General features: G+C 68.4%; 107 protein-coding genes, 2 tRNA genes and 7 pseudogenes (2 of these 116 only partly in view). 47 read left to right on the forward strand and 69 right to left on the reverse strand.

What is annotated here, in order from left to right:
* Both G6N25_RS02355 and G6N25_RS02360 read right to left on the reverse strand, forming a co-directional pair.
* Positions 1-789, reverse strand: the 5' portion of a protein-coding gene (locus G6N25_RS02355) for a D-alanine--D-alanine ligase family protein (RefSeq protein WP_083074690.1). Its footprint begins 327 nt before the window's first position; 789 of the gene's 1,116 nt are visible here — the first part of the coding sequence; its start codon is at positions 787-789; its stop codon lies off the left edge, out of view.
* 76 nt (positions 790-865) lie between these two features.
* Positions 866-1,882: an NAD(P)H-dependent glycerol-3-phosphate dehydrogenase gene (locus tag G6N25_RS02360; RefSeq protein WP_083074709.1), complete on the reverse strand. Its 1,017-nt coding sequence runs from the start codon at positions 1,880-1,882 to the stop codon at positions 866-868.
* Between the two features lie 166 nt (positions 1,883-2,048).
* Between G6N25_RS02360 and cofC the strand changes: the two genes are divergently transcribed.
* The 3 genes from cofC to mutT1 all read left to right on the forward strand — a co-directional run bounded on the left by cofC (position 2,049) and on the right by mutT1 (position 6,001).
* Positions 2,049-2,711, forward strand: a complete 663-nt coding sequence (gene cofC / locus G6N25_RS02365; RefSeq protein ID WP_083074689.1) for a 2-phospho-L-lactate guanylyltransferase — start codon at positions 2,049-2,051, stop codon at positions 2,709-2,711.
* An 88-nt stretch (positions 2,712-2,799) separates the two neighbouring features.
* Positions 2,800-4,995, forward strand: coding sequence for an RNA degradosome polyphosphate kinase (locus G6N25_RS02370; protein ID WP_083074688.1), 2,196 nt, complete (start codon positions 2,800-2,802; stop codon positions 4,993-4,995).
* 73 nt (positions 4,996-5,068) lie between these two features.
* Positions 5,069-6,001 (forward strand): 8-oxo-(d)GTP phosphatase MutT1, encoded by a 933-nt coding sequence (gene mutT1, locus G6N25_RS02375; RefSeq protein ID WP_083074687.1) that lies wholly within the window; start codon positions 5,069-5,071, stop codon positions 5,999-6,001.
* Between the two features lie 61 nt (positions 6,002-6,062).
* Here the strand turns inward: mutT1 and G6N25_RS02380 are convergent, their stop codons facing one another.
* The 3 genes from G6N25_RS02380 to leuC all read right to left on the reverse strand — a co-directional run bounded on the left by G6N25_RS02380 (position 6,063) and on the right by leuC (position 8,981).
* Entirely contained in the window at positions 6,063-6,713 is a 651-nt protein-coding gene (locus G6N25_RS02380) for an HU family DNA-binding protein (protein ID WP_083074686.1), read from the reverse strand.
* 213 nt (positions 6,714-6,926) lie between these two features.
* Positions 6,927-7,523, reverse strand: coding sequence for a 3-isopropylmalate dehydratase small subunit (gene leuD, locus G6N25_RS02385; protein WP_083074685.1), 597 nt, complete (start codon positions 7,521-7,523; stop codon positions 6,927-6,929).
* 24 nt (positions 7,524-7,547) lie between these two features.
* Positions 7,548-8,981, reverse strand: coding sequence for a 3-isopropylmalate dehydratase large subunit (gene leuC, locus G6N25_RS02390; protein WP_083074708.1), 1,434 nt, complete (start codon positions 8,979-8,981; stop codon positions 7,548-7,550).
* Between the two features lie 87 nt (positions 8,982-9,068).
* Between leuC and G6N25_RS02395 the strand changes: the two genes are divergently transcribed.
* Together G6N25_RS02395 and G6N25_RS02400 are read left to right on the forward strand one after the other, a co-directional pair.
* Complete coding sequence (locus G6N25_RS02395; protein WP_083074684.1) at positions 9,069-9,770, forward strand: IclR family transcriptional regulator; 702 nt, start codon at positions 9,069-9,071, stop codon at positions 9,768-9,770.
* Between the two features lie 134 nt (positions 9,771-9,904).
* Positions 9,905-10,405 (forward strand): pyridoxamine 5'-phosphate oxidase family protein, encoded by a 501-nt coding sequence (locus G6N25_RS02400; RefSeq protein WP_083074683.1) that lies wholly within the window; start codon positions 9,905-9,907, stop codon positions 10,403-10,405.
* Positions 10,406-10,485: 80 nt separating this feature from the next.
* On the opposite strand, the gene G6N25_RS02405 is transcribed toward G6N25_RS02400, so the two are convergent.
* The 4 genes from G6N25_RS02405 to G6N25_RS02420 all read right to left on the reverse strand — a co-directional run bounded on the left by G6N25_RS02405 (position 10,486) and on the right by G6N25_RS02420 (position 13,064).
* Positions 10,486-10,558 (reverse strand) — tRNA-Glu (locus G6N25_RS02405).
* A 69-nt stretch (positions 10,559-10,627) separates the two neighbouring features.
* A tRNA-Gln gene (locus G6N25_RS02410) sits at positions 10,628-10,702 on the reverse strand.
* A 104-nt stretch (positions 10,703-10,806) separates the two neighbouring features.
* Positions 10,807-12,270, reverse strand: coding sequence for a glutamate--tRNA ligase (gltX, locus tag G6N25_RS02415; RefSeq protein ID WP_083074682.1), 1,464 nt, complete (start codon positions 12,268-12,270; stop codon positions 10,807-10,809).
* Positions 12,267-13,064: a fumarylacetoacetate hydrolase family protein gene (locus G6N25_RS02420; protein WP_083074681.1), complete on the reverse strand. Its 798-nt coding sequence runs from the start codon at positions 13,062-13,064 to the stop codon at positions 12,267-12,269. Before G6N25_RS02420 ends, gltX begins: the two co-directional genes overlap by 4 nt.
* Before the next feature lie 112 nt (positions 13,065-13,176).
* Here G6N25_RS02420 and G6N25_RS02425 point away from each other — a divergent pair.
* Positions 13,177-14,190, forward strand: a pseudogene (locus G6N25_RS02425) (MFS transporter); the annotation flags it as partial.
* Positions 14,191-14,323: 133 nt separating this feature from the next.
* Here G6N25_RS02425 and G6N25_RS02430 read toward each other — a convergent pair.
* On the reverse strand, positions 14,324-15,343 hold the full coding sequence (locus tag G6N25_RS02430; protein WP_083074680.1) for a 3-isopropylmalate dehydrogenase: 1,020 nt from the start codon (positions 15,341-15,343) through the stop codon (positions 14,324-14,326).
* Positions 15,340-16,926 (reverse strand): phosphoglycerate dehydrogenase, encoded by a 1,587-nt coding sequence (serA, locus tag G6N25_RS02435; RefSeq protein ID WP_083010548.1) that lies wholly within the window; start codon positions 16,924-16,926, stop codon positions 15,340-15,342. The genes G6N25_RS02430 and serA overlap by 4 nt, the downstream gene beginning before the upstream one ends.
* Before the next feature lie 200 nt (positions 16,927-17,126).
* Here serA and wrbA point away from each other — a divergent pair, with 200 nt between their 5' ends.
* Positions 17,127-17,729: an NAD(P)H:quinone oxidoreductase gene (gene wrbA, locus G6N25_RS02440; protein ID WP_083074707.1), complete on the forward strand. Its 603-nt coding sequence runs from the start codon at positions 17,127-17,129 to the stop codon at positions 17,727-17,729.
* 117 nt (positions 17,730-17,846) lie between these two features.
* Here the strand turns inward: wrbA and ilvC are convergent, their stop codons facing one another.
* The 3 genes from ilvC to G6N25_RS02455 are packed head-to-tail and all read right to left on the reverse strand — an operon-like array spanning position 17,847 to position 21,251.
* Positions 17,847-18,848 (reverse strand): ketol-acid reductoisomerase, encoded by a 1,002-nt coding sequence (gene ilvC, locus G6N25_RS02445; RefSeq protein WP_142272701.1) that lies wholly within the window; start codon positions 18,846-18,848, stop codon positions 17,847-17,849.
* A 37-nt stretch (positions 18,849-18,885) separates the two neighbouring features.
* Entirely contained in the window at positions 18,886-19,386 is a 501-nt protein-coding gene (gene ilvN / locus G6N25_RS02450) for an acetolactate synthase small subunit (RefSeq protein WP_083074678.1), read from the reverse strand.
* Positions 19,386-21,251, reverse strand: coding sequence for an acetolactate synthase large subunit (locus G6N25_RS02455; RefSeq protein WP_083074677.1), 1,866 nt, complete (start codon positions 21,249-21,251; stop codon positions 19,386-19,388). The genes ilvN and G6N25_RS02455 overlap by 1 nt, the downstream gene beginning before the upstream one ends.
* 335 nt (positions 21,252-21,586) lie before the next feature.
* Here G6N25_RS02455 and G6N25_RS02460 point away from each other — a divergent pair, with 335 nt between their 5' ends.
* Positions 21,587-21,985 carry a PH domain-containing protein gene (locus G6N25_RS02460; protein WP_083074676.1) on the forward strand — a complete coding sequence of 133 codons (399 nt, stop codon included), beginning with the start codon at positions 21,587-21,589 and terminating at the stop codon, positions 21,983-21,985.
* Between the two features lie 5 nt (positions 21,986-21,990).
* Here the strand turns inward: G6N25_RS02460 and G6N25_RS02465 are convergent, their stop codons facing one another.
* Positions 21,991-22,842 (reverse strand): DoxX family protein, encoded by an 852-nt coding sequence (locus tag G6N25_RS02465; protein WP_083074675.1) that lies wholly within the window; start codon positions 22,840-22,842, stop codon positions 21,991-21,993.
* A 217-nt stretch (positions 22,843-23,059) separates the two neighbouring features.
* Between G6N25_RS02465 and G6N25_RS02470 the strand changes: the two genes are divergently transcribed.
* Complete coding sequence (locus tag G6N25_RS02470) at positions 23,060-24,181, forward strand: PQQ-dependent sugar dehydrogenase (RefSeq protein WP_083074674.1); 1,122 nt, start codon at positions 23,060-23,062, stop codon at positions 24,179-24,181.
* Positions 24,182-24,195: 14 nt separating this feature from the next.
* On the opposite strand, the gene gatB is transcribed toward G6N25_RS02470, so the two are convergent.
* Positions 24,196-25,707: an Asp-tRNA(Asn)/Glu-tRNA(Gln) amidotransferase subunit GatB gene (gene gatB / locus G6N25_RS02475; RefSeq protein WP_083074673.1), complete on the reverse strand. Its 1,512-nt coding sequence runs from the start codon at positions 25,705-25,707 to the stop codon at positions 24,196-24,198.
* A gap of 129 nt (positions 25,708-25,836) precedes the next feature.
* On the opposite strand from gatB, the gene G6N25_RS02480 reads away from it, so the two are divergent.
* The 3 genes and pseudogenes from G6N25_RS02480 (at position 25,837) to G6N25_RS02490 (ending at position 29,860) form a co-directional block, all read left to right on the forward strand.
* On the forward strand, positions 25,837-26,526 hold the full coding sequence (locus tag G6N25_RS02480) for a TetR/AcrR family transcriptional regulator (RefSeq protein ID WP_083074672.1): 690 nt from the start codon (positions 25,837-25,839) through the stop codon (positions 26,524-26,526).
* Between the two features lie 45 nt (positions 26,527-26,571).
* Entirely contained in the window at positions 26,572-27,006 is a 435-nt protein-coding gene (locus G6N25_RS02485; RefSeq protein WP_083074671.1) for an MmpS family transport accessory protein, read from the forward strand.
* Positions 27,003-29,860 (forward strand): annotated as a pseudogene (locus G6N25_RS02490) (MMPL/RND family transporter). Before G6N25_RS02485 ends, G6N25_RS02490 begins: the two are co-directional and overlap by 4 nt.
* A gap of 7 nt (positions 29,861-29,867) precedes the next feature.
* Here G6N25_RS02490 and G6N25_RS02495 read toward each other — a convergent pair.
* The 3 genes from G6N25_RS02495 to gatC all read right to left on the reverse strand — a co-directional run bounded on the left by G6N25_RS02495 (position 29,868) and on the right by gatC (position 32,776).
* Positions 29,868-30,899: an ATP-dependent 6-phosphofructokinase gene (locus tag G6N25_RS02495; protein ID WP_083074670.1), complete on the reverse strand. Its 1,032-nt coding sequence runs from the start codon at positions 30,897-30,899 to the stop codon at positions 29,868-29,870.
* 99 nt (positions 30,900-30,998) lie between these two features.
* Entirely contained in the window at positions 30,999-32,480 is a 1,482-nt protein-coding gene (gene gatA, locus G6N25_RS02500) for an Asp-tRNA(Asn)/Glu-tRNA(Gln) amidotransferase subunit GatA (protein WP_083074669.1), read from the reverse strand.
* Positions 32,477-32,776 (reverse strand): Asp-tRNA(Asn)/Glu-tRNA(Gln) amidotransferase subunit GatC, encoded by a 300-nt coding sequence (gatC, locus tag G6N25_RS02505; protein ID WP_083074668.1) that lies wholly within the window; start codon positions 32,774-32,776, stop codon positions 32,477-32,479. The genes gatA and gatC overlap by 4 nt, the downstream gene beginning before the upstream one ends.
* 146 nt (positions 32,777-32,922) lie before the next feature.
* On the opposite strand from gatC, the gene G6N25_RS02510 reads away from it, so the two are divergent.
* Entirely contained in the window at positions 32,923-33,579 is a 657-nt protein-coding gene (locus G6N25_RS02510; protein ID WP_142272699.1) for an ACT domain-containing protein, read from the forward strand.
* Positions 33,580-33,583: 4 nt separating this feature from the next.
* On the opposite strand, the gene G6N25_RS02515 is transcribed toward G6N25_RS02510, so the two are convergent.
* A complete protein-coding gene (locus tag G6N25_RS02515) occupies positions 33,584-34,156 on the reverse strand; it encodes a TetR/AcrR family transcriptional regulator (protein WP_232065678.1) in 573 nt (190 codons plus the stop codon).
* 132 nt (positions 34,157-34,288) lie between these two features.
* On the opposite strand from G6N25_RS02515, the gene G6N25_RS02520 reads away from it, so the two are divergent.
* The gene (locus G6N25_RS02520; RefSeq protein ID WP_197745692.1) at positions 34,289-35,422 is read left to right on the forward strand and encodes a cytochrome P450; all 1,134 of its coding nucleotides are present in this window, start codon (positions 34,289-34,291) and stop codon (positions 35,420-35,422) included.
* A gap of 12 nt (positions 35,423-35,434) precedes the next feature.
* On the opposite strand, the gene ligA is transcribed toward G6N25_RS02520, so the two are convergent.
* Together ligA and G6N25_RS02530 are read right to left on the reverse strand one after the other, a co-directional pair.
* Positions 35,435-37,522: an NAD-dependent DNA ligase LigA gene (gene ligA / locus G6N25_RS02525; RefSeq protein WP_083074664.1), complete on the reverse strand. Its 2,088-nt coding sequence runs from the start codon at positions 37,520-37,522 to the stop codon at positions 35,435-35,437.
* 34 nt (positions 37,523-37,556) lie between these two features.
* Entirely contained in the window at positions 37,557-38,570 is a 1,014-nt protein-coding gene (locus G6N25_RS02530) for a uroporphyrinogen decarboxylase/cobalamine-independent methonine synthase family protein (protein ID WP_083074706.1), read from the reverse strand.
* Between the two features lie 95 nt (positions 38,571-38,665).
* Between G6N25_RS02530 and G6N25_RS02535 the strand changes: the two are divergent.
* Both G6N25_RS02535 and G6N25_RS02540 read left to right on the forward strand, forming a co-directional pair.
* Positions 38,666-39,309: pseudogene (locus tag G6N25_RS02535) on the forward strand (sensor domain-containing protein).
* A 26-nt stretch (positions 39,310-39,335) separates the two neighbouring features.
* A complete protein-coding gene (locus G6N25_RS02540; RefSeq protein WP_083074663.1) occupies positions 39,336-39,710 on the forward strand; it encodes a hypothetical protein in 375 nt (124 codons plus the stop codon).
* A 55-nt stretch (positions 39,711-39,765) separates the two neighbouring features.
* On the opposite strand, the gene mnmA is transcribed toward G6N25_RS02540, so the two are convergent.
* The 6 genes from mnmA to G6N25_RS02570 form a co-directional block, all read right to left on the reverse strand.
* Entirely contained in the window at positions 39,766-40,875 is a 1,110-nt protein-coding gene (gene mnmA / locus G6N25_RS02545; RefSeq protein ID WP_142272695.1) for a tRNA 2-thiouridine(34) synthase MnmA, read from the reverse strand.
* The gene (locus G6N25_RS02550; protein WP_083074662.1) at positions 40,876-42,054 is read right to left on the reverse strand and encodes a cysteine desulfurase family protein; all 1,179 of its coding nucleotides are present in this window, start codon (positions 42,052-42,054) and stop codon (positions 40,876-40,878) included.
* Between the two features lie 33 nt (positions 42,055-42,087).
* Positions 42,088-42,933 (reverse strand): lysophospholipid acyltransferase family protein, encoded by an 846-nt coding sequence (locus G6N25_RS02555; RefSeq protein WP_083074661.1) that lies wholly within the window; start codon positions 42,931-42,933, stop codon positions 42,088-42,090.
* Positions 42,930-43,772, reverse strand: a complete 843-nt coding sequence (locus tag G6N25_RS02560; RefSeq protein ID WP_083074660.1) for a GNAT family N-acetyltransferase — start codon at positions 43,770-43,772, stop codon at positions 42,930-42,932. Before G6N25_RS02560 ends, G6N25_RS02555 begins: the two co-directional genes overlap by 4 nt.
* A gap of 267 nt (positions 43,773-44,039) precedes the next feature.
* Positions 44,040-44,996, reverse strand: coding sequence for an electron transfer flavoprotein subunit alpha/FixB family protein (locus G6N25_RS02565; RefSeq protein ID WP_083074659.1), 957 nt, complete (start codon positions 44,994-44,996; stop codon positions 44,040-44,042).
* Between the two features lie 23 nt (positions 44,997-45,019).
* The gene (locus tag G6N25_RS02570) at positions 45,020-45,820 is read right to left on the reverse strand and encodes an electron transfer flavoprotein subunit beta/FixA family protein (protein WP_083074658.1); all 801 of its coding nucleotides are present in this window, start codon (positions 45,818-45,820) and stop codon (positions 45,020-45,022) included.
* A gap of 192 nt (positions 45,821-46,012) precedes the next feature.
* Here G6N25_RS02570 and G6N25_RS02575 point away from each other — a divergent pair, with 192 nt between their 5' ends.
* The 4 genes from G6N25_RS02575 to G6N25_RS02590 all read left to right on the forward strand — a co-directional run bounded on the left by G6N25_RS02575 (position 46,013) and on the right by G6N25_RS02590 (position 50,381).
* Positions 46,013-46,822: a class I SAM-dependent methyltransferase gene (locus G6N25_RS02575; protein WP_083074657.1), complete on the forward strand. Its 810-nt coding sequence runs from the start codon at positions 46,013-46,015 to the stop codon at positions 46,820-46,822.
* Positions 46,819-48,396, forward strand: a complete 1,578-nt coding sequence (locus G6N25_RS02580; RefSeq protein WP_083074656.1) for a 1,4-alpha-glucan branching protein domain-containing protein — start codon at positions 46,819-46,821, stop codon at positions 48,394-48,396. Before G6N25_RS02575 ends, G6N25_RS02580 begins: the two co-directional genes overlap by 4 nt.
* 124 nt (positions 48,397-48,520) lie before the next feature.
* Positions 48,521-49,744, forward strand: a complete 1,224-nt coding sequence (locus G6N25_RS02585) for a glycosyltransferase family 4 protein (protein ID WP_083074655.1) — start codon at positions 48,521-48,523, stop codon at positions 49,742-49,744.
* A 148-nt stretch (positions 49,745-49,892) separates the two neighbouring features.
* On the forward strand, positions 49,893-50,381 hold the full coding sequence (locus tag G6N25_RS02590) for a TspO/MBR family protein (protein WP_083074654.1): 489 nt from the start codon (positions 49,893-49,895) through the stop codon (positions 50,379-50,381).
* A 13-nt stretch (positions 50,382-50,394) separates the two neighbouring features.
* Here the strand turns inward: G6N25_RS02590 and G6N25_RS02595 are convergent, their stop codons facing one another.
* A complete protein-coding gene (locus tag G6N25_RS02595) occupies positions 50,395-51,132 on the reverse strand; it encodes an acyltransferase (protein WP_083074653.1) in 738 nt (245 codons plus the stop codon).
* An 88-nt stretch (positions 51,133-51,220) separates the two neighbouring features.
* On the opposite strand from G6N25_RS02595, the gene G6N25_RS02600 reads away from it, so the two are divergent.
* Positions 51,221-52,534: an outer membrane protein assembly factor BamB family protein gene (locus G6N25_RS02600; RefSeq protein WP_232065679.1), complete on the forward strand. Its 1,314-nt coding sequence runs from the start codon at positions 51,221-51,223 to the stop codon at positions 52,532-52,534.
* Between the two features lie 15 nt (positions 52,535-52,549).
* Here G6N25_RS02600 and G6N25_RS02605 read toward each other — a convergent pair whose 3' ends face one another.
* The 8 genes from G6N25_RS02605 to ctaD form a co-directional block, all read right to left on the reverse strand.
* Complete coding sequence (locus G6N25_RS02605) at positions 52,550-53,245, reverse strand: esterase (RefSeq protein WP_083074652.1); 696 nt, start codon at positions 53,243-53,245, stop codon at positions 52,550-52,552.
* Between the two features lie 71 nt (positions 53,246-53,316).
* A complete protein-coding gene (locus tag G6N25_RS02610) occupies positions 53,317-54,498 on the reverse strand; it encodes a class I SAM-dependent methyltransferase (RefSeq protein ID WP_158084892.1) in 1,182 nt (393 codons plus the stop codon).
* Positions 54,495-55,469, reverse strand: coding sequence for a class I SAM-dependent methyltransferase (locus G6N25_RS02615; RefSeq protein WP_083074701.1), 975 nt, complete (start codon positions 55,467-55,469; stop codon positions 54,495-54,497). Before G6N25_RS02615 ends, G6N25_RS02610 begins: the two co-directional genes overlap by 4 nt.
* A 10-nt stretch (positions 55,470-55,479) precedes the next feature.
* Complete coding sequence (locus tag G6N25_RS02620; protein WP_372506722.1) at positions 55,480-56,172, reverse strand: enoyl-CoA hydratase; 693 nt, start codon at positions 56,170-56,172, stop codon at positions 55,480-55,482.
* Entirely contained in the window at positions 56,169-56,996 is an 828-nt protein-coding gene (locus G6N25_RS02625) for an NUDIX hydrolase (protein ID WP_083074650.1), read from the reverse strand. The genes G6N25_RS02620 and G6N25_RS02625 overlap by 4 nt, the downstream gene beginning before the upstream one ends.
* Positions 56,993-57,835 (reverse strand): ABC transporter ATP-binding protein, encoded by an 843-nt coding sequence (locus G6N25_RS02630; protein WP_083074703.1) that lies wholly within the window; start codon positions 57,833-57,835, stop codon positions 56,993-56,995. Before G6N25_RS02630 ends, G6N25_RS02625 begins: the two co-directional genes overlap by 4 nt.
* A gap of 188 nt (positions 57,836-58,023) precedes the next feature.
* A complete protein-coding gene (gene serB / locus G6N25_RS02635) occupies positions 58,024-59,259 on the reverse strand; it encodes a phosphoserine phosphatase SerB (protein ID WP_083074649.1) in 1,236 nt (411 codons plus the stop codon).
* Positions 59,260-59,281: 22 nt separating this feature from the next.
* Complete coding sequence (ctaD, locus tag G6N25_RS02640) at positions 59,282-61,027, reverse strand: aa3-type cytochrome oxidase subunit I (RefSeq protein WP_083074700.1); 1,746 nt, start codon at positions 61,025-61,027, stop codon at positions 59,282-59,284.
* A 107-nt stretch (positions 61,028-61,134) separates the two neighbouring features.
* Between ctaD and G6N25_RS02645 the strand changes: the two genes are divergently transcribed.
* Complete coding sequence (locus G6N25_RS02645) at positions 61,135-62,253, forward strand: iron-siderophore ABC transporter substrate-binding protein (protein ID WP_083074648.1); 1,119 nt, start codon at positions 61,135-61,137, stop codon at positions 62,251-62,253.
* Between the two features lie 107 nt (positions 62,254-62,360).
* A complete protein-coding gene (locus tag G6N25_RS02650) occupies positions 62,361-63,401 on the forward strand; it encodes an NAD(P)-dependent alcohol dehydrogenase (RefSeq protein WP_083074699.1) in 1,041 nt (346 codons plus the stop codon).
* 9 nt (positions 63,402-63,410) lie between these two features.
* Here the strand turns inward: G6N25_RS02650 and G6N25_RS02655 are convergent, their stop codons facing one another.
* A complete protein-coding gene (locus tag G6N25_RS02655; protein ID WP_083074647.1) occupies positions 63,411-63,818 on the reverse strand; it encodes a DUF3349 domain-containing protein in 408 nt (135 codons plus the stop codon).
* Between the two features lie 279 nt (positions 63,819-64,097).
* On the opposite strand from G6N25_RS02655, the gene G6N25_RS02660 reads away from it, so the two are divergent.
* Complete coding sequence (locus G6N25_RS02660; protein WP_142272694.1) at positions 64,098-64,532, forward strand: hypothetical protein; 435 nt, start codon at positions 64,098-64,100, stop codon at positions 64,530-64,532.
* A 222-nt stretch (positions 64,533-64,754) separates the two neighbouring features.
* Here the strand turns inward: G6N25_RS02660 and G6N25_RS02665 are convergent, their stop codons facing one another.
* The 3 genes from G6N25_RS02665 to G6N25_RS02675 all read right to left on the reverse strand — a co-directional run bounded on the left by G6N25_RS02665 (position 64,755) and on the right by G6N25_RS02675 (position 65,650).
* A complete protein-coding gene (locus tag G6N25_RS02665; protein ID WP_142272693.1) occupies positions 64,755-65,039 on the reverse strand; it encodes a DUF7161 family protein in 285 nt (94 codons plus the stop codon).
* 102 nt (positions 65,040-65,141) lie between these two features.
* Positions 65,142-65,387: a type II toxin-antitoxin system prevent-host-death family antitoxin gene (locus G6N25_RS02670; RefSeq protein ID WP_083074644.1), complete on the reverse strand. Its 246-nt coding sequence runs from the start codon at positions 65,385-65,387 to the stop codon at positions 65,142-65,144.
* Positions 65,384-65,650 (reverse strand): type II toxin-antitoxin system RelE family toxin, encoded by a 267-nt coding sequence (locus G6N25_RS02675; RefSeq protein WP_083074643.1) that lies wholly within the window; start codon positions 65,648-65,650, stop codon positions 65,384-65,386. The genes G6N25_RS02670 and G6N25_RS02675 overlap by 4 nt, the downstream gene beginning before the upstream one ends.
* A 262-nt stretch (positions 65,651-65,912) precedes the next feature.
* On the opposite strand from G6N25_RS02675, the gene G6N25_RS02680 reads away from it, so the two are divergent.
* Positions 65,913-66,266 (forward strand): helix-turn-helix domain-containing protein, encoded by a 354-nt coding sequence (locus G6N25_RS02680; protein WP_083074642.1) that lies wholly within the window; start codon positions 65,913-65,915, stop codon positions 66,264-66,266.
* A complete protein-coding gene (locus G6N25_RS02685) occupies positions 66,244-67,545 on the forward strand; it encodes a type II toxin-antitoxin system HipA family toxin (RefSeq protein ID WP_083074641.1) in 1,302 nt (433 codons plus the stop codon). The genes G6N25_RS02680 and G6N25_RS02685 overlap by 23 nt, the downstream gene beginning before the upstream one ends.
* 224 nt (positions 67,546-67,769) lie before the next feature.
* Here G6N25_RS02685 and nrdF read toward each other — a convergent pair whose 3' ends face one another.
* Together nrdF and G6N25_RS02695 are read right to left on the reverse strand one after the other, a co-directional pair.
* Complete coding sequence (gene nrdF, locus G6N25_RS02690) at positions 67,770-68,744, reverse strand: class 1b ribonucleoside-diphosphate reductase subunit beta (RefSeq protein ID WP_142272692.1); 975 nt, start codon at positions 68,742-68,744, stop codon at positions 67,770-67,772.
* Between the two features lie 206 nt (positions 68,745-68,950).
* Positions 68,951-69,559, reverse strand: a complete 609-nt coding sequence (locus G6N25_RS02695; protein ID WP_083074640.1) for a TetR/AcrR family transcriptional regulator — start codon at positions 69,557-69,559, stop codon at positions 68,951-68,953.
* 85 nt (positions 69,560-69,644) lie between these two features.
* Between G6N25_RS02695 and G6N25_RS02700 the strand changes: the two genes are divergently transcribed.
* The 3 genes from G6N25_RS02700 (at position 69,645) to G6N25_RS02710 (ending at position 72,297) form a co-directional block, all read left to right on the forward strand.
* On the forward strand, positions 69,645-71,222 hold the full coding sequence (locus tag G6N25_RS02700; protein WP_083074639.1) for a phytoene desaturase family protein: 1,578 nt from the start codon (positions 69,645-69,647) through the stop codon (positions 71,220-71,222).
* Between the two features lie 105 nt (positions 71,223-71,327).
* A complete protein-coding gene (locus tag G6N25_RS02705) occupies positions 71,328-71,774 on the forward strand; it encodes an SRPBCC family protein (RefSeq protein ID WP_083074638.1) in 447 nt (148 codons plus the stop codon).
* A complete protein-coding gene (locus G6N25_RS02710) occupies positions 71,758-72,297 on the forward strand; it encodes a TetR/AcrR family transcriptional regulator (RefSeq protein WP_083074637.1) in 540 nt (179 codons plus the stop codon). Before G6N25_RS02705 ends, G6N25_RS02710 begins: the two co-directional genes overlap by 17 nt.
* Here G6N25_RS02710 and G6N25_RS02715 read toward each other — a convergent pair.
* The 6 genes from G6N25_RS02715 to G6N25_RS02740 all read right to left on the reverse strand — a co-directional run bounded on the left by G6N25_RS02715 (position 72,287) and on the right by G6N25_RS02740 (position 78,831).
* Positions 72,287-73,840, reverse strand: coding sequence for a flavin-containing monooxygenase (locus tag G6N25_RS02715; RefSeq protein ID WP_142272691.1), 1,554 nt, complete (start codon positions 73,838-73,840; stop codon positions 72,287-72,289). The two genes, G6N25_RS02710 and G6N25_RS02715, sit on opposite strands and share 11 nt — an antisense overlap.
* A 113-nt stretch (positions 73,841-73,953) precedes the next feature.
* Complete coding sequence (locus G6N25_RS02720; RefSeq protein WP_142272690.1) at positions 73,954-74,697, reverse strand: TetR/AcrR family transcriptional regulator; 744 nt, start codon at positions 74,695-74,697, stop codon at positions 73,954-73,956.
* Between the two features lie 134 nt (positions 74,698-74,831).
* A complete protein-coding gene (gene nrdE, locus G6N25_RS02725; protein WP_083074634.1) occupies positions 74,832-77,009 on the reverse strand; it encodes a class 1b ribonucleoside-diphosphate reductase subunit alpha in 2,178 nt (725 codons plus the stop codon).
* The gene (nrdI, locus tag G6N25_RS02730; RefSeq protein ID WP_083074697.1) at positions 76,979-77,458 is read right to left on the reverse strand and encodes a class Ib ribonucleoside-diphosphate reductase assembly flavoprotein NrdI; all 480 of its coding nucleotides are present in this window, start codon (positions 77,456-77,458) and stop codon (positions 76,979-76,981) included. The genes nrdE and nrdI overlap by 31 nt, the downstream gene beginning before the upstream one ends.
* Before the next feature lie 70 nt (positions 77,459-77,528).
* Entirely contained in the window at positions 77,529-77,768 is a 240-nt protein-coding gene (locus G6N25_RS02735; protein ID WP_083074633.1) for a redoxin NrdH, read from the reverse strand.
* A 502-nt stretch (positions 77,769-78,270) separates the two neighbouring features.
* A complete protein-coding gene (locus G6N25_RS02740) occupies positions 78,271-78,831 on the reverse strand; it encodes an NAD(P)H-dependent oxidoreductase (RefSeq protein ID WP_232065681.1) in 561 nt (186 codons plus the stop codon).
* Between the two features lie 91 nt (positions 78,832-78,922).
* Here G6N25_RS02740 and G6N25_RS02745 point away from each other — a divergent pair, with 91 nt between their 5' ends.
* Both G6N25_RS02745 and G6N25_RS02750 read left to right on the forward strand, forming a co-directional pair.
* Positions 78,923-79,519, forward strand: a complete 597-nt coding sequence (locus G6N25_RS02745) for a TetR/AcrR family transcriptional regulator (RefSeq protein WP_232065682.1) — start codon at positions 78,923-78,925, stop codon at positions 79,517-79,519.
* Positions 79,519-80,553, forward strand: coding sequence for a DNA polymerase IV (locus G6N25_RS02750; protein ID WP_083074631.1), 1,035 nt, complete (start codon positions 79,519-79,521; stop codon positions 80,551-80,553). The genes G6N25_RS02745 and G6N25_RS02750 overlap by 1 nt, the downstream gene beginning before the upstream one ends.
* Here the strand turns inward: G6N25_RS02750 and G6N25_RS02755 are convergent.
* Positions 80,515-81,405: an SDR family oxidoreductase gene (locus G6N25_RS02755; RefSeq protein WP_083074695.1), complete on the reverse strand. Its 891-nt coding sequence runs from the start codon at positions 81,403-81,405 to the stop codon at positions 80,515-80,517. The genes G6N25_RS02750 and G6N25_RS02755 overlap by 39 nt on opposite strands.
* Positions 81,406-81,427: 22 nt before the next feature.
* Entirely contained in the window at positions 81,428-82,075 is a 648-nt protein-coding gene (locus G6N25_RS02760) for a TetR/AcrR family transcriptional regulator (protein ID WP_083074630.1), read from the reverse strand.
* A 127-nt stretch (positions 82,076-82,202) separates the two neighbouring features.
* On the opposite strand from G6N25_RS02760, the gene G6N25_RS02765 reads away from it, so the two are divergent.
* Both G6N25_RS02765 and G6N25_RS02770 read left to right on the forward strand, forming a co-directional pair.
* A complete protein-coding gene (locus G6N25_RS02765) occupies positions 82,203-83,687 on the forward strand; it encodes a cytochrome P450 (protein WP_083074629.1) in 1,485 nt (494 codons plus the stop codon).
* Between the two features lie 321 nt (positions 83,688-84,008).
* Positions 84,009-85,299, forward strand: a pseudogene (locus tag G6N25_RS02770) (IS110 family RNA-guided transposase).
* Between the two features lie 135 nt (positions 85,300-85,434).
* Here the strand turns inward: G6N25_RS02770 and G6N25_RS02775 are convergent.
* From G6N25_RS02775 to G6N25_RS02790, 4 genes and pseudogenes are all read right to left on the reverse strand, one after another.
* A complete protein-coding gene (locus G6N25_RS02775) occupies positions 85,435-85,944 on the reverse strand; it encodes a 2-isopropylmalate synthase (protein WP_083074743.1) in 510 nt (169 codons plus the stop codon).
* A 447-nt stretch (positions 85,945-86,391) separates the two neighbouring features.
* Complete coding sequence (locus tag G6N25_RS02780; RefSeq protein WP_083074741.1) at positions 86,392-87,408, reverse strand: sensor histidine kinase; 1,017 nt, start codon at positions 87,406-87,408, stop codon at positions 86,392-86,394.
* A 165-nt stretch (positions 87,409-87,573) separates the two neighbouring features.
* A pseudogene (locus tag G6N25_RS02785) lies at positions 87,574-88,602 on the reverse strand (FadR/GntR family transcriptional regulator); the annotation flags it as partial.
* Between the two features lie 33 nt (positions 88,603-88,635).
* Complete coding sequence (locus tag G6N25_RS02790) at positions 88,636-89,829, reverse strand: thiolase family protein (RefSeq protein WP_083074738.1); 1,194 nt, start codon at positions 89,827-89,829, stop codon at positions 88,636-88,638.
* A 52-nt stretch (positions 89,830-89,881) separates the two neighbouring features.
* Between G6N25_RS02790 and G6N25_RS02795 the strand changes: the two genes are divergently transcribed.
* Positions 89,882-90,226, forward strand: coding sequence for a Zn-ribbon domain-containing OB-fold protein (locus tag G6N25_RS02795; RefSeq protein ID WP_232065683.1), 345 nt, complete (start codon positions 89,882-89,884; stop codon positions 90,224-90,226).
* A gap of 115 nt (positions 90,227-90,341) precedes the next feature.
* Here G6N25_RS02795 and G6N25_RS02800 read toward each other — a convergent pair whose 3' ends face one another.
* On the reverse strand, positions 90,342-92,504 hold the full coding sequence (locus G6N25_RS02800) for an acyl-CoA dehydrogenase (RefSeq protein WP_083074736.1): 2,163 nt from the start codon (positions 92,502-92,504) through the stop codon (positions 90,342-90,344).
* 44 nt (positions 92,505-92,548) lie between these two features.
* A complete protein-coding gene (locus G6N25_RS02805) occupies positions 92,549-93,307 on the reverse strand; it encodes an SDR family NAD(P)-dependent oxidoreductase (protein WP_083074735.1) in 759 nt (252 codons plus the stop codon).
* 110 nt (positions 93,308-93,417) lie between these two features.
* On the opposite strand from G6N25_RS02805, the gene G6N25_RS02810 reads away from it, so the two are divergent.
* The 4 genes and pseudogenes from G6N25_RS02810 (at position 93,418) to G6N25_RS02825 (ending at position 98,573) form a co-directional block, all read left to right on the forward strand.
* Positions 93,418-94,941 (forward strand): ATP-dependent DNA ligase, encoded by a 1,524-nt coding sequence (locus tag G6N25_RS02810; RefSeq protein ID WP_083074733.1) that lies wholly within the window; start codon positions 93,418-93,420, stop codon positions 94,939-94,941.
* A 6-nt stretch (positions 94,942-94,947) separates the two neighbouring features.
* Positions 94,948-95,076, forward strand: a pseudogene (locus tag G6N25_RS02815) (carbon starvation CstA family protein); the annotation flags it as partial.
* A gap of 120 nt (positions 95,077-95,196) precedes the next feature.
* Positions 95,197-95,889 (forward strand): cysteine peptidase family C39 domain-containing protein, encoded by a 693-nt coding sequence (locus G6N25_RS02820; protein WP_083074732.1) that lies wholly within the window; start codon positions 95,197-95,199, stop codon positions 95,887-95,889.
* 197 nt (positions 95,890-96,086) lie between these two features.
* On the forward strand, positions 96,087-98,573 hold the full coding sequence (locus G6N25_RS02825; RefSeq protein ID WP_083074746.1) for a glycogen/starch/alpha-glucan phosphorylase: 2,487 nt from the start codon (positions 96,087-96,089) through the stop codon (positions 98,571-98,573).
* Here the strand turns inward: G6N25_RS02825 and G6N25_RS02830 are convergent.
* From G6N25_RS02830 to G6N25_RS02850, 5 genes are all read right to left on the reverse strand, one after another.
* Positions 98,518-98,976: a hypothetical protein gene (locus G6N25_RS02830; protein ID WP_083074730.1), complete on the reverse strand. Its 459-nt coding sequence runs from the start codon at positions 98,974-98,976 to the stop codon at positions 98,518-98,520. The genes G6N25_RS02825 and G6N25_RS02830 overlap by 56 nt on opposite strands.
* A 114-nt stretch (positions 98,977-99,090) precedes the next feature.
* The gene (locus tag G6N25_RS02835; RefSeq protein WP_083074729.1) at positions 99,091-100,101 is read right to left on the reverse strand and encodes an Lrp/AsnC family transcriptional regulator; all 1,011 of its coding nucleotides are present in this window, start codon (positions 100,099-100,101) and stop codon (positions 99,091-99,093) included.
* Between the two features lie 10 nt (positions 100,102-100,111).
* Positions 100,112-100,927, reverse strand: coding sequence for an SDR family oxidoreductase (locus G6N25_RS02840; RefSeq protein WP_083074727.1), 816 nt, complete (start codon positions 100,925-100,927; stop codon positions 100,112-100,114).
* A complete protein-coding gene (locus G6N25_RS02845; RefSeq protein WP_083074726.1) occupies positions 100,924-101,820 on the reverse strand; it encodes an HpcH/HpaI aldolase/citrate lyase family protein in 897 nt (298 codons plus the stop codon). Before G6N25_RS02845 ends, G6N25_RS02840 begins: the two co-directional genes overlap by 4 nt.
* A 107-nt stretch (positions 101,821-101,927) precedes the next feature.
* Positions 101,928-102,215 (reverse strand): ribbon-helix-helix domain-containing protein, encoded by a 288-nt coding sequence (locus tag G6N25_RS02850; protein WP_232065684.1) that lies wholly within the window; start codon positions 102,213-102,215, stop codon positions 101,928-101,930.
* Between the two features lie 345 nt (positions 102,216-102,560).
* On the opposite strand from G6N25_RS02850, the gene G6N25_RS02855 reads away from it, so the two are divergent.
* The 3 genes from G6N25_RS02855 to G6N25_RS02865 all read left to right on the forward strand — a co-directional run bounded on the left by G6N25_RS02855 (position 102,561) and on the right by G6N25_RS02865 (position 104,707).
* Positions 102,561-102,803: a DUF433 domain-containing protein gene (locus G6N25_RS02855; protein WP_083074724.1), complete on the forward strand. Its 243-nt coding sequence runs from the start codon at positions 102,561-102,563 to the stop codon at positions 102,801-102,803.
* An 18-nt stretch (positions 102,804-102,821) separates the two neighbouring features.
* Positions 102,822-102,977 (forward strand): DUF5615 family PIN-like protein, encoded by a 156-nt coding sequence (locus tag G6N25_RS02860; protein ID WP_158084896.1) that lies wholly within the window; start codon positions 102,822-102,824, stop codon positions 102,975-102,977.
* A 545-nt stretch (positions 102,978-103,522) separates the two neighbouring features.
* Positions 103,523-104,707, forward strand: coding sequence for a Fic family protein (locus tag G6N25_RS02865; RefSeq protein WP_083074723.1), 1,185 nt, complete (start codon positions 103,523-103,525; stop codon positions 104,705-104,707).
* Between the two features lie 186 nt (positions 104,708-104,893).
* Here the strand turns inward: G6N25_RS02865 and G6N25_RS02870 are convergent, their stop codons facing one another.
* On the reverse strand, positions 104,894-105,277 hold the full coding sequence (locus tag G6N25_RS02870) for a type II toxin-antitoxin system death-on-curing family toxin (protein WP_083074722.1): 384 nt from the start codon (positions 105,275-105,277) through the stop codon (positions 104,894-104,896).
* Positions 105,274-105,480 carry a CopG family transcriptional regulator gene (locus G6N25_RS02875; protein WP_083074745.1) on the reverse strand — a complete coding sequence of 69 codons (207 nt, stop codon included), beginning with the start codon at positions 105,478-105,480 and terminating at the stop codon, positions 105,274-105,276. Before G6N25_RS02875 ends, G6N25_RS02870 begins: the two co-directional genes overlap by 4 nt.
* A 353-nt stretch (positions 105,481-105,833) precedes the next feature.
* Between G6N25_RS02875 and G6N25_RS23470 the strand changes: the two genes are divergently transcribed.
* Positions 105,834-105,992: a hypothetical protein gene (locus G6N25_RS23470; protein ID WP_169924620.1), complete on the forward strand. Its 159-nt coding sequence runs from the start codon at positions 105,834-105,836 to the stop codon at positions 105,990-105,992.
* A 461-nt stretch (positions 105,993-106,453) separates the two neighbouring features.
* Here G6N25_RS23470 and G6N25_RS02880 read toward each other — a convergent pair whose 3' ends face one another.
* Entirely contained in the window at positions 106,454-106,621 is a 168-nt protein-coding gene (locus G6N25_RS02880) for a hypothetical protein (protein WP_155726932.1), read from the reverse strand.
* 97 nt (positions 106,622-106,718) lie between these two features.
* On the opposite strand from G6N25_RS02880, the gene G6N25_RS02885 reads away from it, so the two are divergent.
* The 3 genes from G6N25_RS02885 to G6N25_RS02895 all read left to right on the forward strand — a co-directional run bounded on the left by G6N25_RS02885 (position 106,719) and on the right by G6N25_RS02895 (position 109,317).
* Positions 106,719-107,285, forward strand: a complete 567-nt coding sequence (locus G6N25_RS02885) for a type IV toxin-antitoxin system AbiEi family antitoxin domain-containing protein (RefSeq protein WP_232065685.1) — start codon at positions 106,719-106,721, stop codon at positions 107,283-107,285.
* Positions 107,282-108,133, forward strand: coding sequence for a nucleotidyl transferase AbiEii/AbiGii toxin family protein (locus tag G6N25_RS02890; protein ID WP_179961644.1), 852 nt, complete (start codon positions 107,282-107,284; stop codon positions 108,131-108,133). Before G6N25_RS02885 ends, G6N25_RS02890 begins: the two co-directional genes overlap by 4 nt.
* 284 nt (positions 108,134-108,417) lie before the next feature.
* Positions 108,418-109,317 (forward strand): hypothetical protein, encoded by a 900-nt coding sequence (locus G6N25_RS02895; RefSeq protein WP_139825135.1) that lies wholly within the window; start codon positions 108,418-108,420, stop codon positions 109,315-109,317.
* Between the two features lie 270 nt (positions 109,318-109,587).
* Here G6N25_RS02895 and G6N25_RS02900 read toward each other — a convergent pair whose 3' ends face one another.
* A complete protein-coding gene (locus G6N25_RS02900; protein ID WP_062906455.1) occupies positions 109,588-109,863 on the reverse strand; it encodes a cytochrome C oxidase subunit IV family protein in 276 nt (91 codons plus the stop codon).
* Between the two features lie 253 nt (positions 109,864-110,116).
* On the opposite strand from G6N25_RS02900, the pseudogene G6N25_RS23680 reads away from it, so the two are divergent.
* Both G6N25_RS23680 and G6N25_RS02905 read left to right on the forward strand, forming a co-directional pair.
* Positions 110,117-110,392: pseudogene (locus G6N25_RS23680) on the forward strand (Rieske 2Fe-2S domain-containing protein); the annotation flags it as partial.
* A gap of 27 nt (positions 110,393-110,419) precedes the next feature.
* Complete coding sequence (locus tag G6N25_RS02905) at positions 110,420-111,214, forward strand: aromatic ring-hydroxylating dioxygenase subunit alpha (protein WP_232065908.1); 795 nt, start codon at positions 110,420-110,422, stop codon at positions 111,212-111,214.
* Positions 111,215-111,363: 149 nt separating this feature from the next.
* Here G6N25_RS02905 and G6N25_RS24075 read toward each other — a convergent pair whose 3' ends face one another.
* The 3 genes from G6N25_RS24075 to G6N25_RS02915 all read right to left on the reverse strand — a co-directional run.
* Positions 111,364-111,498 carry a DUF1330 domain-containing protein gene (locus tag G6N25_RS24075; RefSeq protein WP_256250778.1) on the reverse strand — a complete coding sequence of 45 codons (135 nt, stop codon included), beginning with the start codon at positions 111,496-111,498 and terminating at the stop codon, positions 111,364-111,366.
* Between the two features lie 85 nt (positions 111,499-111,583).
* Positions 111,584-112,714 (reverse strand): hypothetical protein, encoded by a 1,131-nt coding sequence (locus G6N25_RS02910; RefSeq protein ID WP_062906587.1) that lies wholly within the window; start codon positions 112,712-112,714, stop codon positions 111,584-111,586.
* Between the two features lie 15 nt (positions 112,715-112,729).
* Positions 112,730-113,399 carry the 3' portion of an SDR family NAD(P)-dependent oxidoreductase gene (locus G6N25_RS02915; protein WP_158084895.1) on the reverse strand. Its footprint extends 65 nt past the window's final position, so 670 of the gene's 735 nt are visible here — the last part of the coding sequence; its start codon lies beyond the right edge, outside the window — the gene reads right to left on this strand; it ends in the stop codon at positions 112,730-112,732.

The raw sequence follows: 113,399 nt of genomic DNA on the forward strand, positions 1-113,399 counted from the left end.
TCCCCGCACCCCGGCCACCCGGATCTCGCCCAACGTGCTGGCTTCCACTGTGCCGTCGGGCATTTCGAGCACGCCGCATTCCAGCTCGCGCCCGTTGATCGCCGCCTCGACGATCACTTTCGGGTCGTGCCGGCGGGCGTTGGCGACCGCGGCGGGCAGTTCGTCCCAGCTCGCGACGCGGCTGACGCCGATCGACGAGCCGCCCCGCGCGGGCTTGACGAACGCCGGCAAGCCCAGCCGCTCGCGCTCCTCGAGACCCAGCGCCGCCCGGGACGGGCGCAGCACCGCGTGCGGGCCGATCGGAAGCCCCTCGGCGGCGAGCAACTTCTTGGTGAACTCCTTGTCCATGCCCGCGGCGCTGGCCAGCACGCCGGCGCCGACGTAGGGCACACCGGCGAGTTCGAGCAGCCCCTGGACGGTGCCGTCCTCGCCGTACGGGCCGTGCAGCACCGGAAACACCACGTCGACGGACGCCAAGACCTCTCCAGCGTTGGGGCCGGCGCCGGGCGACACCAGCTGGCCGCCGCGGCGCGGATCGGCCGGCAGGGCCAGCTCGGTGCCCGATTCGGCGGTCACCTCGGGCAGCCGCCGGTCGGTGATCGCGAGCGCGTCCGGATCGCCGTCGGTGAGCACCCAGGAGCCTTCCGGGGTGATCCCGATCGCCATCACCTCGAATCGCCGCGGGTCGAGATTGCGCAGGATGCTGCCCGCGGACACGCAGGAGATGGCGTGCTCGCCGCTGCGCCCGCCGAAGACGACGGCGACGCGCACGCGGTCGCTGGCATTCACAACCTGGAGAGGCTACCGGGTGAACGGCCCCCGGCGCGGGTGCCGGGCCGCTAGCTGGGGTTCTGCCGCCTCGGGCTCATTCGGGCTTGGTGCTGCGGCCGAGCAGCAGCGCCATCGCCTCGTCCACCAAAAGCCCCTTGTGGCAGACCCGGTGCACGGCGTCGGTGAGCGGCATTTCGACGTCGTAGCTGGACGCCAGCGCCAGCACCGACTCGCACGACGTCACCCCCTCGACGACGTGCCCATCCCTCGCCCGCATCGCCGACTCCATGGTCCCGCCGCGGCCCAGGCGTTCGCCGAAGGACCGGTTGCGCGACCGCGGCGACGTGCAGGTGGCTACCAGGTCGCCGACGCCGGCCAGGCCGGCCAGCGTCGCGCCCTTGGCGCCGAGCGCTATCCCCAGCCGGCTGATCTCCGCCAGGCCGCGGGTGATGATCGCCGCCGCGGTGTTCTCGCCGAGCCCGACGCCGGCCGCCATCCCGCAGGCTAGCGCGATGACGTTCTTGCAGGCCCCGCCGATCTCGGTGCCGACCACGTCGCTGTTGGTATAGGGGCGGAAGTACCCGCTGTTCAGCATGCGCTGCACGGCGACGGCGCGGCCCGAGTCGCTGCAGGCGACCACCGTGGCGGCGGGCTGGCATTGGGCGATCTCGCTGGCCAAGTTGGGCCCCGATATGACCGCCACCTGCGCCGCGCCCACGCCGGTCACCGACAGGATCACCTGGCTCATCCGCATGAGGGTGCCGAGCTCGATGCCCTTGGCCACGCTGACCAGGGTCGCGCCGTCGGCCAACAGAGGCGCCCACCGCTCGAGGTTGGCGCGCATGGTCTGCGCCGGCACCGCCAGCAGCACCGTCGTCGCGCCGGCCAGCGCCTCGTCCGCATCGGTGGTCGCGCGGATCCCCGGCGGCAGCAACGTGCCGGGCAGATAGGCGGGGTTGTACCGGGTGGCGTTGATCCGCTCGGCGACCTCGGATCGCCGGGCCCACAGCGTCACCTCCGCGTCCGGTCCCCCGGCGTCCACGAGCACCTTGGCCAGCGCCGTGCCCCAGGCACCGGCGCCCATCACCGCGACGGTTTCCGTGCCGGCCATCCACACACCCCCTCTTTTATCCCTCTTTTATCGATGCGTCACTACGGCCGCTAAACCCTAGACCAGCGACGGGCCGCCGTCACGCTGGCGTGACGCTCGCGTGCCGGCGTCACGCCAGCGTGACGCTCGCGGGGGACGCGCGACGCGCCGCTGGCAGGATGACGGCATGAGCGCCACACGGGCCGACGGTGCGGGGGACGGTGCGGGCGAGGTCGCCCTGATCATCGCCGTCAAGCGGTTGGCCGCCGCCAAGACCAGGCTGGCACCGGTGTTCTCGGCGCGCACCCGGGAGACCGTGGTGCTGGCCATGCTGATGGACACCCTGGCCGCCGCGGCGCGCGTCGGCGCGCTGGGCTCGATCACCGTCATCACGCCCGACGAGGCCGCGGGGGCCGCGGCGGCCGAGCTCGGAGCCAACGTGCTGGCCGACCCCACGCCCGAGGGCCACCGCGACCCACTGAACAACGCGATCGCCGCCGCGGAACGGGCGGTGGCCGGATCGTTCCCCAATACCGTTGTGCTGCAAGGTGATTTGCCCGCGTTGCAGACCCAGGAGCTGGCCGAGGCGATCGCCGCCGCGCGCCATCACCGGCGCAGCTTCGTCGCCGACCGGCTGGCCACGGGAACCTCCGCCCTGTGCGCGTTCGGGGCCGCGCTCGAGCCGCAGTTCGGGTCGGATTCGTGCGCGCGGCACCGCCGTTCGGGCGCGATCGAGCTGACGGGCGCGTGGCCCGGCCTGCGGTGCGACGTCGACACGCCCGCCGACCTGGTGGCCGCCCGCCGCCTCGGGGTCGGGCCGGCGACCGCGCGTGCCCTCGCGCAGCATTAACGACGCCGGCCCTCAGCAAACCTGTCCGGGGGATGAACGGCATGCCAACGGCGGATGGATGTCCTCCCGACGCTGGCAGCATCAGCGGGTGATGCGCGATGATCGCATGGTGACCGAAATCGACGCCGAGGCGCGCCTCGAAGAATCCGTATGGCAACCCAATGATTCGGCCGTGGCGGCACCGCCTGCCGCAACCCCCGTCGCGATCAATGACGCGCTGCCCGAGGACCGTTACCTCAACCGCGAACTGAGCTGGCTGGACTTCAACGCGCGCGTGCTGGCGCTGGCCGCCGACAACTCCCTGCCGCTGCTGGAGCGGGCCAAGTTCCTGGCGATCTTCGCGTCCAATCTCGACGAGTTCTACATGGTTCGGGTGGCCGGCCTCAAGCGCCGCGACGAGATGGGGCTGTCGGTCCGCTCGGCCGACGGGCTGACGCCGCGCGAGCAACTGGCCCGCATCGGCGAGCAAACTCAGCGAATCGCGACCCGGCACGCGCGGGTGTTCCTCGATTCGGTGCGACCGGCGCTGGCCGAGGAAGGCATCTACATCGTCACGTGGGCCGACCTGGAACAGGCTGAGCGCGACCAACTGTCGACGTATTTCAACGAGCAGGTCTTCCCCGTCCTGACGCCGCTGGCCGTCGACCCCGCTCACCCGTTCCCGTTCGTGAGCGGGTTGAGCCTGAACCTGGCGGTCACGGTGCGCCAACCCGAGGACGGCGGCCAGCACTTCGCCCGAGTCAAGGTGCCCGACAACGTCGATCGCTTCGTCGAACTCGACGGCCCCGGCGACACGAACGGCACCGAAGGGCGAACCATAATCCGCTATCTGCCAACGGAAGAGCTGATCGCGGCCTTCCTTCCGGCGCTCTTCCCCGGCATGGAGGTCGTCGAGCACCACGCGTTCCGCATCACCCGCAACGCCGACTACGAGGTTGAAGAGGACCGCGACGAAGACCTGCTGCAGGCGCTGGAACGGGAGTTGGCGCGCAGGCGGTTCGGATCGCCGGTGCGGCTCGAGATCGCCGACGACATGACCGAGAGCATGCTGGAATTGCTGTTGCGGGAACTCGATGTGAACCCCAGCGACGTCATCGAGGTCCCCGGGCTGCTCGACCTATCGTCGCTGTGGCAGATCTACGGCGTCGACCGCCCGGCGTTGAAAGACGACACCTGGGTTCCTGCCACCCATCCCGCGTTCGCCGACCGGGAAACGCCCAAGAGCATCTTCGCGACGCTGCGCGAAGGCGATGTGCTGCTTCATCACCCGTATGACTCGTTCTCCACCAGCGTGCAGCGATTCATCGAGCAGGCCGCCGCCGACCCCAACGTGCTGGCGATCAAGCAGACGCTGTACCGCACGTCCGGTGACTCGCCGATCGTCCGGGCGCTCATCGCCGCCGCCGAGGCCGGAAAGCAAGTGGTGGCAATGGTGGAGATCAAGGCGCGCTTCGACGAGCAGGCCAACATCCGTTGGGCGCGCACCCTAGAGCAGGCGGGCGTGCATGTGGTGTACGGCTACGTCGGACTCAAGACGCACTGCAAGACCTGCCTGGTGGTGCGCCGCGAAGGCCCGACGATCAGGCGGTACTGCCACATCGGGACCGGCAACTACAATGGCAAGACGGCACGGCTCTACGAGGACGTCGGCCTGCTCACGGCCGCCCCGGACATCGGGGCCGATCTGACCGACTTGTTCAACTCGCTCACCGGCTACTCGCGCAAGGTGTCCTACCGCAACCTGTTGGTTGCCCCGCACAGCATTCGCACCGGCATCATCGAACGCGTCGATCGCGAGATACAGGCCCACCGCGAAAGTGGTGGCGGCCGGATCCGGCTCAAAATGAACGCTCTCGTCGACGAGCAGGTCATCGATGCGCTGTATCGCGCGTCCAAGGCCGGTGTGCGGGTGGAGATAGTGGTGCGCGGCATCTGCGCATTGCGCCCGGGCGTGGAAGGCTTTTCGGAGAACATCTCGGTCCGCTCGATCCTCGGCCGGTTCCTGGAACACTCGCGGATCATTCACTTCAATCGCATCAACGAGTTCTGGATCGGCAGCGCCGACATGATGCACCGCAACCTCGACCGTCGCGTCGAGGCGCTGGTTCAGGTCAAGGACCCAAGGCTCACCGCGTATCTTGACGACCTGTTCGAGTCCGCGTTGAACCCGTCCACCCGGTGCTGGGAGCTCGGATCCGACGGGCAGTGGACCGCATCGCCACGGGATGGCCGCAGCGTTCGCGACCATCAGGAATCACTGATGGAGCTGCACCGGAGCGCCTGAGGCTATGTGGTAGCTTTCCAGGTCACGCCCACGGCCGGAGCGGCGCTAGCCGAATTGACCTGCAGGAGTTGAGTTGCCGACCCAGAGCTCGGGAAGCAAGGTCGTATTCGCCGCAGGCGCGGTGTTGTGGCGGCCACGCGGCGCCAACGATCCGAACCTCGAGATCGCCATGATCCACCGCCCCCGCTACGACGACTGGTCGCTCCCCAAGGGCAAAGTGGACCCCGGCGAGACGGCACCGGTCGCCGCGGTGCGGGAGGTATTCGAGGAGACGGGCCACCACGCCGCCCTCGGCCGGCGGCTTGACATGGTGAGCTATCCGATCGACTCACCCTCCCGAGGCGTCAAGAAGGTCTACTACTGGGCGGCGCGCAGCACCGGCGGGGAATTCACACCGGGCAGCGAGGTCGATGAGTTGGTGTGGCTGCCGGTCGCCGACGCGGTCAAAAGACTCGACTACGCGCACGATCGGAAGATGCTGCGCCACTTCGCAAAACATCCCGCGGACACGCATACCGTCCTCGTGGTCCGGCACGGCACCGCCGGCAGGAAGTCTCGGTTCTCCGGCGACGACACCAAACGACCGCTGGACAAGCGGGGACGGGCGCAGGCGGAGGCGCTGGTTCCGCAGCTGCTGGCATTCGGCGCCTCCGATGTGTATGCGGCCGACCGGCTCCGCTGCCACCAGACGGTGGAACCGCTCGCCGAGGAACTCGGTGTGACCGTGCACAACGAGCCCACCCTGACCGAGGAGGCCTACGCCAAGAACCCCAAACGCGGCCGCCACCGGGCGCTGCGCATCGCCGAGCAGGAAGGTACACCGGTGATCTGCACGCAGGGCAAGGTGATTCCGGATTTGATCGCGTGGTGGTGCGAACGCGACGGGGTGCGTTCCGATAAGTCGCGCAACCACAAGGGCAGCACGTGGGTGCTGTCGTTTTCGGCCGGGCGGCTGGTGGCGGCCGACCACATCGGCGGCGCGCTGGCCGCGAACGTGCGGGCCTAACACGCGAATACCCCCCGGGTGGCGTGCTGCCACCCCGAAGGGTATCCGCGTGGGGAACTTTCTACCTGCGGCCGCGCCGCGGGGCCGCCTTCTTGGCAGGAGCCTTGCTGGCCGGCCTCTTTGACGCCACCTTCTTGGCCGGAGCCTTGGTCGCGGCCTTCTTGGCCGGAGCCTTCTTGACGGGCGCCTTGGTCGCGGCCTTCTTGGCCGGAGCCTTCTTGACCGCCGCCTTCTTGGCCGGAGCCTTGGTCGCGGCCTTCTTGGCCGGAGCCTTCTTGACCGCCGCCTTCTTCGCGGGCGCCTTGGTCGCGGCCTTCTTGGCCGGAGCCTTCTTGACCGCCGCCTTCTTGGCCGGAGCCTTCTTGGCCGCCTTCTTGGCCGCACCGCCTGCCACTACACCACGTTTCACAGCCGGTCCTTCCGACGGGAGGCGCTGTGCGCCAGAGACAACCGCTTTGAATTGAGCACCGGGTCGAAACGCCGGAACCGATGTCGGCTTCACCTTTACCGTCTCGCCGGTACGCGGATTGCGGGCGACCCGCGCCGCACGCCGACGCTGTTCGAACACACCGAATCCGGTAATGGTGACGCTGTCGCCCTTGTGCACCGCGCGCACAATCGTGTCGACGACATTCTCGACAGCAGCGGTCGCCTGCCGACGGTCCGAGCCCAATTTCTGTGTGAGCACGTCAATGAGCTCTGCTTTGTTCATCCAAACCCTCCGAAGCTAGTGGTCCTCGTTTTCGAACCGACTAGCGAACACGGTAAACCCTCACCTAGCAAATTTCCAAGAGCCACGCGCAATTTCACGGCCAAGCAACAGATATTTTCGCAATCCGGTTGCCTCCCTTGACCGGTGGGGCGGCCCCAAAATGGGCCTCGCCGCCTCGGCCGCCGGAGCCGAAATCGCGCCCCGGCCGGCCCCTCAGAAGGCGGGCAGGGTGCGCGGTTTCCATTCCGCGCGCGCCGCCTCGAAAGCCTCGATTTCGTCGAGTTTCTGCAGCGTAAGGGCTATATCGTCAAGACCTTTGAGCAGCCGCCAAGCGGTGTGGTCGTCAATCTTGAACGGCAGCACCGCCGTTCCGGCGACGATATTTCGATCTTGAAGATTGACAGTAATTTCCAGGCCCGGACTGCCCTCGATGAGCTTCCAAAGAAGTTCCACACCATCTTGGCCGACTTCGGCCGCCAGCAGCCCCGCCTTGCCCGCGTTGCCCCGGAAAATGTCACCGAATCGAGACGAGATGACCACCCGGAACCCGTAGTCCATGAGCGCCCACACGGCATGCTCACGCGACGATCCGGTGCCGAAATCGGGCCCGGCGACCAGTACCGAGCCGCGGTCAAAGGGGCTGAGATTTAGCACGAATGAAGGATCCGACCGCCACGTCGCGAACAAGCCGTCCTCGAAACCGGTTCGGGTAACGCGCTTCAAATACGCCGCGGGAATGATCTGATCGGTGTCGACATTGGAGCGCCGCAGCGGCACGCCGATACCGGTATGGGTGTGAAAGGCTTCCATCGTCGTCCTCTATTCCAGGTATTTTCAGTTCAGGTCGGCCGGCGCGGACAGCCTGCCGCGTACCGCCGTCGCGGCCGCGACGGCCGGCGACACCAGATGGGTCCGGCCGCCCTTGCCCTGCCGCCCTTCGAAGTTGCGGTTGGACGTCGCCGCGCACCGCTCCCCCGGCTCGAGCTGATCGGGGTTCATGCCGAGGCACATCGAGCAGCCCGCCTGTCGCCATTCCGCCCCCGCGGCGGTGAAAACCTCGCCCAGCCCTTCGGCTTCGGCCTGCGCGCGCACCCGCATGGAGCCGGGAACGACGAGCATCCGCACCCCCTGGGCCACCGTGCGGCCGCGCAGCACGTCGGCCACCACCCGCAGGTCCTCGATACGGCCGTTGGTACAGGAGCCGACGAACACCGCGTCGACGGCGATGTCGCGCATCGGCATCCCGGGCCGAAGGCCCATATATGCCAACGCTTTCTCGGTGGACTGCCGTTCGGCGTCGTCGGTCATCAGCTCCGGATCCGGCACGGCCGCGTCCAACGGCACCCCCTGCCCGGGGTTGGTGCCCCAGGTGACGAACGGACTCAACTCCGCGGCGTCAAGGTAGACCTCGGTGTCGAAGGTGGCGCCGGGGTCGGTGCGCAGCTGCCGCCAGTGCTCCATCGCCGCGTCCCACTGCGCCCCCGTCGGCGCGTGTGGGCGCCCGCGCAAGTATTCGTACGTCGTCTCGTCCGGGGCGACCATGCCCGCCCGGGCGCCCGCCTCGATGCTCATGTTGCAGACCGTCATCCGGCCCTCCATGGACAGCGATTCGATCGCGGTGCCGCGATATTCGATGACATGACCCTGCCCGCCGCCGGTGCCGATCTTGGCGATCAGCGCAAGGATGATGTCCTTGGCCGTCACACCGGGCGGCAATTGCCCGTCGCCCCCCCCATCGACATTGACCGCCATCGTCTTGAAGGGCCGCAACGGCAACGTCTGGGTGGCCAGCACGTGCTCGACCTCCGAGGTGCCGATGCCCATCGCCAGCGCGCCGAACGCCCCATGCGTTGAGGTGTGACTATCGCCACACACGATCGTCATGCCCGGTTGGGTGAGGCCCAACTGCGGTCCGACGACGTGCACGATGCCCTGGTCGATGTCGCCCATCGGGTAGAGCCGGACACCGAATTCGGCGCAGTTGCGCCGCAAGGTCTCGACCTGCGTGCGCGACACCGGGTCGGCGATGGGCCTGTCGATGTCGATGGTGGGCACGTTGTGATCCTCGGTGGCCAGCGTCAGGTCGGGCCGCCGCACCGGGCGGCCGCTCAGCCGCAGGCCGTCGAACGCCTGCGGGCTGGTGACCTCGTGCACCAAATGCAGGTCGATGTAGATCAAGTCGGGCGCGCTCCCACCACCGGACGCCACAACGTGGTCGTCCCACACCTTTTCGGCCAGGGTGCGCGGCCCGGCGGCGTCGGATTTCATGTCGGCGTCCCTCATTCCCACTCATTCGCGGCTCGCCGATCCGGTCGGGCTAGGTGATCTCAGAATGCGAGACGCTAGTATCTTTCTATGAGACAGCATAGCGGCATCGGCGTCCTCGACAAAGCCGTGGTGGTGTTGCGGACGATCGCCGAATCCCCGTGCGGGCTGGCCGAACTGTGTGAACGAACCGGCCTGCCCAGGGCCACGACCTACCGGCTGGCGGCCGCGCTGGAGGTCCATCGCCTGCTGGCCCGCGACGACGAGGGCCGTTGGCGGCTCGGTCCCGCGCTCACCGAATTGGCCGGCCATGTCAACGATCCGCTGCTGGCGGCCAGCGCGGCCGTGCTGCCCGCGCTGCGCGAGACCACCGGGGAAAGCGTTCAGCTGTATCGCCGCGAGGGCACGTCGCGGGTGTGCGTGGCCGCCCTGGAACCCGCTGCGGGTCTTCGCGATACGGTTCCGGTCGGGGCGCGGCTGCCGATGACGGCGGGCTCGGGGGCCAAAGTGCTTCTCGCCTACAGCGACGCCGCCATCCAAAAGGCCGTGCTACCGGCGGCGAAATTCACCGACCGGGCGCTGGCCGAGGTCCGCCGGCGGGGTTGGGCGGAAAGCGTGGCCGAGCGTGAGCCCGGGGTGGCGAGCGTGTCGGCGCCGGTGCGCGACGGCCGCGGGGCGGTGATCGCGGCCGTGTCGGTGTCGGGGCCCATCGATCGAATCGGCCGCCGTCCCGGGGCGCGTTGGGCCGCCGAGTTGGTGTCGGCGGCCGAGGCGCTGACGCGCCGGCTCTAGCGTCCCGCCCGCCGGCTCGCTCGCCGGCTCGAGTGTGCATCCCGGGCGCCCACATCGCACATCCCCCGCCCTCAGCGCACATTGAAAGCCACCACTGCACACTCAACCGCGCGTGGCCTGACACACTGACCGCCATGGGAACCAATCAGCGCGCGAGCATCGTCATGTCCGAAGACGAGATCGTCGAATTCGTCGTCAAGAGCCGCACCGGGACGCTGGCCACCGTCGGCGCCGACGGCCAGCCGCACCTGACCGCGATGTGGTACGCCGTCGTCGACGGCGAGATCTGGCTCGAGACCAAGGCCAAGTCGCAGAAGGCGGTCAACCTCGCGCGCGATCCGCGGGTGAGCTTCCTGATCGAGGACGGCGACACCTACGACACGCTGCGCGGGGTGTCCTTCGAGGGCGTCGCCGAGATCGTCGACGATCCCGACGTCGCCCACCGGGTCGGGGTCAGCGTGTGGGAGCGCTACACCGGGCCCTACACCGACGAGATGAAGCCCTTCGTCGAGCAGATGATGAACAAGCGGGTCTGCGTGCGCATCGTGGCCCGCCGCGCGCGCTCGTGGGACCACCGCAAGCTCGGCCTGCCGCCCATGCCGGTGGGCGGGTCGACCGCCCCGGCCGCGCTGTAGCCGAGCAGACGCAAAATCGCCCATTTCTGCAAGAAATGGTGCGATTCCGCGTCTGCTCGCCGCGGGAAACGCGGGAAAAGTAGCCCCGATGGGATTCGAACCCACGCTACCGCCGTGAGAGGGCGGCGTCCTAGGCCGCTAGACGACGGGGCCAGAATCGATCCGAGCTGCCAGCATAGCTCACACCGCAGGGCGCACCTAATCGCTTGCGGCGGTGCGACTTGGCTGGGGTACCAGGACTCGAACCTAGAATGGCTGAACCAGAATCAGCTGTGTTGCCAATTACACCATACCCCATCGGCTGCCTAAAACCGCTGGTCACAACGGTTCTGCACGGAACTCAGACCGCTGTTGCCAGCCGTTGTCGGCCTTTGTGAACCGCAGTGCAGACTACCAAAGACTCAGGCCGCGTCGTCGCGCGCGGCCCGCAGCCGCCGCAGGCTGCGGTCGCGGCCCAGCAGCTCCAGGGATTCGAACAGCGGCGGGCTGACCGTTGTTCCGGTGGCGGCGACCCGGATCGGGCCGAACGCCTTGCGCGGTTTGAGCGCCAGACCCTCGATGAGGGCGGCCTTGAGCGCGGCCTCGATCGGCTCCGCGGTCCAGTCCGCCACGCCGTCCAGCGCGGCCAGCGCCGCATCGAGCACCGCGATGCCATCCGGGCCGAGCTCCTTGGCGGCGGCCCTGGGGTCGATCGCGTACTCGTCGTCGTTGAGGAACTTCAACAGGTCCCACGCGTCGCTCAGCACGACGATGCGGGTCTGCACCAGCTCGGCCGCCGTGGCGAATCCCGCGTCGTCCAGCCCGGTGCGATGCCCGTGCGCGTCGAAATAGCCGCGCAGCCGCGCGGTGAAGTCGTCGGCGTCGAGCATCCGGATGTGCTCGGCGTTGATCGCGTCGGCCTTCTTCTGGTCGAACCGGGCCGGATTGGAGTTGACGTCGACGACGTCGAACGCGGCCACCATCTCGTCGAGGCTGAACAGGTCGCGGTCGTCGGCGATCGCCCAGCCCAGCAGCGCAAGGTAATTCAGCAGGCCCTCCGGGATGAAGCCGCGGTCGCGGTGGGCGAACAGGTTCGACTGCGGGTCGCGCTTGGAGAGCTTCTTTGTCCCCTCCCCCAATACCGTTGGCAGGTGGGCGAATTCCGGGACGCGCTCGGCGACGCCGATCCGGATCAGCGCCCGATACAGCGCGAGCTGGCGCGGCGTCGACGGCAGCAGGTCGTCGCCGCGCAGCACGTGGGTGATCCTCATCAGCGCGTCGTCGACCGGGTTGACCAAGGTGTACAAGAATTTTCCGGGGTCACCGCTCGCGCGGGTCAACGCGAAATCGGGCACGGTGCCCGCCGCGAAGGTGGTGGTCCCGCGTACCAGGTCGTCCCAGGCGAGGTCTTCGTCGGGCATCCGCAGCCGCACCACCGGCCTGCGGCCCTCCGCCAAAAACGCGGCGCGCTGCGCGTCGGTGAGCTGACGGTCGAAGTTGTCGTAGCCGAGCTTGGGGTTGCGGCCCGCGGCGACATGGCGCGCCTCGACCTCCTCCGGCGTCGAGAACGCGTAGTAGGCCTCCCCCGCCTCGAGCAGCTTGGCCACCACGTCGCGGTAGATCTCGGTGCGCTGCGACTGCCGGTACGGGCCGTAGGGCCCGCCGACCTCGGGCCCCTCGTCCCAGTCGAGGCCGAGCCAGCGCAGCGCGTCGAGCAGCGCCAGGTAGCTTTCCTCGGTGTCGCGCTGCGCGTCGGTGTCCTCGATGCGAAAGACGAAGGTGCCACCGGTGTGTCGGGCGTAGGCCCAGTTGAACAGCGCGGTGCGGACCATCCCGACGTGCGGGGTGCCGGTGGGCGACGGGCAGAACCGGACTCGTACGGTCACGACTTTCCTTTGCGGACTACGGGATTGGTGAGGGTGCCGATCCCCTCGATGGTGATGGACACGGTGTCACCGTCCTCGATGGGGCCGACACCCGCCGGCGTACCGGTGAGGATGAGATCGCCGGGCAGCAGGGTCATCACGGCCGAGATCCACTCCACGATGGCGCCGACGTCGTGGATCATCAGCGAGGTGCGGGCGCGCTGCTTGACGTCGCCGTTGACCTCGGTGCGCAGCTCCAGATCGGCGGGGTCGACATCGGTGACGATCCACGGCCCCACCGGGCAGAAGGTGTCGTGGCCCTTGGCCCGGGTCCATTGGCCGTCGGCCTGCTGTTGATCGCGCGCCGACACGTCGTTGGCGATGGTGTAGCCGAGGATGTTCTCGGCGGCCCGCGCGGCCGGGACGTCCTTGCACGGCCTGCCGATCACCGCCGCCAGCTCGCCCTCGAAGTGCACGGGTGATGCGTTGGCGGGCAACCGAATCGGCACATTCGGCCCGATGATCGCGGTGTTGGGCTTGAGGAATATCACCGGGTCCGCCGGCGCCGGGCCCGTCTGGCCGCCCATCTCCGCGATGTGATCGGCGTAGTTCTTGCCGACGCAGACCACCTTGCCGGCCAGCATCGGAGCCAACAGCCGGACGTCGGGCAGCGGCCACGACCGGCCCGTGAAGGTGGGCGTCCCGAATGGGTGCTCGGCGATCTCCCGGGCGGTCATCGCGGTGGGATCGTCCAATTCGCCCTCGACACTGACGAAGGCGACACCGTCCGGGCTGGCGACTCGAGCAAGGCGCATTCGGTTGAGCCTAGTGAACACGTTTCGGCGGCCGGTGTCAGGCGTGTGGAAGCATGGACAGATGCCCAGGGACCACCCTGCCGTGCTCGGCGCCGGAGCGCGCTGGACGGTCATGGTCGTCTCCTTGTTCGTGACGGCGAGTTCCTTCCTCTTCATCAACGGCGTCGCGTTCCTGATCCCCTCGCTCGAAGCCAAGCGCGGAACCCCGCTGGCCGAAGCCGGTCTGCTGTCGTCGATGCCGAGCTGGGGCATGGTGGCCACGCTGCTGCTCTGGGGCTACGCGCTCGATCACGTGGGCGAGCGGATCGTGCTGACGCTGGGCTCGGGGCTCACCGCGGCCGCGGCCTACGCCGCGGCGTCGGTCCATTCGCTGGTGTTGGTCGGCGCCTGTCTGTTTCTGGGCGGCATGGCCGCCGCGGGGTGCAACGCCGCGGGCGGCCGGCTGGTGTCCGGCTGGTTCCCGCCGCACCAGCGCGGCCTGGCGATGGGCATCCGTCAGACGGCGCAACCGCTGGGAATCGCGGTGGGCGCGCTGGTCATGCCCGAGCTCGCCGAACACGGCCCGCACGCGGGGCTGGTGTTCCCGGCGTTCGTGTGCGCGGCTGCGGCGGTGGCCAGTGGGGTGGCCATCGTCGACCCGCCGCGGAAGCCCCGCGAGGCCGCCACGCACGAGGAACTGGCCAGCCCCTATCGCGGGTCGTCGGTGCTGTACCGGATCCACGCGACGTCGGCGCTGCTGATGATGCCGCAGACGGTGACCGTGACGTTCATGCTGGTCTGGCTGATGAACGACCATGGCTGGTCGGTGGCGGCCGCGGGCCTTTTGGTGACCGTCTCGCAGCTGCTCGGCGCGCTGGGCCGCGTCGCGGTCGGCCGGTGGTCGGATCGCGTCGGCTCACGAATGGGACCGGTCCGCGTCATCGCCATCGCCGCCGCCTTGACCCTGTTCCTGCTGACCCTCGCCGACGACATCGGCTCGCCATTCGAAGTGCCGCTCATGGTTGCGATCTCGGTCATCGCGGTGCTCGACAACGGGTTGGCCGCGACCGCGATCACCGAGTTCGCCGGGCCGTTCTGGAGCGGGCGCGCGCTGGGCGCGCAGAACACCACGCAGCGGCTGATGGCGGCCGCGGGGCCCCCGCTGTTCGGCGCGTTGATCGCCGCGGCCAAGTATCCGTCGGCCTGGGCGCTGTGCGGGCTATTCCCGTTGGTGGCAATACCATTGGTGCCGGCCCGGCTGCTGCCTCCCGGTTTGGAGACTAGAGCGCGCCGACGATCCGTTCGCCGACTTCGCTGGTGGAGAGCCGTTCGTTCCCACGAGTTGCCAGATGGGTCTCGACGGCCCGGTCCACCCGGGCAGCGGCATCGTCCTCGCCGAGGTGGGCGAGCAGCAGCGCCACCGACATGATCGCGGCCGTCGGATCGGCGATGCCCCGGCCGGCGATGTCGGGCGCGCTGCCGTGCACCGGCTCGAACATCGAGGGGTTGGTCCGGGTGGCGTCGATATTTCCGCTGGCGGCCAAGCCAATTCCGCCGCACACCGCCGCGGCCAAGTCGGTGATGATGTCGCCGAACAGGTTGTCGGTGACGATCACGTCGAAGCGGCCGGGGTCGGTGACCAGGTAGATGGTGGCGGCGTCGACGTGTGAGTAGGCCACCTCGACGTCGGGGTATTCCTCGCCGACCTCGGCCACGATGCGCGACCACAGCTTCCCCGCGAACGTCAGCACGTTGTTTTTGTGCACCAGCGTCAGGTGTTTGCGGCGCAGCCGCGCTTGCTCGAACGCGTATCGCACCACCCGGCGCACGCCGAACGCGGTGTTCACGCTGACCTCGGTGGCCACCTCGTGGGGCGTGCCGACGCGGATCGCGCCGCCGTTGCCGGTGTAGGGGCCCTCGGTGCCCTCGCGCACCACGACGAAGTCGATGCCGGGATTCCCGCTCTCCAATTTCAGCGGGCTGCTCACCCCCGGGTACAGCCGGCCCGGCCGCAGGTTGACGTGGTGGTCCAGCTCAAAACGCAGGCGCAGCAACAGGCCTCGCTCCAGCACGCCGCTGGGCACCGACGGATCGCCTATCGCCCCGAGCAGGATCGCGTCATGCTGGCGCAGCTCGGAGAGCACCGAGTCCGGCAGCAGTTCGCCGGTCGCGTGGAACCGACGGGCGCCCAGGTCGTAGCCCGTCTTCTGCACCCCCGGCACGACCGCGTCGAGGACTTTGACGGCCTCGGCCACCACCTCGGGGCCGATGCCGTCGCCACTGATGACCGCCAATTTCACGACAGGTCAACCACTTCGAGCTTGTTGGCGCCCACGGCCGCCGCGATCGCCGACCGCACGTCGCCCGGCACGTCCTGGTCCACCCGCAGCAGGATCGTCGCGCTCGGACCCTCGGCGTCCTCGGACAGTTGCGCGGCGTGGATGTTCACGCCGGCCGCGCCCAGCAGGGTGCCGATCTTGCCCAGCGCCCCGGGCTGATCGACGTAGTTGATCACCAGGTTGGTGCCCTGGGCGCGCAGGTCGAAGTTGCGGCCGTTGATCTGCACGATCTTTTCCACCAGCTGCGGCCCGGACAGCGTGCCGGCCACGTTGACCACCGAGCCGTCGTGGGCGACGGCCCGCACGTCGACGACGCTGCGGTGGTTGGGGCTTTCCGACGCCGTGCTGATTTCGGCGGTCACGCCGCGTTCGGCGGCCAGCGCCGGCGCGTTGACGAAGGTGACCTGGTCCTCGATGACCGCCGAGAACAAGCCGCGCAGCGCCGAAAGCCGCAGCACCTCAACGTCTTCGGACGCCAGCTCGCCGCGCACCTGCACGGACAGCGACGCCGGCAGGCCGTCGGACAGCGCCGCGGCCAGCACGCCGAGCTTGCGCGCCAGGTCCAGCCAGGGCGCCACCTCCTCGCTGACCACCCCGCCGCCGACGTTGACCGCGTCGGGGACGAACTCCCCCGCCAGCGCCAGCCGCACGCTCTCGGCCACGTCGGTGCCGGCTCGGTCCTGGGCCTCGGCGGTGGACGCCCCCAGGTGCGGCGTGACCACCACCTGCGGCAGCTCGAAAAGCGGGCTGTCGGTGCAGGGTTCGCTGGAGAACACGTCGATGCCGGCGGCGCGGACGTGGCCACTGCTCACCGCCTCGGCCAGCGCCGCCTCGTCCACCAACCCGCCGCGGGCGGCGTTGACGATGATGACGCCCGGCTTGGTCTTGGCCAGCGCCTCCTTGTCGATCAGGCCCGCCGTCTCGGGCGTCTTCGGCAGGTGCACCGAGATGAAGTCGGCGCGGGCCAGCAGGTCGTCCAGCGCCAGCAGCTCGATGCCGAGCTGCGCGGCCCGCGTCGGCGCCACGTACGGGTCGTAGGCGATCACGTGGGTGCCGAAGGCCGCGATCCGCTGCGCGAACAGCTGCCCGATCCGGCCCAGCCCGACCACACCGACGGTCTTGCCGAAGATTTCGGTGCCCGAGAACGACGACCGCTTCCAGGCGTGCTCCCGGAGGGAGGCGTCGGCCGCCGCGATCTGGCGCGCCGCGCTCAGCAGCAGGGCCAGCGCGTGCTCGGCGGCGCTGTGGATGTTCGACGTCGGCGCGTTGACCACCAGCACACCGCGGGCGGTGGCGGCGTCGACGTCGACGTTGTCCAGCCCCACCCCGGCGCGCGCGACGATCTTCAGCTTGGGGGCGGCCGCCAGCACCTCGGCGTCGACCGTGGTGGCCGACCGCACCAGCAGCGCGTCGGCCTCGGGCACGGCGGCCAGCAGCTTCGGCCGGTCCGGCCCGTCCACCCAGCGCACCTCCACCTGGTCTCCCAGCGCGGCGACGGTTGATTCGGCGAGTTTGTCGGCTATCACTACAACGGGAAGATTCACCCGGCCAGCCTATCGGCTGGCGGACCGGGCGCTCCGACGCGGCTCCGGCGGTGAAGTCACGTCCGCCACACGTGTCTCCGCTGGAGGCGGCACCGGTTGTGCCCACCTACGCGCGACAGGCGCCCGGACGCTCACGGGCAGGCCGGAACCGACGCCGACGGCGCTCTCCGCCGCGTGCGGTGCGCGCCTACGCTGGCCCCGTGACCAAACTCGCGATCATCTACTATTCGGCCACCGGTCATGGCACCGCGATGGCACAGCGCGTCGCCGCGGCGGCCGAGTCGGCGGGCGCCGAGGTCCGCCTGCGGCACGTCGCCGAAACCCACGACCCGGAATCGTTCGCCCACAACCCGGCGTGGACCGCGAATTACGAAGCCACCAAGGACCTTCCCGCGGCCACCGGCGACGACATCGTGTGGGCCGACGCGGTGATCTTCGGCTCGCCGACCCGGTTCGGCTCTCCCGCAGCGCAATTGCGCGCCTTCCTGGACTCGCTGGGCGGGCTGTGGGCCGAAGGCAAGCTGGCCGACAAGGTGTATGCGGCCTTCACGTCGTCCAACACCCTGCACGGCGGGCAGGAGACGACGCTGCTCGCCCTTTACATCACGCTGATGCATTTCGGCGGCATCATCGTGCCGCCGGGATACACCGACCCGTCCAAGTTCGTCGACGGCAACCCGTACGGGGTGAGTCTGGTATCCACCCACGACAACATCCACGAGTTCGACGAGACGACCCAGCACGCCCTCGATCACCTTGCCCGCCGGGTGGTTACGGTCGCCGGAAGGCTGGCGGCCGGCTAGCCTGCCGGCTAGGCGCGGCGCCGGGATAGCGCGGCCGGCTAGCGTCGAGCGTCACGCCAGCGTGGCACTGGCGACCGAGCGCCACGCTGGCGTGACGCTCGGCGCTCGGCCTGGAGACTAGGCCGTCTCGGTGATCGGGCGGTCCACCCAGCTCATCAGGTCGCGCAGCCGCTTGCCGACGATCTCGATGGGATGCTCGGCGTTTTCCTTGCGCAGCTGCTCCAGTTGCTTGTTGCCGCCCTCGACGTTCCCGACCAGCTTCTTGGTGAAGCTGCCGTCCTGGATGTCGCGCAGAATCTCGCGCATGCGGTCCTTGGTGCTGGCGTCGATGACCCGCGGGCCCGACAGGTACCCGCCGAACTCCGCGGTGTCGGACACCGAGTAGTTCATCCGGGCGATGCCGCCCTCGTACATCAGGTCGACGATCAGCTTGAGCTCGTGCAGCACCTCGAAGTAGGCCATCTCCGGCGGGTAGCCCGCCTCGACCATCACGTCGAAACCGGCCTTCACCAATTCCTCTGTGCCGCCGCACAACACGGCCTGCTCGCCGAACAGGTCGGTCTCGGTCTCGTCCTTGAAGGTGGTCTTGATGACGCCGGCCCGGGTGCCGCCGATGGCCTTGGCGTAGGACAGCGCCAGCGCCTCGCCCTTCCCGGTCGGGTCCTGGTCGACCGCGATCAGGCAGGGCACGCCCTTACCATCGACGAACTGGCGGCGCACCAAATGGCCGGGGCCCTTGGGGGCGACCATCGCGACGGTGACGTCGCCGGGCGGCTTGATCAACCCGAAGTGGATGTTGAGCCCGTGACCGAAGAACAACGCGTCGCCGGGGTTGAGGTTGGGCTCGATGTCGTTCTTGAAGATGTCGGCCTGCGCGGTGTCGGGGGCCAGCAGCATGATGACGTCGGCCCACTTGGCGACCTCGGCGGGGGTGTCGACGTCCAGGCCCTGCTCGGCGACCTTGGCCCGCGACTTCGAACCCTCCTTCAAACCGACACGCACCTGCACGCCCGAGTCGCGCAGGCTCAACGAGTGCGCGTGCCCCTGGCTGCCGTATCCGATCACGCCGACCTTGCGGCCACCGATGATCGACAGGTCCGCGTCGTCGTCGTAGAACATCTCTAATGCCACTGTGGATTTCCTTCTCTTCGATGAGTTACTTGGCGGAGCCGATCCCACGCGCACCGCGGGACAACGACACCAGGCCCGATTGGACGATTTCGCGGATGCCGAAGGGCTCCAGGACGCGCAGCAGCGCCTCGATCTTGCCGCGGTTACCGGTGGCCTCGATGGTCAGCGCTTCCGGCGACACGTCAATGACCTTGGCGCGGAACAGGTTCACCGCCTCGATGACCTGGCTGCGGCTGCCGGCGTCGGCCCGCACCTTGATCAGCGCCAGCTCCCGGGACACCGCGTTGCCCTCGTCCAGCTCGATGATCTTGATGACGTTGATCAGCTTGTTGAGCTGCTTGGTGACCTGCTCGAGCGGGGTGTCCTCGGCGGAGACGACGATGGTCATCCGCGACATGTCCTTCTGCTCCGTGGCGCCCACGGCCAGCGACTCGATGTTGAAGCCACGCCGCGAGAACAGCGCCGCCACCCGCGCGAGCACGCCGGGCTTGTCCTCCACCAGCACCGACAGCGTGTGCGTGTTCATCAGGCGTGCCCTTCGGTCTCGTCGTCGAACAGCGGGCGGATGCCGCGGGCGGCCTGGATCTCGTCGTTGCTGGTGCCGGCGGCCACCATCGGCCACACCTGCGCGTCGGCGCCGACGATGAAGTCGATCACCACGGGCCGGTCGTTGATCGCCCGGGCCGCCTTGATCACGTCGACGACGTCTTCCGCACGCTCGCAACGCAATCCGACGCACCCCAGCGCCTCGGCCAGCTTCACGAAGTCCGGGATGCGGTGCGAGTGCGTGGCCAGGTCGGTCTGCGAGTACCGCTCCTGATAGAACAGGCTCTGCCACTGCCGCACCATGCCCAGGTTGCCGTTGTTGATCAGCGCCACCTTGATCGGCGCGCCCTCGATGGCGCAGGTGGCCAGCTCCTGGTTGGTCATCTGGAAGCAGCCGTCGCCGTCGATCGCCCAGACCTCGGCGTCGGGGCGGGCGAGCTTGGCGCCCATGGCCGCCGGGACGGCGAACCCCATGGTGCCCAGCCCGCCGGAGTTGATCCAGGTGCGCGGCTTCTCGTAGGAAACGAACTGCGCCGCCCACATCTGGTGCTGGCCGACGCCGGCGACGTACACGGCGTCCGGGCCGGCGATCTTGCCCAGCGTTTCGATCACGTATTCCGGGCTCAGGCTGCCGTCGCTCTGCGGTCCGTAGCTCAGCGGGTAGGTCTTTCGAACCCCGTCGAGGTAGGCCCACCAGTCGGCCAGCTCGAGGGTGCCGGGTATCTCGTGGTCGCGCAGCATCGCGGTGAGGTCGGTGAGGACGGCCTTGACGTCGCCGACGATCGGCACGTCGGCGTGCCGGTTCTTGCCGATCTCGGCCGGGTCGATGTCGGCGTGGATGACCTTGGCCTCGGGCGCGAAGGAATCGAGCTTTCCCGTCACCCGGTCGTCGAAGCGGGTGCCCAGCGCGATCAGCAGGTCGCTGCGCTGCAGCGCCGCCACCGCGGCCACCGTGCCGTGCATGCCGGGCATGCCCAGGTTCTGGCGATGGCTGTCCGGAAACGCGCCGCGCGCCATCAGCGTGGTGACCACCGGGATGCCGGTCAGCTCCGCCAGCTCGGCCAGCTGCTCGGTCGCCTCGCCGCGGATGACGCCGCCGCCCACGTACAGCACCGGCTTGCGCGCGGCCGCGATCAGCCTGGCGGCCTCGCGGACCTGCCGGTTGTGCGGCTTGGTGTTCGGCTTGTAGCCGGGCAGGTCCATGCGCGGCGGCCAGGCGAACGTGCACTGGCCCTGCAGCACATCCTTGGGGATGTCGACGAGCACCGCGCCCGGGCGTCCCGAGGACGCGATGTGGAAGGCCTCGGCCAGCACCCGGGGAATGTCGTCGCCCGAGCGAACCAGGAAGTTGTGCTTGGTGATCGGCATCGTGATGCCCGCGATGTCGGCCTCCTGGAAGGCGTCGGTCCCGATCAGCCCGCGCCCGACCTGCCCGGTGATGGCGACGACGGGGATCGAGTCCATCTGCGCGTCGGCCAGCGGCGTCACCAGGTTGGTCGCGCCGGGACCCGACGTCGCCATGCAGACGCCGACCCTGCCGGTGGCGTGCGCGTATCCGCTGGCGGCGTGCCCGGCGCCCTGCTCGTGGCGAACCAACACGTGGCGAAGCTTTTTCGAGTCGAACAGCGGGTCATAGACCGGGAGCACCGCACCTCCCGGAATCCCGAATATGACCTCGACGCCGAGTTCCTCCAGCGACCGGATCACCGCCTGGGCGCCGGTAAGCTGCTGCGGCGCAATGCGTTTCGGCTGCGGCGCCTTCGTGGCGGGTTTCGCGGCATCCGTGGCGACGCCGGCCGCGTCCGGCTGCGCCGCCGGTGACGGCGGCTTGGTGGGTGCACTCACTGGTCCTCGCCTCTTGTTCGCTTGTGGAAGTCTGGTTGCCGCGCAAGAAAAAACCCCCGTCAGCTCATCGGCTGAACGAGGGTTGCGCGTTGGTGCTGGATCGCTTCAAATGCCGAAGGTCTGGTCAGCCACCAACGCGCTGACTAAGTACTACGAGCATTCCGGGCTTTCCGGCGGTATCCATAGCGTTCGACGGTAGCCTTCGCACAGCTCAAGAGTCAAATCCGGCGCCGTGTGCGCCCACGGCGTCCGGTGTGCGCCCACGGCGCCGACACGCCGCGGACCGTCACCGCCGGCGCACACTCGGCGCGGGACGGCCGGAGGTCGGCGGTGGAATGCGGTGGAATGATGCCAGGGTGGTTACCGATTCCCCCGTCGTGATCAAGGTGTCCCCGATGGCGCACCTCGCCGTCGGATTCTTGACCCTCGGGTTGCTGATACCGGTGCTGGCCTGGCCGCCTTCCGCCCCGCTGCTCATCGTCCCGGTGCTGTTGTCGGCCTTGATCATCCGGCTGCGCACGGTCGCCGATGACCGCGGCGTGACCGTCCGGACGCTGCTGGGAAGCCGCACGGTGGGCTGGGACGACATCGACGGGTTGCGCTTCCACCGCGGTTCCTGGGCCCGCGCGCGCCTCAAAAGCGGCGCCGAGTTGCGGTTGCCCGCGGTGACGTTCGCCACGCTGCCGCGGCTGACCGAGGCCAGCTCGGGGCGGGTTCCCAACCCGTACCGATAGACGGGTCAGGCGATCGGATTGACCCCGTTGAGCAGCACCCACACCGCGACGCCGGCGGCGATGCCGGCCAGCAGGGCCACGAACGACCCGATGAAGGGGCGATGGGCCCAACCCCGCCCGGCGTCGAGGCCGTACCGGCCGGGCCCGCACAGGATGACCGCGACGGCCAGGACGATGAGCGTGATCTGGTATTCGTGCCCCTCCGGCAGGAAGAACGCGAAGGAATGCGAGTGCGGCCGCGCCGAGACGCTGGCCAGCAGGCCGTTGATCAGGAACGCCAGCGCGCCCGCCGCGGCCACCGGGGTGAACAGTCCGAGCACCAGCAGCACGGCGGAAACGATCTCACCGCCGGCGCTCACGTAGGCCAGGACGTCGGCGTGCTGGTAGCCGACGTCGGACAGGGAGTTCCTGAACCCGGTCACCCCCTGGCCGCCCCACCAGCCGAACAGCTTTTGCAGCCCGTGGGCGCCGAGCACCACTCCCAGCCCCACCCGCAGCACCAGCAAACCCAGATGCTGGGTGCCGCGCCTGCCGATGGCGGGTTGCCGCGCGTAGTCGGTGTCCGCATCGATCCGGGCCGGCTCGATGGCGGGGACCGGTGCCGGCTGAGCCGCCGGCTGGACGTATGGCAGGGGCTCCTGCTGGTCGAGGAGGTTGTACGCCGGCCCACCGGAGCCACCCGAGGCAGCGGGGTCGCTGTACGGAATGACGGTGGTGGTTCCGAAGTCGCCCGGGTACCCGACTGGCGTCAGGTCGTCTTCGGGGTCGACCAAGCGTGCCGAGGCGGGGCGCCCGGGGGCCGGCTCGGGGGACTCGCCCGGCCGTTGCCAATGTGCGTCATTCGGTTGACTGGTCACGGGTGTCAGGGTAAGGGCAAACGGGTCCGAATTGGGGATTTGAGCGGCGCTTTGGCAAGACAATCGGCGGATGGTACGCCAAATGGGCCCAAATTTGCCCCAAAGCACCTTTTCCGCCCGGCCCGAAGCCCGAAATTCGGTGAACGCGCGGCTACGACCGGCGAAACCCCGGGAGGCGTGTGGCGGCGGCGCCCCCACTGTCCGTAGCCTGTCGGGCATGCGACTAGGGCGGTCCGTTCGGTGCGGCCTCGCCGCGCTCTGCGCTGTGGCGCTGGCCGCGAGCGGATGCGCACGGTTCAACGACGCCGCGTCGCAACCCTTCACCACGAACCCGGAACTCAAGCCGCAGCCCAGCTCGACGCCTCCCCCGCCGCCGCCGCTGCCGCCGACGCCGTTCCCCAAGGCGTGCCCGGCCCCGGGCGTGATGCAGGGCTGCCTGGAGAGCACCAGCGGCCTGATCATGGGCACCGACAGCAAAACCGCGCTGGTCGCCGAACGCACCACCGGTGCGGTCAAGGAGATCTCCGTCAGTGCCGAGCCGAAGGTGAAGGTGGTCATCCCGGTCGACCCGTCCGGTGACGGCGGTCTGATGGACATCGTGCTCTCGCCGACCTACAACCAGGACCGCCTGATGTACGCCTACGTCAGCACGCCCACCGACAACCGGGTCATCCGCATCGCCGACGGCGACATCCCGAAGGACATCCTGACCGGGATCCCGAAGGGCGCCACCGGGAACACCGGGGCGCTGATCTTCACCAGCCCCACGACGCTGGTCGTGCTGACCGGCGACGCGGGGAATCCGGCGCTGGCCGCCGATCCCAAATCGTTGGCCGGCAAGGTGTTGCGCATCGAGCAGCCGACCACCATCGGCCAGGCGCCGCCGACGACGGCGCTCTCGGGTGTGGGCTCCGGCGGCGGACTGTGCATCGACCCCGTCGACGGCTCGCTCTATGTCGCCGACCGCACCCCGACGGCGGATCGGTTGCAGCGCATCACCAAGACCTCGGAGGTCTCCACGGTGTGGACGTGGCCGGACAAGCCCGGCGTGGCCGGGTGCGCGGCGATGGACGGGACGGTGCTGGTCAACCTGATCAACACCAAGCTGACGGTGGCGGTGCGGCTCGCGCCGTCGACGGGCGCGGTCACCGGCGAACCCGACGTCGTGCGCAAGGACACCCACGCCCACGCGTGGGCGCTGCGGATGTCGCCCGACGGAAACGTCTGGGGCGCAACGGTGAACAAGACCGCCGGGGACGCCGAGAAGCTCGACGACGTGGTGTTCCCGCTGTTCCCGCAGGGCGGCGGCTTCCCACGTAACAACGACGACAAGACGTAGCGGGCCCCGCCGATCTAGCCCTGGCCGCAGGCGGCCAGCACCAGCTCCCGCACCCGGGCCGCGTCGGCCTGGCCGCGGGTGGCCTTCATCACCGCGCCGACGATCGCGCCGGCCGCGGCGACCTTGCCGCCGCGGATCTTCTCGGCCACATCGGGATTGGCGGCCAGGGCATCGTCGACGGCGGCCTGCGTCACCGAGTCGTCGCGCACCAGCGCCAGGCCGCGGGCGGTCATCACCTGCTCGGGCTCGCCCTCCCCGGCCAGCACGCCCTCGACGACCTGGCGGGCCAGCTTGTTGGACAGCTTGCCCCCGTCGACCAGCGCCACCACCGCGGCGACCTGGGCCGGGGTGATGGCCAGCTCGTCCAATCCGACGTTCTCCTCGTTGGCCTTCTGCACCAGGAAGTTTCCCCACCAGGCGCGCGCCTGCTCGCTGGGTGCGCCGTGCTTGACGGTCTCGATGACCAGCTCGACGGCGCCGGCGTTGACGAGATCCCGCATCACCTCGTCGGAAACGCCCCACTCGTCTTGAATCCGCTTGCGGGTCAACCACGGTAGCTCGGGGATGGTCCGGCGCAACTCCTCGACCAGCTCGCGGCTGGGCGCGACGGGCTCCAGGTCGGGCTCGGGGAAATAGCGGTAGTCCTCCGCGGTCTCCTTGGCGCGGCCCGGGCTGGTGTACCCGGCCTCGTGAAAGTGCCTCGTCTCCTGGGTGATCCGACCGCCGGACGCCAGGACGGCGCCCTGGCGCTGCATTTCGTAGCGCACCGCGACCTCGACGCTTTTCAGCGAGTTGACGTTCTTGGTCTCGGTCCGGGTTCCGAACTCGGCCGTCCCCGCCGGCTTCAGCGACACGTTGGCGTCGCAGCGCATCGACCCCTGGTCCATCCGGACGTCGGATACGTCCAGGGCGCGCAGCAGGTCTCGCAGCGCGGTCACGTAGGCGCGGGCGATCTGCGGGGCCCGGTCCCCGGCGCCCACGATGGGCTTGGTGACGATCTCGATCAGCGGCACGCCGGCGCGGTTGTAGTCGATCAGCGACGTGGTCGCGCCGTGGATGCGGCCGGTCTCGCCGCCCAGGTGGGTGAGCTTGCCGGTGTCCTCTTCCATGTGCGCGCGCTCGATCTCCACGCGCCAGGTGCCGCCGTCTTCCAGCGGCGCCTCCAGGTAGCCGTTGACGGCGATCGGTTCGTCGTATTGCGAAATCTGGTAGTTCTTCGGCATGTCCGGGTAGAAGTAGTTCTTCCGGGCGAAGCGGCACCACGGCACGATCTCGCAGTTCAGCGCCAGCCCGATCCGGATCGCCGACTCGACCGCGGCCCGGTTGAGCACCGGCAGCGAACCGGGCAGCCCCAGGCACACCGGGCAGACCTGGGTGTTGGGTTCGGCGCCGAACGTGGTGGCGCAGCCGCAGAACATCTTGGTGGCGGTGGACAGCTCGACGTGGACCTCGAGGCCGAGCACCGGATCAAAGCGCACGACGACGTCGTCGTAGTCCATAAGCTCGGCCCGGGCAGCAACACTCATGGGGTCGATCCTAGGTGCGGCCCCGACACACCCGCCGAGGGATGTTGAGCGGCACCCGTCGGTGCCCTACTATGCGAACAGTAATTCGCATTCTTGTTAGGGAGCGCAGCCCCGCGGAAGGAGCCGGCCATGCGACACGCGGCGCCGTCGGGACCGCCCATCGCCGACCGGTCGGCCCGTCGTTGCCCGACCGGATTCCACCCGCCCCAGCAGGCGCGCAGTCGCGCGGCCCTGCAACGGCTGCTGGCCTCGGCCCAACACGTCCTGGTCACCGAGGGGCTCGAAGAGCTCACGATCGCCCGCGTCGCCGAACACGCCGGGGTCTCCGTCGGTGGCGTCTATCGACGGTTCGCCGGCAAGGAGCAACTGATCGACGCCGTCAAGCACGCGTTCGTGGAGCGACTCGAACACAACGTGGCCGCGGCGCTCGACAACGCGGACCCGTCGCTGGGCGGCGTGGTCGACGCCTTCACCGCGGCGCTGAGCGAGACACTGGACGAAAGCGGCCGCCTCATTCCCGTCATGCTGGCCGGTGGACGCGGCGCCGATCCCCCGGAGGAAGGGCTGCGCACGCTCGCCGGCTTGCAGCAGCGGTTCCTTGACGCCGCGGCGCCTCACCGGCAACAGGTCCGTCACCCGGATCCCGCTGCCGCGCTTGACATTGCGTTTCGCAGCGTGATCGCGGCCGGGGCGCACCGCGCCGCGATATCACCGTGGTTGCCCGACGGCCTGACGTGGCGACAGTGGGCCCGCGAAATCACCGACATGATCACGACGTATCTGACCGTCGAGCGTCAAAGCACTTCTTCCGCACCGTAATTCGACCATCCGTCGGCCCAAACATAAATCGAGGCAAGGGTTCCCATGCTGAAGAGGGTCAGGCGGTACTGGTTGCCGCTGCTGGTGCTGGCGGCGATCGCGCTGGGGGGATTCGTGGTTGACCGGATGCACGGAATCTTCGGGTCGGACAACGAGATCACCCGCGAAGGCTCCGGGATCGCCAAAGACCCGGCGCCGTTCAACCCGAAGCGGGTGACCTACGAGGTGTTCGGGCCGGCGGGCGCCGTCGCGACGATCAACTACCTTGACCTGTCGGCGAATCCGCGGAGCATCAAGCAGGTCCCGCTGCCGTGGACGCTCACGCTGACCACCACCTCGCCGGCGACCAGCCCGATCCTGCTCGCCCAGGGCGATGCCGAGACCATCGGCTGCCGCATCACGGTCGACGGCAAGGTCAAGGACGAGAAGACCTCCGAGGGCGTGGATGCCTTCACCTTCTGCCAGGTGAAGTCGGCATGAGCGCCTCCACGACCCAGGCCCGGCCGGCCGTCTCCCGTTTCATTCGGATGTTCGCGGTGCCGATCCTGCTCGGGTGGATGGCGCTGGCCGTGCTGCTCAACGTCGCCGTGCCCTCCCTGGAGGAGGTGGGCCAGGAACATTCGGTGTCGCTGAGCCCGGCGGACGCGCCCTCGATGCAGGCCATGAAACACATCGGGCGGGTGTTCAAGGAATCCGACTCCGACGCCTCGGCGATGATCGTGTTGGAAGGCGATCAACCGTTGGGGGACGCGGCCCACCGTTACTACGCGGACCTCGTCTCGAAGCTTCGGGCGGACCCCGCACACGTCACCCATGTGCAGGATTTCTGGGGAGACCCGCTCACCGCGGCCGCAGCGCAAAGCAGCGACGGCAAAGCCACCTACGTGCAACTCAATTTGGCCGGCAACCAGGGCGAGGCGCTGGCCAACGAATCCATCGCCGCGGTCCGCCAGATCATCGCCGGCACACCGCCACCGCCCGGCGTGCACGTCTACGTCACCGGATCGACCGCATTGATCGCCGATCAGCACCAGGTCGGCGACAAGAGCCTGCGGGTGGTCACGGCGATCACGCTGCTGGTCATTCTGGTCAGCCTGTTCATCGTCTACCGCTCCACCGTCACGGTGGGGCTGGTCCTGGTGATGGTGATCCTGGAGGTGCTGGCGGCCCGCGGTGTCGTTGCCGCCCTGGGCCATTACGACGTGATCGGGTTGTCGACGTTCTCGGTGAACCTGCTGACCATGTTGGGTATCGCGGCGGGCACCGACTACGCGATCTTCGTCCTCGGCCGCTATCACGAGGCCCGCAACGCCGGGGAGGACCGCGCGACCGCGTTCGACACGATGTATCGCGGCACCGCGCACGTGATCCTCGGTTCGGGCCTGACCATCGCCGGCGCGACGTTCTGCCTGCACTTCACCCGGCTGCCGTATTTCCAGACGCTGGGCATTCCGCTGGCGATCGGCATCACGGTGGCGGTGTTGGCGTCGTTGACGATGGCGCCGGCGATGTTGGTGATCGGAAGCCGGTTCGGGCTCTTCGAGCCGAAACGGGTTGCGCGGAGCCATGGTTGGCGACGGGTGGGGACGGCCGTGGTCCGCTGGCCCGGACCGATCCTGGCGGCGGCGTGCGCTTTGGCGCTGGTCGGGCTGATCGCCCTGCCCGGCTACAAGACCAGCTACAACGACCGCAAATTCATGCCGTCCAACATCCCGGCGATGCAGGGATTCGCCGCGGCCGACCGGCACTTCTCCCAGGCCCGGATGAACCCGGAAATGCTGATGGTCCAAAGCGACCAGGATCTACGCAACTCCGCGGACATGCTGATCATCGAACGCATCGCCCGAAACATCTTCCACACCCAGGGAATAGCGCGGGTGCAGACCATCTCGCGCCCGTTGGGCACCCCCATCGACCACACCTCCATCCCGTATCAGATGGGCATGCAAGGCGTCGGGCAGCAGCTGACACGGGACTACATGCAGTCCCAGATGGACAGCATGCTGGTCATGGCCAACCAGATGGGCACCATGATCACCACCATGGAGGCCATGATCGCGATCATGAAGGAGCTCACCGGCGTCACCCATAACATGGTTGAGCAAATGAAATCCATGGTCGTGGAAATGAACGACCTCCGCGACAAGATTTCCAACTTCGACGACTTCTTTCGGTCCGTTCGCAGCTATTTCTATTGGGAGAAACACTGTTTCGACATCCCGGCGTGCTCGGCGCTGCGCTCGGTCTTCGACGCGCTGGACGGCGTCGACACCCTCAGCGACGCCATCGGCGACCTGATGCCGCAGATGGACAAGCTCGACGCGCTCATGCCGCAGATGGTGAAAATGCTGACGCCGATGCTCACGATGATGAAGTCGATGCACACCATGATGCTGTCGATGCATTCCACGATGTCCGGAATACAGGACCAGGGTGCCGCGATGCAGGGCAAGGGCAACGCCATGGGCCAGGCGTTCGACACCTCCAAGAACGACGACTCGTTCTACCTGCCTCCGGAGGTGTTTGACAATCCCGACTTCAAACGGGGCATGAAGATGTTCATCTCACCGGACGGAAAAGCGGTGCGGTTCATCATCTCTCACCTCGGCGACCCGGCCAGCCCGGAGGGCATCGCCCATATCGACGCCATCCGCAACGCCACCTTCGAGGCCATCAAAGGCACGCCGCTGGAAAACGCCCGCATCTATATCGCCGGCACCGCCGCCACCGCCAAGGACATGAAGGAGGGATCCACCTACGACCTGCTGATCGCCGGCGTGGGAGCGCTGATTCTGATCTTCATCGTCATGCTGGTCCTGACCCGTGCGGTGATCGCCGCGGCGGTCATCGTCGGCACCGTGCTGCTGTCCCTGGGCACGTCGTTCGGGCTGTCCGTGCTCATCTGGCAGTACATCCTGGGCATCCAACTGCATTGGATGATCCTGGCGATGTCGGTGATCATCCTGCTCGCGGTGGGATCGGACTACAACCTGCTGCTGGTGTCCCGGTTCAAGGAAGAGATCCACGCCGGAATCAAGACCGGCATCATCAGATCCATGGCGGCACCGGCGCCGTCGTCACCTCGGCGGGTCTCGTGTTCGCCTTCACCATGATCTCCTTTGGCGCCAGCGCCTTGCTCATCCTCGCCGAGGTCGGCACCACCATCGGGATGGGCCTGCTGTTCGACACCCTGGTGGTGCGGTCGTTCATGACTCCGTCGATCGCGGCGCTGATGGGCCGCTGGTTCTGGTGGCCGCAGCGCGTACGCACGAGGCCGACGCGGGTCGCGACCGCGCCTCGCGCACAACAGGTCCCGACGTTGGTGAGCTCCTGAGCGTCGGTTAGCCGAAGAAGGCCGCGGCGTCGTCGTAGCGGCTTTCGGGCACCAGCTTGAGTTGGCGCACGGCATCCGCCAGCGGCACGCGGCCGATGTCCTGACCGCGCAGCGACACCATCTGGCCGTATTCGCCGGCGTGCGCGGCGTCGGCGGCGTTGACGCCGAACCGGGTGGCCAGCACCCTGTCGTAGGCCGTCGGTGTGCCGCCGCGCTGGACGTGGCCCAGCACAGTCACCCGGACGTCCTTGTTGATCCGCTTTTCCACCTCGACGCCCAGCTGCGCGGCCACCCCGGTGAATTTTTCGTGACCGAACTCGTCAATCCCCCCCTCGCGCAAGGCAATTGAGCCGGGGATCGGCTTGGCACCCTCGGCGACCACGCAGATGAAGTGCGAATCCCCGCGCTGGAAGCGCCGTTTGACGAGCCGGCACACCTCCTCGACGTCGAAGGGCTGCTCGGGGATCAGCGTCATGTGCGCGCCCGACGCCAGCCCGGCGTTCAGCGCGATCCATCCCGCGTGGCGGCCCATCACCTCCACCAGCATCACCCGCTGGTGAGATTCGGCGGTGCTGTGCAACCGGTCGATGGCCTCGGTGGCCACCGTCAGCGCCGTGTCGTGGCCGAAAGTCACGTCGGTGCAGTCGATGTCGTTGTCGATGGTCTTCGGCACGCCGACCACGGGAACGTTCTCCTCCGACAGCCAGTGCGCGGCCGTCAGCGTGCCCTCACCGCCGATCGGGATCAGCACGTCGATGCCGTTGTCGTCCAGGGTCTGCTTGATCTGGTTCAGCCCGGCCCGCAGCTTGTCGGGGTGCACGCGGGCGGTGCCCAGCATCGTTCCGCCCTTGGCCAGCAACCGGTCGTTGCGGTCGTCGTTGTGCAGCTGCATGCGCCGGTTCTCCAGCAACCCGCGCCAGCCGTCCTGGAATCCGACCACCGACGAGCCGTACCGGCCGTCGCAGGTGCGCACAATCGCCCGGATGACGGCGTTCAGCCCGGGGCAGTCGCCGCCTCCCGTGAGAATTCCGATCCGCATGCCCTCATCTTGCCCTGCGGCCCAGCCATTCGGCGCGAGCAGACGCAGACTCGCACGCGGGAGGCCCGCGCAGTGCGAGTCTGCGTCTGCTCGCGGTCCCTAGATGGCGCTCGGCAGCGGGCCGCGGGCGGCCTCATAGGCCGCGCCGACCCGGTACAGGCGGTCGTCGGCCAGGGCGGGCGCCATGATCTGCAGGCCCACCGGCAGGCCGTCGTCCGGGGACAGCCCCGAGGGCACCGACATGCCGCAGTGGCCGGCCAGGTTCAGCGGCAGCGTGCATAGGTCGAACAGGTACATGGCCAGCGGATCGTCGACCTTCTCGCCGAGCGGGAAGGCGGTGGTCGGCGTCGCGGGCGACACCAGCACGTCGACGGATCGGTACGCCTGGTCGAGGTCGCGGGCGATCAGCGTGCGCACCTTCTGCGCCTGGTTGTAGTAGGCGTCGTAGTAGCCCGCCGACAGGGCGTAGGTGCCGATCATGATGCGCCGCTTGACCTCCGGCCCGAATCCGGCGGCGCGGGTCAGCGCCATCACCTCCTCGGCGCTGTGGCTGCCGTCGTCGCCGACGCGCAGCCCGTAGCGCATCGCGTCGAAGCGGGCCAGGTTGCTCGACACCTCCGACGGCAGGATCAGGTAGTAGGCGGGCAGCGCGTATTCGAAGTGCGGGCAATCGACTTCGCTGACCTCGGCGCCCAAGGCGGTCAGCTGCCCGACGGCGGCCTCGAACGACGCCAGCACCCCCGGCTGGTAGCCCTCGCCGCGCAGCTGCCGAACCACCCCGACGCGCACGCCGCGCAGATCACCGTCCGCGCCGGCCCGCGCGGCGCCGACCACATCGGGCACCTCGACATCCACCGAGGTGGAGTCGCGCGCGTCGTGCCCGGCGATCACCCGGTGCAGCAGCGCGGTGTCCAGCACGGTGCGCGCGCACGGACCGCCCTGATCCAGCGACGACGCGCACGCCACCAACCCGTAGCGGGACACCGTGCCGTACGTGGGTTTGACGCCGACGGTCGCGGTCAGCGCGGCCGGCTGGCGGACCGAGCCCCCGGTGTCGGAGCCGATGGCCAGCGGCGCCTGGAAGGCGGCCAGCGCCGCCGCGCTGCCGCCGCCCGAGCCGCCGGGCACCCGGTCGACGTTCCACGGGTTGCGGGTGGGGCCGTAGGCGGAGTTCTCCGTCGAGGAGCCCATCGCGAACTCGTCCATGTTGGTCTTGCCCAGGATCGGGATGCCCGCGGCGCGCAACCGCAGGGTGACGGTGGCGTCATAGGGTGACCGCCAGCCCTCCAAGATCTTGGAGCCGCAGGTGGTGGGCATGTCGACGGTGGTGAACACGTCCTTGAGCGCCAGTGGGACCCCGGCCAGCGCCGACGGCAGCCGCTCGCCGGCGGCCACCGCGTTGTCCACGGCCGCCGCCGCGGCCAGTGCCTCGTCGGCGGCCACGTGCAGGAAGGCGTGGTAGCGGTCGTCGGTCGCCTCGATCTGGTCGAGGCAGGCCCGGGTGATTTCGGTGGACGACAGCTCCCCCGCGGCGATCTTGGCGGCCAGCGTCGCGGCGTCGGAGCGGACGATCCCGGTCACTCGGCGTCCCCCAGAATCTGGGGGACGGCGAAGCGGCCGTCGACGGCCTCGGGCGCCCCGGCCAGCGCCTCCCGCTGCGTCAGGCAGGGTGTCGTCTCGTCGGGGCGGGTGACGTTGACCGCCTTGAGCGGGTTGTCGGTCGCTTCGACGCCGGTCACGTCGACCGCCTGGACCTGGCCGACGTGGGTCAGGATGGCGCCGAGCTGCCCGGCGAAACTGTCGAGCTCGGCGTCGGTCAACGCCAGCCTCGCCAGCCGGGCCAGGTGCGCCACCTCATCGCGGGAGATCTGGGACACGAGCGAAGAGCCTACCCATCCGGGAGCGTCACGCTGGCGTGACGCTCGCCGCGCGGCGTCACCCCAGCGTGACGCTCGGCGGCAAGAGGGGGCGCGCGACCCGAGCCGACATGCCGCGCGCGCACCGCTGTGCGACAGTGTTGGCCGTGCCGTCGTATCTGTTGCGCATCGAGCTGGCCGACCGCCCGGGCAGCCTGGGCTCGCTGGCGGTGGCGCTCGGCTCGGTCGGCGCCGACATCCTGTCGCTCGACGTGGTGGAGCGCAGCTCGGGCTATGCGATCGACGACCTGGTCATCGAGCTGCCGGCGGGCGCGATGCCGGACAGGCTGATCACCGCCGCCGAGTCGCTGCCCGATGTCCGCGTGGACAGCGTCCGCCCCCACACCGGGCTGCTGGAGGCGCACCGCGAGCTGGAGCTCCTCGACCACATCGCCGCGGCCGGCGACACCGCGTCCCGGCTGCAGGTGCTGGCCGACGAGGCGCCCAAGGTGCTGCGCGTCAGCTGGTGCACGGTGCTGCGCGGCGCGCACGGGCGGCTGCAGCGCCTCGCCGGCAGCGCCGGCTCCCCGGAGACCAGGGCGGACTCGGCCCCGTGGCTGCCGATCGAGCGCGCGACGACGCTGGACGGCGCCGGCGAGTGGGTGCCGCAGGCGTGGCGCGACATGGACACCACGATGGTCGCGGCGCCGCTGGGCGACCCGCACACGGCGGTGGTGCTGGGCCGCCCGGGCCCCGAGTTCCGGCCCTCGGAGGTCGCCCGGCTGGGCTATCTGGCCGGGATCGTGGCGACCATGCTGCGCTGAGCCGTCACTGCCGGGCGGCGTGGACCACGGCGTCGACGACCTGACGGATGCGCCCCGCGGCCTGATCGGGTTCGGGTTGGCCGGCATCAAGCCAGGCGATGACGGCGTCCGTCGCCAGGGTGGGCAAAAGTTGCGCCGCCCAGCTTCGCCACCGGTGGTCGGTGATGCTCGCAAGATGACGGCGGGTGACCTCGGTCCAGCTCTCCCTGAGGCTTTCGACGACGTCGCGGAACTCGGGTTCGCGGGCGGCATAGCGGAGCAGCAGCCGGAAGGCGTCCGGATCCGCGGCCGCCGCGCGCACCAGGGCGGGGATGCTGGCGTCGTCGAAGTCGTCGGCGCCGGTGGCCTCCCGGAGCCGTGCGTACGCGCTGTCGAGCACCTCCCGGTACAGGTCGGCCTTCGACGCGAAGTGCCGATACAGGATCGCCGGTGTGACCCCGGCTTCCGCGGCGATGACGTCGAGGCCGGTATCGGCGAAGCCGGCGCGGGCAAAGGCGCGGGTGGCGGCGCGGAGAATCTGTTCCCGCCGCTGCGCGCGGGGCAGCCGTCGAGCCGGCTCGGCCCGGGCAACCGTCACTGCGGCCTCCTTGTTCACAGGCGAGATTACAACTAATCTTGTCATAGTCACTTATATAAGAGTGCCTATACTTGGAGTGTCGCGGTGACCACACCAGCCCAACTGCCGTTCCGGCGGACGCATCCCCTCGAAGTGCCACCCCAATTGCGGACGCTGCGGTCGCGGGGCACCATCCACCGGATCCGCACACCGCTGGGACACCCGGCGTGGCTGGTCACCGGGCACGCCGCGGTGCGCCGGCTGCTTGACGACGACAGGCTCGGCCGCGCGCATCCCGAGCCCGGCAGCGCCGCGCGGTTTGGCGAGTCGGCGTTGTTCGGTGGGCCGCTGGGAAACTTCGACACCGAAGAACGCGATCACGCGTGGATGCGTTCGTTGCTGCAGCCGCACTTCTCGCCCCGACACCTCCGGACGTTGGTAGCCAGGGTCGAAGCGCTGACCGGCGAGCTGCTGGACGAACTGGCCCACCAGGACCCGCCCGTCGACCTGTGCGCGAAATTGGCGGTGCCGCTGCCGATTTTGGTGATCTGCGAGCTGCTCGGCGTTCCCTACTCCGATCGCGAGCAATTCCACGGGTGGACCCAGGACATCTCCAACGTGTGCGATCGCGCCCGCTCCGAACACGGCATGGCCGAGCTGTTCGGCTACTGCCTGACGTTGGTCGAGCACAAACGGGCCCATCCCGGCGACGACGTGATATCCCGGTTGTCCGCGACCGACGGGGTCTCCGATTTCGAAGCCGCCCTGCTGTCGATGGCGTTGCTGTTCGCCGGGCACGAGACCACCGTGGTCGCGATCGGCATCGGGGCGGCGCTTCTGCTGGCGAATCCCGGCCAGTGGCGTGCGCTTCTCAACGATCCCGCGCTGATTCCGGTCGCGGTCGAGGAGCTGTTGCGGGCGACGAGTTCGGGCGGCGGCATTGGCGGCATTCCCCGTTACGCGCGTGGCGATTTCGCGATCGATGGGGTGTTGATCCGCGCCGGAGACCTGGTGCTGCTTGACATCGGCTCGGCCAACCACGACGCGGCGGTGTACGCCGAACCGGACCGTCTCGACGTCGCCCGCAAGGGAGCCGGCCACGTCGCCTTCGGATACGGCGCGCGTTATTGCCTTGGGGCGCCGCTGGCCCGCATCGAGTTGACGGCGGTGTTCACCCAACTGATTCCGCGATTCCCCTCGATGCACCTGACGGTGGATCCCGCGACGCTGACCGTGCGCAACGACGTGCTGACCGGTGGGCTCATCGAACTGCCGGTGTCGTGGTGAACCGGTCCTGAACTACGCCCCGCCCGACGGGCCCTCGTCCAACAGCCGCCGGAAGCCGTCCTCGTCGAGGACTGGCACCCCGAGCTCCACCGCCTTGTCGTACTTGGAGCCCGGCGAGTCGCCGGCGACGACGTAGTCGGTCTTCTTCGACACCGAACCCGCGGCCTTGCCGCCGCGCGCCACGATCGCCTCCTTGGCGTCGTCGCGGGAAAAACCGGCCAGCGAACCGGTGACCACGACGGTCAGGCCCGCCAGCGTGCGCGGCACGCTGGCGTCGCGTTCGTCGGCCATCCGCACCCCGGCGGCCCGCCACTTGTCGACGATCGCCCGGTGCCAGTCGACCGTGAACCATTCGGTGACCGCCGCGGCGATCGTCGGACCCACGCCCTCGACCGCGGCCAGCTGCTCGGTGGACGCACCTTCGATCGCCTCGAGGTTGCCGAATTCGGTGGCCAGCGCGCGGGCGGCCGTCGGCCCGACGTGCCGGATCGACAACGCCACCAGCACCCGCCACAGCGGCGCGGCCTTGGCCTTGTCCAGGTTGGCCAGCAGCCGCGCGCCGTTCGCCGACAACCCGCCGGCCTTGGTCCGGAACAGCTCGGTGCGCAGCAGGTCGTCCTCGGTGAGGGTGAACAGGTCGCCCTCGTCGTCGATCACCCCGGCCTGCAGCAGCGCGATGGCGGCCTCGTAACCCAGCCCCTCGATGTCCAGCGCGCCCCGGCCGGCGACGTGAAACACCCGCTCGCGCAACTGCGCCGGGCAGGCGCGGGAGTTGGGACAGCGGATGTCGGCGTCGCCCTCCTTGGCCGGGGCGAGCGGGCTGCCGCACTCGGGACAGTGGGTGGGCATGACGAATTCGTGTTCGGTGCCGTCGCGCAGGTCGGCGACGGGCCCCAGCACTTCGGGGATCACGTCGCCGGCCTTGCGGATCACCACGGTGTCGCCGATCAGCACGCCCTTGCGCTTGACCTCGGCGGCGTTGTGCAGGGTGGCCAGCCCGACCGTCGACCCGGCGACCTTGACCGGCGTCAGGACCGCGTACGGCGTGACGCGTCCGGTCCTGCCGACGTTGACCCGGATGTCGAGCAGCTTGGTCTGCACCTCCTGGGGCGGGTACTTGTACGCGATCGCCCAGCGCGGCGCCCGCGAGGTGGATCCGAGCCGGCGTTGCAGCGCCACGTCGTCGACTTTGACTACCACACCGTCGATTTCGTGATCGACGTCGTGGCGGTGCTCGCCCCAGTAGGTGATGCGTTCCAGCGCGCCGGCGACGTCGTCGACCCGGGTGGTGTGCTCCGAGACGGGCAGGCCCCAGGCGCCCAGCGCGAGGTAGGCGTCGTGCAGGGTGGCGGGCCGGAACCCCTCGGTGTGTCCCACCCCGTGGCAGATCATCCGGAGCTTGCGGCGCGCGGTGACCGCGGGATCCTTCTGCCGGAGCGATCCCGCGGCGCTGTTGCGCGGGTTGGCGAACGGCGTCTTGCCGTCCTCGACCAGCGCGGCGTTCAGGGCCTCGAAGTCGGCGAGCCGGAAGAACACCTCGCCGCGCACCTCGAGAACCGTGGGGACCGGATAGCCCTTGGCCGCGGTGAGCCTTTCGGGGACGTCGTCGATGGTGCGGGCGTTCAGCGTGACGTCCTCGCCGGTGCGGCCGTCACCCCGCGTCGCCGCCCGGACGAGCCGGCCGTCGCGATAGACCAGGGCCAACGCGACACCGTCGATCTTGAGCTCACACAGGAAAGGCACCTCCTGCGAACCGGGGCCACCGACCTCGGCGCGGATGCGGGCCGCCCACAGCTCGAATTCCTCGGCGCTGAACGCGTTGTCCAGGGACAGCATCCGCTCCAAGTGCTCGGCCGACGTGAAATCGGTAGCAAAGCCGGCGCCGCCGACGAGCTGCGTCGGCGAATCGGGGGTGCGCAGCTCGGGGTATCGCTCCTCGAGCGCTTCGAGGCGGCGCAGCAGCTGGTCGAACTCCGCGTCGGAGATGATCGGCGCGTCGCGCACGTAGTAGCGAAACTGGTGTTCGCGGACCTCGTCGGCCAGTTCGCGCCATTCCCGCCGAACCTCGGGCGCAACAGGGTCCGCCTCTGCCGAACTCACCTTGGCAGGCTATCGGAGGGCGCCGACGGCGGCCCTAGATGGCGTCCGGATCGTCCGCGAACGCGTCCGCCGCACCGCGCGCGAGCCCGACCGCGGCGCGGGCCCACTCGGGCGTCGCTGCCGCCAGACCGCACGCCGGGGTGACGCCGATGCGGTCGCGCAGCGCCGGGCGGGCGAAGCCGAGCCGATCGGTCACCGCGACAACGGCGGCAGCCACCTCCCGCACGGAGGGCCACCGCCCCGGGGCGACGGCGTCGACCACGCCGAGCATGACGGTGCGGCCCGATTCCACGAACGCGGCGATACCGTCCAGATCCGGCGCCCGCAGCGTTCCCGCGTCCACCGAGACGGCGCTAATCATGCTGCGCTGCAACAGCTTCCACGGCAGGGCAGGGGCGCAGCTGTGCAGCAACACGTCGGCGCCCACGGTCGCGACGCAGGTGTCGAGCAGCGCGCCGGCGACCGCCTCGTCGAGCGCGGCGACGGGACTCAGCGCCGTCACGCCGGTCAGCCGTCCGCCCAGCGCCGCCGGCAGCGACGGCTCGTCGAACTGCACCAACACCGGCGTGTCGAGCCGCCGGGCCAGCGCCGCGCGGTGTGCGGCGACGCCCTCGGCCAGCGACGCCGCCAGGTCGCGCACCGCCCCCGGATCGGTGATGGCCCGGTGGCCGTTGGGCAGCTCGAGCCCGGCGGCCAGCGTGATGGGGCCGGGGGCCTGCACCTTGACCACGCGTCCGCCGCCGCGCAGCCCGGCGGTCTCCCAGGCCTCGTCCAGCGCGTCCATGTCCTCGTCGAGGAGGCTGACGGCCCGGCGCGTCACGGCGCCGGAGCGGGCGGCCACCCGGTAGCCGCGCGGCACCGTGTCGATGGCCACGTCGATCAGCAGCGCGCCGGCCCGCCCGAGCAGGTCGGCGCCCACTCCCCGCGCGGGCAGCTCGACGATGTGGGCCAGCGCGTCCGCCAACTCGCCGACGACGATCTCGGCGGCGTTGCGCGCGGCGGTGCCGGGCCACGATCCGACGCCGCTGGCCCTCGCGAAAACACTCACCCGGCAACCGTATTCGACGTCGTATCGCACGCCGGTCGCGAGGGGTGTTTGACGCGGGTAGGTTCACCCGGGAAGGGTGCGAAACGGTGGGGCACATGGCGCGACGAACGGGGCAGCCGCTGCTGTTGTGCGCGTGTGGCGCGGCGCTGCTGGCGGCCGCGTGCACCCGGGTGGTGGACGGGACGGCCCTCCCGGGCTTCGGCCCCGCCGCCAAGGGCGTTCACGGCGTGAACGTCGACACCATCCTGCTGGACCAGTCGCGGATGCGCGCCATCACCGGCGCCGGCGAACATCTGACGATCATCCCCTCCATGGACGGCAACCGCCCGGTGGACATCGACGCCCTCGCCGACACCACGCCGCGGGAATGCCGGTTCCTCTACGCCGAGACGGCGACGTTCGGGCCGGACGTCGACGAGTTCCACAAGACCACCTACCAGGACCCGCCCGACGGCGCGCTGATCTCCGAGGGCGCCGCGGCCTATCGAGACGTCGACACCGCGCGGCGCGCCTTCGGCGCCCTGGTAAGCGCCGTCGGGGACTGCGCGGGCGTCTCGGCGGGCCCGTCGTTGGTCGGCGACTGGAGCGCGAACGCCACGTCGCTGCACCTGGGCCCGGCGGCTGCGGCCGCGACTATCTGGTCCGGTCGGTGGCCCTGCTGGAGGTCACCGACTGCGGCTTCCCGCAATCGGTGTCCGACATCGTGATGACGAACATCGCCGCCAACGTGCCGGGCTAGAAGGTCGGGCCGTTAGGCTTCGATTCATGGAGCCCGGGAACCTCGAATCGCGGGTAACCGACCTCGAACACCAGGTGCGCGACCTAGCGGGGCGAGTGCGAGCCAGTGAGCAGGACGCCGCCGCGGCCCGGGTGCTCGCCGGAGCTGCCGATCGCGATGTCAGCGAGTTCCGCCGCGACCTTCGCGAGTTCCGTCAAGCCACGACGGCGAGTTTCAACGCCCTGCGCGAGGACTTCGTCGACCTCCGCGAGCATGTCGACCAGGGCTTCGCCCAGATACGCAGTAAATTCGACGCCACCGCGGCGGGGCAACAGCAGATCGTCGACCTTCTTCAGATCATCATCACCGATCGAGGAGAGCGCGGGCCGACCACCGACGCCGGACAGTCGCCAGTCCATTAGACGCGGTAGGCGGCCGCCGCGAACAAGTCCATGGATCGGCGATTATTCGAGCCTATTACTCGGGGCACGCGCCGCGAGCGGTACTGCGTCGGGGCGACGCGCCGGCGATGGTGGCGCTGCCGAGCACCTCGTCACCGTCCGGGTCCGGGCGGTACAGCACCAGCGTCTGCCCGCGCGCGACCCCGCGCAGCGGAACGCGCAACCGCACGACGAGCTCGTCGCCCACCAATTCGGCCACGGCACCGACCATTTCACCGTGTGCCCGCACCTGGACCGCGCACTCGACGGGCCCTTGCGGTGGCGCTCCCGTGGTGAAGACCGGCGACCGCCCGACCAGCCCGCGCACGTCGAGGTCGGCCGCCTCGCCCACCCGGACCGTGCCGGTGTCGGCGTCGATGGCCGTCACGTAGCGCGGGCGGCCGTCGGGTCCCGGCCCGGCGATGCCCAGGCCCTTGCGCTGCCCGATGGTGAAGCCGTGCACCCCGTCGTGGGTGGCCAGCACCGCACCGTCCGCGCCGACCACGGTGCCGCGGCGCACCCCGATCCGCTCGCCCAGGAAGGCGCGGGTGTTGCCGGACGGGATGAAGCAGATGTCGTGGCTGTCCGGCTTGTCGGCGACGGCCAGGGCGCGACGGGCGGCCTCGGCGCGGATCTGCGGCTTCGCCGTGTCGCCGATGGGAAACGCCGCGTGGCGCAGCTGCTCGGCGGTCAGCACGGCCAGCACGTAGGACTGGTCCTTGTCCCGGTCGACGGCGCGCCGCAGCCGCCCGCCGGACAGCCGCGCGTAGTGGCCGGTGGCCACCGCGTCGAAGCCCAGCGCGAGGGCCTTCGCCGACAGCGCCGAGAACTTGATCCGCTGGTTGCACCGCACGCACGGGTTCGGCGTCTCGCCGCGGGCATACGACGACACGAAGTCGTCGATCACGTCGGCCTCGAATCTCTCCGCGAAATCCCACACGTAGAAAGGGATTCCGAGCACGTCGGCGACGCGGCGCGCGTCCGACGCGTCCTCCTTCGAGCAGCAGCCCCGCGAGCCGGTGCGCAACGCGCCCGGCGCCGTTGACAGCGCCAGGTGCACGCCGACCACGTCGTGCCCGGCATCGACCATGCGAGCGGCGGCGACCGACGAGTCGACGCCGCCGCTCATCGCGGCGAGGACCTTCACTTACGACGCCCCCGCGGCGGCCAGCGCGGCCCGTCGGGCGCGGTCCACGGCGCCGGGCAGCACCCGCAACACCGCGTCCACGTCGGCGTCGACGCTGCTGTGCCCCAACGAAAGTCGCAGCGATCCGCGGGCGCTGGCCGGGTCGGCGCCCATCGCGATCAGCACGTGCGACGGCTGCGGCACGCCGGCGGTGCAGGCAGACCCGGTCGAGCATTCGATCCCGTTGGCGTCCAACAGCATCAACAGCGCATCGCCCTCGCAACCGCGGAAGGTGAAGTGCGCGTTGCCGGGAAGCCGCAGCGGGCCCCGCGCACCGTTGAGGACGACGTCGTCGATCTCGGTCAGCACACCCTCGATCAGGCGGTCGCGCAACGCCCGCAGCCGCGCGCCGTTGGAGTCGAGTCCGTCCACCGCGATGCGGGCCGCCGCCGCCATGCCGACGGCACCGGCGACATCCGGTGTGCCGGAACGGATGTCGCGCTCCTGCCCGCCGCCGTGCGACAGCGGCACGCAGGAGACATCGCGGCGCAGCAGCAGCGCGCCCACGGCCGGCGGGCCGCCGAACTTATGCGCGGCCACGCTCAGCGCCGACAGCCCGCTGGCGGCGAAGTCGACGGGCAGCTGCCCCACCGCCTGAACGGCGTCGCTGTGCATCGGGACGCCGAATTCCGCGGCGACGGCGGCGAGTTCGGCGACCGGCATAACGGTGCCGACCTCGTTGTTGGCCCACATCACCGACACCAGCGCGACGTCGTCGTGGCTCCGCAGCGCCTCGCGCAGCGCGTCCGCCGACACCGACCCGTCAGCGGCGGTGGGCAGCCAGGTCACCGCGGCGCCTTCGTGTTCGACGAGCCAGTTCACCGCGTCCAGCACGGCGTGGTGCTCGACCGCACTGGTGACGATGCGGCGGTGGCGCGGATCCGCGTCCCGGCGGGCCCAGTAGATGCCCTTGACGGCCAGGTTGTCGCTCTCGGTGCCGCCCGCGGTGAAGATCACCTCGGACGGGCGCGCGCCCAGCCTGTCGGCGATCAGCTCGCGGGATTCCTCGATCCGCCGCCGCGCCGCCCGGCCGCTGGTGTGCAGCGACGACGCGTTGCCGACCGTGCCGAACACGGCCGTCATCGCCTCGACGGCGGTGGGGTGCATCGGGGTGGTGGCGGCGTGATCCAGGTAGACCATGACGCGCCCCACGATACCGGCTCGCCCGTTTGCTCAGGCCACCAGCACGCGCCCGTGACCAGCGCGGCGGGCCGCCGCCACGCCGACCGCGGACTGACAGCGGCCGGCCAGGTCGCGCCGATCGGTGCCGGGGAGCTGCAGGGATTCCACGTGCACCCGCGCCACGGTGCGGCGCACGGTGAGCAGCCGGCAGATCGACCGCAACAATGTGTCGTCGCCCACGAAGGCCGGCGCGGTCGAGACGCTGCCGTCGGCGTGGTGGTAGGTCAGCCGCAGCGGCTGCACCGGGCGGCCCGCGTCGATCGCGGCCTGGAACATCGCCGGATAAAACGCTCCGCGGTCCAGGCCGCACCAGGTGGTGCCTTCCGGGAAGGCCACCACCGTCTGGCCCGCGCGCAGCCGGCGCGCGACGGTGTCCACCACGCCGGGCAGCCGCCGCAGGCTGGCCCGCTCGATCGGGATGATCTTGCACATGCGGGCCACGACGCCGGTGGCCGGCCCGGTGAACATGTCGGCCCGCGCGACGAACGACCCGGGCAACACCGAGCCGATGGCGAAGGCGTCCAGCCAGGACACGTGGCCGCTGACCACCAGGACCCCGCGCAGGTTGCGAATCGGGTTGCCCGACAACGTGATCCGGACACCGAAGCAGCGCAGCACCAGCCGGCAGTAGACGCGCTGCACGCTGGTCCGCCCCGGCAGCGGGACCGCGAGCAGCGGCATCCCCGGCGCCAACAGCAGCGCCAGCAGGACGCGCAGCGCCACCCGCAGCGCCATCCGCGACCGCGGTGAGCCCGCGGCGTCGCCGACACCCACACAGCCGATGTCGCACGTCGCGCGCGGCAGCCAGGGGTGTCCGGTGACCGCGGGAGCGTTCATCGCGCGCCGCCCGCCATCTCGGTCGCGGCCGATACCGACCGCAATCGCTTGAGATATCGGGTATCGGCGCGCCGTTTGTCCAGCAGCACGCAGAAGTCGCCGACACCGAAGTCCGGGTCGTGCGCCGGCTCCCCGCAGACCTGCGCGCCCAGCCGCAGGTACCCGCGCATCAGGGCCGGAACCGCGGGCCTTGGCGGCGCGGGGATGTCGTCGAGGGCCCGCCCGTCCACGCGCACCGGCCGGTGGGGGCGCACCCGGTACTGGGGTGGCGCGGCGTGCCGGCTCAGGACGAAGTCGCGGACGCCGCGCAGCTGGCTGCCCGGCGCGTGATGGTCCGATTCGTCGCCGATGGGCACCGACACGCAGCCGGTCACGTAGTCGTAGCCATATTTGTCCAGGTAGGCGAGGATGCCCGCCCACATCAACAGCACCACGCCGCCGTTGCGGTGACCGTCCCGCACCACCGCGCGTCCCATCTCCACCAGCGACGGCCGCAGCGGGTCGAAGGCGCGCACGTCGAATTCCGTCGCGGTATAGAGGCCCCCGGCCGCGATCGCGCCGGCCGGCGCGAGCATCCGGTAACAACCCACCAGCTCGCCGCTGTCGTCGTCGCGGACCAGCAGGTGATCGCAGTACTCGTCGAACCGGTCGGCGTCGCGGTGTCCCGTCGCCGGAAGGGCGAAGCCGGGCGTGCTGGCGAACACGTCGTACCGGAGCCGCTGCGCCGCCTCGACCAGGCCGGGGTCGGTGGACAGCAACAGCGAATAGCGCGGCCCGGACGGGCTGGTGGCCGCGCCCTCCGGCTCGTCGCTGGGTATCAGGACGGAAGCGATGCTCATGCCACCAAAGTCGCGCAATCGGTGATCCGATCGGCATCGCCGCTGTGACGTGTCGGTGCACGTCAGGTGACGAAATGTGGCCGGCCGGGGCCTAGCTCACGGCGTTCACGACGTCCCATCCGTCACTCGAGTCACCGGGGGCGCCACCGGCATCTTGCCCGTTGTCGCGCTGAGGTGGGCACATCGGGTGCCCCCCACCTATTCGTGACGGATGGGGAAATCGTGACCGATGGGAAACCGGGGCAGGACGCGCCCCGGCGTGCCTCGTCAGCCCTTGCGGGCCTTGATCGCGTCGGTCAGCTGCGGCGCGACCTTGAACAGGTCACCGATCACGCCGTAGTCGGCGATCTCGAAGATCGGCGCCTCTTCGTCCTTGTTGACCGCGACGATGGTCTTCGAGGTCTGCATGCCCGCGCGATGCTGGATCGCCCCGGAGATGCCCAGCGCGATGTACAGCTGCGGCGACACCGTCTTGCCGGTCTGGCCCACCTGGAACTGGCCCGGGTAGTAGCCCGAGTCGACCGCGGCGCGCGACGCCCCGACGGCCGCACCCAGCGAGTCGGCCAGCGCCTCGACCACGCTGAAGTTCTCCGCGCTGCCGACGCCGCGGCCACCGGACACCACGATGGTGGCCTCGGTGAGCTCCGGGCGGTCGCCGGCGACCGCGGGCTCGCGGGCGGTGATCCTGGTCGCGTTCTCGGCGGCGGCTGGCACCTCGACGGTGACCTGCTCGCCCGCACCGGCCGACGGCTCCGCGTCGACGGCACCGGCCCGCACCGTGATCACCGGGGTGTCGCCGTTGGCCTGCGCCTCGACGGTGAACGCGCCCCCGAAGATGGAATGCACGGCCTTGGCGCCTTCTCGGACCTCGACCACGTCGACCAGCAGGCCCGACCCGAGCCGGGCCGCGAGCCGGCCCGCGATCTCCTTGCCGTCGGCGTTGGCGGCCAGCAGAATCGCTGCCGGAGAAGCCGATTCGGCCAGCGCTGCCAGCACGTCGACCACCGGCGTGATCAGGTACTTGTCGACGTCGTCGGACTCGGCGACGTAGATCTTGGCGGCGCCGGCCTCCTTCAGGGCGTCGGCCAGCGGCGCGGCCGTGCCCGGCGCGCCGACCACGACGGCGGCCGGCTCGCCCAAAGCCCGTGCGGCGGTGATCAATTCGGCGGTGACCTTCTTGACCGCGCCTTCGGCGTGCTCGACGAGCACCAAAACTTCAGCCATGGGTTATATCGCTCTTCTCGTCTCTAGATGATTTTCTCGGCGACCAGGTACTGCGCGATCTGGTTGCCGCCCTCGCCCTCGTCGGCGACCTTCTCACCCGCGGTCTTCGGCGGCTTCGGCGTCGACGTCAGCACAGTCGACCCGGCGTTGGCCAGCCCGACCTCGTCGGCCTCGACACCGATCTCGGCCAGGGTCAGCACCGTGACCTCTTTCTTCTTGGCCGCCATGATGCCCTTGAAGGACGGGAAGCGCGGCTCGTTGATCTTCTCGGTCACGCTCACCACCGCGGGCAGCGTGGCCTCGAGGGTGAACACGCCCTCGTCGGTCTCCCGCTCGCCGGTGACCCTGCCGCCCTCGACCGACAGCTTCCGCAGGTGGGTGAGCTGCGGCAGGCCCAGGTATTCGGCGATGACGGCCGGCACCGCGCCGCCGACGCCGTCGGTGGCCTCGTTGCCGGCGATCACCAGCTCGGTGCCCTCGATGGTGCCCAGCGCGCGCGCCAGCGCCCAGCCGGTCTGGATCAGATCCGAGCCGTGCAGGCCGTCGTCCTTGAGGTGAACGGCCTTGTCGGCGCCCATGGACAGGGCCTTGCGGATCGCCTCGGTGGCCCGCTCCGGGCCCGCGGTCAGCACGGTCACCGACCCCTCGACGCCGTCGGCGGCTTCCTTCTCCCGGATCTGCAGCGCCTCTTCCACGGCGCGCTCGTTGATCTCGTCCAGCACCGCGTCGGCGGCCTCGCGGTCCAGCGTGAAATCACCGTCGGTGAGTTTGCGCTCCGACCAGGTGTCCGGGACCTGCTTGATCAGGACCACGATGTTCGTCATGAGTCTGGTTCGTCCTCCTCGAAGGGGTCGCGCGGTTCTCGACCACGAGACCTCAGTACACGTTTCGCCACGCACGGCCGGGTTACTACCCGGTAACTTTGCGCGGTCTGCCTTCACACCATAGCGGGTCGTAGTGCGCGTTCTTGCGGCGCGGTTCGCGAATCGGACACTTCGCGTTAGCCTGCCTATGCAATGAGCGCATCTGTCCCCGACGTCCCCCAGCGCGCCCCCGACGACACCTCGCCGGCGGCCGACGCGGTGTTGACGCTGACGGGCGAGCGCACCATTCCCGACCTGGACGTCGAGAACTACTGGTTTCGCCGCCATCAGGTGGTTTACCAGCGGCTGGCGCCGCGCTGCGCGGGCCGCGAGGTGCTCGAGGCCGGGTGTGGCGAAGGTTACGGCGCCGACCTGATCGCCGGGGTGGCCCGCCGGGTCGTCGCGGTGGACTACGACGCGGCCGCGGTGGCCCACGTCCGCGGCCGCTACCCCCGGGTGGAGCTCATGCAAGCCAACCTGGCCGAGCTTCCGCTGCCCGACGCGTCGGTGGACGTGGTGGTGAACTTCCAGGTCATCGAGCACCTGTGGGACCAGTCACAGTTCGTGGCCGAGTGCGCCCGGGTGCTGCGCCCCGCCGGGCTGCTGATGGTGTCGACGCCCAACCGGATCACGTTCTCGCCGGGCCGCGACACCCCGATCAACCCGTTTCACACCCGCGAACTCAACGCCGTTGAGCTCACCGAGCTGCTGGTCGACGCGGGTTTCTCCGGGGTGGCCATGCACGGGCTGTTCCACGGGCCGCGGCTGGCCGAGATGGACGCGCGCCACGGCGGATCCATCATCGACGCGCAGATCGCACGGGCGATGGCCGACGCACCGTGGCCGCCCGGCCTTGCGGCCGACGTCGCCGCGGTCACCGCGGACGACTTCGACCTGATCGACTCGAGCGAGCGTGACATCGACGACAGCCTGGACCTCATCGCGATCGCGGTGCGGCCATGAGCGCGCCCCGCAGCCGCGTGCCCGGCATGTTCACCCTGGTGCTGCACACCCACCTGCCGTGGCTGGCCCATCACGGCCGCTGGCCGGTCGGCGAGGAATGGCTCTACCAGTCCTGGGCGGCGGCCTACCTGCCGCTGGTGCGGGTGCTGCGCGCGCTGGCCGACGAGGACCGGCGCGGTGTGGTCACGCTCGGCGTCACGCCGGTGGTCAACGCCCAGCTCGACGACCCGTACTGCCTCGACGGCATGCATCACTGGCTGGCCAACTGGCGGCTGCGGGCCGCCGAGGCGGCCAGCGTGCGGTCCGCCTCACGATCGAAGTCGGCCGGCTATCAGTCGTGCGCCCCGGAGGCGTTGCGGGCGTTCGGGATTCGCGAGGAGGCGGAGGCGGATCAGGCGCTGGACGACTTCGGCACCCTGTGGCGGCACGGCGGCAGCCCGCTGCTGCGCGGCCTGATCGACGCCGGCACGGTGGAGCTGCTCGGCGGCCCGCTGGCCCACCCGTTCCAGCCGCTGCTGGCGCCGCGGCTGCGCGAGTTCGCGCTGCGCGAGGGCCTGGCCGACGCGCGCCAGCGGCTGGCCCACACGCCGACCGGGATCTGGGCGCCCGAATGCGCGTATGCCCCCGGCATGGAAACCGACTACGCCGCCGCGGGCGTCACGCACTTCATGGTCGACGGCCCGTCCCTGCACGGCGACACCGCGCTGGGCCGCCCCGTCGGCGACACCGGCGTGGTCGCGTTCGGGCGCGACCTGCAGGTCAGCTACCGGGTGTGGTCGCCGAAATCCGGCTACCCGGGGCACGCCGCCTACCGCGACTTCCACACCTACGACCACCTCACCGGCCTCAAGCCGGCCCGGGTGACGGGCCGCAACGTGGCCTCGGAGGACAAGGCGCCCTACGATCCCGAGCGCGCCGAGCGGGCGGTCGACGCCCACGTCGCCGACTTCGTCGACATGGTCCGCACCCGGCTGTCGAGCGAGTCCGAGCGCATCGGGCGACCCGCCCACGTCGTCGCGGCCTTCGACACCGAGCTGTTCGGTCACTGGTGGTACGAGGGCCCGACGTGGCTGGCGCGGGTGCTGCGCGCCCTGCCGGCCGCCGGCGTCCGGGTGGGCACCCTGTGCGACGCGATCGACGCCGGGTTCGTCGGCGACCCCGTCGCCCTGCCGCCCAGCTCGTGGGGCTCGGGTAAGGACTGGCAGGTGTGGGCCGGCGACAAGGTGGCCGACCTGGTCCAGCTCAACACCGAGGTTGTCGACACGGCGCTGAGCACCGTCGACAAGGCGCTCTCGCAGACGGCGTCGCTGGACGGGCCGCTCCCCCGTGACCGGGTCGCCGACCAGATCCTGCGCGAGACGCTGCTCACCGTCTCCAGCGACTGGCCGTTCATGGTCAGCAAGGACTCGGCCGCCGACTACGCCCGCTACCGTGCCCACCTGCACGCCCACGCCACCCGGGAGATCGCCGGGGCGCTGGCCTCGGGCCGCCGCGACGCCGCCGAGCGCCTGGCCGACGGCTGGAACCGCGCCGACGGCCTGTTCGGCGCCCTAGACGCGCGCAGGCTGCCATGAGCTTTTCTCTTCCCCGCGAGCTCCCTCCCCGCGAGCGTGCGTGTTTGTACGGCGACACGCCGTTGCGGCTGTACAACTGCGCACGCTCGCGACGCAGTTTTTCCGGGCGGCGGACGAGGCGCCCGTGAAGATCCTCATGGTGTCGTGGGAGTACCCGCCGGTGGTGATCGGCGGGTTGGGCCGTCACGTGCATCACCTGTCGACGGCGCTGGCCGCCGCCGGTCACGACGTCGTCGTCCTGTCCCGCCGCCCCTCGGGCACCGATCCCAGCAGCCACCCGTCGTCCGACAAGGTCGCCGAGGGCGTCCGGGTGATCGCGGCCGCGCACGATCCGCACGAATTCACCTTCGGCAGCGACATGATGGCCTGGACGCTGGCGATGGGTCACTCGATGATCCGCGCCGGCCTGTCGCTGGATTTCACCCCCGACGTCGTGCACGCACACGACTGGCTGGTGGCCCACCCAGCCATCGCGCTCGCCCAGTTCTACGACGTGCCAATGGTTTCCACGATTCACGCGACGGAAGCAGGCCGGCATTCCGGCTGGGTCGCCGGGGCGCTCAGCCGTCAGGTGCACGCGGTCGAGTCGTGGCTGGTGCGCGAATCCGATTCGCTGATCACGTGTTCGGTGTCGATGGCCGACGAGATCACCGAACTGTTCGGCCCCGGCCTGGCCGAGATCACCGTGATCCGCAACGGCATCGACGCGGCGCGCTGGCCGTTCGCGGCCCGCCGGCCGCGCACCGGGCCGGCCGAGCTGCTCTACCTCGGGCGGCTGGAGTACGAGAAGGGCGTGCACGACGTCATCGCCGCGCTGCCGCGGATCAGGCGCACCCACCCGGGGACCACGCTGACCATCGCCGGCGACGGCACCCAGCAGGACTGGCTCGTCGACCAGGCGCGTAAACACAAGGTGCTCAAGGCAACTCGGTTCGTGGGACACCTCGACCACGCCGAGCTGCTGGCGGTGCTGCACCGGGCCGATGCGGCGGTGCTGCCCAGCCACTACGAGCCGTTCGGGCTCGCCGCCCTGGAGGCCGCCGCGGCCGGCACCCCGCTGGTCACCTCGAACATCGGCGGCCTGGGCGAGGCGGTGATCGACGGGCAGACCGGCGTGTCGTGCCCGCCGCGCGACGTGGCGGCGCTGGCCTCGGCGGTGCGCAGCGTGCTCGACGATCCCGACGCCGCGCAGCGGCGCGCCCGCGCCGCCCGCGAACGGCTCACCTCCGATTTCGATTGGCACACCGTGGCCGCCGAGACCGCGCAGGTGTACCTGGCGGCCAAGCGTGGCGAGCGGCAGCCCCTGCCACGGCTGCCCATCGTCGAGCACGCGCTGCCAGACCGCTAGCCCCACGAACGGTGGGCGGTTTCGTTCTCCCGATTAATGGTTACGTTACTGACATGCCCACGAGAGCGCGCCCGGCGGTCCACTACCCCTGCACACGCCAAAGCCGTTGTGCGCCAGTAGGGTTGACCCAACAGGAACGGAGCGCGGGATGAAGAGGTCAATACCGGCCGCGACGACGCTCGCCGTCGCGGCCGCCGCCGGAGCCGGCAGCATCGCCAGCCCGAGCCGCGTAGCCGGCTGGTACTCGCGGCTTCGCAAGCCGCCGTACCAGCCGCCCGGCGCCGCGTTCCCCATCGTGTGGACCACGCTGTATGGCGACATCGCGGCCACGTCCGCGGTGGCCGTCGACCGGTTGCGCGCGGCGGGACGGCGGGACGAGGCGCGCCGCTACGCCGCGGCGCTGGGGCTGAACCTGCTGCTGAACGCCGGATGGAGCTGGCTCTTCTTCCGGTACCACAAACTCGGTGCCGCCGCGCTCGGCGCCGCCGCGCTGACAGCCAGCAGCGCCGATCTTGCCCGCCGGACGGCGCGGGCCGACCGGCGGGCCGGGCTGGCGCTGTCGCCGTACGCGTTGTGGTGCGCCTTCGCCACCGTCCTGGCCACCCATGTCTGGCGGCTCAACCGCGGCGCCGAATGACGGCCGCGCCGCCCTAGCGGGCCGCCTTCTTGCGTTCGATGTCGGCCAGCGCGGCGGCCAGCTCGGCGCGCTGCGCGGCCGAGGTCTCCCAGGACAGCTGCCGGTTCTTGACCACCTTGGCCGGGGCGCCGACGGCGATCGAATAGTCCGGGATGACCCCGCGGACCACGGCGTGCGACCCCAACACGCAGCCGCGCCCGATGGACGTGCCGCGCAGCACCGTCACCTTCACGCCGACCCAGGTGTCCGGCCCGATCCGGACCGGGGACTTGATGATGCCCTGATCCTTGATCGGCATCGTGATGTCGTCCATCCGGTGGTCGAAATCGCAGATGTAGCACCAGTCGGCCATCAACGCCGAATCCCCGAGCTCGATGTCGAGATAGCAGTTGATGACGTTGTCGCGGCCCAGCACCACCTTGTCGCCGAACCGCAGCGAGCCCTCGTGCGCGCGGATGGTGTTCTTGTCCCCGATGTGCACCCAGCGGCCGATCTCCAGCTCCGCCAATTCGGGGGTCGCGTGGATCTCGACGCCCTTGCCGAGAAACACCATGCCGCGGGTGATGATGTGCGGGTTGGCCAGCTTGAACTTCAGCAGCCGCCAGTAGCGCACCAGGTACCACGGCGTGTACGCGCGATTCCGCACGACCCACCTCAGCGACGCCAGCGTGAGGAACCTCGCCTGGCGAGGGTCCCGCAGGTTTGACCCCCGCCACCGGCGATGGAGCGGCGCGCCCCACATGCTCGTCATGGCCGGAAAGCCTATCGGAGGCGCCGCGGGTTACCCTCACCTGTACTCGATCGCCGCCTGCTCACGGAGAAGGATTGGGAAACCCGAGGTGCTAGCCCGAGATCTCCCGCGTGGGCTTCGGCGGTGGTTGCTGGCGGCCGCGCTGACGGTCGGGCTCGCCGGTTGCGGCAGCACCGACTCGTGGGTCGACGCGTCGCCCGCGCAGGGCTGGCCCGCGCAATACGGTGACGCCGCCAACAGCGGCTACACCGCGACGGGCGGCGCCACCAAGCTGTCGCTGCAATGGGCGCGGTCGGTGAAGGGCGCCCTGGCGGCCGCCGCGGCGCTGAGCGCGCGCGGCTATCTCGCCCTCAACGCGCAGACCCCGGCCGGATGCTCGCTGATGGAGTGGGAGAACAACGACAACGGCCGGCAACGCTGGTGTGTCCGGCTGGCCCAGGGCGGCGGCTTCGCCGGCCCGTTGTTCGACGGCTTCGACAACCTCTACGTCGGTCAGCCGGGGGCCTTCCTGTCGTTTCCGGTGACGCAGTGGACGCGGTGGCGCCAGCCCGTGATCGGGATGCCCACCACCCCGCGGTTTCTGGGGCACGGCCAGCTGCTCGTCGCCACGCACCTGGGGCAGGTCCTGGTCTTCGACTCCCACCGCGGCCAGGTGATCGGCAGCCCGCTGGACCTGGTGGAGGGCGTCGACCCCACCGACGCGACGCGCGGGTTGGACGATTGCGCGCCCGCGCGCCAGGGCTGCCCGGTCGCGGCGGCGCCGGCCTTCTCACCGGCCAGCGGGGCGGTGGTGCTCGGCGTCTGGCAGCCGGGCGCGCCGGGCGCGGGGCTGGTCGGGCTGAAATACCACCCGGGGCAGTCCCCGCTGCTGAGCCGGGAGTGGACCAGCGACGCCGTCGGCGCCGGGGTCATCGCCAGCCCGGTGCTGTCCGCCGACGGGTCGACCGTGTACGTCAACGGCCGCGACCAGCGACTGTGGGCGCTCAACAGTGGCGACGGGAAACCAAAGTGGTCGGTGCCGCTGGGCTTCCTGGCGCAGACGCCGCCCGCGGTCACCCCGCAGGGGCTGATCGTGTCGGGCGGCGGCCCGGACACCCGGCTGGCGGCGTTCAAGGATGCCGGCGATCACGCCGATCGGCTCTGGCGCCGTGACGACGTCACCCCGCTGTCGTCGTCGAGCCTGGCCGGCGCCGGCGTCGGCTACGCGGTGGTCGGCGGCCCACCCGCGGACGGCGCTCCGGGCCTGTCGCTGCTGGTCTTCGACCCGGCCACCGGTCACACGCTGGGCGGCTATCCGCTTCCGGCGGCCACCGGATATCCGGTCGGGGTGTCGGTGGGCAACGATCGCCGGGTGGTGGCCGCCATCAGCGACGGCCAGGTCTTCGGTTTCGGCCCGGCCTGAAGCCCGGCCCGGGCGCTAGATCGCCAGCGGCGGGATGGCGTTGCGGGGCACCTGGGCCTGGACCGGGCCGACCAACGCCGGCAGCATCTCGCCCGGCGCGAAGTAGAAGATCAGCTGGTCGTCGGTGATGGCGAAGTTCTGGTAGCGCGACGGGTCCAGCCCGGTCGAGGGCAATATCGTCACCCCCAAAGCGTTTTGACGTTCCAGGTCGCGCTGGACGACCGGGAAGATGGCGTCCAGCGGCGTGGTGCCGGGCGCAAACAGATTGTCGAAGGTGATGGGCTGCTTGGCCCCGAGGTTGTAGTTGAACGCCTTGTACCAGGTGGACGGGTGCGCGCCGCCCAGGTCCTGGAAGAACTTGAGCACCACGCTGCGGGTGTTGTGCGGCGGCTGGCCGGCCGTGTGTTGCTCGGTGGTGGCGACCATCTGGTACGGCTGGTCGCGCGGGCCGGAGCTGCGCGCGACGTTGACGAACCCGTCGCGGTTCTGCGTGAGGTAGTCGGTCAGCGCCTGCTCGTCGGGATAGTCGGCCGGGAACGTCATCTTCAGCGTGTAGGTGGGGCCGGTGGCCTGCACGAGACACATCTGCGCGGCCTCGACGGTGCCGCCCAGGCCGGCGCACGACGACGGCGCGGCGACCGCCCGAGGGGCCGCCGGCCAGCCCGGCAAGACCGCGGCGGCCAGCGCCGCGGTCGCTATCAGATAACGCATCGTCGAATCGTCCTTGCCGATTAAACAGGCTGGGCGCCTACAGGAGTGACGGCAGCCAGCGTACCCGTGCGCTATCGGGAGGCCCGGCACACGAAGGCCGTCGCCGCACCGGCGGGCCCCGAGCCGATGCGGGTGATGACCACCGACAGGGGTTGGCCGCCGCGCGGCCGCAGCCGTCGCCGCAGCGCGTCGGGGTCGACGCGCACGCCGCGGACCAGGATCTCCAGCGCCCCGCAGTCCAGCGCCGACAGGGCGCGCCGGAGCCGGCGCTCGTCGAACCTCACCCGCTCGAGCACCTCGAAGGCCCGGACCCCCGGCGGCGGCCGATCCCCGGACAGGTAGGCGATGTCGAGGTCGAGTTGCCAGAGCCCGTGGCGCGCGCCGTAGTGGCGCACCAGGCCGGCCCGGACGACGGCGCCGTCGGGGTCGACGATCCACCGCCCGGCCGGCCGCACCGGGCACTCGTCCGGGTCGGCGTCGGTGATCTGTTCGCCGCGATCGAGGACGTTCGCCCGTCGGCGCACGCCCGGCCGCGCCAGCCCGGCCGGCCACAGGCAGGCCTCCCGGACCGACCCGCGATACGACGTCACCTCGATTTCGCCGTCGAAGCCGAGGCGCCTCACCCGATCGAAATCGATTCCGGGGGCGCACTTTACGACCAGATCGCGGCCACGGTAGGCGTCGATCAACCGACCGAGGGCGGGCCGATAGTCATCGACGTGGAGGCGCCGCCGCCCGTCGCGACGGCGCCCGGGGTCGGCGACGACGACCGCGTCGCGGGTCACCGGACGCAGCGCGTCGGCGCGGCACAGGTCGGCGGCCGGCCCCAGGTTGTGGCGCGCCATCGCCAGCCGCAGCGGGTCGATGTCGCTGCCCACCGCCCGGACGCCGGCGCGGCGCAGCGCGGCCACTTCGGTGCCGATCGAGCAGGTCGCGTCGTGCACTACGACGCCCGCCTCTGCCAGCCGGCCGGCCCGGTGCAGGGCCACCGGCGCCGCGGTGGCCTGCTGCAGCGCCTCGTCGGTGAACAGCCAATCCGACACGTCGCACAGCCCGCCCAGCTTCTCGCCGGCGCGGCGGCGCAGCAGCGTCGTCTCCACCAGCGCCGGCGCCCGGTCGCCGAATCGGGCGCGCGCGGCGGCGACGTCGGCGATCCGGGTGGCGTCGCTCAATTCGAGCTCGGCGACCGCGGCCAGCGCCGCGGCACCCGATTGCGACCGCAGGAAACTGACGTCGTCGAGGCTGAAGCTCAGGAGGGTTTGACCCCGGTGACCATCACGTTGTAGAACCAGCCCTTCGGCACGACGTGCGCTAAAACGTTGGCGTCCACCCAGCTCAGCGTCTTCCAGCCGGTGAACGCGAACTTCGCCCAGCCCCAGCCCAGCCGCCCCGGCGGCACCGCGCATTCGAACGTGCGCAGCGGCCAGCCCAGCATCGCGGCGGTGAACTCCACGGTGGCGGTCCGGACCTCGGCCGCGCCGGCGTTGGCGGCCATCCGCTCCAGGTCCCCCGGCGCGAAGGTGTGCAGGTCGACGAGGGCCTCCAGCGCCGCGGCGCGCGAGGACTCGTCGAGTTCGGCCTGCGGGCGCCGCCAGCCGCGCAGGCCCGGCAGCCTGGTGGCGTTGGTGACGATCCGCCAGGTCAGCGTGGACAGCGTGCGGGCGTACGAGTCGCCGACGGTGGTCGGCTCGCCGGCGAACACGAACCGCCCGCCCGGGCGCAGCACCCGGATCGCCTCGCGCAGCGACAGCTCGACGTCGGGGATGTGGTGCAGCACGGCGTGCCCGACCACCAGATCGAACGTGTTGTCTTCGTAGGGGATGCCCTCGGCGTCGGCCACGCGGCCGTCGACGTCCAGCCCGAGCGATTGCCCGTTGCGGGTGGCGACCTTGACCATGCCGGGCGACAGGTCGGTGACCGACCCGCGCCGGGCGACCCCCGACTGGATCAGGTTGAGCAGGAAAAAGCCCGTCCCGCAACCCAATTCGAGGGCGCGGTCGTAGGGCAGCTCCGCGCTGGCCTGGTCGGGCACGATGCCGTCGAAGCAGTCCCTGGCGTAGTCGACGCAGCGCTGGTCGTAGGAGATCGACCACTTCTCGTCGTAGGTCTCGGCCTCCCAGTCGTGGTAGAGCACCTGGGCCAGCTTGCTGTCGTGCCTGGCCGCCTCCACCTGCTCGGCGGTGGCGTGCGGGTTGGGAACGGCGTCGGTCGGACTCGTCGTCATGCAGGGGAGCCTAACCGGCGGCGGGATCCGCGTTGCCGCCACCGCTGTGACCAGCGTCGTCGAAGACGGCGTTGATGGCGGCCTTCGCGGCCGCCAGTGCGTGCGGCGGGGCGTCGAGAAGGCGCGAAGCCCACGCCGCGGCGGCGTCGTAGACGTCGTCGGGGGCCACCATCTCGTCGATCAGGTTCAGCGCCAAGGCCTCCTCGGCGTCGACGAAGCGGCCGCTGTACGCCAGTTCCTTGGCCCTGCTCGCCCCGGCCGCCCGGGCCAGGCGGGCCATGCCGCCGCCGGGGACGAGGCCGGCCGTGATCTCGGTCGCGCCGAACTTCACGTTGTCGCCGGCCACGCGCCAGTCGGCGGCCAGGGCCAGCGTGAGCCCGGCGCCCAGCGCGTATCCGGTGATCGCGGCCACGGTGGGCTTCGGGATCGCCGCCACGGCGTCGACGGCCTCCCGCCGCACCCGGGCCGCGATCTCGGCTTCCGGCGGGGTCAGCGTCCGCAGCTCGGCCATGTCGTCGCCGGCGGAGAAGATCTCGTGGCCGCCGAACACAATCACGGCGGCGACGTCGTCGCGGCGCCCGAGTTCGCCGGCCGCGGCCGCGAGCTCGCGGTAGACCTGTCGGGTCATGGCGTTGGTGGGCGGCCGCGAGAGGACCAGCGTGGCGAGGCCGGCGCCGGCCACGACGCTGACGAATTCGCTCAAAACTGCCATCCCATCCCGCCGGCCTCCCGCGCCCGGTGGTAGCGGTCGGAGTCGAAGAACTCGAAAACCCAGTTGTCGCCCCGGATCTCGAGGTGGGGTTGCACCGTGACGATCTGGCGCTCGACGGCCAGCACCTCGGCGACGGTGCGCCCGGCCAGCGAGTCCAGCTGCGTCCAGGTCGGCGGCAGCAGGAAGTTGCGGCCGGCGGCGAAGTCGTCGATGGCGGCCCGCGGCGTCGTCCAGCCGGCGCGGTCGGATTCGGTGTTCTCGCCGTCGGCCCGTTGGCCCTCCGGCAGGGCGCCCACGAAGAAATAGGTGTCGTAGCGGCGGGTGCGCTCGGCCTCCGGGGTGACCCAGTTGGCCCACGGCCGCAGCAGGTCCGACCGCAGCACGAGGTTTTCGCGCCGCAGGAAGTCCGCGAAGGACAGCGTGCCGGCGGCCAGCTCGCGGCGGGAGTCGCGGTACACCGAGGCGTCGCCGACGATACTGTTCGGCTCGTTGGCGGGCCCGGCGAACAGCACGCCCGATTCCTCGAAGGTCTCCCGGGCGGCCGCACACACCAGCGCCTCGGCCAGGTCGGGCTCGATGCCGAACCGCTGCGCCCACCACCGCGGCGGCGGCCCGGCCCACGCCCCCAGCCCGCCCAAGTCGGCGTTGCGGTCGCGCTCGTCGACGCCGCCGCCGGGAAACACCATCACGCCGGCGGCGAATTCCATCTGCGAGTGCCGCCGCATCAGGAAGACGGCCAGATCCCTCGCCGAGGTTTCGCGGACCAGCATCACGGTCGCGGCCGGGCGTGGGGTCAGCGGGGGTGGTTGATTCATGCCTGCCTCCGGTGGGCCGCGCGGGTGCGGACCCGCCGGGCGAAATAGCGCCCGTCGACGACGTCCAGGGCGATCGACTGGCCGAACGCCGTGGACAGGTTCTCGCCGGTGAGCACGTCGGTCAGCAAACCCGCGGCGACCACCTGCCCCTCCGACAGCAGCATGCAGTGGCTGAAGCCGGGCGGGACCTCCTCCACGTGGTGGGTGACCAGCACCAGCGCCGGGGCGTCGGGGTCGGCGGCCAGGTCGGCGAGCCGGGCCACCAGCTCCTCCCGGCCGCCCAGGTCCAGGCCCGCGGCGGGCTCGTCGAGCAGCAGCAGTTCCGGGTCGGTCATCAGGGCGCGGGCGATCAGCACCCGCTTGCGCTCCCCCTCCGACAGCGTCCCGTAGGCGCGGTCCGCGAGGTGCTCGGCGCCAAGGCTTTCCAGCATGTCGACCGCCCGCCGGTAGTCGACGTCCTCGTAGCGCTCCCGCCATCGACCCAGCACCGCGTAGCCGGCCGACACGACGAGGTCGCGCACCAGCTCGTCGCCGGGGACGCGCTGCGCCAGGGCCGACGAGCTCAGCCCGATCCGCGACCGCAGCTCCGACACGTCGACCCGGCCCAGCCGCTCGCCGAGCACGAACGCCACGCCGGACGACGGGTGCTCGGCGGCCGCGGCGATGCGCAGCAGCGAGGTCTTGCCGGCGCCGTTGGGTCCGATGACCACCCAGCGTTCGTCGAGTTCCACCAACCAGTCCAGCGGCCCGACCAGGACGCGCCCGCCGCGCCGCAGCGACACGCTTCTGAAGTCGATCAGCAGATCGGGGTCGGCTGGCTCGCTTCCGTTTTCGGGCACCCGACCATCGTGCCGTACCGCGGCGCCCGAACACCTGCCGGGTCGCGGCCCGGCGCGATCGCCGCCCGCCGCGGCCGTCACCTGGCGCGAGGCCGCCACCTGGCGCGAGCAGACGCGGAATCGCACGAAATCCGCGATTTCCGTGCGATTCCGCGTCTGCTCGCCGGGCCTGATCGGGCTCGCGCCGCTTAGTCCGGCGGGATTTCCACCCGGCGCACCTGGCCGTCGATCGCGTCGGCGGCCTCGATCTCGCCGCGCGTCACGCCCAGCAGAAACAGCACCGTGTCCAGGTACGGGTGGCTCAACGACGCGTCGGCGACCTCGCGCAGCGCGGGCTTGGCGTTGAACGCCACCCCCAACCCGGCCGCGGCCAACATGTCGATGTCGTTGGCGCCGTCGCCGACGGCGACGGTCTGCGCCATCGGCACCCCGGCCTGCTCCGCGAAGTCGCGCAGCGCCTTGGCCTTGCCGGCGCGGTCGATGATCGGGCCGACGACCCGGCCGGTGAGCGTGCCGTCGACGATCTCCAGCTCGTTGGCGGCGACGAAGTCCAGCATCAGCTCCTCGGCGAGCGGCTCGATGATCCGCCGGAACCCGCCGGAGACGACGCCGCAGTGAAAACCCAGCCGCCGCAACGTGCGCAGCGTGGTCCGCGCACCGGGCATCAGCTCCAGCTGATCGGCGACCTCGTCGATCACGGTGGCGGGCAGGCCCGCCAGGGTCGCCACCCGCTGCTGCAGCGACTCCGCGAAGTCCAGCTCGCCGCGCATCGCGGCCTCGGTGATGGCGGCGACGGCCCCCTGCGCGCCCGCCCGGGCCGCCAGCATCTCGATGACCTCGCCCTGGACCAGGGTCGAGTCGACGTCGAACACGATGAGCCGCTTGGCGCGCCATTCCAGGCTGTAGTCCTCGACGGCGACGTCGACGCCCTCGTCGCCGGCCACCCGCGTCAGCGCGTTCCGCAGCGCGCCGCCGCCGCCCGGCGGCACCGAGACCCGCAGCTCCAGGCCGGTCACCGGGTAGTCGGAGACGCCGCGGATGAGGTCGATGTTGACGCCCAGCGCCGCCACCTCCCGGGCGACCGCGCCGAACGCCCGGGCCGTGATCGGCCGGCCCAGCACGAAAATGGTGTGGGTCGACGGTTGCCGGATGATCGGCACGTCGTCGCTGCGCTCGATGCTGACGTCCAAACCCTTTGCGCGGATGGCGGATTCAACGTCGTCACGCAGCGCGCCGCCGTCGGCGACGTCCGGTGGACAGCACAGCAGCACGCCCAGCGTCAGGCGGCCCCGGATCACCACCTGTTCGACGTTGAGCAGCTCGACACCGTGCCGGGACAGCACCTCGAACAGCGCCGACGTCACGCCCGGCTGGTCCACGCCGGTGACGGTGATCAGCACCGACACCTTGGATGGTGTGTTCACCCTCGACTGGCGCTAGAACCCATTAGGTGCGAACGCTGACGTCGTCGGCTCTGGTCACATCGCCGCTCGCCGGCCCATGCGCCCGCCCGACATGCGCCTCGGCGCGAAGGCGTTCCACCATGTGCGGGTAGTGCAACTCGAATGCCGGTCGCTCCGAACGGATTCGGGGCAGCTCGGTGAAGTTGTGCCGCGGCGGCGGGCAACTGGTGGCCCACTCCAGCGAGTTGCCGTAGCCCCACGGGTCGTCGACGGTCACGACCTCGCCGTAGCGCCAGCTCTTGAAGACGTTCCAGACGAACGGGAACATCGACGCGCCCAAGATGAAGGCGCCGACCGTCGAGACGATGTTGTACGGCTGGAAGCCGTCGGTGGACAGGTAGTCGGCGTAGCGGCGCGGCATGCCCAGGTCCCCCAGCCAGTGCTGGATCAGGAACGTGGTGTGAAAGCCGATGAACGTCAACCAGAAATGCAGCTTGCCGAGGCGCTCGTCGAGCAGCCGGCCGGTCATCTTCGGGAACCAGAAGTAGATGCCGGCGAACGTGGAGAACACGATGGTGCCGAACAGCACGTAGTGGAAGTGCGCGACGACGAAGTAGCTGTCGGTCACGTGGAAGTCCAGCGGCGGGCTGGCCAGCAGCACGCCGGTCAGGCCACCCAGCAGGAAGGTCACCATGAAGCCGATCGAAAACAGCATCGGCGTCTCAAAGGTCAACTGGCCCTTCCACATCGTGCCGATCCAGTTGAAGAACTTGATCCCGGTCGGCACCGCGATCAGATACGTCATGAACGAAAAGAACGGCAGCAGAACCGCTCCGGTGGCGAACATGTGGTGCGCCCACACCGCGACCGACAGCGCGGCGATCGACAGCGTCGCGTACACCAGCGTGGTGTAGCCGAAGATCGGCTTGCGGGCGAACACCGGGATCACCTCGCTGACGATCCCGAAGAACGGCAGCGCGATGATGTACACCTCGGGGTGGCCGAAGAACCAGAACAGGTGCTGCCACAACAGGACTCCGCCGTTGGCTGGGTCGTACACATGCGCCCCCAGGTGGCGGTCGGCGGCCAGGCCGAACAAAGCCGCGGTGAGCAGCGGGAAGGCGATCAGGATCAAGATCGACGTCACCAGGATGTTCCAGGTGAAGATCGGCATCCGGAACATCGTCATGCCGGGCGCGCGCATGCAGACCACGGTGGTGATCATGTTCACCGCGCCCAGGATGGTGCCCAGACCGGCGACGGCCAGGCCCATGATCCACAGGTCGCCGCCGGCGCCCGGCGAGTGGATGGCGTCGGACAGCGGCGCGTAGGCGGTCCAGCCGAAGTCGGCGGCCCCGCCCGGCGTGATGAAACCGGCCATGCCCAGCGTCGCGCCGAACAGGAACAGCCAGAACGAGAAGGCGTTCAGCCGGGGGAAGGCGACGTCGGGCGCGCCGATCTGCAGCGGCAGCACCAGGTTGGCGAAGCCGAACACGATCGGGGTCGCATAGAACAGCAGCATGATCGTGCCGTGCATGGTGAACAGCTGGTTGAACTGTTCATTCGACAGGAACTGTAGGCCGGGCGCGGCCAACTCGGTGCGCATGAGCAGCGCGAGCAGCCCGCCGATGAAGAAGAAGATGAAGCAGGCGACGCAGTACATGATGCCGATCATCTTGTGATCGGTGGTGGTGATCAGCTTGTAGACGAGGTTCCCTTTGGGACCGATCCGGGCCGGGTACGGACGGACGGCGTCGAGTTCTCCCAGCGGGGGCGCTTCGGCTGTCAACAGCTCCTCCAAACATCCGCATCGGACGGGTTCCCGAACCCAGTGATGACTGGAATCTTAGCCGCCGATCAACCCGCCGTCAGGGTTGGTCCTACAAACTGTCGTAAATGGCTTTGAAGTCGCCGGATGTTAGCGTCGGACTCGTGTTCGGGAGGCGATCGGTCGCGGCCGCGGCCGCGACGGTGGTCGTGGCCTGCGGTGGTTGCGGGGCGGGATCGGGGCCCAAAGCCTCGACGCGATCGCTGGTCACCCCCACCACCCAGATCGCGGGCGCCGGGGTGCTGGGCAACGATCGCCGGCCGGACGAGTCATGCGCGCGGGACGCCGCCGGGCCCGATCCGGGGCCGCCGACGCGACAGGCCACCAACGCGGCCGGCGTCACCCCCGACACGGTCACCGTTCCCGCGGAGCCGCGGCGCATCGTGGTGCTCTCCGGCGACCAGCTCGACACCCTGTGCGCGCTGGGCCTGCAATCGCGGGTGGTCGCCGCCGCGCTGCCGGACGGCGCCTCGGGTCAGCCGTCCTACCTGGGCGACGCGGTCCACGGCCTCCCCGGCGTCGGCACCCGCACCAACCCCGACCTGGCCGGCATCGCCGCGGCCCACCCGGACCTGATCCTGGGCTCGATAGCGTTGACGCCCAAGCTGTATCCGCAGCTCGCCGCCATCGCCCCGACGGTGTTCACGGCGGCGCCCGGCGCGGCCTGGCAAGACAACGTGCGCGGCGTCGGCGCCGCCACCGCACGCACCGCCGCCGTGGAGGCGCTGATCAACGGCTTCACCCGACGGGCCACCGAGATCGGGGCCGCGCACGACGCCTCCCACTTCCAGGCGTCGATCGTGCAGCTGACCACCAACAGCATCCGCGTCTACGGGGCCGACAACTTCCCGGCCAGCGTGCTGGGCGCGGTCGGGGTGGACCGCCCGGCCGCCCAGCGGTTCACCGACAAGGCCTACATCGAGATTCCCGCCACCGACGCGGACCTCGCGAAAAATCCGGACCTCTCGGCCGCCGACGCCGACGTCGTCTACCTGTCGTGCGCCACGCCCGCCGCCGCCGACCGCGCCGCCACCGTCCTGGACTCCGGCCCGTGGCGCAAGCTCTCCGCCAACCACGACAACCGGGTCTACGTCGTCAACGACGAGGTCTGGCAAACCGGGGAGGGCCTGGTCGCGGCCCGTGGCATCCTCGACGACCTGCGCCTGGTCAACGCCCCGATCAACTGAGCCCGGGCAGCCGGCCGGCGATCGTCGTCATAAGCTGGCATTCGGGGCGCCACCCCGGGGCGCCACCCCGGCGAGTGGCTCGAGACAACATCGAAGAGGGATTTTTCATGAGCACAGTTTCGGCGTATGCCGCCACTTCGGCGACGGAACCGTTGACCAAGACCACCATCACCCGGCGCGACCCCGGCCCCCACGACGTGGCGTTCGACATCAAGTTCGCGGGGATCTGCCACTCCGACATCCACACCGTCAAAGCCGAGTGGGGCCAGCCGAATTACCCGGTCGTGCCCGGTCACGAAATCGCCGGTGTGGTAACCGAAGTCGGGTCCGAGGTGACCAAGTTCAAAGTAGGTGACCACGTCGGTGTCGGCTGCATGGTCAACTCCTGCGGCGAGTGCAGCAGCTGCAAGGCCGGGCTCGAGCAATACTGCAAGCCGGGCGCAACCTTTACGTACAACTCCATCGACAAGGACGGCACGCCGACTCAGGGCGGCTACAGCCAGGCCATCGTCGTCAACGAGAACTTCGTGCTACGCATCCCCGACTCGCTGCCGCTGGACGCTGCAGCCCCGCTGCTGTGCGCGGGCATCACGCTGTTCTCGCCGCTGCGGCACTGGAACGCGGGGCCCGACACGCGCCTGGCGATCATCGGCCTGGGCGGGCTGGGTCACATGGGCGTCAAGCTGGGCGCGGCGCTGGGCGCCGAGGTGAGCGTGCTGTCGCAGTCGCTGAAGAAGATGGAGGACGGGCTGCGCCTGGGCGCCAAGCATTACTACGCCACCGCCGACCCGGACACCTTCCGCAACCTGCGCGGCAGCTTCGACCTGATCCTGAACACCGTGTCGGCGAACCTGAACCTCAACGACTATCTGGGCCTGCTCGACGTCGACGGCACGCTCGTCGAGCTGGGCATCCCCGAGCACCCCATGGAGGTGGGGGCGTTCCCGCTGGCGCTGGCGCGGCGCAGCCTGTCCGGGTCGAACATCGGCGGGATCGCCGAGACGCAGGAGATGCTGAACTTCTGCGCCGAGCACGGCGTGACACCCGAAATCGAGATCATCGAGCCCGACTACATCAACGAGGCCTACGAGCGCGTGCTCGCCAGCGACGTGCGCTACCGCTTCGTCATCGACATCTCGAAGCTATGACGAGGCGTGTTATGACGGGGCGCGCAGCCCCGCCGCAACCTCCTCGGCCGCCTCGCCGTCCTCATCGCCCGGGATAACCGCACTCACGTCGATGCCGGCCAGCGGCCAGCCCGCGGCGGCCAGGGTGGCGGCCACCCGGATGATGTTCTCCTTGCCGGGATCGTGGTGGGTGGTCTCCGAGATGAACTTTTCGATCTCGTCGCGGTCGATCTCGCCGTCGCCCTCCGCCCTGTGCTTCTTGATGATGTTGTGCACCACTTCTTCGAGCTGATCCTGGGTCAGTGGTGTGCTCTTGAGCAGTGCGAACAACGCCACCTGGTCCGGCCCGGGGACGCCCTGGGGGTACCCGACGTCCAGCCACCGGATCACTGACTTGAGAAACTTGGCGTGCTTGTGGGAAGCGTGGGTTGAAGTCACGTCATAAGTGTCGGGGCAGAGGCGTCACCGTGGCGTTGCACCAGGCCCACAATTCATGCGCCGTTCACGACGCGAACACCTGATGCCCGGAACTCCGGGCCGGGCTTTCGCCGTCCGCTGCCCGCGGGGCACAATGAGCTGCGAAGTCAGCGACGACAACGGGAGTCACTTGCCGGGACACCACGGGTCACTTCTGCCAGGCCATCCGGCTGCGTTGACGGAAAGACGCCGCCCAGCCGGCCTCGCCCTGATCCGCCGGTCGTCGAAGTGGTGGATCCGATGAGCGTGCTCGGTCTGCCCGACTACAACCCCGGCTCGCTGTCGCTGCGGGAAACCCGGATCGTGTACCTGCACGGGGAGCTGCGCCTCGACGAACTCGAAGAGGAACTGCTCGGTCAGGGCAGGAGCCTCGAAGAGACCGCGCGCATTTTGTCCGAGCAGCGAAATGCGCTGCGCTCGTGGACAAGAGAACTCATGAGTGACCGCCGCGCGGCGGCGACGATAACCGCCGAAAACCCCAACATGAGCTGGGACGAGGTCGTTGCCAAGTATCGGAACAGGGGCTTCACCGGCGACGACCTCTACCGCGAGATTATGGCCGCCGCCAAGCGCAGCCGGGCCAAGGTGAACGAGGCGCTGGGGCTTGACCCGAACAATCCGCCGCCGTTGCCACCCATGCTCCCGCCGGTGCCGTTCGATCGCGGACCGCCGTAGCGGCAGTCGGCTCGTCACGCGATGAGGCTGCGCAGTTCCGCACCGAGGTTGCGCCTGGCCTTGGCTTCCCACCGGTCACGAGCATGGGGCGTGCGGTATACCGCGGGTTCACCCCACGAGGTCAGCAGCGCTTGCCCAACCGCATCGACCTGGGGCGACGAGACGAGGGCAGCGAGCAGCTCCCGCCAGGCCGTCGCCAATTCGCCGACACCGTCGGGGTGCTCACTCGTCGTCGTACACCGCGAGCTGATCGAATGCCACGTAGGCGATCTGGGTGGGGTCATCGAGGGGATGAACCCGCACGCTCAGGTTTGGCCCCACCTCGTCCTCGGTCGAAACCACCTCGGTAATCCCCTCCGGCAGATCCTGGGGGACGCCGGCGTCGTCGGTGGGAAGGTCGGTCAGCAGGCGCAGCCGTCGACCGGTCAGCCCGGTGATGTCGTAACGGAATCTGCGAAACGTCCGGGCCTCGCCGGGCAAGCGCCATTCCGATTCAGCGTCACTCATCTTCCGTGGTCGTGGCGCCGCGCTCTCCGCACCGTTCATGACGCCAATCTATCGCTTGGCCGCGGCGTCCGGCCCTGCCGCTGCAAACTTCTGCTTTGTCGCTCATGCGTCGGACAGCCCGAGCTCGGCCCACAGCTTGCCGGCCTCGACGGTGACGCCAGTGCGCTCGTGAACGCTGAGCCGGTCGCGCAGATCCTCGATTTCCTCGAGCATGGCGTCATAGCGGCCGGCGCCGACGAGGACGGCGGCCGGCGTCGAGTGGTTCATCAGCACGACGTCCTCGTCGGCGGACTGGCGCACCAGCTCAGACAGCTTCGCCTTGGCCTTGCTGATCGAAATCATGCTCATCGCCTATATACCTCCTTGCGGTGCGCGACGCGGGTCACGTTGACGATGTGCAGCCCGTCGTCGATCAGGTAGACGATGCGGAACACGCCGATGCGCACGCGGTACGAGTCGGTTGTGCCGCTCAGTTTGGTGCAGCCGTGCGGGCGCGGGTCGATTGCAAGCGCGTCGATCGCGCCCTTGATGCGGATCTGCTCGTGGCGTTGTAGCCGTTGGATTTGCTTCGCCGCGGCGGTCTCGATCTCGACCCGGTACTCGGTCGCCATGCGAAAATAGTACCAAGAAAATGGACCTTAAAAGAAGTCCTAATTTAGGGACCTAAATATGGTAGAGGCTCCGGCGGCTAGCTCGTAGCGCAGAACCAGCCATCGGCCACTGCTCGTCTCGCGACCATCTTGACCCCGGAAGGTGCGACCTAGGCCAGACCTAGGCCACCCGACGTCCTGCGAACGCAACAGCTAGCCTCGATCTTCTGATACTATAAATCGTCATTAATAGATATTTATCGACATTTTAAGGTAAGTAACGATGTCGAAGCGCATGGTCGCCCCGACTCGCGCCGCCGGGGACGCTCTTGCCGTGCTCGCCGCGCAGATTCGCCTAGCGCGGCACCAGAAAAACTGGACGGCCGCGGAGCTGGGCACGCGTATCGGGGTGGGCCCTCGCACCGTCACCGCTATCGAGCGGGGCGCACCGGGGGTAGCGATCGGTACGGTGCTCAGCGCGGCGTCGGTGCTGGGTGTTCCGCTGTTCGGCGCCGAAGATGACGAGCTGGCACGACTTCGCCGCCGCGGCGAGGAACGGATAGCGCTGATCCCGTCGCGCGAGTACCAGCCACGATCGACAACAGCCGACGACGATGACGACGCCCTCGACTTCTGACCGCGCCATCCCCGTGCCCCGCGGCGCCTACGTGTGGGTGTGGCTGCCGGGGCACACCGAGCCGGTAGTGGCCGGGCGTATACAGGTCCGAGTCCTCCGCGACCGCGGCCCACACCGGTACATGTTCGGCTACGGACGCAGCTACCTCGCCCGCCCCAACGCCATCAGCCTCTACACTCCGGAGCTGCCACTGCGCGCAGGATGGCAGACTCCTCCCAACCCGACGATGTCGATTGCCTCCGTGCTGCGCGATGCCGGACCCGACTCCTGGGGCCAGCGCGTCATCCTCGAACAACTCCACGGTGCGAAGGGACGCGATGCCGACCCCGGAGATCTGGAGCAGATCACCTACTTCCTGGAACCTGGATCGAATCGGATCGGCGGCCTGGACTTTCAGACCAGCGCGGACGTCTACGTGCCGCGCGGTAGCTCCGCGACGCTCGACGAGTTGCACACCGCCGCCGACGCCCTGCAGGAAGGGCGCCCGCTGACCGACGAACTGAGCGCAGCGCTCGTGCGCGGCACCTCCATCGGCGGCGCACAACCCAAGGCGCTGATCGACGTCGACGGCGTGAGCCACATCGCCAAGTTCTCCTCTACGTCGGATACGCGTCCGGTGGTCAACGCAGAGGCGCTGGCCCTTGAGTTCGCCCGGCGGGTCGGGATCGACACCACGGCATCGTTCCTCACCAGATCCCTTAACCGCGACGTCCTCATGATCAAGCGATTCGACCGACCGCCCGGCGGTGGCCGACGCCTTATGGTGTCAGGTCTGACCATGCTCGGACTCGACGAGATGGAGGCACGGTACGCCACGTACCCGGATCTTCTGGACGTGCTGCGCAGCAACGGGATCGACGCCAACGTTGGTCGCCGGCTGTTCGAACGGATCGTCTTCAACGTGGCCATCGGCAACAACGATGACCACCCCCGCAACCACGCCGCGTTCTGGGACGGTCAGCGTCTCGAACTGACCCCCGCCTATGACCTGTGTCCGCAGCCCCGCTCCGGCGAGACCTCGTATCAGGCGGTGGCCTTCAACCGCGACGGCACCCGCGACAGCTCTTTCGCCGCCTGCCTGCGTGCCGCCCCGGTATACGGCCTGACCACCGCCCAGGCGCGTGAAATCATCGACGGGCAGATCGACGTCATCCAGCGCGACTGGACCGAAGTCGCCGATCTCGCCAGGCTAACGGCCGCACAACGGAACCTCCTGTGGCACAGGCAGATCCTCAACCCACACGCAGGCTACGGGTACACAACCGCGACATATTTGTGAGGACATCCCGGTTCGCCAGCCTCGTTTGTCGTAGCGCCGCCGGGCGGGACCCGACAGTGCTTCATCTGTCCGACCGCGCGGCCAATCGTGAACGCTATGGCCTCACCACTCCACGACGGTGAGCCCGCCGATTTTGACCATCGATTGCGGGAAGCGAACGCCGAAAGCGAAGAAGTTGTACGCCTGCGGGACCTTGGAGAGACGTTCGTGGGCGAACAGCACCTCTAGAAGTCCCAGTCCTCGTCCTCGGTGACGACGGCCTTGCCGATCACGTACGACGAGCCGGAGCCGGAGAAGAAGTCGTGGTTCTCGTCGGCGTTGGGGCTCAGCGCCGACAGGATGGCCGGGTTCACGTCGGTCTCGTCGCGCGGGAACAGCGCCTCGTAGCCGAGGTTCATCAGCGCCTTGTTGGCGTTGTAGCGCAAGAACTTCTTGACGTCCTCGGTCAGCCCGACCTCGTCGTAGAGGTCCTGGGTGTACTCCACCTCATTGTCGTAGAGCTCGAACAGCAGCTCGTAGGTGTAGTCCTTCAATTCGGCGCGCTTGGCGTCGTCGACCAGCGCCAGGCCGCGCTGGTATTTGTAGCCGATGTAGTAGCCGTGCACGGCCTCGTCGCGGATGATCAGCCGGATCATGTCGGCGGTGTTGGTCAGCTTGGCCCGGCTCGACCAGTACATCGGCAGGTAGAACCCGGAGTAGAAGAGGAAGCTTTCCAGCAGCGTGGAGGCGACCTTGCGCTTGAGCGGCTCGTCGCCCTTGTAGTACTGCATGACGATCTCGGCCTTGCGCTGCAGGTTGGGATTCTCCTCCGACCAGCGGAACGCGTCGTCGATCTCGGCCGTCGAACACAGGGTGGAGAAGATGTTGCTGTAGCTGCGGGCGTGCACCGACTCCATGAACGCGATGTTGGTGTACACCGCCTCCTCGTGCGGGGTCAGCGCGTCCGGAATCAGGCTGACCGCCCCCACCGTGCCCTGGATGGTGTCCAGCAGCGTCAGGCCGGTGAACACCCGCATGGTCAGCTGTTTTTCGTGGGCGGTCAGCGTGCCCCACGACGGGATGTCGTTGGAGACCGGCACCTTTTCCGGCAGCCAGAAATTGCCGGTCAACCGGTCCCACACCTCGGCGTCCTTGTCGTCTTGCAGCCGGTTCCAGTTGATCGCCGAGACGCGGTCGATCAGCTTGATATTTTCGGTCACCAGAACCCCACTTCACCAGACGGTTTGCCTGCGATACTCAGGCCTCAAACACTACCCCTGGGGTACGACACGGCGGCGGAACACAAGAAGTTGTGTTTGCCGTGTCGCGCCTCGTCCCGCTCGCCGAGCGTGACGTCAGGGCGGGAAAATCGCGAAAAACTCGCCCTGAGTGCACGTTCGGCGCGGGCTTCCGCACCGCTGGCAAGTCAGTCCAATCCGGCTTCTCGCAAGGTATGCGTGAGGCCGTCCTCGAGGGCGCTCAGCGCGATGTCGGTGAGGCGGCTCAGTTCGTCGATGTCCTCGCCGCCCTTGCTCATCCACGCCTCCAGCGACACGAACACCGCGGTGGCCAGGCTGTGCGCGGCGATGTCGGCGATCATGGCCCCGTCGGCCGTGGGCTTTGACCGTTCGTGGATGAAGCGGCCGATCTCGTCGGCGACCTGATCGCGCATCCGCCGAATGTGCGTGCTGATGATGCCCTGGTCGAGGTCGCGCGACCGGATGGTGGCGGCCTCGCGGACCATCGCGAAATCAAAGGGGAACGCGTCCACGGCCTTTCGCACCGACGCGGTGATGGGTTCCCCGTGCGGGCGCAGCGCCAACGCGCGCGCGAACCACTCGAAGCCGATGTCGTAGTCGGCGAAGATCACCGCGTGCTTGGACGGGAAGTGCCGATAGAAGGTCCGTTCGGTCACCCCGACGTCCGCGGCGATGTCGGCGACGCTGGTCCGATGCACGCCGTCGGCGACGAACCGCTTCATCGCGGCCTGCATGAGCGCCTGCCGCGTGCGTGCGCTACGGCCCTGGGCAAGCATCCGACCCTCCAAATGTCACTATTGACGCAATAATGTCAGGTATGACATTGTGCTGTCAATCGTAAGGGTCCATAAGGAGGTCAGCATGGCGGACTACGACGCGATCGTCATCGGGGCGGGTCACAACGGTCTGGTCGCCGCCAATGTGCTGGCGAAGGGCGGCGCGAAAGTGCTTGTGCTGGAACGGGCGCACTTCCTCGGCGGGATGGCCGCGACCCGGGAGCTGTTCGACGGGTACAAGCACAGCGTCGGCGCGTGGGCGGTGCTGATCTGGCGCCAGGAGATGACCGAGCGCCTGGAGCTGACCAAGTGGGGCTTCGAGCTGATGGACCAGTGGATGTCGACGTGCACCTTCGGGGCCCCCGAGGACACCCCGTTCGTCATGTACAACGACCTCGAACGCATGGGGCGCCACCTGCTCGACGATCACGGACCCGACGTCGCCACGGCCCTCGGCGGCCTGTTCGCCCACATCGGCCGGTTCGCACCGTATTTCGTCGACTCGGCGTTCGGCCCCCCGCCCGACATCATCGAGGTGATCGCCTCCCAGCCCACGCCCGCGGACCGCCACGACTTCGCCCAGATGTGGTACGGCAGCACCATGGACACGGTGCGCCGTTTCCTGGCGCCCGACCAGGGCCGCTGCATCCAGGGCTCGCTGGCGGCGATGTCGATCGACGCCTTCGACGGCGGCCCGTGGACGCCCGGCTCGAACGCGTCGACGCTGTATCACTACCTGATCGGCGGCGGCAACGTCGAGTACATCATGCCGCGCGGCGGCATCGGCTCACTGAGCACGGCGCTGTGTCGCCGGGCCGAATCGCTGGGCGCCGAGGTGCGGATGAAGCATCACGTCAAGCAGATCCTGGTCGCCGACGGACGGACCACCGGGGTCGAGTTGCGCGACGGCACAACGATTTCGGCGGACACCGTGCTCTCGTCGCTCGACCCGTACACGACCTTTGTGAATCTGGCCGGCGCGCAGAACTTTCCGCCCGACTACATCCGCAAGATCAAGGAGATCAACTTCAACCTGGGTTACATCCAGGCCCATCTCACCATTGACCAAGCGCCCCAATGGATCGAGCGCCTACAACCCTTCATACAGGACAATGGGCAGTACTGCCCCACCGTCGCCTACGCACCGTCGCCGGAGTACATCAGCGACGCGTGGGAGCAGTATCGCAAGGGCCAGCTGCCCGATGCCCCGCCCACCTACCTGTACATCCCCAGCATGGTCGACTCGTCGCTGGCGCCCGAAGGCAAGCACAGCGCAACGATTTTCACGCCCTACTTCCCCACCGGGTTGGACGCCGACGAAAACCGAAGCTGGAAGGAGCAATACGCCGACACGTGCGTGCGAATCTTCGATGAGTTCGCACCCGGGTTCGCCGACTCCGTCACCAACCGCGTCGTGTTCTCCAACCGCTACTTCGGCAGCACCTTCAGCGCGCACGCCGGCGATTACGCGCATGGCCTCCTGCAACCCAACCAGCTGTGGACCGGCCGCGTCGTCGAGGGCGAGGACAAGTTCGCCACGCCGGTCGACGGGCTGTACCTCTGTGGCCAGTGCACCCACCCGGGTCCGGGCGTGACCGGAATCCCCGGGTGGAACGGCGCCGAGGCGGCCCTCGAGCACCTCAACGCGCGCGTCAAGGCATAGGGCTTCGCGGATCATCGCCGAGATCGACGCTGGCGCGATGCCCACTCGAACTTTCCCGCGCTGCCGTCAATCTCGATGACCCCTTGGTCGTGTACCATTTGGTACATGATTACCGAAGACAGCATCGAGATCGATGCGCCGCCGCAGCTGGTCTGGGAGGTCTTCAGCGACGTCGAGCGTTGGCCCGAATGGACCGCCTCGGTGACGTCCCTGGTCGGGCGGGACGGACCCGCCCTGGCCGTCGGCAGACGATTCGCGATCAAGCAACCCCGCATGTCGAAGCTGGTCTGGAAGGTCACCGAGATCGACCCGGGCTCGTCCTGGACGTGGGTGCAGCGCTCTCCCGGCGTCCTGGTGACCGCCCGCCACTGGGTCACCGCCCAGCCCGGCGGCCGGACCCTGGTGCGCCAGCAACTTGAACAGCGCGGTGCGCTCGGCGCACTGGTCGGGCGGCTGATGGTCAAGAAGACCAGGCGCTTCCTCGAACTGGAGGCCCAGGGCCTCAAGGCCCGGTCCGAGCAGCTCAGCCGCGCCAGTGGCCCGGACTCCTGACACCGAGCGACGCCGGCAGCTGCTCGACGCGCTCGTCGACGAGTTCGCGGCGGGCGGCGTCGGCGACCGGTCGTTGCGCGAGGTGGCCGCCGCGATCGGCACCAGCCACCGAATGCTGTTGCACCACTTCGGGTCTCGCGAGGGCCTGCTCGTGGCGATCGTCGAGGAGGTCGAGCGCCGCCAGATGGGGCTGCTGCCCGCGTTGCCCACGGACCCGGCCAAGGGCTTTGCGGCCATGTGGGCCGACCTCCGCCGACCCGAACTGCGCCAATCCGAACGCCTCTTCTTCGAGTGCTACGCCCGCGCCGCCCAAGGCGAAAAGCCGTTCACACGCATGATTCCCGGCGCGGTCGACGGCTGGCTGCGCGAGGTCGAGTCGGCTGCGGACGGCCCATCCGATGGCGCGATGGCCAGGCTCGGGCTGGCCGTCACCCGTGGCCTGCTGCTGGATCTCGTGGCCACCGACGACGACGCCGGGGTGGACGCGGCCGCGCAGGCCTTCATCGACCTCCTCAGCCGTTGACCGAAACCTTGCGAGCCGACGACGCGCGACCCGCGGTACCCACCCCGGAGAACTGGTACTCCTCGGGCTTGATCGAGCGGGTCGCCATCCAGTACTGCCAGGTGTAGCCGCCCCACAGCACCGTGTTCTTGCCGTGCTCGTCGAGATACCAGCTGGCGCACCCACCCGTGTTCCACACCGAATGCGAAAGCCTGTGCTGCAGTTCGTTGTTGAAGCGATCCTGCGCGGCCCGGGTCGGGGCCAGCGCCTGGGCTCCCATCCGGTCGCAGGTCGCGATCGCGTCGGCGACGTAGTGGATCTGGGATTCGATCATGAACACCACGGAGTTGTGCCCGAGCCCGGTGTTGGGACCCAGCAGGAAGAACAGGTTGGGCACGTCGGCGACGGTGATCCCGCGATGCGCGCCGATGCCCTCGCGGTTCCACCGATCCACCAGGTCTTCGCCGTGCCGTCCCTTGATCTGGACGTAGGTGTAGGAGTCGGTCACATGGAAGCCGGTGCCGTAGACGATCACGTCGACTTTGCGCTCGGTGCCGTCGGCGGTGACGATCCCGTCGGGCGTGATCCGGGCGATGCGGTCGGTGATCAGCTCGGTCTTCGGATCCGCCACCGCCGGGTAGTAGGTGGAGGAGTTCAGGATTCGCTTGCACCCGATGCGGTAGCGCGGGGTCAGCTTGCGACGCAGCTCGCGATCCTTCACCGAGCGGCGAATGTTCCACTTGGCGTAGGCCTCGATGAACCGCAGCGTGTTCGGCCGCTTGGTCATGCCGAACGCCAAAGCCTCCTGCGCCCAATAGATTCCGGCCCTCAGCAAGGCCCGCAATCCCGGGATGTTCGCCAGCGCCCGCCGCAGCGCGGGCGGGAGTTCCTCATTGGTGCGCGGCACCACCCACGGCGGGGTGCGTTGGTAGAGCTGAAGTTCGGCGACCTGCCCGACGATCTCCGGCACGATCTGGATCGCGCTGGCGCCGGTCCCGATCATCGCCACCCGCTTGCCGGTGAGGTCGACGCTGTGGTCCCACTGCGCGGAATGGAAAGCGGGGCCGCGAAACTCGTCGCGGCCCTCGATGTCGGGGATGGACGGGATGTGCAGCGCGCCCGCGCCCGAGATCAGAAACTGGGCGACGTACTCCCGCCCGTCGGTGGTGAAGACGTGCCACCGGTGCTCGTCCTCGTCCCAGTGGCCGCGGTCGACCAGCGAGTTGAACACGATGTAGCGGCGCAACCCGTATTTCTCGGTGACCCCCTTGAGGTAGTCCCAGATCTCGGGCTGATACGAGAACAGGTGCTTCCAGTCCGGCTTCGGCTCGAACGAGAACGAATACAGGTGTGACGGGATGTCGCAGGCGCACCCGGGATAGCTGTTGTCCCGCCACGTGCCGCCGACGTCGTCGGCCTTCTCCAGGATGACGAAGTCCACACCCTGCTGCTGCAGCCTGATGCCCATGCCGAGACCGGAGAATCCGGTCCCGATGATGAGGGCGCGGGTATGCACCGGCTCCCGGTGGGCCGGCGTCTGCGCCGTCGGCTCGGCAATGGTCATGGTGGATTCTTTCTGCATCGGGGCGAGGTGCGGCCTCGCAAATACCCAGTACCCAGGGTATCGGATACGACGAGTGTTATCGATGCCCGCGGCGATGTCAACGTCGCCGCCGCTCAGCTCGCGGCGGGGTTGCTCCGCACCGCACTTTGGATCGGCCGGTCGGGGTCGACCGCGATGCCGAGCGCCTCGGCGGTGCCGACGATGACCCCCATCATGATGGTGGTCAGATGGGCGACGAACCGCTCGCGCGGCATCCGTCGCGGGCTGTCGGGTTCGGGACCCAACCACCACTCGGTGGCCGAGGCGGCCGATCCGAAGGCCGCGTGCGCGGCCAGTTCGATGGCCGCGTGGTCCAGCTCCATCTCCTTCAGCTCGTTGTCGAACATGTCGGCCATGGCCAACGTGATCTCGCGGCCTTCGTTAAGGGTCCGAACCGTCGACTCGGTGGTGGCCCCGGAGCGAGCCGAGATGAACACGCGCAGCACGTTGGGATGCTTGTCGACGAGGGTCACGTACTCCTCGACGCTGCGCCGGATGACCTCGCGGGCCGAGTCGGTGGCCAAGTTGATCGACGGGAAGATCGCCGACCACAGCATGTCGCGCAGGCGCTCCCCGATCGCCTGGAACAGGTCGGACTTGTCGTGGAAGTGCCGGTAGATCTTCGGCTTGGCGGTGCCGGCCTCCTCGGCGATCTCCCGCACGCTCAGCTCGGGCCCGAGCCGGTCGATGGCGCGGAACGCCGCGTCGACGATTTCCCCGCGCACCTTCTTGCGGTGCTCGCGCCAGCGTTCGCTGCGCGCGTCGACCTTGACCCCGGGCTTCATGCTGGGGTGCGGCGGTCGGGGAATTCTCACCACATCAAGCACCATACCGCGTAGGACCCGCTGACCTGGGCAGACTGGGCGGTCCGCACCTCACCGAGCGTGAACTGGTTGCGGAAATCCGGCCGAAAAGTCGCAATGGCTTCACGTTGGGCGAGATACCGGCCGCATTACAGCATGCAGGAGACGCAACCCTCCACCTCAGTGCCCTCCAGCGCCATCTGCCGCAGCCGGATGTAGTACAGCGTCTTGATTCCCTTACGCCAGGCGTAGATCTGCGCCTTGTTCACATCGCGGGTGGTGGCCGTGTCCTTGAAGAACAGCGTCAGCGACAGCCCCTGGTCCACGTGCTGGGTGGCGGCGGCATAGGTGTCGATGATCTTCTCGTAGCCGATCTCGTACGCGTCCTGGTAGTACTCCAGGTTGTCGTTGGTCATGTACGGCGCCGGGTAATAAACCCGGCCGATCTTGCCTTCCTTGCGGATCTCGACCTTCGACGCCACCGGGTGGATCGAGCTCGTCGAGTGGTTGATGTAGGAGATCGACCCCGTCGGCGGGACGGCCTGCAGGTTCTGGTTGTAGATGCCGTGGGTCTGCACCGACTCCTTCAGCCGCTTCCAGTCGTCCTGCGTCGGAATGCGAATCTCGGCATCCGCGAACAGCTGACGAACCTTGTCGGTCGTGGGCTCCCACACCTGTTCGGTGTACTTGTCGAAGAACTCCCCCGACTTGTACTTCGACCGCTCGAAACCGCCGAACGCCCTGCCCCGTTCGATCGCAATGCGATTCGACGCCCGCAGCGCGTGGTACAGCACCGCGTAGAAGTAGATGTTGGTGAAGTCGACGCCTTCCTCCGAACCGTAGAAGATGCCCTCGCGTGCCAGGTAGCCGTGCAGGTTCATCTGGCCGAGCCCGATCGCGTGGGAGTCGTTGTTGCCCTGCTCGATCGAGGGCACCGAGGTGATGTGGGTCTGGTCGCTGACCGCGGTCAGCGCGCGGATGGCCACCTCGATCGTCTGCGCGAAGTCCGGCGAGTCCATCGTCTTGGCGATGTTCAGCGACCCCAGGTTGCACGAAATGTCCTTGCCCACTTTGGCATACGACAGGTCTTCGTTGAACTCCGACGGCGTGGACACCTGCAGGATCTCCGAGCACAGGTTCGAGTGCGTGATCTTGCCCTCGATCGGGTTCGCCCGGTTCACCGTGTCCTCGAACATGATGTACGGGTAGCCGGACTCGAACTGCAGCTCGGCCAGCGTCTGGAAGAACTCCCGCGCCTTGATCTTGGTCTTGCGGATGCGCGCGTCGTCGACCATTTCGTAGTACTTCTCGGTGACCGAGATGTCGGCGAACGCCACGCCGTAGACGCGTTCGACGTCGTAGGGCGAGAACAGGTACATGTCCTCGTTCTTCTTGGCCAGCTCGAAGGTGATGTCGGGAATCACCACGCCGAGCGAGAGCGTCTTGATCCGAATCTTCTCGTCGGCGTTCTCGCGCTTGGTGTCCAGGAAGCGGTAGATGTCGGGATGATGGGCGTGCAGGTACACCGCGCCGGCGCCCTGGCGCGCCCCCAGCTGGTTGGCGTAGGAGAACGAATCCTCCAGCAGCTTCATGATCGGGATGACGCCCGACGACTGGTTCTCGATGTTCTTGATCGGGGCACCGTGCTCGCGAATGTTGCTCAGCAGCAACGCAACTCCCCCGCCGCGCTTGGACAGCTGCAGCGCGGAGTTGATCGACCGCCCGATCGACTCCATATTATCCTCGACGCGCAAAAGGAAGCAGCTTACTGGCTCGCCGCGCTGCGCCTTGCCGGAGTTCAAGAACGTCGGCGTGGCCGGCTGGAACCGCCCGTCGATGATCTCGTCGACGAGCTTCTCGGCCAGCCCGGTGTCGCCGGCCGCCAGCGTCAGCGCGACCATGACCACGCGGTCCTCGAAACGCTCCAGATAGCGCTTGCCGTCGAAGGTCTTCAGCGTGTAGGACGTGTAGTACTTGAACGCGCCGAGAAACGTCGGGAACCGGAACTTCTTCGCGTAGGCCCGGTCCAACAGGGCCTTGACGAAGTTGCGCGAGTACTGGTCGAGAACCTCACGCTCGTAATAGTTTTCGCGGATCAGGTAGTCGAGCTTCTCGTCCTGATTGTGGAAGAAGACCGTGTTCTGGTTGACGTGCTGCAGGAAGTACTGGCGCGCCGCCAGCACGTCCTTGTCGAACTGGATCTTGCCGTCGGCGTCGTACAGATTCAGCATCGCGTTCAGGGCGTGGTAATCGACGTCCGCCTGGCCCCCAAAAGGGTGGGCGTGGGTGCCGGCGGTTACAGGCTCTGCAGCGACGGTTGGTGGCACGTCTGTTCCTTCCAGAATTCTTCCAAGCCCGCGCGGACGGCTTCCACGTCGTCCGGGGTTCCCATCAGTTCGAAGCGGTAAAGGTAGGGGACGCCGCACTTGCGGGAAACCACGTTGCCCGCATAGGCGAATTCCGCACCAAAGTTGTTGTTGCCCGCGGCGATGACGCCGCGGATCAACGACCGGTTGTGCTCGTCGTTCAAAAAGGCGATGACCTGCTTGGGCACATAGCCGCCGTCGTTGATGTTCGGGGTCGCCCTACCCCCGCCATACGTGGGCAGCACCAGCACGTACGGCTCGTCGACCTCGATGCGCCCATGCAGCGGTATCCGCGTGGCGGGAACACCCAGCTTCTGCACGAAGCGGTGGGTGTTCTCCGACACGGAAGAGAAATAGACCAGTGGCGATCGCAAGCGCGGCGCGACCGGGCGTAGCGGGTCGCCACTCATCCAATCCAGGTTGGGCCCCTTGACATCCACGGCGCCGCAACCTCCTTACCTAACGTCTGCCTCTATATATTCAAGCGCTCAACACGGCCCCGGCGAGCGCCTTGATGCGGTCGGGCCGGAAGCCCGACCAGTGGTCGTTTCCCGCCACCACCACGGGGGCCTGCAGGTAGCCCAGCGCCATCACGTAGTCCCGCGACTCGGGGTCCAAGCTGATATCGACCTTCTCGTAGGGAAGGCCCTGCCTGTCCAAGGCCTTGAAGGTGGCGCTGCACTGCACACACGCCGGCTTGGTGTACACGGTGATGCTCATGGAATGCCGCTCCTTTGCGGAAGGTCTGGAACTTGTCACGAACTGGCAACTGCTTGGAGTACTACGTCTGCGCTGTGTTCAGCGGCCCGGCAAGGCCCCAGATTCCCGTTTTGCGGCTGCCGGGCCGGACGACCTGGCGGGCACCGATTCCGGGAGGTTCACCAGGCCCGGCTGGCTTGGTGACCCTGGGATCTGCCGGCCCCCGAAACACTACACCTAGTGGCCGACAAGTTCGCGAGGCACAAGATGTTCTGAATAACAATTCTGAAATTCCCTGGTCGTAAGGCCTTCCGGTCGACACACCCTCGGCGTGTCGCAGATCACAAAGCCGAGCCGAGTCACCCATACGCACCGGTATATCACCCGCCACCGACAACGCCGGTGCGGCCTTCCCTCGTGCCCGCCGCCAGCAAAGCCGCCGGCGTGAGCTGGCGGCTTCTGCTATTCGCTGATCGCAACCTTGCTGGTCGCCGCGGATCGGGCTTGTTCGTTACCGCCAAATTCAGCTGACCTCGGCGGCGAGCTTGCCGACGACGTCACGCACATTCGCCGAAAGCTCGGCGTCCTCCGCGGGGGCCCTGCCCTCCAGGGTCTTGAACGGCACGGACAGTTTGACCGCCTCGACCACCGCGGCGCCGGCGATCCCGAATGACTTGCGGGTCTCGTCGTGCGCCCACACCCCGCCGTACTGGCCGAAGGACCCCCCGATCACCGCCAGCGGCTTGCCCCTCAGCGCGCCGTCGCCGAACGGACGAGAGAGCCAGTCGATCGCGTTCTTGATGACCGCCGGGATGCTGCCGTTGTACTCCGGGGTGACCACCAGCGCCGCGTCCGCGTCGGCCGCCGCGGCGCGCAGCGCGGCCACCGGAGCCAGCGGCGGGGTGTCGGTGTTCATCGCGTCGTCGATCTCCTCGTTGTAGAAGGGCAGCTCCCCCAACCCTTCGAACACGGTGACGGTGACGCCGTCCGGGGCGACCGCCGTCGCCAGCTCGGCGATCTGCCGGTTGATCGACGCCGCCCGCAGGCTGCCCACCAACGCCAGGACTTTGATGTTCTCTGCCACTGTCGGAATTCCCTTCGGTCGTTGCCCTACATCCTTGCACGGCGAAACCGGACCACGGTCCGGTTTATTCCTGCGGCGTTACAGTGCAGGAGTGAGCGAGCGGTTGGGCGAGTTGCCCGTGTCCGTCCCACAGGAGCGGGGCGACGCGGCGCGCAACCGCGCCCTGTTGCTCCGGGCCGCCCGCGGCCTGGTCGCCGAGCGCGGCGCGGACGCCGTCACCATGGACGACGTCGCCGCGGCCGCCGGCGTCGGCAAGGGCACGCTGTTCCGCCGGTTCGGCAGCCGGGCCGGCCTGATGATGGTGCTGCTCGACGAGGACGAACGGGCCAGCCAGCAGGCGTTTCTGTTCGGCCCGCCGCCCCTGGGCCCCGACGCGCCACCGATGGATCGGCTGGTGGCGTTCGGCCGGGAGCGGATCCGCTTCGTCCACACCCACCACGCCCTGCTGTCGGCGGCCAATCGCGATCCGCAGACCCGCTACGGCCCGCCGGCCGCGGTGCAGCGGACGCACGTCCGCGTGCTGCTGGCCTCGGCGCACACCACCGGCGACCTCGACGCCCAGACCGACGCCCTGCTGGCCCTGCTCGACCCGGACTACGTCGAGCACCGACTGGGCGTCGGCCGACACACCCTGGAGACGCTGGGCGACGCGTGGGAAAGCCTGGCGCGCAAGCTCTGTGGGCGGTGATGCGGTCCAATTGGGTGCTGCACGTCGACCTCGACCAGTTTCTGGCGTCGGTCGAGCTGCGCCGCCACCCCGAACTCGCCGGGCTGCCGGTCATCGTCGGCGGCAACGGCGATCCGACCGAACCGCGCAAGGTCGTCACCTGCGCCTCGTATGAGGCCCGCGAATTCGGTGTTCGTGCGGGCATGCCGTTGCGCACCGCCGCCCGACGCTGCCCCGGCGCGACGTTCCTGCCGGCGGACACGGCGGCCTACGACGCGGCGTCCGACCAGGTGATGGGGCTGTTGCGCGACCTGGGACACCCGGTCGAGGTGTGGGGCTGGGATGAGGCCTACGTCGGGGTGACGGCGGGCGATCCCCACGATGTGGCAGAGGAAATCCGGACGGTCATCTCCTCGGAGACCGGGCTGTCCTGCTCCGTCGGCATCAGCGACAACAAGCAGCGGGCCAAGGTCGCCACCGGCTTCGCCAAACCGGCGGGCATCTTTGCGCTCACCGACGCCAACTGGATGTCGGTGATGGCGGACCGGCCGGTCGACGCGCTGTGGGGCGTGGGCCCCAAGACCACGAAAAGGCTTGCGGCCCTTGGGATCACCAGCGTGCGGGAGCTTGCGCACAGCGATGCGGAACTGCTGACGTCCGCGTTCGGCCCGCGCACCGGCCTGTGGCTGCTGTTGCTGGCCAAGGGCGGCGGCGACGCCGACGTCAGCGCCGAGCCATGGATTCCGCGCTCCCGCAGCCATGTCGTCACCTTTCCGCGCGACCTCACCGATCGGGCCGAAATGGATTCGGCGATAAGGCGATTGGCCCGTCAGGCATTGGACGACGTGCTGGCTTCGGGGCGGATCGTCACCCGCGTCGCGGTTACCGTGCGCACCTCGACCTTCTACACCCGCACCAAGATCCGCAAGCTGGCCGCGCCCACCACCGACGCGGAGGCCATCACCGCCGCCGCCCTGCGCGTCCTGGACCTGTTCGAGCTGGAGCGGCCGGTCCGGCTACTCGGGGTGCGACTCGAGCTGGTCATGCCGGAGTAGCGGCGCGGGCCGAAGCGCGCGCGTGAAGACCACGTTGACCCGGCGCATCGCCACGCTGTAGGGCCACCACGCCAGCCGCTTGAACGCGTAAAGCGCCCGGATGTCGGCCGACGTATAGATCAGGTACCTGTTCCTGGCGACCCCGGCCAGGATCTTTTCGGCCGCCCTCTCCGGCGAGACGGCGTGACCGCTGAAGCGGTCCACCCAGCGGGCGACCCTGGGGTCCTCGCGGTCCACGCCGGCGATCTCGACCGTGTTCACCAGCGGGGTCCGCACCGCGCCCGGCACCACCACCGACACCCCGATGCGGTGCCGGGCCAGGTCGAAGCGCAGCACCTCGGACAGGCCGCGCAACCCGTACTTGGAGGCGCTGTAGGCGGCGTGCCACGGCAGCGCGACCAGCCCGGCCGCCGAGGACACGTTGACCAGATGCCCACCGCGCCCGGCCGCCACCATCGGGGGGACGAACGTCTCGATGACGTGGATCGGACCCATCAGGTTGATGGCGATCATCGTGCTCCACTGCTTGTGGGTCAGCCGGTCGACGGTGCCCCAGGCAGACACGCCGGCGACGTTCAGCACGACGTCCATGCTCGGGTGGTCGGCGTGGACGTCGGCGGCGAAGGCCGCCACCTGCTCATAGTCGGCGATGTCCAGCGCGCGGTGCGCGGGCACCGGCGCGCCCAGCGCGCGCGCGTCGGCCACGGTCAGCTCCAGACCGTCCGGGTTGCGGTCGGTCAGATAGAGTTCGGCGCCCTGCGCGGCCAGCCGCAGCGCGGTGGCGCGGCCGATGCCGCTGGCCGCGCCGGTGACAAGGCACCGCTTCCCCGCGAAATACGCCCTCCGCGCCATGACCGTGACGATACCGGCGGCGTCACCCAGGGCCGCCACCCCAGAGCGAGTTCAGCCACAACTGCTCGAGGACCCGCACGCGGCGATCCACGTCGCCGCCGCGGCCGACCAGCATCGGGTCGCCGGTCAGCGTCAGCGCGGTGGTGCCCGTCAGCGTGCGGATCAGCGTCGGGATGTCGTCGCTGATCGGATGCGCGGTCCCGGCCTTCATCTCCGCGTCGACGATGCCGACGATCTGACCCAGCACCACCTCGAACTGCTGCTCGAGAATGTCGCGAATCTCGATGTCGGTGTGGCGCGCGGTGTTGCACGCCATCATGACCGGGTCGTTGTGCGCGTAGACGGCGGCGGCGCTGCCGACCATCCGCTTGGCGAACTGCTCCGGCGACTCGCCCGGCTGACGGGGAGCAAAGTACTGGGTGAGTTCTTCGAGTTCTTCGACGGCCTCGGCCAGGATCTGGGCGAGCACCGCGTACTTGGAGTCGAAGTAGAAGTAAAAGCCGGAGCGGGCCACCCCGGCGCGCAGGCTGATGGTGCTGACCGACAGCTCCGCGAACGGCTTCTCCTGCAGCAGCTCGCGCACCGCCTGCATGATCGCCTGCCGATGCTTGTCGCCGCGACGGCGCAGGGCCGGTTCGCCCGGCTCCGGGTTGACGGCGTGGCTACTCACCCCACGACCTTGCACCACGCCGCCCGAAAAGCAAACTTGACAGCCGTCAAGTTTGTCCCGAAGGATATTCACCAAGTGACCGCAGTCACCCGTCCCGGGCTGGCACAGGGAGCACAGAGGAGTCTTCATGGCCGCCGCCACCATCAGCACCCCGCACTACCTGCTTGACCAGGCGCGGCGCCGGTTCACGCCGTCCATCAACAACTTCCCGGGCATGGGGCTGGTCGAACGCAGGCTGCTGAACACCGAATTCCCCGAGCGCAAACTCGCCGACCCCCCACCGGGCAGCGGGCTCAAGGCCGCCGTCGGCGATGCGGGACTTCCGGTCATCGGCCACATCATCGAGATGCTGCGCGGCGGTCCCGACTATCTGATGTTCCTGTACCAGACCAAGGGCCCGGTGGTGTTCGGGGACTCGCCGGTGCTGCCGGGCGTCGCCGCGTTGGGCCCGGATGCCGCACAGGTCATCTACTCCAACCGCAACAAGGACTACTCGCAGCAGGGCTGGGTGCCGGTGATCGGGCCGTTCTTTCACCGCGGCCTGATGCTGCTCGACTTCGACGAGCACATGTTCCACCGGCGGATCATGCAGGAGGCGTTCGTCCGGTCCCGGCTGGTCTCCTACGTCGAGCAGATGGACAGGGTCGTGTCGCAGGTGGTCACCAACGACTGGGCGGTCAACGACGCGCGCTTCCTCTTGTATCCGGCGATGAAGGAGCTGACCCTCGACATCGCCTCGATGGTGTTCATGGGCCACGAGCCGGGCACCGATCGCGAGCTGGTGACCAAGGTGAACAGGGCGTTCGCCGTCACCACCCGCGCCGGCAACGCGGTCATCCGCACCAGCGTGCCGCCGTTCACCTGGTGGCGGGGCCTCAAGGCGCGCGAACTGCTGGAGAACTACTTCCGCGAGCGGGTCAAAGAACAACGCGGGAAGGACGGCAACGACCTGCTGTCGGTGCTGTGCCAGACCGAGGACGAGGACGGCAACAGGTTCTCCGACGAGGACATCGTCAACCACATGATCTTTTTGATGATGGCCGCGCACGACACCTCGACGTCGACGACGACGACGATGGCCTACCAGCTGGCCGCCCACCCCGAGTGGCAGGAGCGTTGCCGCGACGAATCCGACCGCCTCGGCGACGGTCCGCTCGACATCGACTCGCTGGAGAAGCTGGAGTCGCTGGACCTGGTGATGAACGAGTCGATCCGGCTGGTGACGCCGGTGCAGTGGGCGATGCGCCGAACCGTGCGCGACACCGACCTGCTGGGCTACTACATCCCCGAGGGCACCAACGTGATCGCGTATCCGGGGATGAATCACCGGCTGCCCGAACTCTGGACGGACCCGCTGAAATTCGACCCGGACCGGTTCACCGAGCCGCGCAACGAGCACAAGCGGCACCGGTATCAGTGGACGCCGTTCGGCGGCGGCGCGCACAAGTGCATCGGGATGGTGTTCGGGCAGTTGGAGATCAAGACGATCCTGCACCGCCTGCTGCGCAGGTATTCCCTCGAGCTGCCCCGCCCCGGATACCAGGCGGTGTGGGACTACGGCGGCATGCCGGTGCCGAAGGACGGCATGCCGATCGTGCTGCGCCCGCTCTGAGGCCCTCGCCTTTACCCGCGAGCAGCTATCTGGGGGGCTGAGGCCCCGCCGTGGGGGATGAAAATTTGGTGGTGTCGTTCGGCGTGGCTAGGTGGTTGCTTGGCGTGCTGGCGGGGTTGACGCTGGAGGGGTGTTTCGGTGGATCCCGTTGCGTCTGTGTTGTCGTGAGCACGCCGAGCAGCTTGGGACGAAGGGTACCCCGTGGTTGTGCGGGGGCCGTGGTTTGTTGCCTGTGAGCACGCGAGTGAGACTCCTGTTTGTTTTCACTCTTCCCGGAACACGCTGATTAACAACAGGTTCTAGATGATGAGGTGATTGATCATGGAGGTGGTCCATCGGCGGTGTGCAGGCCTTGATGTTTCCAAGAAGGACGCCAAGGTCTGTGTCCGGGTTCAGGGTCAGGGTCGGCGCGCCACCACGACGACGGTGAGCACGTGGGTTCGACCACCAGCCAGATCCTGGCGTTGCGCGAGCATCTGCTGGCTGAGCAGGTCAGCTGTGTGGTGATCGAATCGACGTCGGATTATTGGAAGCCGTTTTACTACCTGCTTGAAGATGCGCTGCCGGTGATCTTGGCCAACGCTAAGGCGGTGCGTAATGTGCCTGGCCGCAAGACCGATGTCTCGGATGCGATGTGGCTGGCTGACCTGGGCGCACACGGGCTGGTACGCGCCTCGTTCGTGCCGCCGCAGCCGATTCGGGAGTTACGCGATCTGACGCGGGCGCGCACCATGATCACCCGGGCGCGTACCAAGGAGATTCAGCGGCTAGAGAAACTGCTCGAAGACGCCGGGATCAAACTGTCGGCGGTGGCCTCTGACATCGTCGGGGTCTCCGGGCGGGCGATGCTCGAGGCGCTGATCGCCGGGCAGCGCGATCCGGCGGTGCTGGCTGATCTGGCCAAACAACGGCTGCGGGAGAAGATCCCCGCGCTCACCGAGAGCTGCGCGGGCGGTTTAACGACCATCACGCGTTCATGACGCGGTTGTATCTGGATCGCATCGACGCCCACGACGCCGACGTCGCCCGCCTAGATGAACGCATCGAGGAGGCGATCCAACCCTTTCAAGCCATCCGGGAGTTACTCATGAGCATCCCGGGCTTTTCGACGATCGTGGCCGATGTGTTCATCGCCGAGACCGGCGCGGACATGAGCGTGTTTCCCACTGCGGCGCACCTGGCGTCGTGGGCTGGGGTGGTGCCCGGTTGCAACGAATCAGCGGGCCGGGTCAAATCAGCGGCCACCCGAGCGGGCAACCGCTACCTCAAAGCCGCCCTCGGGGTCGCGGCCCTCTCGGCGGCCCGCAGCAAAGACACCTACTACAACGCCCGCTACCGACGCATCGCCGGCAGCCGCCCACCCCAGCCAAAACGCAGGAACAGAACCAAAGCCCAGCACAGCTCACCAGCGGGCATGATCGCCCTGGTCGCCCTGGAACACAAGATGCTCACCGACGCCTACAACATGCTGATCAACGGCGCTTTCTACCGCGACCCCGGCCCCGGCTACTACACCCGCCACCACCCCAGCAAGACCAAGGCCAACGCCATCAAGCAGCTCGAAGCCCTGGGATACAACGTCATCCTCGAACCACTCACCGAAGTCGCCTAACACCAGGGGCCAGCGACTCACCCGCTTCGGGTCACCACATTTTCGAGTGAGACGCGGAATCGCACCATTTCGTGCGGGTTTGTGCGAGTCTGCGTCTGCTCGCGCGATCACGCGGCGAGCCGGTTGGTCGCGCGATCACGCGGCGAGCCGGTTGGCGCACGCGATCACCGCGCGCAGCGCCGACTGCGTCGGGTCCCCGGAAAGGCCCATCGCCCACTCGGCGCGAAACCCGTTGCTGCCGCGGATAAAGGTGGCGGTGGTCCCGCCCGATCGCATCTGGTGAAACCGCAACGTCTCCACCGTGATCCCGCGCTCGTGCAGCATCGCGGTGAGAGCGCCGATCGGGCCGCTGGCCGCGGCGGTCGAGCTGCTGATGCGGTCGCCGACGCCGATCATGGCCCGAAAGTTGCGCGCTTGCGGGCCGAGCCGCCCGGCGGGGCGCTCGGCATCGGTGCACGCCCAGTGCCCGAGCCGCAGCGGGCCGGCGGTGTGGCCGTAGGTGGCGACGAAGCTCTCCCAGGACATCGCGCCGGCCTCCTCCCGCAGGCCGCGCGGCAGCGCGGCGCCGAAGTGGTGGCCGAACCACGCGTCGGCCGCGCGTTGGGGAGCCGGGACGCTCGCGGAATCCGGATTCGGACGGGGCATGGTGTCGGTCTTCTCTGATCAGCAGGGCGACCGACGCCAATAGCTTCCGACCCACAGCGGGGGGTCGGTCTAGGGATCAGACCCCGCTGCGGGTGCTGGCTACTACGGCCTTTTTGAAGGCACGCTCGAGAAGACGCACGAGTGCGAGACTAGACGCCCCGCGACCGGTAACGCAAATTCGGCCAACGGCGTTCCGCCTCAAGGGAATCCCGAAACCTTTTGCTAGTGTTGCGAAACGGCTCGACGGCGGCGACATCACCGGTGCGGTTACGCACCGACAGACGAGAGGCAGGGCTGATGCACGGGAGCAACACCAGGACGCGCGCGCTTCGTATCGTGGCCGCGGCGCTGTTGGCGACATTCGCGGTGGTCACCGCGAGCTGCGCGCCGCAACCCGGCGTGCAAAATCCCGCCCCGACCCAGGTTACGCAGCAGAACTCGAAGTAATCACCCGCCGCGGCGGCTCCGCGACCCGCGTGACGGGCCGAACCGAAGGTAGGCCCGGATCGTCGTTCCGGTTGACGCGGTGTGCGTGCGCACCAGGTCCGAGATGGCGTTGACCAGGAACAGCCCGCGGCTGGCGGGGCCGCTCGGGCCCGGGTCCAGGCGGCCGACCAGCGGGTCGTCGAGCCGTCCCGTGTCGCGCGCCTCGCAGATCAGGTGCTGGTCGTCCCGCCAGAAGGCCAGCCGGCACGCTCCGTCGGTGTACATCAGGCTGTTGGTCGCCAGCTCGGTGGCGATCAATTGCAGGTCCTCGATGCCATCCTGGGACAGCCCCACCCAGCCGGCGTAGTCGACCGCAAAAGATCGGGCGGGCCGAAGATCCGCCGACTTCCTGACCAGGTAGGTGACGGCCCCCGGCTTGACGGCGAGCGGCTGATTGCAGCGCCCCAGGGCGTCACCGGGCGCGTATTCGGCGCTGCGGTGCAGCGCGCCGCAGTCCCACAGCAAGGGGTGGGTCGCGCGGGCCTCCGCCAGCACATCGTCGTCCAGGCGGCTTGCGTCGAAGAGGCACAACCCCGTCGCCGGGCATCCGTCGAGGGCCTCGTTGATCAGCGCTTCGTGCTCGATGCAGGCGACGAACTCGTCCTCGGTGCGTCCGGGCCAGGCGAGTTGGCTGACGATCCGCACGCGCCGGTCGGGGTGTTCGTCGACGAAGGAACCCTCCGCCGCCATGAACCGGGTCGGGTTGCGGCCGACCTCGGCGATGTCGGCCATGTGCAATCCGGCCGGAAATCCGCGGCCCGCGCCGTGCAACGCGTCCCGCAGCAAGGCCAACTCGTGGCCGGGGACCGCGACCAGCACCGCTTCGTCGCCCGCCAGGCCGTCGACCACGAAGCGCACCACATGGTCCAGGTATTCCCGTTGCGATCGGTAAAAGAGTGCGGAGTGCACGAAGCCCGATCGGTCGGTTTTCGTGTCGCCCACGCGCCCCGTCATTCCAGCGCTCTCGCTTTCGATCACTGCCGCCAACCCTCTGCCGGATCAGCCCTCTAGCTTTTCCATACCCCATACCCCCGAAGGCCCTTCGCTATGCGCACGAACGGATCACATCCACCCGGCCGCGACGGCGGGCGCGCTCACGATTAGCAGGAGCAGATCCAGCGGCGCGTTGCCGGCCGGTCGCGCCTCGACGGCATCCCGGACGCAGCGCACGTCTTCGCGCGTCGGTTTGCGGTGCCGCAGGTACAGGGCGACGGCGTCAACGCTGGCCCGGGGCTGCGGTTTGGCGACGATCAGCCCGCCGCCGGGCCCCCGGCGCATGTGCGCCACGGAATGATATTCAAGCAGCCGCACCGCTTCCCGGAACACCGCACGGCTCACCCGGTAGCGCTCCAGCAGCGCGGTCTCGGTGCCGAAGAGCGAGCCGACCCGCCAGCCACCGGCGGCGATTTCGTCGCCGATGGTGGCTGCCAGCGTCTCGGCGAGTTTGCCGCGCGGACCGCGCTCGCCCGCACCGTCGCCGGGGTGATGCAGCCGGGCGGTCACCGCTTCGACGTGTCGTTCGCTAAGGGTCCTCGCCCGCGCCGAATCACCCGCGGCGACGGCGGCAACGATGCGGGAGTGGTCGCCGCGCACCCGGTCGATCGCCTCGGTTGCCTCGGTTGCCTCGGTTGCCGAGTCGGGCCGCGACCGCAGGGCGTATCGCGTGGTGAGCCTCATCAGGATGTCGATGAATAGTTGCAGCACAATGTTTTTCGATTGCGCCGCCACAGCGACGTGGAACTCGTCCCCCGGCGCCGTCGCACCCGGCTCCCAGCGCTCCTCGGCGCGCAACACCGCGCGCAGCCGCCCGATGCCGGCTTCGTCGATGCGTTCCGCGGCAAGCGAGGCCGCAAGGGGCTCGAGCACCAGGCGCGCGTCGAGCACGTCGGCCAACGTCGTGCCCAGGTACTCGAGATAGATCACGACGGCGCGGGCCGCGGGTCCGGCGTCGGGCTCGCAGATCAGCAGCCCGCCGCCCGGTCCGCGGCGCATGCGGGCGACCTGATGGTGTTCGACGAGGCGAACGGCCTCACGCAGCACCGATCGGCTCACGCCGTAGCGTTGCCGCAGGGCCTGTTCGGAGCCCAGCGATTCGCCGATGGTCCAGCCGCGGCGAACGATGTCCGCCTCGATGTCGCGGGCAACCTTCGAAGCCAGCTTGTCCACGCTCATCTGTGGCTCAATTACACTGCCCTGCAAGCTATCTCAGCATGTCAGCAGCATGCATCCGGCGACGGGGCCGCCGCCGACGGAAACCACGCCGACCTCGGGGCGTTTCGACACTTGCCGCTCCCCCGCTTCGCCGCGCAATTGCAAGCACCCCTCGTGCAGCGCCCAGTACCCGTGCATGCGCCCGGCCGACAGTTGGCCGCCGTACGTGTTGAGCGGCAGTTCGCCGTCGCGGGCGATCCGCGCGCCGCCCTCGACGAACGGTCCGGCCTCGCCGTCGCCGCACACCCCCAGCGCTTCCAGCCACGCGATGGTGAGAAACGTGAAGCCGTCGTACAACTCGGCGACGTCGAGGTCGGCCGGCGTCAGCTGCGTGCGCGACCACATCTGCGCCGCCGCGTCCGACATCGCCATCTTGGGGTAGTCGTCGCGGTGGAACCAGCCGCCGGCGCCGTCGGAACCCCCGATCGCCTCCACCGCCACCGCGCGGTGCGGGCAGTCGCGGGCGTACTCCGCGTGCGACACCACCACCGCGACCGAGCCGTCGATGGGGACATCGCAGTCCAGCAGCCCGAACGGGGTCGACACGAGCCGGGCGCCGAGGTAGTCGGCCATGGTCATCGGTTCGCGGTACACCGCAAGGGGATTCAACGCGGCGTTGCGCCTGCCGTTGAGCGCCAACCAGCCCAGCTGTTCTTTGGTGGTTCCGTACAGCTCCATGTGGCGACGGCAGTTGAGCGCCAGCCAGTTCGCGGCCGAATAGGCTTGGGCCGCAATAAGTTCGTTGACATCGTCCATCGCGCCGACGGCCGGCCTCGCTGCGCCTTCCGGGGTTTCGAACATGCGCGCCAGCGGTGGGGCCGGCGCATTCTCCTGGGGTTTCACCGGAACCGTGCCGCCGAGCATCTGTATCGTCCGGTAGACCACGACGTGGCGAGCCCGCCGCTCGGCGACCGCGCGGCACGCCGACATCACCGGATTCAGCAGGCCGCCGGTGCCGAATCCGGCTCCGCAGTCGGCCGCTTGGATCTTCAATTCGGTGTTGACGTCTTCGGCCGGGGTGTCGCCGAGGGTCGCGATCCCGTCGATGTCGGCGGGCGTCAGGCCGGCGTCCTCGATGGCGGCCCGGACCGCCTCCATGGTCAGCGCCAGACCCGGGATGCCGGTGCGGCGGCCGATTCGCGAGATGCCGTTGCCGGACACGATCGCGTCCTTTTCGAAATGCCGCATATGCACCGCCCGTCAGGCCGAACCCAAACCAATAGAGTGTACTGTATTGGTCGTGTCAGCCCGGCCGGCGTCCCCGCTGCTCATCGAGCGTTGCGACGAGTGCGCGCGCTGGGTGCATCCCGCGGCCGGCGAGTGCCGCGGGTGTGGCGGCCCGCTGGTGGCGCGGCCGGTTTCCGGGCGCGGCACGGTGTTCACCTACACGGTCAACCATCACCCGTACAACCCGGAGATCCCGACCCCTTACGTGATCGCCATCGTCGAGCTCGCCGAACAGGATGGGCTGCGGGTGGCCGCCAACATCGTTGGCTGCGAACCGGATTCGGTGACGTGCGGGATGCCCGTCGAGATCCGGCCGGAGAGGGGCGCCGGCGGCGCGCCGCTGTTCGGGCCCGCCTGACCCGCCGCGCCCGCCTGACCCGCCGCGAGCGTGCGCAGAATGCCGGCCGGCCACGGCGCGTCGCGTACAAACACGCACGCTCGGGGGAGGGTGCCCCCAGCTCGCGAGAGGGAAGTCAGTTGATTAGGGGGTCGCGCGGCATGCCGAGAATCCGCTCGGCGATCTGGTTGCGGGTCACCTCCGACGTGCCGCCGGCGATCGCCATGCCGCGGGCGCCCATCACCATGCGGCCGGCCAGGGCGCCCGGCCCGTCGAGCAGCGCGACCTCGGGCCCGGTCAACGCCGCCGAGATCACGGCACCCTCGACCATGTGCTCCGCCAGCTTCAGCTTGGTGACGTTGCCTTCCGGGCCGGGGCCGGCCCCTTCGACGCTGCGGGCGGCGCGACGCAGGTTCAGCAGCCGCAGCGCGTGATCCTCGGCGAGGTAGTACCCAACCCGAACGCCCGCGCCCGCCAACCGATCTGACGCCTGGGCCAGCCGCACCAGTTTCGCCGCCAGACCCTCGTAGAACGACCCGCTGCCGCCGATGCTGACCCGCTCATTGCCCAGCGTCGCCCGCGCGACCGTCCACCCGGAGTTGGGCGCCCCGACGACGTCCTCGTCGGGAACGAACACGTCGTTGAAGAACACCTCGTTGAATTCCGAGCCGCCGGTGATCTGGCGCAGCGGCCGCACCTCGACGCCCGGGCCCTTCATGTCGATGATCACCGTGGTGATGCCGGCGTGCTTGGGCGCGTCCGGGTCGGTGCGCACGGTGGCCAGGCCGCGGGCGCAGTACTGCGCCCCGCTGGTCCACACCTTCTGTCCGTTGATCTTCCAGCCGCCGTCCACCCGGGTGGCGCGGGTCTTGACCGATGCCGCGTCCGACCCGGCGTCGGGCTCGGAGAACAGCTGGCACCAGATCTCGTCCTGGCGCAGCGCCTTCTCCACGAATCGTTCGATCTGCCAAGGGGTTCCGTGCTGGATCAGCGTCAGGATCACCCACCCGGTGATCGAGTAGTCGGGCCGCTTGATGCCGGCCGCACGGAACTCCTCCTCGATCACCAGCTGCTCGACCGCGTCGGCGGCGCGGCCCCACGGCTTGGGCCAGTGCGGCATCACGTAGCCGGTCTCGATCAGCTTGTCGCGCTGCGCCGTCTCGTCCAGGGCCGCGATCTCGGCGGCGTCGGCGCGGATCCGGGTGCGCAGCTCCTCGGCCTCGGCCGGCAGGTCCAGGCTGTTCTCCCGGACGGCGCCCGCCGCGGTGCGCCCGAAGACGTCGGCGGCCGGTGCGTCCCCGCCGAACAGCGCCGCGGTGACCAGCGCCCGGCGCAGGTGTAGGTGCGCGTCGTGCTCCCACGTGAAGCCGATGCCGCCGTGCACCTGGACGTTGAGTTCGGCGTTGCGCGCGTAGGCCGGGAACGCCAGCGCCGCGGCCACGGCGGCGATCAGGCGGAACTGCTCCTCGTCCTCGGATGCCGCGCGCGAGGCGTCCCAGACCGCGGCGGTCGCCGACTCGGCGGCCACCAACATGTTGGCGCAATGATGCTTGACCGCTTGGAAAGTGGCGATGGTGCGGCCGAATTGCTGGCGCACCTTGGCGTAGCCGACGGCGGCGTCGACGCAGTCCGCCGACCCGCCCACCGCCTCGGCGGCCAGCAGGGTGCGCGCGCGGGCGAGCGCCGATTCCCGCGCCCCCGGCACGACGTCGTCGGCGGTGACGCTGACGCCCTCCAGCCGGACGCGTCCGGAGCGCCGGGTCGGATCGAGGTTGTCGGGCACCTCAACCGACACGCCCTCGCGATCGCGTTCCAGCAGCAGCACGTCGTCGCCGGCGGCGACCAGCAGCAGCCCGGCCAGCCCGGCGCCCAGCACGACGCCGGCCTCGCCGTCGGCCAGCCCGTCCTCGAGCCGCACCCGGCCGTCCAAACCGATTCCCGCGGTGACGGTTCCGTCGATCAGCCCGGGCAGCAGCCTCGACTTCTGTTCCGCGGTGCCGTCTTTGGCGATCACCGCCGACGCGATCACGGTCGGCACGAACGGTCCCGGCGCCACCGCCCGGCCCAGCTCCTCGATCACCACCACGAGTTCGGGCAACCCGTAGCCGGACCCGCCGTGCTCCTCGTCGATGTGTAGGCCGAGCCAGCCGACCTCCACCAGGTTCTGCCAGAACGGCGGCCGCGATTCCTCGGCCGCGTCCAGCAGGGATCGCGCCGCCCAGCGCGCCTTCTGCGCGGTCAGGAACGCGCGGGCCACCCCGGCGAGCTCGCGATGGTCGTCGGTCAGTGCGATACCCATGGGCCCTCCTCGCGCCGCTACCCGCGGCCGCCTAAAGAGTGTACTTATTTCGGCGCGAACCGCTGCCCGGCGTCCAGCCGCAGGCACTGGCCGTTGAGCATCGGGTTGTCGACGATGGCCGCCGCCAGCTTCGCGTACTCGATGGGCCGGCCCATCCGCTTGGGGAAGGCCGCGTCCTTGACGAGCTGGGACGCCATCTCGTCGGGGACCATCGCGGTCAGCCCCGTCAGGAACAGGCTCGGGGCGATGGCCAGCACCCGGATCCCCATCGACCCCATGTCGCGCGCCATGGTCAGGCACATGCCCGCGATGCCCGCCTTGGCGGCGGTGTAGGCGATCTGCCCGATCTGGCCCTCGAAGGCGGCGATCGACGCGGTGTTGATGATGACGCCACGCTCGTCGTCTTCGGGCTCGTTCTTGGCCATGTGCGCGGCGGCCAGCCGGCTGATGTTGAAGGTGGCGATGAGGTTGAGATCGATCACGGACTGGAAGGATTCGAGGTCATGGGGACCGGACTTGGTCAGCGTCCGCTTGGCGATGCCGCCGCCGGCGGTGGTCACCGTGACGTGCAGGCCGCCCAGCTTGTCGACCGCGGTCTGCAGCGTCTCCTCGGTTCCGGTGAAGTCGGTGACGTCGACCGGGTAGAACGCGCCGCCGATGGCCTCGGCTACTTCCTTCCCGTCGGAGCCCTCGCGGTCGAGCACCGCCACGTCCGCCCCGCGTTCGGCCAGCAGCTCGGCGGTGGCGCGACCCATCCCCGATGCGCCGCCGATGACGACGACCTTCTTCCCGTTGATCTCCATCCGGACCTCCTTGTCAGACGTGTCAGAATCCCTGCGATCTGTAACGTTACGTAGGCACGCTAGCGCGCCGGTCGCCGAGGGGTGTCGGCGAGTCATGCCAAGCTGATGTCGTGCTCCTCCTCGACGTCGCAAGCACATCGCTTAATGTCAGCGGCACGTCGTCGCGCCTGGCCAAGGTCGCCCACATCGCCGACCTGCTGCGGCGCGCCGCGGCCGATCCCGACGTGGTCGCCATCATCGTGCCATGGCTCTCGGGTGAGCTGCGCCAACGCCAGATCGGCGTCGGCTGGGCGGCGCTGCGGTCGCGTCCGCCGCCGGCGCCGCATCCGGCGCTGACCGTCGTCGGCGTGGACGCCGCCCTCTCGCAGATCGGGGCCGTGTCGGGCAAGGGCGCGCAGGCGCGGCGCGGCGAACTCCTCCACGCGTTGTTCGCCGCCGCGACCGAAGCCGAGCAGGCGTTTCTGCTGCGGCTGCTGAGCGGCGAACTGCGTCAGGGCGCGCTGGCCGGGATCATGGCCGACGCGGTGGCCAAGGCCGGCGGGGTCCCGGCCGCCGCGGTGCAGCGCGCCGCGATGCTGGGCGGGGACCTGCCGGCGGTCGCGGCGGCCGCGCTGTCCGGCGCGGCCCTGGATTCGTTCGCCCTGCGGGTGGGCCGGCCGGTCGGCCCGATGTTGGCACAGACCGCGACCGACGTGACCGACGCGCTCGAACGTCATGGTGGCACAGCCATTTTCGAGGCAAAGCTGGACGGCGCACGAGTGCAGATCCACCGCGCCGGGGATGAGGTGACGGTCTACACCCGAAGCCTTGACGACGTCACCGCCCGGCTGCCCGAGGTGGTGGAGGCGACGCTGGCGCTGCCGGTGGACCGGCTGATCGCCGACGGTGAGGCGATCGCGCTGCGGCCCGACAACCGGCCGCACCGCTTCCAGGTCACCGCCTCCCGGTTCGGCCGGTCCGTCGACGTGGCGGCCGCGGTTGCCGCGCAGCGGCTTTCGGTGTTCTTCTTCGACATCCTGCACTGCGACGGCCTGGACCTGCTCGACGCGCCGGCCACCGACCGGCTTGCCGCCCTGGACGCGCTGGTGGCGCCGGCGCACCGGGTCGATCGGCTGATGACGTCGGACCCCGCCGAGGCCGCCCGCTTCCTGGGCGCCACCCTGGCCGCGGGCCACGAGGGAGTGATGGCCAAGGCGCCGGACGCGCCCTACCTCGCGGGCCGTCGCGGAGCGGGCTGGCTGAAGGTCAAGCCGGTGCACACGCTGGATCTGGTGGTGCTCGCCGTGGAGTGGGGATCTGGGCGCCGCCGCGGGAAACTCTCCAACATCCACCTGGGCGCGCGTGACCCGGCCACCGGCGAATTCGTCATGGTGGGAAAGACTTTCAAGGGCATGACCGACGCGATGCTGGACTGGCAGACGGCCCGGTTCGCCGAACTCGCCGTGGGCGGGACGGACGACTACGTCGTCCGGCTGCGACCCGAGCAGGTGGTCGAGGTGGCCCTGGACGGCGTGCAGAAGTCGTCGCGCTACCCCGGCGGGCTGGCGCTGCGGTTCGCCCGGGTGGTGCGCTACCGCGACGACAAGAGTCCCGCCGAGGCCGACACCATCGACACCGTGCGCGCGCTGTATTGATCCGCCGCGGCGTGGGGCGGCATCGTGCTGATGGGTGTGACCGATCCGCTGGGTGGCATCAACACGCTGTTCCCGCTGTTCGGTATCGCCAACCAGCTGCTGGCGGCGATCGCGCTCGCCGAGTTGCGCCCGGTGACGCGGTGGGGGTGACGCACGTTCCGGCTCGAGCGGTAGCAGCGGGCCCGCAGACGTAACGAAGGCGAGCCCTTTTCGGAAATTCATTTCGCCACCGAGGCCCCCCGAAAAGGACACGCCATGATCAGCACCAGCATCGCGGCCGTTCTCAGGCCGGCGCTGGCCGGTGCGGCCGCCCTGGGGATGGCCGCGGGCCTCGCGGCGGCCACCGCGCACGCCGCACCCGGCGCCGCCGACCCGCCGCGCGGCGCCGGCACGCTTTACGGCGACCCGGCGGCGGCCGCCCCATTCTGGCGCTATCAGGGATACGACGACGACTGCGTGGAAATGGCGGTCGCCGACGTGGTCGGCGAGCTGACCGGTCACCGGCCCGCCGAGCGGGCCGTCATCAGGGTGGCCCAATCCACGCCCAGCACCGTGCACCCCGGACCGATCTACACCAAGCCGAAGAAACGCAAGCCCGGCAGCGGCACCTCGTTCGACGACGAGCCGGCGCTGCTCGCGCGCTACGGCGTCCACGCCGCGACAACCGGCGGGGGCATGACCGCGCTCGAGCAGGATTTGGCCAACGGCCGCAAGGTGATCGCCGGGGTCAACGCCGAACTCATCTGGCGCGAGCCGGTCGAGGACAAGACCGCGGACGGCAAACCGGAAGCCAACCACGCCGTGGTGGTGACCGGCGTGGACACCGCGGCCGGCATCGTGCACCTCAACGACAGCGGCGACGAGAAAGGCCGCGACGAGCGCGTGCCGATCGACGTCTTCGCCCGATCGTGGGCCAGCAGCGACGACCAGATGACGGTCACCGGCTAGAGGCGACCGGAACGCCGTTTCGTCGCCAGGACGTGGGCTGGCGTTCACGTGGCTGACGTCAATTCCGCGCCTGGTGTGCAAAGACCCCTGCGAAACTGACGGCCTGCGCGCCGCCGGGCGGATCGGTGTCGTGCCACCACCATCTCTAGGGAGTAGGACTCACGATGACCGATGTCGAGCAGACGCCCCCCGCCGGAATGACCACCAGCCCCACGCGGGCCGACCTGGTCGAGCACTCCCGCACCGGGATGGGCGCGGCCGCGCTGCAGCGGGCGATCACCGACCACCTGCGCTACTCGGTCGGCCGTCCGGCCGCGGCCCTGCGGCCCGAGCACTACTACCGGGCGCTCGCGCTGGCCGTGCGGGACCGCATGCAGGACCGCCGGGTGGCGTCGACGCAGACCTCGCTGGACCTCGGCCGCAAGGTGACCTGCTACCTGTCGGCCGAATTCCTGATGGGCCCGCAGCTGGGCAACAACCTGCTGAACCTCAACCTGGAGCGGGCGGCCAAGACCGCGCTCGCCGCGATGGGCCAGGACCTCGACGAGGTCCTGGCGTGCGAGGAGGAACCGGGACTGGGCAACGGCGGCCTCGGCCGGCTGGCCGCGTGCTACCTGGACTCGCTGGCCACCCTGGAGCGCCCCGCGATCGGCTACGGCATCCGCTACGAATTCGGCATCTTCGACCAGGAGATCCGCGACGGCTGGCAGGTCGAGCAGACCGACAACTGGCTGGACAACGGAAACCCTTGGGAGATCGCCAAACCCGACGTCAACTACCCGGTCAAGTGGGGCGGCTACGCCGAGCACTACACCGACGACACCGGCCGCGACCGCGTCCGCTGGGTGCCGGGGCGGCTGCTGAAAGGCGTCGCCTACGACACGCCGATCCAGGGCTACGGCGTGAACACCTGCAACGTGCTGACGCTATGGAGCGCGCGGGCCGTCAAGTCGTTCGCGTTGGAGGCCTTCAACACCGGCGACTACTACAGGGCGGTCGAGGACGAGGTCACCTCCGAGACAGTCACCAAGGTGCTCTACCCCAACGACGAACCCGAGGCCGGCAAGCGGCTGCGCCTACTTCAGCAGTACTTCTTCGTGTCCTGCTCGCTGCAGCACGTGCTGCACATCGTCGATGATCTAGCTGACCTCTCCGTCAAAGAACTCCCCCAACGATTCGCCTTGCAGCTCAACGACACCCACCCCTCGATCGGGGTGGCCGAGCTGATGCGGCTGCTGGTCGACGAGCGCGAGTTGGCCTGGGACGAGGCGTGGGACATCACCGTGGCGACGTTCGGCTACACCAACCACACCCTGCTGCCCGAGGCGCTGGAGACCTGGCCGCTGGAGATGTTCGCCGAGTCGCTGCCGCGGCACCTCGAGATCATCTACGAGATCAACCGCCGCTTCCTCGACGAGGTGCGCGCCCGGTTCCCCGGCGACGAGGACCGGGTGCGCCGGATGTCGCTGATCGGCGAGGACGGCGCCAAGTTCGTCCGGATGGCGCACCTGGCGACCGTCGGCAGCCACGCCATCAACGGCGTCGCCGCGCTGCACTCGGAGCTCCTGAAAGCCAGTGTGCTCAAAGACTTTTACGAATTGTGGCCGGAGCGATTCAGCAACAAGACCAACGGCGTGACCCCGCGCCGCTTCCTCGCGCTGGCCAACCCCGGCCTCCGCGAGCTGCTGGACCGCACCGTCGGTGACGGCTGGCTGACCGATCTGGGCCGCCTGCGCGGACTGGAGCCGTTCGTCGAGGACGCATCCTTCCGCGCGCAGTGGCGCGACATCAAGCGCGGCAACAAGGCGCGCCTGGCGAAGTACCTCCGCTCGGTGGCGGGTGTCGAGCTGAGCCCGGACTGGATGTTCGACGTTCAGGTCAAGCGCATCCACGAGTACAAGCGCCAGCACCTCAACGTCCTGCACATCGTCGCGCTCTACCACCGGCTCAAGCAGAACCCCGGCCTGTCAATCCCGCAGCGCGCCTTCATCTTCGGCGGCAAGGCCGCCCCCGGCTACTTCATGGCCAAGCGAATCATCAAGCTGATCAACGCCGTCGGGGAAACGGTCAACGCCGACCCGGACGTCAACCGGTTCCTGAAGGTGGCCTTCGTGCCGAACTTCAGCGTGAAGAACGCGCACCTGATCTACCCGGCCGCCGACCTGTCCGAGCAGATCTCCACCGCCGGCAAGGAAGCCTCGGGAACCGGGAACATGAAGTTCATGATCAACGGCGCCCTGACCATCGGCACGCTCGACGGGGCCAACGTCGAGATGCGCGACGAGGTCGGCCCGGAGAACTTCTTCCTGTTCGGCCTGACCGAGCAGGAGGTCGAGGCCGTCAAGACCGCCGGATACCGCCCCGCCGATTACATCGACGGCAACGACGAGCTGCGCGCGGTGCTGGATCTGATTGCCGGCGGGACGTTTTCGCGCGGCGACACCGAGGTGTTCCGGCCGCTGGTGGACAACCTGCGCTACGACGACCCCTTCCTGGTCTGCGCCGACTACGCGTCCTACGTCACGTGCCAGGAGCGGGTGAGCGCCGCGTGGCAGGACAGGGACTCGTGGACGAAGATGTCCATCCTGAATACCGCACGCAGCGGCAAGTTCTCGTCGGATCGCGCCATCACCGAGTACTGCGATGAAATCTGGAACGTGTGGCCGCTGACCGTGAAGATGTGACGCCGGGCTGCGGCCACTTGACGAAGTAGCTCGCGAGCACGACTATCCCGCCAACCAAATAGAGCGTTGTCGACGTGTTGAAGCCGAAGAAAACCACCATTTCGACCGCATAGGCCACAAAGGACAGGCCGAGCGCGAGACCAAAGGGGACGCTGAACGCTTGGAGAATGATCAGGATCAGCAGGAAGCTTGTCTTCGCGAAGTACGCCTCCTGCGCGATGTGCAACGCGGTTTCCGGTGAGGTGGCGACCTGATATTTCGCGAAAATGTCGCGCCCCGCGAAGAAGTCGTTCTGCATACGCGCGTTCACAAACAAGTAGCCCGCCACCACGACGAAGATGGCGATTCTGTTGGGCGACAGCGCAGTTCTGTTGATCGAAATCGAACGCAGCGCGGTGGACATGAGCTTCTCCCGTGTCGACGTGGTTGATGTCAGGCGCCACGAGCGTTGCCGACCGGACATGCTAACGAGCGGAAGTGAAGGAAACCCGTCCGGACATCATCGCCGGTGAAGGAATCAGGCGGATGCGGGGATGGGGGCCCAGGGATCGACCGGCACCATGTCGCGGGCGCGGCCGTCGGCGTCGAGCAGTCGTCCGAAGGACTTGACCGGCCGGAGCACCATCTGGGTGCTCAGCACCGTCGCGCCGGGGAACGTCTCGTGCAGCCGGGCGGAGAACTCGGCGAGCGCGCCGGCCTCATGGACTTGGACCGTGACGAACAGATGGGCCGGGCCGCCGATGATGGCCGCGCAGACCCGCGTCTCGGGCCACGGCACCAGTGCGCGCCCGACGTCGGCGACCGCGGTGTCGGAAGCCAGCCGCAGGGTAAGCACCGCGCTGGTCGGCCAACCGGCAACCGCGCGAGCGAAATCGGCGCGGAAGGTGACCGAGCCCGAACCGGTCAACACCTCCAGGCGCCGCCGCACCGAGGTCTCGCTGCGGCCCAGTTCGGCTGCCAGGTCGCGATAGCTGAGCCGGCCATCGCGCTGCAACGACAGATACAGGCGGCGGTCGAACTCGTCGAACACGTGGCGGACCGGCCTGGGGGCGGGTGGCGCGACCTCCCTGGCCTGGCGGGCACTGATTGCGCCCAGCCGCCAGTACGTGCCGCTGAACATCTGGAACACCGTGGCCGTCTGGACGCTGCGAATCGCGGGGATTCCCGGCAGCACGTCTATCAACAGCCTCGCCAGCCCGGGCTGGTCGGCGGCGGCGACGAGCGCGTAGACGTTGTAGCGACCCGTGGTGATGTGGACGCTGAAAACCTGTGCTATCGCCGCCAACCGGTCGGCCACGGATTGCGCTGCGCCGGGCTCACATTCGGCCTCCAACAACGCGCCCACCGCCGGGAACCGAGGGCCGATCGCCGAAGACACCCACGCGTACCCGCCGTCGACCAGCCGTCGCCATCGCCGCGCCGCGGTGACCCCGGAGATGTCCAGCACCCGGCCGATCTCGTCGAAACTCGCCCGCGGATTGACGTGCAGCGCGTCGAGGACCGCAATGTCGACCTCGTCCACGTCCACGTCGACGACCTCAACGCGTGGCGCTGTAGCCGGGCAGATTCGGCACTCCGCCGGCGGTCAGCCAACCTCCGCCGTCGACAACCAGTATTGTCCCGGTCACGTAGGAGGCCGCGTCGCTGGCGAGGAACAGCACCGCTTCGGCGACCTCGGTCGTCGAGCCGGGACGCTGCAAGGGGTTATGGGCGGTGCGGCGCTGGTCGTCGCCGGTGATCCGCTTGACTCCCTCGGTCCCCGACATCGCCCCGGGCGCAACAACATTGACCCGCACCCCGTCGGGCCCCCATTCGATCGCGCAGGCGCGGCTCAGCGCGTCGATACCGGCCTTGGCCGAAACGACGTGCGCCTGCAGGGCCATACCGCGATACTGGATCGCCGCGCTGATGTTCACCACGGCGCCGCCGTGGTCGCGCAGCCATAGGTCATACGCCGCCTTCGATACGTTGAACGTCCCCAGGAGGTCGATGTCGACGACGGCTTTGAATCCGTTGGAGCTGAGGTCGCTGATCGGGACGGGGAAGTTTCCGGCGGCATTGTTGACGACGATGTCGAGTTGCCCGAACGCTCGCAACACATCCTCGACGACCGCGGTCACCTCGTCGTCGCGGCGGACGTCGCAGACGCCGTAGACGGCCTCGATCCCGTCCTGCCGCAACGCCGCAACGGCCGCTTGAAGATTGGCTTCCTTCCGGCTGCAGAGGGCGACGCGAGCGCCGTGACCGCCCAACACCCGGGCGATCTCCAGGCCGAGCCCGGTGGCGCCGCCGGTGACCAGCGCCGCCTTGCCCTGGAGAAGATCGGTTCGGAACGGGCTGCGGCGCGTGGTCACGGCGACGAGCCTCCGGTCTGCGATTCCAGCTCCGATATCAGGGAGGCCAGGCCGAGGATCCGTTGCGCGTCGCGCACGTGCAGGCTCTCGATCATGCGGCCGTCCACCGTGATGACGCTGTCCCCGACGGCCTGGGCGCGCTCGTACGCCGACACGATTTTGCGGGCGTCGGCCAGCTCCAGATCCGACGGGCCGAACACGTCGTTGGCCGGGGCGATTTGAGACGGATGGATCAGGGTCTTGCCGTCGAAACCCATCTCGCGACCCTGCCGGGCCTCGGCCCGAAAGCCGGCGCCGTCGGCGATGGTGTTGAACACACCGTCCAAGATGACCTTCCCGGCCGCCCTGGCGCCCAGCACGGCCAACGACAACGCCGGTACTACCGGTGCACGCCCGGGCACGTGCAGTCCATGCAGCTCGTTGACAAGATCGTTGGTGCCGACCACCAGCACGGCCAAGCGATCGCTGGCCGAGGCGATCTGCTCCGCCCTCAAGAAGGCGCCGGGCGTTTCGATCATCGCCCAAAGGCGCAAAGACTCCGGCGCACCGAGCGCGGCGAGCGCGGCGTCGAGTGCCCGAACCTGTTCGCCTGTTTCGACTTTCGGCACGAGCACCCCGTGCGCGGCCGAACCCGCCGCGGCGGTCAGATCGTCGTCGTGCCAGTCGGTGCCCACGCCGTTGATGCGCACCACGATCTCGCGAGGCCGGTATCCTCCGGACGAGATCGCGTCGCACACCTTCGCCCTCGAGTCCGCTTTGGCGTCGGGGCCGACGGCATCCTCGAGGTCGAAAATCAACACGTCCGCCGGCAGCGTTTTCCCCTTCTCCAGCGCCCGGGCGTTGTTCCCGGGCAAATAGAGGGCCGATCGGCGCGGGCGCAGGGTCGGTGCCATGGACTCGTTCGTTGAGGCGGATCGCTTTCGCGGTGGAAGCAATAGGAGCGTACTCGAACAGAGGTCATCTCCGTAAAAGGTGGCTGACCTGTGAAAAGGCGTATCGGCTACTCCGTGCCGACCTCTGGGCCGCTCAGAACCGTCCGCTCGGCGGCCAGTCGCGCACGCACTGACTGTACAGTGATGGCGGCGCGCGAATGGTCGGCGACCACCGCGTCATACGCGGTCGCGACCTCGCCACGAAGCCAGGCGTCAACAGCCTGATCACGGGCGAACAACGCCCGCAGACCCTCGCGGATCACTTCACTCTCGCTCGCGTACTCCCCCGAGTTCACCCGCTGGCGCAGCGCATCAGCCATATCGTTCGGGAGCGTGATGCTCAGTTGCCGCGTCATTCGCATGGCCGAATCTTCCCACCGCAATGTGACTGCCCGCGACACGTCCGCCTGGACGGTCAGATGCGCTGCGAGGGGACAGCATGGACTCGCGGTTTTCAACATTCGTGACTCGCCGTTTTCGACAGAACGGATTCGCTGTTTTCGACAGAACCCTGGCCCTAGCAATCAGGGCCCTCCCACGCGACGGTCCGTGGCGACCAGAACGGTTGGCGTCAAAATTGCCGCCAAACGGCTCTGAATGACCAGGTAACTGCATTTCCGTGGTGGAACTAAGGGGACTCGAACCTCTGACCCCGAACGGGTGTTTGTACCGACCCGTCGATCCCGTGCGACACTGGATGAATGAGTTCTCCGGCCAGCCGTCTGGATCGGGTTGCCGTCGATCCGGAGATCGTGCACGGGAAGCCCCGCATCAAAGGCACACGCGTGACCGTGCAGGTGATCCTGGAGCTCCTCGCCGCCGGCGAGACCATCGATGAACTGCTGAGCGAGTACGACGAGTTGACACGCGACGACGTTCTAGCCGCCCTTGAGTTCGCGGCGAACGTTGCGGGCGGCGCGCAGGTCCGCTCGTTCGTCGCCTGATCGCTCGCGGACCGCGACGTGAAGTTCATCGTTGATGCGCAACTGCCGGACGCGTTGGTGCGGCACCTGGTCGCTTTGGGTCATGACGCCGTGCACGTCAAGCAGCGGCCCGCGAATGGGCAGATGGGGCAGGAAGTCGGTAACGGGCGGGACGGGAACGGCCAGAGCGATTAGCCCGCGTGTGACTCCTCGTCACACTGGAACCAATGCTACTGTCGCACAACAGATTCCAACTACTTGAACTCGAAGTCCACCTCGGTCTCAGGATCGAGCCACGCCCAATTCGGCGACGGCCTGGCCTGCGCGCAGCAGAGTCATCCCGGTCGATTGCGAAAACGCGTATCGGGTAATCCATACCGATCTCCGGGCCGCTCAGAACCGCCCGCGATGCGGGAACGCAGCCAGTTTCTACGGAATAGCTCGACGAGCTGATCTTCCGCCTCAGGCGTGAAGACGACGGCGAGACTCACGCTCTCTCGGTCCGCTCGGCGACCAGTCGCACACGCACTGACTGTCCAGTAATAACGGCACGCGAATAGCGTGACCGACGACCGCCTGACCGCCGCGTCGTCGGGGGTTCTCACCAGCGGTGGGACAGACTTAGAAGCTGAGCGCGACACTCACCCGAGGTTGGCAGGCAATGACGCATTCATCTTTACAAACCATCATGATGATGTTTAATATCTATCATTGAGATAGTTTGTAAGGGTCAAAGAATCATGCTGTTTGAGGCACCGCATTTGAACGAACGGGAGTTAGAGGTCGTCGCAGAGATCGATGATCTCCGACACCGGCTGCGCTCCCGCATTTACGAACCGCGCCGCTGGACCGGTTCACTACGCCGCGTGCAATTCGCCCGTGCAGTCCAGGGGTCGAACAGTATCGAGGGGTTCGAGGCCAAGCTGGACGACGCCGTGGCAATCGAGATGGGCGAAGACGCACTCGATGCCAGCGAAGAAACCAGTCTGGCGATCAAGGGCTACCGAGACGCGATGACCTACGTGCTGCAACTTGCCGAGGAACCGCGCTTCCAATTCGGCGAGCAACTAGTCAAGAGTCTTCACTTCATGATGACCAGCTACGACCTGAAGAACCGCCCTGGTCGTTGGCGTACGGGTCCAATCTACGTGCAGAAAGAAGAGACCGGCGAGATCGTCTACGAGGGTGTTGACGTTGCCGACATGGACCGTCTGATGCACGAACTCGTTTGCCGCCTTGAAAACGACGAAAACATGCCGATTGTCGTCAAGGCGGCGATGGCCCACCTCAATTTGGTGCTGATCCATCCTTTCCGAGATGGAAATGGCAGGATGGCGCGCTGCCTTCAGACCCTGGTGCTGGCCCGGGAAGGGATTGTCTCCCCGGTGTTTTCGAGCATTGAGGAGTATCTGGGCCGGAACACGCGCTCCTACTACGACATTCTCGCCGAGGTTGGGCACGGCTCATGGCAACCGGCTAACGATGCTCGCCCCTGGGTCCAGTATGTCCTGACTGCACACCTCCGTCAGGCAAAGACGGTTCTGCGGCGCACGCGGGAAATCGAAGAGATCTATATCGAGTTGGACCGTGTCGTGGCTCGTTACAACTTGCCGGAAAGAACAATGGAGGCCCTCTTCGATGCCGCTTCGGGCCTACGCGTGCGCCGCGCCGTGTATCGCGCGATTTTGGAGGGCCAAAGCGACGCTCCGGTCAGCGAACAGACGGCCACCCGCGACCTTCAGAACCTCACCAGCCGCGGGCTCCTCATTCCGCACGGTGAACGGCGCGGGCGCTTCTACACCGCGGGCAAGGAACTAGCCGATATTCGTAAGAGGGTGATCGGACGGCGCAACCCTCGCGACGAGTCAGATCCATTCGAGACGAAGGCTAATTCAGTGCCGCCCGCCCAAACGAAGTTGTTCTAACAAACCCGCTGCCCAAGCGTAGGTCGCCACCGATATCGTCGCCGCTTGGCGCGGCCATACCAATGACACAGGCAGACGATTGGGCGGATCATGGACGGCCGTTTCACCACCGCGTCGGCGGCGTTCTCGACCGCGATAGAAAACCGCTCTGCCCGGGACTCGAAGCCCCAGACTCCCCTCGGCAAGTCAGCCCTCTTGGTAGCTCCAACCGTGCATTTGCGTTGCAATCTCGTCGAGATCGGAGATCGCGCCGGTGGCCGCCCCGATCACAAAGCCGAAGCGCTCATCCTCCGGCGCACTAATCCACTGAGCGTTGATGGCCAGGAAAGTCCGGCAGGCTGTCCACGCAAGTCGCTTGTTGCCATCCACCAGCGCATGATTCCGTGCCAGCGAATGCAGCAGCGCGGCGGCCTTTAGGTGGAGATCTGGGTAAGCATCCTGTCCAAACACCGACGCGCGAGGTCGCGCCAGAGCTGATTCAAGCAAGCCGTAGTCCCTGATTACGACATGCCTACCAATGGCCTCTCGGGCAATTTCCAGCAGATCTTCGAGATCCAGGTAGTCAGTCATGCATCCTTAAGGCGCTCCAAAACCCCGGCCTCCTCGCGAACTACGCGCTGCAGCGCCGCGGCGACCTTGGCCTTGTGCGCCCGCCGGGCGATGTACTCGTCGATGGCCGATAGCGCAACGGCCTGCATCGACCGGCCTTCGGCGGCGGCCTGCCGGCGCAGCGCTTCTGCCTGCTGCTCACTGGGGCGCAGAGTCATTCCCATGGCCTGGATGATACCTGTTTGATACCACCGTGGCACCGCGTCGATCGCTTCTCGGACTCTCACCCGTGGCAAACACAAAACTCGCCCTGATTCACATCAATGAGGGTGGTCATAGGCGATCGACCAGTCGAGCGGCGGGACCCACGAGTACCTGTTTATCGGCCTCTCGGCGGAGGTCGATAAAGGAGAGTGTCATGCCGCGCAGCTTGCGATCCGACTCCGACACAGTGTCCTATGGTGCATCACCCGCGCGGCGGTAGCCCGCGCCCGCCTGGTAGGGCGCGGGCGTTAAACAAGTTGGCCTAGCGGTGCCTGCCAGAGCTTTCCGCCCAAAGGCTTGAGACAATCACCTCGTGTCCACCGAACCCCAACATCCACCATCGGCCGCGTCGAAACCGCCGGGAGTGCATGTCACGCCCGAGGACTTAGAGAGGTTCGGCGACGAGGAGCAGGTGCGCGCGGCGTGGGATGAGGGCCGGCTCCGCGACGAGCAACCGCCGCACCACCGCTAGCGTGGCGCGTGGCCACCTGCCACCAGAACTACAGCGCGAACAAGAACGTCGGCACCATGCGAGGCAAAGCCCTGCGCGAGGCGGACCCGTGCTGGCCGTTGATCCACCGCTGAAGCTGCTGGAAATTGGTCTACAGCTGGCTGCCGGGTCATCAGGGTGGGCAGCGGCGACGAAGGCTCTTGATTAGCAGGCCTTGAATCAGTCACATAGCAGGGACTGAATCAGTCAATTCGCACCGCACACCCGAAGATCGCTGGCCCAGCTCAGGGATCAAGGCTCGGGCCGCTTAGGTGTCCGAAAAGTGGAGCTAAGGGGACTCGAACCCCTGACCCCCACACTGCCAGGGTGAAAGCGATTGTTCCGGTCCGTTCCGCTGTGTCTACAGAGCGGCCATCTGTGCAGCTAGATGAACAATTCTCATGCTGATGCGTCCAGCGTGTGTCGGCGGGTCGTCGCGTGTCTTAGGACATCGCTAGGACGCGACGGACACGTGTTCGCAGTTTCTTGGCCCCTAGTTCTACACTCGGCCCGCACTGGCCTGAATCGAGGTTGATGCGGGTGATCGCGATCGCCGCTATGGTGGCCTGCAAATCGTTGTCGATCTCGCCGGCGAGGTAGCCCAGCGCCATCTCCGCCACCTTACTCGCCGCCGGTCATCGGCGACACGGAACGTCTACAGGTACGATTACCTGTAGACGTTCCGTTTCATTTTTTTCCCGGAGGGAGGTGGCGCTGGTGGATGCCCTGACGCCGAGCACTGCGGCGCAGGCCGGCCTGTCGCGCAGCGCACTCTACCGCGGCGCGCGTGCTGGTCGCTTGGACCGCATCGCCCGCGGTATCTACCTGCCTGCGGAGGCCTCGGCTGCCGACTGGGATCTGCTCGAGGCCGCGACCCGCCGCCCGGATGCCACGATCTGCCTGATCTCCGCGCTCGCCCATTACGACCTGACCGACGCAATCCCCGTCGCGCTGGACGTCGCGATCCCACGGGGGTCGAGGACACCCGCGAGCACGGGTGCGATCGCATGGCATCAATTCGACCGGGCCACATTCGAGATGGGGCGCGAAGAGATCACGATCCCGGGATCGGATCAGACGATCGGGATCTACTCGCCTGAGCGGTCGATCGCCGACGCGTTCCGGCTCCGTGGCGGGGTCGGATACGAACTGGCGCGCGACGCGCTGCGCGAATGGCTGCGCCGCGGTGGCAAACCGGCCCGGCTGATCGAGATCGCGTCCCGCCTACCGCGGGCGAAGTCCCCGATCCTGCAAGCATTGGACATGGTGGGATGAGCGCCGGCGACGCGGTGTTCCACCGGATCCAGTCTGTCGCCCGTTCCGCAGCGGCCAACAGCGGGACCGGCGCACCGACGCGCGAGTACCTGATTCGGCACACCCTCGAATCGTTCCTGGACCGACTCACCCGCACCTCCCATGCCGGCGACTTCGTCCTCAAGGGCGGGGTTCTGCTCGCCGCCTACGGGGCACGGCGCCCGACGAAGGATGCCGACTCCAACGCCATCCAGGCTGACGTCACCGCCGAGCATCTCGCCCAGGTGGTCCGTGACATCGCCGCGACCGACGTCGATGACGGTGTGGTGTTCGACCTCGACATGATTGGCGTGCAGGAGATCCGCGAGCAGACCGACTACCCGGGCCTGCGCGTACGGGTCGCCGTATCGATCGGACCGTGGAAGGGCGCCGCGGCCTGGGATGTATCCACCGGAGATCCTATCGTTCCGCCTCCCCGCCAGGTGACCATCGACCGGATCCTCGGCGACCCGATCACGCTGCTCGGTTACGCGCCCGAGACCACCATCGCCGAGAAGGGCGTCACCATCCTCGAACGCGGCATCACCAGTACCCGTTGGCGTGATTACGTCGACATCGTCCAGCTCGACCGCCACGGCATCGACCCCGATGAACTGCTCCGCTCGGCACGGGCCGTCGCGCGTCACCGCGCCGTTACCCTCGAACCCGTCGCTCCGCATCTGGCCGGTTACGGCGAGGTCGGACAAGCGAAATGGGCCGCATGGCGCCGCAAGGAACACCTCGAATCCGCCTGCGAGGAGAACCTCGATGACCAGATCACCCTGGTCGCCTCCTGCCTCGATTCCGTCTTTGCCCACGGCCCCGAATAGACTGAGGCAATAGTGATCATCCCAGTCAGAGGCGCCTGCCGAGCATCACTTCGCAGGTCGAGTCGGATGCGCCGCAGCCAGGTAACTGCCGCTAGACCGGTTCCAGACTGACCTTGGCGCCGTGACGGCGAACGCTGCCGGCACCCGTGTCCATCAGCCGCGAACCGGGACGAACCGGACGCCGCGAGGCCTCCACGGGAACGAATTCATCGACGAGTCAGGGTCGAACAAGTGCTTGATACGCTGTTGGATGGCCCAAGCAGCACGGGCGAAAGCGATGAGGAATGCCAGAGGAAGCCGACGACTACCGACACCCGAAGTGCTACGCAAAAACACGGGGCGGATGCTCCACAAAGATTTCCGGCGAGCACTACGTTTCGCACGGATTGATCAAGTTGTACGGAAAGAACGATCCCGGCTTCACGATCCAGCACAAGACCGGCAAAGGCGTTGGCCACCCGATCCGGCCGAAGAACTTCAAGGCGAACATTCTGTGCCAGAAGCACAACACAGCGCTGCATCCGGCGGATGACGCTGCGCTGGCGTTCGCAACGTTTCTGCGCCGCATCGCTCTTCAGTACGATGCCGGGGCTGGCGAGTGGGGTGACGCCGAGGAAGTCACTATCTCTGGCGACGATATGCAGCGGTGGGTGTTGAAGCTGTTCCTGAATCACGCTGTGACAGGACACTTTGACGTACAGCAGGACAACACTGTCACGTTTCCGTCAGAGTCTATTGATTTGTTGCTGGATCGTGCGGCCTGGCCGTCAACGTGGGGTTTGACAGTGCCAGGCGAAACGAGAAGCAAAGACGTTCGGGCTTGCCCGTTCCAACCCATAGACGTAGTCAACAGCCACTGGTGGGGTGTTGCGCCTTTTGTCCACAAGGACAAAACATGGATTGGGGGCGGGATAGTCGACCTGGCCCATGTCAGCTTCGGCCTGACGCTATTCAACCCGGGACGCGGGATGCCGGGGTGGGACAACCCTGGCAATCACCTACACGGATCGCTGCAACGGCCGGCGTTTATCAGTTGGGAGCTGGAGGGCTTGGAAAAGCGCATCAACTTCACGTGGGATTATCCGCTACACCACTTAGGAATAACTTACGCGCTGCGACCTCAGAACAAGGCCGACCGGCTCGCCGGGAAACTGCCGGTCGGACAACACATCTGGCTTGAGTAGATCACTACGCTTTACGTCGCAGCGGAACCTAGCTGCGGAAATAATTCGCGGGGTGGGCCGGGCTCCAACCCGCGACCAACGGATTCGCGATTCAGGGTTCTCGTTGACTGCTCGAAAAGACCGGTAAATTCTTGTGCGACAAGGCACTTGGGTACCCGTGGGAACCGACCAAACCTCAACGATTCCGGTCGATTCTCGGTCATTATCGATGAATAAAAGATGACGTAAACGGCGGCTTCGAACACATTATGCGAAACGCGGGACGTTGCCTCATATGATGGCTGGAGTGGCGAACCAGAAGCCCAGGATCACCACCGCCACCACAATCGGCCAAGCCTGGAAGGCGACACGTACCGGTATTGGCGCGTTACGTAGCTCCATGAAGTCCAGCACCACGTAGCTCACTTTCACCGCGGCGATCAGGAAAATCCCGACCACCGCGACGGCGGGGACGAACAAATCCTTCGACAGCCCCCATGTCGTCACGCAGGTCAACACCATCAAGCCCAGCCACACCATGGTGACCCGTTCGCGCCGTGCGGACATTAGATTGCCTTCTGTAGGTACAGGAGGGGAAAGATAACGATCCACAACAGGTCCACCAGGTGCCAGTAGGAGGCAACGCATTCCGGCACCACGCGTTGAAGGCTGCTGTAGGCGCCGCGCCGGGAGCGGATCCAGCAGGCTAGTGCCGGAAACAACATGTAGGAGATGGATCCCGGTCAGGGTGAAGTATGTAGAAGTCGTTGCTGGCCGGTCTGATGCCTTCGGCGAACTTCTCGAAGTACTCGACCGACCTGTGAAGACTTTGAAGACCAACTACCCGAAGAATTGCTGGTACGTTGCGGCCACGTGCGACGAGATCGCTGAATCGCCGTTGGGCCGGCGCCTGCTCGGCGAGGAGGTCGTGCTGTGGCGCGGGGCCAGTGGGCGGGTCACCGCATTCGTAAACCGTTGCGCGCACAGAGCGTTTCCGCTGTCGCACAGTAGCGTCGACGGAGACCGACTGGTCTGCGGTTACCACGGGTGTACCTACGACGCCGACGGCAGGTGCGTGCACATCCCGTCTCAGCCCCAAGTCCCGACTGGGATGAGGGTGCGTGTGTTCCCTGTCCTCGAGCAACCACCTTTCGTCTGGATCTGGCTGGGACCGCCGGCCGCTGCCGCCGGCAGCGAACCACCACACACCTTGTGGATCAACGACCCGGCGTGGACAACGTTCGCCAGTGCCTGGCAAGTAAGCGCCAATTACATGATGGTCCACGAGCATTACCTGGACTTCAGCTACGCGCCCATCCTTCATAGGCGTGATGTGCCCCCGGAGGTCGAGAGCATGCCGGCATTCAACGATGTCGAAGTTACGGAAACCACCGTGTCTTATACTCGGCTCCTGCCGGAGGCCCAGCTCACCGACTGGGAGGCCGATTCCACCGGGCTGGACCGCGGCCTCCTATACAAGCGTAGCGAGAGCGGCACCTTCGTCTCTCCGGCGATGCACCGCCAATATTGGGAGATTGCAACCGCGAACGGCGACGGATACACCACGACCCGAACCCACGGCATCACGCCCGAGACGGAAGCATCAACTCACGTGTTCATGCAGGCGTCCCGCAACTATCGGACCGATCGCGATGAGGTGACCACCCGTCTGCGGTCGTTCCTGTCCGAGGTTGCCGAACGCAACACTTCCATACTCGAGATGGCGTCCAGCCACTCCGGCTATGACAGGTGGCGGGGCGGCGTCGAATTCCAGGCGGACGCGGCTGCCCTGCGCGCTCGACGCATCGTGGGCGTGATGTTGGCTAAAGAAGCGGGCCGCTCCGCAATACGACCCGGTCTCGCGCCGAATACCAGGAGTGACGCACTGAGCCCTCTCCGCTCTGTCACGGCTAGTTGACCATTATTCAGCACTCGACCGCGCCAAGTCGATCAGGTGATGACTTCACCCGGCCGAATTCGCGCACGACGCAGCCTGCCCGATCATTCATGAGTGGGCATGTAAGCGGCGCATGGCCAGCCGGCGCATGATTCCATTTCATCGCTGCATCAAAAGGGTGACGTCGCAATCAACTCGGCGCGATCGAGCGCCGCTGCGCGGTGCACGTGCGCGACCCGATACTCCTCGCTGGTGACCATGCTCAAGAAAGCTTCTGGGGTTGGATACTCAACGACGACGATCATGTCCCACCACGGGCGTTGGCCGCTCCCAATGACATACAACGGCGAAGACCCGCCGTAGCGCACCGGCGCGGTGCGCGAATCGTTCCTATGACGGTTTGGCAACTCGATGTCCGTCCAGCAGGCCGGTCAACCCGCTCGGTTCGTGTGGCCCGATGGCGATCTGTTCGACGACGCCGACGCCGCGGCGGTCACCCATCGTTGCGGTTACGAGGTTTTGGAGGTGGATTGAGGCGAAGTCGGTGGGATCGAAGTCGTCCAGTCTGATTGACTCGCGCCCGGTCTCGAGCGGGCCGTGGATGGTTCCGTGACCCCAGTGGGGATGCCAATAGCCGATGCCGCGCATGCGGAAGGTGAACTTCTTTTCGACCTCGATGAGGACTTCGCCCTCGTCGGGGTGATCGAACCACAACCGCGCGCGTTTGATTTCTCGGCGTCCCGGCTCCCATTCGAGTTCGTAACGGATGTCATGACATTCGCGGACACCGGCCGTACTCCACGCGGTTGCGCCGTCGGGGATGGGATCGATGACCAGCGCGGTCTCAAGCCACCGTCTGCCGTCTTCGTGCTCGTGCACGGCCAGATGAGTGAAGCGGTCGCCGAAATGCAGTGGTGCCCAAAGCCAGAACACCTGGAACGGCATGGGCTGTCGGATGACCTGCACCTGCTCACCAATCGGGCGCACGCCCCACGAGCGATCCCGCGTGCCCGAAACCTCGACGGGATCGATCTGCAGCTCGTCGCCGTCGACGGTGACGGTGCCTTGCCAGGTGCCCCACTGGGTTAGACGAGTGTGGTCGGTGAGCAGGATTCCCTCGGGCGTGCGTCGTTGCTGGCGGGGTTCCTCGACGGCGACGGTCGTCGCGCGGAAAACCAGGTCGCACGCGATGCCGTGATCATTGGGCTCGACGACGTAACGGATGGTGCGCATCGGTTCGACCACGTCGACGCGGATCGGCCCGACGGTGGTGGATCGGTCGGTCGGCATCGCGCCGGAGGCGAAGACCGAGTGCTCCACCCCGTCGCGCACGATGCTGAATGCGGCGTCGATCACGCCCCGCACCGGGTAATGACCCATTGCCGCACCGAAGTAGAACGCTCCGTCGCGTTGATGCCCGTTGAACCAGTACCGGTCGTAGTGGTTGATATCGCCCGTGGCGGGGTGGGCGATCGGATCCGCTGAGGGGTGGATTGGGAAGTCGTCGAACGGGCTTAGCAAGGTTCCTCCAGGTGGTTAGAGTTTGGCGACTGCGCCGCCGTCGACGTCGAGGACTGCGGCGGTGATGAAAGCTGCTTCGTCGGAAGCCAGGAACGCCACGGCGGCTGCGACGTCCTCCGCGCGGCCGTGGCGCTTGAGTAACTGGATGTCTTGATAGTGGGACCAAAACAGGCGGTCCTCGCCGAGGAAACTCTGCCACTTGTCGGTCAGGATGCGGCCTGGGCGCACCACGTTGACGCGCAGCCCATGCTCGCCGCCGCGGCCCGCGAGATGCTTTGCGAGTCCCTCGATCCCGGCCTTGCTCGCCTGGTAGGCAGCAGAGGGCTGAAAGCCACCCATCCGTTCCATCTCGTGCGCGCCGACGCCCATCCACGCCGAAAGCGACGAGATGACAACGATGTTTCCCTGTGTCGACACCAGATGGGGCCACGCCGCCCGACACGTGAGCATCGTGCCGTGCAGGTTGATGTCGACCAACTCCCGCCATTGCTCGAAGGGTTCGTCGGGCCAGGGCCCGATGTTGGCGCCGCCCGCGTTGGCGACGACCACATCAAGCCGCCCATGGCGGTCCACGGCCGCATCGATGACGCCGGCAACCGACCCCTCGTCGGTGATATCCGCAGCGACAAACGTCGCCCCGTCGGGCAATGGCAACTCTGGCGCATGACGTGCACAGGTGACGATC

The organism is Mycobacterium heidelbergense, from assembly GCF_010730745.1.
In the GTDB taxonomy this organism is placed as follows: domain Bacteria; phylum Actinomycetota; class Actinomycetes; order Mycobacteriales; family Mycobacteriaceae; genus Mycobacterium; species Mycobacterium heidelbergense.

Bases quoted from the DNA above. Each gene is read 5' to 3' on its own strand.
- G6N25_RS02360 (WP_083074709.1), bottom strand. From the start codon at position 1,882: ATGGCCGGCACGGAAACCGTCGCGGTGATGGGCGCCGGTGCCTGGGGC.
- cofC (WP_083074689.1), top strand. From the start codon at position 2,049: ATGAGCGCCACACGGGCCGACGGTGCGGGGGACGGTGCGGGCGAGGTC.
- G6N25_RS02380 (WP_083074686.1), bottom strand. From the start codon at position 6,713: ATGAACAAAGCAGAGCTCATTGACGTGCTCACACAGAAATTGGGCTCG.
- leuD (WP_083074685.1), bottom strand. From the start codon at position 7,523: ATGGAAGCCTTTCACACCCATACCGGTATCGGCGTGCCGCTGCGGCGC.
- leuC (WP_083074708.1), bottom strand. From the start codon at position 8,981: ATGAAATCCGACGCCGCCGGGCCGCGCACCCTGGCCGAAAAGGTGTGG.
- G6N25_RS02395 (WP_083074684.1), top strand. From the start codon at position 9,069: ATGAGACAGCATAGCGGCATCGGCGTCCTCGACAAAGCCGTGGTGGTG.
- G6N25_RS02400 (WP_083074683.1), top strand. From the start codon at position 9,905: ATGGGAACCAATCAGCGCGCGAGCATCGTCATGTCCGAAGACGAGATC.
- G6N25_RS02420 (WP_083074681.1), bottom strand. From the start codon at position 13,064: ATGCGCCTTGCTCGAGTCGCCAGCCCGGACGGTGTCGCCTTCGTCAGT.
- ilvC (WP_142272701.1), bottom strand. From the start codon at position 18,848: ATGTTCTACGACGACGACGCGGACCTGTCGATCATCGGTGGCCGCAAG.
- ilvN (WP_083074678.1), bottom strand. From the start codon at position 19,386: ATGAACACGCACACGCTGTCGGTGCTGGTGGAGGACAAGCCCGGCGTG.
- G6N25_RS02460 (WP_083074676.1), top strand. From the start codon at position 21,587: ATGCGGTGGAATGATGCCAGGGTGGTTACCGATTCCCCCGTCGTGATC.
- G6N25_RS02470 (WP_083074674.1), top strand. From the start codon at position 23,060: ATGCGACTAGGGCGGTCCGTTCGGTGCGGCCTCGCCGCGCTCTGCGCT.
- gatB (WP_083074673.1), bottom strand. From the start codon at position 25,707: ATGAGTGTTGCTGCCCGGGCCGAGCTTATGGACTACGACGACGTCGTC.
- G6N25_RS02480 (WP_083074672.1), top strand. From the start codon at position 25,837: ATGCGACACGCGGCGCCGTCGGGACCGCCCATCGCCGACCGGTCGGCC.
- G6N25_RS02485 (WP_083074671.1), top strand. From the start codon at position 26,572: ATGCTGAAGAGGGTCAGGCGGTACTGGTTGCCGCTGCTGGTGCTGGCG.
- G6N25_RS02495 (WP_083074670.1), bottom strand. From the start codon at position 30,899: ATGCGGATCGGAATTCTCACGGGAGGCGGCGACTGCCCCGGGCTGAAC.
- G6N25_RS02540 (WP_083074663.1), top strand. From the start codon at position 39,336: ATGGAGCCCGGGAACCTCGAATCGCGGGTAACCGACCTCGAACACCAG.
- G6N25_RS02550 (WP_083074662.1), bottom strand. From the start codon at position 42,054: ATGGTCTACCTGGATCACGCCGCCACCACCCCGATGCACCCCACCGCC.
- G6N25_RS02555 (WP_083074661.1), bottom strand. From the start codon at position 42,933: ATGAACGCTCCCGCGGTCACCGGACACCCCTGGCTGCCGCGCGCGACG.
- G6N25_RS02560 (WP_083074660.1), bottom strand. From the start codon at position 43,772: ATGAGCATCGCTTCCGTCCTGATACCCAGCGACGAGCCGGAGGGCGCG.
- G6N25_RS02565 (WP_083074659.1), bottom strand. From the start codon at position 44,996: ATGGCTGAAGTTTTGGTGCTCGTCGAGCACGCCGAAGGCGCGGTCAAG.
- G6N25_RS02570 (WP_083074658.1), bottom strand. From the start codon at position 45,820: ATGACGAACATCGTGGTCCTGATCAAGCAGGTCCCGGACACCTGGTCG.
- G6N25_RS02575 (WP_083074657.1), top strand. From the start codon at position 46,013: ATGAGCGCATCTGTCCCCGACGTCCCCCAGCGCGCCCCCGACGACACC.
- G6N25_RS02580 (WP_083074656.1), top strand. From the start codon at position 46,819: ATGAGCGCGCCCCGCAGCCGCGTGCCCGGCATGTTCACCCTGGTGCTG.
- G6N25_RS02590 (WP_083074654.1), top strand. From the start codon at position 49,893: ATGAAGAGGTCAATACCGGCCGCGACGACGCTCGCCGTCGCGGCCGCC.
- G6N25_RS02595 (WP_083074653.1), bottom strand. From the start codon at position 51,132: ATGACGAGCATGTGGGGCGCGCCGCTCCATCGCCGGTGGCGGGGGTCA.
- G6N25_RS02605 (WP_083074652.1), bottom strand. From the start codon at position 53,245: ATGCGTTATCTGATAGCGACCGCGGCGCTGGCCGCCGCGGTCTTGCCG.
- G6N25_RS02615 (WP_083074701.1), bottom strand. From the start codon at position 55,469: ATGACGACGAGTCCGACCGACGCCGTTCCCAACCCGCACGCCACCGCC.
- G6N25_RS02625 (WP_083074650.1), bottom strand. From the start codon at position 56,996: ATGAATCAACCACCCCCGCTGACCCCACGCCCGGCCGCGACCGTGATG.
- G6N25_RS02645 (WP_083074648.1), top strand. From the start codon at position 61,135: ATGGCTTTGAAGTCGCCGGATGTTAGCGTCGGACTCGTGTTCGGGAGG.
- G6N25_RS02650 (WP_083074699.1), top strand. From the start codon at position 62,361: ATGAGCACAGTTTCGGCGTATGCCGCCACTTCGGCGACGGAACCGTTG.
- G6N25_RS02660 (WP_142272694.1), top strand. From the start codon at position 64,098: ATGAGCGTGCTCGGTCTGCCCGACTACAACCCCGGCTCGCTGTCGCTG.
- G6N25_RS02665 (WP_142272693.1), bottom strand. From the start codon at position 65,039: ATGAGTGACGCTGAATCGGAATGGCGCTTGCCCGGCGAGGCCCGGACG.
- G6N25_RS02670 (WP_083074644.1), bottom strand. From the start codon at position 65,387: ATGAGCATGATTTCGATCAGCAAGGCCAAGGCGAAGCTGTCTGAGCTG.
- G6N25_RS02675 (WP_083074643.1), bottom strand. From the start codon at position 65,650: ATGGCGACCGAGTACCGGGTCGAGATCGAGACCGCCGCGGCGAAGCAA.
- G6N25_RS02680 (WP_083074642.1), top strand. From the start codon at position 65,913: ATGTCGAAGCGCATGGTCGCCCCGACTCGCGCCGCCGGGGACGCTCTT.
- G6N25_RS02685 (WP_083074641.1), top strand. From the start codon at position 66,244: ATGACGACGCCCTCGACTTCTGACCGCGCCATCCCCGTGCCCCGCGGC.
- G6N25_RS02695 (WP_083074640.1), bottom strand. From the start codon at position 69,559: ATGCTTGCCCAGGGCCGTAGCGCACGCACGCGGCAGGCGCTCATGCAG.
- G6N25_RS02700 (WP_083074639.1), top strand. From the start codon at position 69,645: ATGGCGGACTACGACGCGATCGTCATCGGGGCGGGTCACAACGGTCTG.
- G6N25_RS02705 (WP_083074638.1), top strand. From the start codon at position 71,328: ATGATTACCGAAGACAGCATCGAGATCGATGCGCCGCCGCAGCTGGTC.
- G6N25_RS02715 (WP_142272691.1), bottom strand. From the start codon at position 73,840: ATGACCATTGCCGAGCCGACGGCGCAGACGCCGGCCCACCGGGAGCCG.
- nrdI (WP_083074697.1), bottom strand. From the start codon at position 77,458: ATGAGTGGCGACCCGCTACGCCCGGTCGCGCCGCGCTTGCGATCGCCA.
- G6N25_RS02735 (WP_083074633.1), bottom strand. From the start codon at position 77,768: ATGAGCATCACCGTGTACACCAAGCCGGCGTGTGTGCAGTGCAGCGCC.
- G6N25_RS02750 (WP_083074631.1), top strand. From the start codon at position 79,519: ATGCGGTCCAATTGGGTGCTGCACGTCGACCTCGACCAGTTTCTGGCG.
- G6N25_RS02755 (WP_083074695.1), bottom strand. From the start codon at position 81,405: ATGGCGCGGAGGGCGTATTTCGCGGGGAAGCGGTGCCTTGTCACCGGC.
- G6N25_RS02765 (WP_083074629.1), top strand. From the start codon at position 82,203: ATGGCCGCCGCCACCATCAGCACCCCGCACTACCTGCTTGACCAGGCG.
- G6N25_RS02775 (WP_083074743.1), bottom strand. From the start codon at position 85,944: ATGCCCCGTCCGAATCCGGATTCCGCGAGCGTCCCGGCTCCCCAACGC.
- G6N25_RS02790 (WP_083074738.1), bottom strand. From the start codon at position 89,829: ATGCGGCATTTCGAAAAGGACGCGATCGTGTCCGGCAACGGCATCTCG.
- G6N25_RS02800 (WP_083074736.1), bottom strand. From the start codon at position 92,504: ATGGGTATCGCACTGACCGACGACCATCGCGAGCTCGCCGGGGTGGCC.
- G6N25_RS02805 (WP_083074735.1), bottom strand. From the start codon at position 93,307: ATGGAGATCAACGGGAAGAAGGTCGTCGTCATCGGCGGCGCATCGGGG.
- G6N25_RS02820 (WP_083074732.1), top strand. From the start codon at position 95,197: ATGATCAGCACCAGCATCGCGGCCGTTCTCAGGCCGGCGCTGGCCGGT.
- G6N25_RS02825 (WP_083074746.1), top strand. From the start codon at position 96,087: ATGACCACCAGCCCCACGCGGGCCGACCTGGTCGAGCACTCCCGCACC.
- G6N25_RS02830 (WP_083074730.1), bottom strand. From the start codon at position 98,976: ATGTCCACCGCGCTGCGTTCGATTTCGATCAACAGAACTGCGCTGTCG.
- G6N25_RS02845 (WP_083074726.1), bottom strand. From the start codon at position 101,820: ATGGCACCGACCCTGCGCCCGCGCCGATCGGCCCTCTATTTGCCCGGG.
- G6N25_RS02850 (WP_232065684.1), bottom strand. From the start codon at position 102,215: ATGACGCGGCAACTGAGCATCACGCTCCCGAACGATATGGCTGATGCG.
- G6N25_RS02855 (WP_083074724.1), top strand. From the start codon at position 102,561: ATGAGTTCTCCGGCCAGCCGTCTGGATCGGGTTGCCGTCGATCCGGAG.
- G6N25_RS02865 (WP_083074723.1), top strand. From the start codon at position 103,523: ATGCTGTTTGAGGCACCGCATTTGAACGAACGGGAGTTAGAGGTCGTC.
- G6N25_RS02870 (WP_083074722.1), bottom strand. From the start codon at position 105,277: ATGACTGACTACCTGGATCTCGAAGATCTGCTGGAAATTGCCCGAGAG.
- G6N25_RS02875 (WP_083074745.1), bottom strand. From the start codon at position 105,480: ATGGGAATGACTCTGCGCCCCAGTGAGCAGCAGGCAGAAGCGCTGCGC.
- G6N25_RS02880 (WP_155726932.1), bottom strand. From the start codon at position 106,621: ATGGCGCTGGGCTACCTCGCCGGCGAGATCGACAACGATTTGCAGGCC.
- G6N25_RS02890 (WP_179961644.1), top strand. From the start codon at position 107,282: ATGAGCGCCGGCGACGCGGTGTTCCACCGGATCCAGTCTGTCGCCCGT.
- G6N25_RS02895 (WP_139825135.1), top strand. From the start codon at position 108,418: ATGCCAGAGGAAGCCGACGACTACCGACACCCGAAGTGCTACGCAAAA.
- G6N25_RS02900 (WP_062906455.1), bottom strand. From the start codon at position 109,863: ATGTCCGCACGGCGCGAACGGGTCACCATGGTGTGGCTGGGCTTGATG.
- G6N25_RS24075 (WP_256250778.1), bottom strand. From the start codon at position 111,498: ATGATCGTCGTCGTTGAGTATCCAACCCCAGAAGCTTTCTTGAGCATG.